Source organism: Microcoleus sp. Pol7_A1 (assembly GCF_036701085.1).
In the GTDB taxonomy this organism is placed as follows: Bacteria; Cyanobacteriota; Cyanobacteriia; order Cyanobacteriales; family Microcoleaceae; genus Microcoleus; species Microcoleus asticus.
The window spans coordinates 1-90,806 of record NZ_JAUBQD010000026.1; the positions used below are offsets into that span (position 1 = coordinate 1).

Genomic DNA, 90,806 nt, shown 5'->3' on the forward strand with positions numbered 1-90,806 from the left:
TAATGAATCCTCAACATCTCAAAAACTGGTTTACTAATTGCTGCTACTGTACCTCATAACATCTGGAAGTGCTGTAATTGGGGAAATACCGATGCTATGGGAATTGCCAGTGTCTAGGGCGGTGCAGTCAAATCAAAAGATCGTAAGCTGCGTAGCAGCTTAACAGTCACGCAGGGTTATTAGGGAAAAGTTGAGGGGCTACCCTCAACCCTTACCCGCTAAAAATATTAGTGTTATTTTCGATCGTCGATACAGGGCGAATAATTTTTGACCATCGACAAACAGTTCCGGCCATCAGCCGTTCTCGTATAACTGAGACTGTCTGCGATGTCTTTCATCAACTTCAGACCCCGGCCGCCTGAAGCTTCAGGATCGATTTTTTCCGACATATCTTTAATTTTTTGCTCTAAATCAAACGCAGCGCCCGAATCCCAAATTTTAATATCTACTGATTCAGTGCACACCACCACCTCAATGTCAACCGGCAAATCCGGTCGTTTGCCCTCGTGGGCGTGACGCACCGCATTTGTAAAGCCCTCAGCCAAAGCCAACTGACAGCGTATCCACACACTTGTGGGAATTCGCTGCTCGTACAATTGTGCAAACCATGACAAAACTCGGTCTAAAGCACTCAGACCAGTATTGACTTGAAGATCCGCTTTCTTTAGGACTTGCAACTTTTTGGAACCTTTTAATTCAATCACGCTCTGCCACTGAAATTATAGTTCCATAAAATAGAGACAAATGTTGTATTGCCTTTACTTTACGTTTTTAACTTTTTTTGCCCAAAGGCCGGCAACTGCTACCACCCAAATCACCCATCGCAGTCATTCACTGGCAGCCTCATTTTCCACATTCTCGATCGGCTCTTTTGCCATGTAAAACCGGGCAAAATTGAATGGGAGTGCGATCGTACTAGCTTTTGCTGCTAGGAAAATAAATGTCAAATCGACTAATTAGGTATTTACGATAACAGAAGTCCCGCCCAGATGTCAATTCGTCCCTGCTGCCCAAAAAAGTCCATAAAAGTTTATATTCTGAGTATAAACTAGGGGTGAAGTTCAACCGAACCAAAATTTGCCTCAAATTTCAAGGTAAATTGAACTTGATGGCTGGCCGGCAAAAGCATTTACCTGGAAAGCGATGTTATAGAAATATTCTGGGAGATTGAAAACCCTGTCCCGATCGGGCCCGGATTCCAAGCGACGGCTCGACGCTCGCTGCGCCGAACGTCTCAAGGGACGAAGAGTCCCCGTGTTCTTTTTTATCCGTCTTATGCTGGGTGTGGTACGATCGTAATCGATCTAAAAGTGAGTATAACTAAACAACATAAAAACTTAACTGGATTGGTTGAGCGATCGGTCACACAAACACGGTGTTGCTGTTTAGGAAAGCTACATTTGAACAAAACCTAACTATAAGTCAAGAACTAATTGAGTACGGTAGGGCATACCGGAATTTAGGCTTCTGGAGAGAGCGACCTCTACTTAGACAGGAGTAATCCTGTCGCAAGCGGTGTCAGCTCGTTGAATGAAGAATTGATCGTGTATGAAAGACCTGAGAGTGTTAATAGACTATACTCAATCTCAGACAAGGGCGCTGACAGGATATATTTTTAATGACCCCCAGACCTTGAAAAACTTGTAGTACCTAAGTGCCCATGTTTCAAATTCTGGTTATTGACGATGATACGGCTGTTCAAGAACTGCTGAGAAGAACCCTGAAAAAACAGGGTTACGAAGTGACAGTAGCAAGTAATGGCGAAGACGGTGTAGCCCAGGCGCAAAAATTGCGTCCGGCCTTGATAATTTGCGATTGGATCATGCCGCGCTTGACCGGCATAGATGTCTGCCGTCGAGTTAAGGCAGATCCGGAGCTGTCAACTACACAATTCTTTTTGTTGACTTCTTTGGGTTCGATCGCCGATAGAGTCAAAGGGCTCGACGCAGGTGCCGACGATTTTATCTCGAAGCCGATCGAACTCAACGAGTTACAGGCGAGAGTACGCGCGGGATTGAGGCTGCACCAACTCAGCCGAGATTTGAAAATAGCCAAGCAAAGTCTGGAAGCAGAGTTAGCCGAGGCCGCTGAGTACGTGCAATCGCTGTTGCCAGATCCGATGACGGAACCTTTCAGCATCGAAGCAAAATTCATTCCCTCGCGGCAGTTGGGGGGAGATTGCTTCGACTACAACTGGTTAGATGCCGATTATTTGGCGATTTACTTGCTCGACGTAGCCGGTCACGGTTTGCGGGCGGCGCTGCCTTCTGTGGCGGTGCTGAATTTGCTGCGATCGCGCACGCTCCCCAACATAGACTATTACAAACCCAGCGATGTTTTGCGCGCCCTGAACACCACCTTCCAGATGAGCTACCAAAATGACAAGTATTTCACCATCTGGTACGGCGTTTACAACCGCATTTCTCGCCAGCTAGTTTATGCTAGCGCCGGCCATCCACCGGCCGTGTTGATTTCCCAGTCCCCTGCGAGCACTGCTAAAATCCAGCGATTAAAAACCCCCGGAATGCCGGTCGGGATGTTCCCCGACGCCCCCTATGTCGATAATTGCTGCGATGTCGAGGATTTGAGCACTCTCTACATCTTTAGCGACGGGGTATACGAGATCCACCAACCTGACGGCAATATCTGGGGGCTTGACCCTTTCATCGACCTGTTAGCAGCTTACAACGGTGCAAGTGCCGACCAGTTAGAGCTGGTTTTGAACTACATTCAAAAGTTGAACGCTAAAGCAGTTTTTGATGATGATTGGTCTTTGCTCAAGGTAAACTTTGGCTAGCTGACTTCTTGCATTGCATCTGCGACCAAATAGCAAGAAGGCAGCAGCCCAAAGATTTAGTTAGTTGAGAGAATTTTGCTATTAAAAGCATCGCGGGTCTGAAATATCTCGAAAACTCGATCCATGCTGGTGAGTTCAAATAAGATGCGGATTTGCTCGTTGATAGAACAGACAACTAATTGACTCCCAGCGGCCCGGACTGTTTTGAGCGCCAAGACTAAAGCGCCCAAACCAGAACTATCCATAAATGTCACATCAGTGAAGTCTATCAATACCACATCGGCTCCCGCTTCCACTAGGTCGCTAATCTCTTGGCGGAATTGACTTGCCTTGGTGCCGTCTAAAATGCCAGAGGGCTGAATAATTTTAACTACAGGACTCATATTTTGCGGTGGGAATGTCAGAATTTCTAGCCAGACTAGGCTAGTATAGCTGCGAGATGGACTCCGATCCAAATAAGAGAGGGGGAAAGCGCCAGAGCCTGAGAGCGGGAGAATAGTTTTGAGTGCAAAAGATGGTCATCTTCGCGGATCTTAACGCCGATCGCAGTCGCAGCGCTTCGCCGGGAATGAATTTTGAGATAGGGACAATCTTTGTTCTGCCGAATGCCTTCTGGTATTAATCAAACTCGGCTAACTTTGGCGCGGTAGAGCAGTTTGTCGCCTTGTCTGTAGCCTGTGTAGCGGACTTTGACGGGTTCTCCGGGCTCGGCTTTTCCTTCCATGAGCTGGTGCTGTTGGGGGTTGTAGGGTAGCTCGGCTCCGACTGGGGCGATCGACTCCACTCCCCAATGCTCCAATAACTGCTCGACGGGCCGCAGCAAGGGCAGTAGTTTCTGAGCCCGCAAGTTGTGATTTTCCTGAGCTTTGCTCGCAGCAGTCGGCCACTGCAACATCCAAGATTCTAAAATTTGCACGCTAGATAGCTGGAATTCCTGCATCAAAGATTCTCGCTGCTGTTCGATCGAAGCTTGCAGGCGCTGATATTCTTGTTCTAGGGCTGTCGGTGGTGCCTGTTCTAACTCTACATAGTTAGGCGTCAAGGTTGCCAGCAGTTCGGGTAAGGAAATTTGCAAAGCTTGACTAATTTTGAGCAGGATGTCGGCTCGGGTTTGCAAAGCTAAGCCGCGACGCAGGCGACTTAGCTGGATCTCGGAAACTCCTGCTTTTTGGCTGAGTTCTCGATCGCTCGAAAGCCCCGCCTGTTCCATCAGGCGTTGCAGTTGAGGAGCATAATCTGGAATATTGGCAGTCACGAAAAACTCATCCAAATTAATAAATGGACATATTCTCGATCGTAAACTGTCACGAGCCTTAAGGAAATACATCTGTGGGGCGGGCTGCCGCGCCCACCCCACAACTTTTTTTGTGGCTATTTGACGGCAACTTTTTCGGCGGCGGCTGTTGCAGTTGTCGCAGAACCTTGCAAATGCGCTTCTAGGAACCACAAACGCTTGTCAATGGCCCGCGAAATTTCGGTGTACAGATCCGCTGTATCGGCATCGCCGAGTTCGTCTGTTTTGTCGATGGCGACTCGCAGGTGTTTGGCGTAGGGTGCGTAGCGATCGGCTAAAGCCGTCACGTATTCTTTGCCGTCTAAAATATCGAAAGGAAATTCTGGCAAAATCGAATCTGCGGCGGCTGTGCGGGCTGTTCCTACAGCCAAACCGCCCAAAGCTGTGACCCGTTCGGCAACCAAATCGATGTATTCTTCGAGTTCTGTTGCCATTTCGTCAAACAGCAAGTGCAACTGGTAGAAATCCATGCCTTTAACGTTCCAGTGAGCTTGCTTGACTTGAGTTTTTAAGTCCAGAGTCGTTGCCAGCGTGGCGTTGAGCAGCCCGACTACTTGAGAGCGGGTGGCGGCTGACATATCGATGCGGGTCGGGTAAAGATGTTGTTTGTGGTTGTTGGTAGGCATAGGTTTTTAGCTTGTTATTAGTGATTGTCGATCGAATATCTTAGAAAGGTTTGGGCGATCGAATTTTTGCCTGTCGTGAATTTCTATTGAGAGGCTCAGGCTAAGTGCATCTGCAACACGGCACGGGTAGCTCGGCGTACTTTACAGCGGATAGTTTCTAAACCGAGACGCTGGCAAGCTTCGTAGCGGTGGCAGCCGGAAAATCCGTAATACTGACCATCTACTTCTAGCACATCGATGGGTTCGTTTAAACCTACCTCGCGGATGGATTCCATGAGGGCGGCTACTTTGGTTTGGTCGTTGACTCGCGGCAGGGGGCGGCGAATCTGGTTGAGGGGAATTTCTTCTATCCTCATGGCGGGTCTCTTTTTTGCTTGTTATTAAATCATACTCGTAATGACTTCGTTTTAGCAAGAAAAATGTCAGGAAATTTTGAGATGGGGAGAACGGGGGCGTGCGATCGCCCGTTTGCTGTAGTGTCGGGGGATGGAGGGCTCACGGCTTTGGGTGGGAAAATCAGCATTAAAAATTCCTTCCCATCACCTGGGTAGCTCAATTCATTGTCGCTGTCTTGACGTTTGAATGCCGTAAAATTATAATTTTATTAGGCAAAGCCTAGGGGTAGTCGTTACGACTGCCGCATCATAACCGCTGAAAAATAACCGCTGAAAAGGCGGTTTTAGCGTTTTTTTAGAGAGCGAATTTCATTGCCATGTAATGGTATGTCTTGAGGAATCTTTCAGCAATTTTTGAAGTCCACTAGAAGACTATTAATGATAGCTTCGTTGCTCCAACCATACCAGTTAATTAATGAAAAGTAAAAAGCAGATTGAGCAAATTGCACAGAAGTTAAAGCAAGCCATCTCAGACAGAGATCAAAAGCTAGCCTTAGACTTATTTCGAGCGGGATTACAACAAAGTGAGGCGGATTTTGTAGAGCAACTACGAAAAATTGGTGTACTTCGATGCTCAAACTATGATTTCCAATCTCAGATACTTAATTCTTTGATAAATGAAACTGGGAAAATAAACATCAGCCAGGATAGCCAAGTTTACTTTGAATCTATAAAATCGCTTCTTTCCATCTCAAGAAATATTCAAACCTTATTTAAGGCTTTACTTAAAGAGGTTGATTATCTTGAGATGAAAAGTTACCTAATTGCAGTTGATTCATTGTTCTGGCTCCTTGACGATCTTCAACAAGACCACGCTAATCGCTACTCTGTATGTAAGGAAGAGCTAGCTTCAGCCTTTTCTTTCTATCTTTATCATAGCCATGACAAAAAGGTTATAGATAAATCAAATATTAATAAAGTCAATGAAAAACGCTTAAACGATAAATATTACCTTGACAAATTAGAGGATTTTAACAAATTAATTTTTTTTCAAGAGTCTGAAGTGCTTGTAGATAGTTTTGGTTATACAGCTATACAAAATGATGCAAAAATTATTTTAAAAGCACCTGACCCAAAGTTCGAGATGAGCCGTTGTCTCGGCTACACAAGACAATCTATGCAAGAAATTGCTAACTCGTTTGATTCTCTGTCAGAATTATCAGAAATAACAGAAAAATCCCCCTCTATATTGGAATTTTCAAAGGCGTATTATCAAAAGTTTAAAGACTCTACATTTAAGATTATAGACAGTCCTTTAAAACGCATTGTCATGCAATTTCACCCTCAAATTTTAAGTAAGTTTTTGGACAGTAACAGTCTTTTTTTGGAAGAGGAGATGATTTTCAAACAACTTGAAACTAATTTATTTATTGACTATAAAAAAGTAAATGAAATCCCAGTTTCCCAAAGCTTATCATTATTCGATATCATTAAAGTACAACGGTTATTTGCATTTATGTTATTCGTTCTTACGGAGTATATAGACTCTAAAAATCTCTTTAAGTCTAAGTTATTTTGGCGATCTATGCCTGTTTTACAAGCCAATGAACTCAAAGATTTATTGGCTAGTTTTTTGGGAGAACAAAAGGCAAAAGAAATTTTTGAGTTATTTACTTGGAGATTAGACAAGAAGAGATTTGATTTACAAACGCACCCATTTATTAATGTTGAAGATTGGATACTTTTACCTCTGGGAATTTTAACTAACTCTGATCTTTGTAGAAACATTCTTCAATCAATTAATTTTAGATTTGATTCAGAATCATCTGCAGATCCACTTGTTCTGGAGATGGAGAGATGCTTAAAACCAGTATCATCAATATTTGCAACCAATTTAAAATATTCTTTTGAGGGGACTCAAGGCGAGGTAGATGTCTTAGCTGTTGTAGATAATTGCCTATTTATATTTGAATGCAAAAACTCCTTGCATCCTTGTAATGTATTTGAATTGAGAACCACTTATGATTGCATTCAGAAAGCCGCAACTCAATTGACTCGCTTCCAAGATTTATGGCAGCAAGAACCTTTCAGAACGTATTTAGCAAAGAAGATTAAAACACAGCCTAATTTGCCATCCCAATTATGTTCATGTATTGTCATGGGAAATCGAATGTTTTCAGGTTTACGTGAACAAGGGCATAGCGTCAGACCAATCCGGGAGCTTTGTTACATCATCTCTAAAGGAGAAATTCTACTTAATGCATATAATATTTATGACCCAGATGCAGGTAAAAAGAGTATTATCAAATTTAAACTATGGAAGGAAGACCAATTAAAAGCAGAAGATTTATTGGGTTATATTCAAGAAGATTATCTTCATAAGTGCTATTTCAATTCTCTGATCAGAATTGAGCAAACAATTAAACTGAAGAACACATCTCTAGTTCAAGAGTCGTATGCTTTTAGTCATGAGAGGTTTCTTGAGCAGTTAGTAGATAACTTTAGATTTACAGAGAATCTGTAGGGCTTTCATAGGTATCCTCAGAGTATTACACCAAGCTGTTTTTAGCTTGTTTTGAGCTCTAACCTCGCGCTAACTCCATCGTGAAAACTAACATTTTCTATTGAGTTATGCAAAATTTGGTGATTAGCCTGACTTTCTTGCGTCTAACTCTGGAATTCGGGCAATAAGCAGCGCCCTAAAACAAGCTCGATCGCCAATTAACAAAAAATCGCAGCATCTGCGACAGAATCATATCAAGTCAATCCCGCAATAATATTGACACTCATAGCCAGAATAGCGGTGTTAAAAAAGAACGACAGCACGCTGTGAAAAAGCACGAGATACCTCGTCGAACGAGAAGTGATCTGCACGTCTGCAACTTGGCAAGTCATGCCAATACCAAAGGAGAAATATAAGAAATCTTTGTAATCTGGTTCCTCGTCGCCCGGAAAATCCAAACCCCCCGCCTGCAAGTAACTGCCGTGCTGCTTGCTGCGGTTTTTGTAGTAGCTGCGGGCATAGTGCATCGTGAAAATAGTGTGTACCTGCATCCAAGACCCAACAATTGTTAGGACAGAAAGCCCCAAGTGCAGAAATAGCAAATTCGGCGACAGACCTTTGGTATCGCGCAGCAGGAAGAAGATGGCTAACAAGCTAGCAAAAGCCGCTGCCACGATCGTACTTAAGATTGTTAAGCGGCCGGCATCCAACTGCTGAGCGTGGTGGCGCATCATTTCGGGAGTGCCTTGCAGCATCAGCATCCAAGTCAAAATCAGAAAACTGACCGCGCCCGCGTTCCAAATGCACAGCGTCTGAGTCAGGGGGAGATAGTCAGGCGGCAGCAACACAGCAACTGCCATAGCAAACAGAACAGACACAAACAGGCGGTGCCGGACGCTCCAGACCCAGTGCATTTTAGGTTGGGAAACATTTTTCACAGTAATCTAGTGTAATTTACGCACAGTTAGGGTTAGAAAATCTCAACTACTGCCATCTTCGCAGGAACTCCCAAAAAATAGGTATGAGTTGGTAACACGCAGCACAGCCACGCTTTTTCATGCCTTTCGATAGATCGATCGACCTCAACGTTCTAGGTACAGTGGGAGAAAAGATAAATTGCGGTTTGAAATTATGGCATCCTCCCAACCCCTCAAAGGCATTGAATTGATCGACTGCGCCAAAGCTAACGCCCAACAAGGAATCGCCACAGCCGCTGAGCTTTGCGGCTACGGAGGCGACCTCAACACCTTCGAGCGGGAACTGAAACAGGCTTGCCAAAACATCGGCGTCGAAGTCAAGGAATTGAGCGATTTGATTACGGATCAGCAGATGATGAAAGAAGGAATGGGCATTGAAATCGCTCCCGATACTCCCTCAGAACTCTAGACTCAATCTCCACCGCACCAGTTTTAGAGTTAAGACTGCCCCGACACCAATATTTTGAGTCTGCTAGCTGAGGCAGGCTAGAATGTTTTGCATGGGAGCTTCCGACTTTAGCCAGGAGTCGCGTTTTCTCCCGCGAACAGGGTGCTTTCTGGAGGGTGCTGAGATTGTTAGGAGGACTGTCGTGTCAGATCAGCAAGACCGAATTATGCGTTTGTTTATAGAGGAGGCTAAGGAGCACCTCGATACTCTAGAAAATGGTTTAGTGGATTTGAAGTCCACGATGAAAGACCCCGAAAGCGTCCAAGAGATGTTTCGAGCCGCCCATTCCGTGAAAGGAGGGGCGGCCATGCTGGGTTTAGATAGTATTAAAACAACCGCTCACCGCTTGGAAGATTGTTTTAAGGTGCTCAAGGACGGGCCCGTCAAGCAGGTTGACCAAACGGCAGAATCCCTATTTTTAAAGGGAGTTGATACGCTTAAGGACTTGCTGGGGCGACTGGAGGGGCCTTTCGGCTTGAGGAATGAAGAGGGAGAAAAACTCGTGCAGCAGGTGATGCCTGTTTTTGCTCAACTCGAAACTCACCTCAATAAATTGGCGTCGGGCAAAGTGCAGGCGGTTGCTGCTGGGTCTGGTGCGCCCGCCACTCGAACAGCGGGCGCTGTGCCGGCAAATTTTGCTGTTGAAGTGATGACTTTGCTTAAAGAAATGTTGCAGGTGTTCAAGCAGAAAGAATCGGTTGCTAGTCGCTCCGAGTTGACGGCTGTTTGCGTTCGCCTCTATAAGCTGGGAGGTAAAATTGAGACTTGGCAAAATTTAGTGAAAACAGCTAGAGCGGCGATCGTTAATCCCAAAAACTCTTATAAAGTCTTAGCTCCGCTGATTATCAAAGAACTCAAAGAAGCTGGGGATTTGGTGCAAGGGGGGAAAGTCAAGGCGATCGCTCCGAGTAAAAATTTGCTACTTTTGGCAGCAAGCCCAAAACCAGCAGAGCCAATCGCCCCAACAGCCCCAGCAGCAGCATCGAAGCAAGTAGCACTTCCCGCCGAACCCAAGGCGGTAGTCAAGCTTTTGCTCAAAACCTTCAACAAAAAGCAACTCTCGGAAATCGCCAAGTTACTCGTTAACGCCCTTAGAGCACCCTCAAACTAGGACTTGTTGCAGTAGAAGATAGAGTCAAAGCAATATTTTTGAGGCGGATAATTTTCTGGTGGGTGCTGGCAGCCTGAGTTGAGCAGCAACTCGAAAAAATTCACTCAGTCGAAATTTTTGCCCTCTACCTTCTACTGTTTGGTAACCCTGCGTTAGAATTAGTAAATATGTGGGCGTGCAATATTGTACCTGAATTAAAAATCGAGCAGGCTTTATAAGGCGGTAGCTGTGAAACCAATTCGTTCATTAGAAGATGCTTTAAATCGCTGTCAGGCGATGGGAATGCGCTTGAGCCGCCAGCGTCGATTTATTCTAGAACTTTTGTGGGAGGCAAAAGAACACCTCTCGGCTCGCGAAATTTACGATCGCCTCAACCAACAAGCGCATTCGATCGGGCATACTTCGGTTTATCAAAATCTAGAAGCTTTGTCGAGAGAAGGGATTATTGAGTGCATAGAACGCTCGGAGGGGCGCTTGTACGGCAATGTCAGCGATTCTCACTCTCACGTCAACTGTCTGGATACGACTCAGATTCTCGACGTTCATGTGGAACTGCCGATCGAATTGATCGAACAAATCCAGCAGCAAACAGGTGTCAAAATAGTAGACTACCGGATAGATTTCTACGGTTATCGAACGGCAGAGTCCGCAGCGCAAGCATCGAGTGTCAGCGATACCCCAAAGGCTTCGTAACCGATAAAGTCGCTGCTGTTGGAAGCAAAACCGATCTTTTGGCTCGACCTGTCGGTCGTATAAAATGATTTAAGTATTTAGCTGCGCTCGATCGGTTTTTTTGCCGTCTCCCGCCGGAATTTGGCACACTAGAGAAGAGTGAAACTCGATCGCCAAACTTGGCGATCGGGAATAAATACGACTAAACAAAAAAAAATCAGTTCTACCCGCTACACGTAATAGTTTAGGCAAAATTGGGCTTTTGTACCCCCTTGATTTTTTAGTCCGCTTGGAATGGACGAAAGTTTGTTGTGTTTAGTTCCGGTTTCAAGCGCTGAGTCTTAATAAAGGGAATTTATGACCCAAATTTATGATTAGACCTTACTTAAACCCCTCCAAATTTATCTGCGGAGTAAAATCTAAAATCTAAAATCTAAAATCTAAAATTGATCGACTGACGGGGGCTTTATACTGTTTTTTTTGCTAAACTGCCGCGGGATCTGTGAATAACTGTTTGATAACTGGTATGATTTACGTGCTTCGAGAACCGAAAATGCTCAGAAGCAACCAGTGGGGCCAGACACGAACCTCACTATAAAACGCCGTAGAGGGAAAGATTGCCAGTACCTTGAAGGAAGTTCTCGATCTCCTTAACAGGAGTCAGAAGCCGACATCACAATCTATGATTTGATGTCGGAGTGTCACGTGAAGAGTGCGCATTACAGGACAGGCTGAAGTAATGGCGAGACGACAATCTGACCAATTCCACACACCACCGCAATACAACCCATCCCCCAAACCGACGGCACAGTTCAGTGCACAGGCGACAGGCGATGCGAGTTCCTCAGTAACGGCGCAGCCGACCGAGGGAAAAAGAACTTTTTGGCAGTGGCAACTTATCTGGCTGAGTCTCCTGGTGGGATTTGGAGTAACGGGGGCCGCTGCATTTCTGTGGTTGCTGACGATGCCGCCGCCGCCCAATTGCCAGCAACTGTCGCCACTGGCAGCGGATGGAGAGCGACTTTACTGCGCTCAGCAAGCAGCTAAGTCGGGCAAGCTAGAACAGCTAGAATCGGCAATGGCGCTGGTGCAGGCTTGGCCGAAAGAACATCCGCTATACTCCCAGGGTCAACATTTGATAGGAGAATGGTCGAAAGCTATTCTGGGATTTGCCAGGGCAAAAATTGAGCTGGGCGATTTGAAAGGCGCTCTGGAGATTGTGGCGAAAATTCCGAAAACCAGTCCGTCTTACCCAGAGGTACAGGAGGCTGTGACTGCTTGGGAAAAAAATTGGCAGGAGGGCCAAAAACTCTACGATACAGCCCTAGGAGCTTTGAAAAGCGAGGATTTAAGGAAGGCGTGGGATTATGCTCAAGCTCTGTTTAAGCTGGAAAATGTTTTCTGGAGTCAGAAACGGTACAACGAGCTGATCCAGCAGATTTCTTTGGAAAGAAACGGCTGGCAGCGCTTGCAAGAGGCTAGAGATTTGGCGCAGGACGGAACTCCGCAAAAGTTCGCTGAGGCGATCGTCCTGGCTCGTAAAATAGACTCGCAGCTTTTTGCCCGCGCTAAAGCTGAGAAGGAAATTGAGGGCTGGAGCCGGACTTTGCTGGCAATGGCTACTAAGCGGTTGGGGGCGAAAGACCTGCCGGGGGCGATCGAGGCGGCTTCTGTGGTGCCGCAGGATTCCCCGCTGTTTGCGGAAGCTCAAGATTTGATGCAGTTGGGTAGAGCTCAGGCAGTGACCTGGAACCAGTCGATATCAACTCCGCTGCCGCAACACGTTTTTAGCTTGCTCGAAGGGCAGGGGGCTGCTAGCCAAATTGCTCCGGGTCGCCCTCTGTACAAGCAAGCTCAAGTTCAAATTGAAAATTTGCAGGTGCAGTTTCAAGATCTGCTGCGGCTGCAAGTGGCGAGTACGATCGCTAGTGTCGGTCAGATAGGGACTTTTGCACTGGCGATCGAGCAAGCGCAAACCATCGGACTCAAGCAGCCGCGGCGGGTTCACGCTCAAACTTTGGTGGCTACTTGGCGCCGGGAAATTCAGCGGATCGAAGACCAATCTTTTCTGACCCTGGCGAAGCAGTTGGCAGAACCGCAAACGGTTGAAGGACTCAAGGGCGGCATCGCTCAGGTAGTTCTGATCGCTCAAAACCGTCCCCGCAGAATAGAAGCGCAAACTCTTTTGGCTCAGTGGACGAAACGCATAGAAGTTATTCAAGATCAGCCTTTTTTGGATGAAGCGATCGCCCTGGCGAAGCAAGGAAAACTTAGCGCTGCTATTGAAAAAGCTTCGGCAATTAAGAGCGGTAGGACTTTGTACGCCAAAGCTCAGGATAATGTCTATCAGTGGGTGAGCGAACTGCAAGTTGCTCAAGACCGACCGATTCTGGATCGAGCTTCGGAATTGGCGTCTCAAGGCAGTCTAGGAGCGGCGATCGATACGGCTTCCCAAATCGGTTACGGTAGGGCGCTGTATTCAGAGGCTGCAGGTGCGATCGGGCGCTGGAGTGCTGAACTTAGAGCCAACAGTGCACCGCCGCCGGAACCCGCTCGCGAGTACGCGCCGGCTCCGCAACAGGAGGAGTACGCGCCGGCTCCGCAACAGGAGGAGTACGCGCCGGCTCCCCGACAAGAGGAGTACGCGCCTCCTGCCGAGCAGGCTCCGGCTCCCGAGCCTTACTATCCGCCCGCGAGCCAAGAGGCCCCGGCTCCCGAGCCGGAACCTTACTATCCGCCCGCAAGGGAACCGGAACCTTACTATCCGCCTGCTAGAGAGCCGGAACCGGAACCTTACTATCCGCCCGCGAGGGAGCCGGAACCTTACTATCCGCCCGCGAGAGAAGAGGCCCCGGCTCCGGCTCCGGAACCTGCTCCTCCGGCTCCAGCTCCGGAACCCGCGCCGCCCTCGATTCCTGAATCGGCTGGGCCTCCTGATGGTAATTTGATCCCCGAGTAATTGGGTTTTGGCGCGATCGAACTCTAAAATCTCAAATGTAAAATCGAGTGAGTAATTTCCAACTGCTGTCGATCGATGGCGACCCCATTTTCCGGCTGGGGCTGCGAGTTGCTTGCGAGCAGTATCCAGACTTGGAAGTTGTCGCAGAGGTTTCAACGGAAACCGAGGCTTTGGGGATTCTAGAAGCTCGCTCGATAGACTCTGGAACAGCCAAGAAGCCTGCTGATTTGGCCATTTTGGCTGTTGAGACTTTAAATTGGCGATCGGGTCAAACAGAGGCGCTGGAATTTTGTCGCGAACTCAAAAATTTGTACCCCAACCTGCCACTGTTGCTGCTAGGCGGGCCGCTGACACCGGAGCAGTTGGCGGAGGTACAAGCTGCCGGCGCGAATGGCTATTGTCCTAAAGGTAGAGATATTTCCCTGACAATGGAAGCTATTCGCGCGGTGGCATCCGGCCACACTTATTGGGCGACGGATGCGGCAACTAACCCGGAAATAGAACTAAATGCAGCGGTTGTTCAAACAGTAGAAAACTCGGCAGCAATTGCCGATCAAAATGCAGATGAGCCGACAGTTGATACGCCAGTACACAAAAAAATGCTGGCTTATTTTTGTCTGTCTGGACTGCGGGAAATAGATGCAGCTTTGGCGGTTGTCAAAGCTGATTTGCAAGAGGTTAGAGCCGCAGATCCGACAGATTTGCCCTCTATTTTAGATGGGGTTGTACTCAGCGGGCGCCGCAGGGAATTGCTTGCCGCTCGCTGGATTGTCAGTCAGTTATTATTTGAAGGAAAAGGGGAGAAGGCAGAGGGAAGGAGCAAGTTCGGCAACGGATTTAACGGAGGTGGCTTAAGGGAAGAGGTTGGAGGAAAGAATGAAGAGGAAGACGGGAGAAGGAAGACGGGAGAAGCAAGAAGGGAGAATTTGTTAAATAGTTCTCAATTGCAAGTAGCGAATTCCAAAGTTTCGGCTGAATCTTTGGCGGTTGTAACTAATTGGCAAGCTAGCTTGTTTGACTCGGCGGCAGCTAAATTGGAGTTGGATTTGGTGAATTTGACTGGCTTGCCTTTGGAAATCGATATTTTGCGATCGACCAAAAAGCGCGAATTGATGAGTTCCATCCTGCGAAAGTTACAGGATTTGCTGGAGGAATTGCGCTTTTCGCAAGTGCAGCAAACTCAATTGTCGCAAAAAATGCCTGCTATTTTACGGGATTTGTGGGAGGCGACAATTATAGATTTTTTTGGCAGATACTATACACTGCCAACGGGAGAAACTGGGGTTTTTGATGGCAGTCAAACCAGATTGAAACTGGCAGAAACTCAAGGGGGACATGCTGCTGATATCTTGGCAGGCAGCGGCGTAGAAGTTGTGCCGGTGCTGCTGGCCGATGCTGATGTAGTTGGAGCAGAAATCCTTGACAGAATACCGATGACAGTTGATTTGTTTGCACATTTGCTATTTGAAATTCCTCTAACAGTTGACAATGTTTCTTGTGTTGCTGGCAGCCCGGAAGCGATGCAGCGAGCTGAAGCTTTGTTAGAAAATTTGGCAATTCAAGTTGCTAGCGGAGTGGTACAGCCTCTACTAAATAATTTGGCGAATATTGAGGAAATCAAGCAAATCTTTTACGATGGTAACTTGATTTCGACACGAGAAATTGAGCGGTTTCGCAATAATTTGTCGTGGAGATATCGCTGGGATAGCTATTTTGTGGAGCCGAAAGCTATTTTTGAAAGCAGGTTTTGGCTGTTTGTTTTGGGCGATTCTGGAATTAAGAGAATTTCTATTTATGCTCCGCGAAATCTGGAGTTAGCACAGCTTTATGGGTGGCAGTTAGCCTTGACTTTGCTGCTGGAAACCAGGGATGCGATCGCACCTAGAGTTCGCGCGGTTATTTCGCTGTTGGGTGCTGGGGTTGTTTACGTTTTGACTCAGGTTATAGGGCGGGGAATTGGTTTGATCGGGCGGGGAATTATCCAGGGGATTGGTAATTCTTTGCAAGATAGCAAGTTTGGAAAAAATGGATAATTAGTTACAGGATATTCTAGGTATAATACTAAATCCTGGTTATTTACCCCAACGATTAAGGTATGCTGAGGAAATCAACAGTCATTAAAAACTGACAATAAAATTGTGTTACAGTGTAAAGGTATGAGGGTAGGATTCCAGAATTTGATGACCATGGCAACTTCCCACCAGGAGTGTATTGGGCAGAATGGGAAGAGTTCAAAGACAGATTTGGAACAACATGAAGAGTCAGATTATCAATGTGCTAGCTGGGTGGAAATTATCGATATTACTGAATCCTTAGCAGTTGAACTAAAAACAGCTAGTTGTGTGGTGGATTTTCAGGAGATAGAAATTAGGAAAAAAACTATAGCGGAGTTTGTGGACCGACAACGAAAGAAGTTAGAAATTAAGGCTCATCAAGTCGAGAAATAGTGATTAGTTATTAGCGATGGCGAGCGTTAATTTATTCCTAGAAGCATTAACAACCTAAATTAGGTCATTCTGAATGAAGCGAAGAATATCAAAAATTGGCAACACCATCGAAAGTGCGATCGCCTTTATTAGATTCTTCCTTTAATTACAACTTGTCCCAGGTCTGGCAATCTAGACACAGGAGAATAATCAAATTTCCAAACATCAAGCTCAAAAAGTTGACTATGTTCATCTAAATTCAATTCGACAGATACAGGAACTCCATCCTCATCTAAAAATTCAGCTTCAGCGACTGTTCTCCCAAGCCTTCTGTCTGAATTAGCAGCGCAGGATTTGAAGCGGAGGCTACCCATCCCACCATCGTCCATGTCCTCAACAAGCGCAGTGTTTAGTGTTGGTATTATTACTTCAGCAAGTTTATAGTTGGTCATAAGTAGAGCTTTAATCAATGCTGATTCACCGGATTTTAGTAGGCGCATTTTTATTATTGTGGTAGTGTAAGACAACCTTTGAGAGAAGCCTTATTATCATAGGTAAAGGCTAAAAAATTTGATTTTATTGCATTTGCCTTATTCCTTATTCATTCTGCTATACAATGTTAATGACTGATGGTACGATCGCTAAATGCTATCCAGTTGACAATCAAGCAATTGGGTCTCTTGCCCGCGAATCCATCGGTGCAAGCAATCTAAAATATAAAATCAGTTGACATTTTATGAGTATTATGATTTCGATCAATGCCGATCGCATAAACAGTTTAGATTTGTCTCCGGTGCGGACTGCGATCGAAAAGTGGCTGGCAGAAGGAGCGATCGCCCAAAACGAACAACAGCTACAATTTGAAATTGAGTATCCCCGCGAAGAGTTAGATCCGCGAGAAATTTCAGAAATTCCCGAAGTGCGGCTGTGGTTTATTCGCTTGGATGCTTGTTACCCTTGGCTGCCATTTTTGCTGGATTGGAAAGCGGGAGAATTGGCGCGCTATGCCGCGATGTTGGTGCCGCACCAGTTCCACCGAACCCAAGGTATTCAGTACAATCCTGAAGCTTTGGAAATGTTTTTGATGAACAAAATTTTTGTGTTGACTGATTGGTTGAATCAGCAGGGAATCCCCAGTAAATCGAAGTTGATGGCCATGTCGCAGATGTTTGGCTATGATTTGGAGGATGCTTTTTTTGATGTGATTGTGCCGCACAAATAAGCGAGCGCGCCTCTAATTAAAATCGTCCTAATTAGGTAGGCTACTCTATGCCTTAAGAGTTACCAACACAGGTATAAACCCGGTTTCTTCCCTTGTGTGGCGGGCTTTCCAGTCCGCCTCCGCAGCTATAATTTCTATCCGCAACAGCTTGATTAAGCTTAACAGCAACCGTACTCAGACTTTAATACAATCCTTAAACCAGCGCGCCTCAAAAAATTGTTGCTGGACTTCAGAATTTTCTCAGAATTGATAGTTAGTTTAAATAGACAACGATCGCCCCATTCAATCGATCGAGGAAATTTCCCATGACAACAGATTACCTCATCGTCGGCAGTGGTTTATCAGCACTGGTTTTCGGAGCTTTGATGGCAAACTCCGGCAAAACCGTACACATCCTCGAAGCTCACGAACATCCGGGAGGTTTTGGTCACACCTTTACGATGGCCAACAAATACACGTTTAATGCCCAATTCCACTACGTTTGGGACTGCGGCGAAGGACATACAGTCAATCGAGTTCTCAAAAAACTCGGTCTCGATCGAGATGTCACCTTTGAACGGTACGATCCGAATGGCTACGACCACATGAGAATGCCTGGGTATGCGCTGGATATTCCCTCGGAACCAGAGGAACTGATCCGCAGATTGTCGGCGCTGTTTCCCGAAGCGGGCGAGAGAATTCGCCAATTCGTCAACGAAGTCGAGAAAACCGGCGAGGGACTCAGAAAACTCGCTCCTCCCGTCAAACCAATTGAATTGCTCAAAAATTTCGGTGACGTATTCTGTGCTGTCCAACACCTCAACAGCACGCTTCAAGACGTTTTCGACAAGTTCCAACTCCCGCAAGCCGCCCAAACCCTATTAGCCCTGCAATGGCCGGACTTTTTGCTGCCGCCAAATCAGCTTTCTTTCTATGCTTGGATTGCCTTGTTTAGAGGCTATCAAGAAGGTGCATTTTACCCGACGCAGCATTTTGAAGATGTCATCAATTCTTTAGTTAAGGTCATTGAATCCAACGGCGGGAAAGTTCTATTAAACCATGAAGTCACGAATTTCAGGGTGACAAACAGAACAGTAACGGGAGTTGAAGCGATGGATTTGACCACCCATCAAACCCATGAATTCACGGGCGACACGGTGATTTGCAACCTTGACCCGAAAAGAGCGGCCAAGATGATTGGAGAGGAACTGTTCTCTAAAACTGTGCGGCGGAAACTCAACTATGAGTATTCTGCATCTAACTACATGGTGTACTGCGTTGTCAAAGATATCGATCTCCGAGACTATGGATTTGGCAAGTGGAATACGTTTCATTCCGAACACCTGGATCTAAATGAAGCTTTTGCTCAAATGTACGATCGAAATGATTTTTCTCGTCCGAGTTTTGCAATTACAACGCCAACTTTACTAACGGAAGCGCGGCGGGATTGTCCAGAAGATTGTCAAATTGTCGAATTTCTCACTGTTGCTAATTACAGCTATTTTAAACAACTTTGGGAGAGCGATCGCAAAGCTTACAGACACAAGAAACAAGAGATTCTGGACTCGATTTTAGATGTTGTTGAAAAAGACTATGTTCCGAATTTCCGCAAACACATGGTCTTTCATATTACCGGAAGTCCGACGACTAACGAGCGTTTCTGTTGGTGTCCTAACGGTAATTCCTACGGTTCCAGCCTGACGCCCCGCAACATGGGGGTCGATCGGCTAAATCATGAAACATCGCTCAACAATTTCTATTTCTGCAACGCCTCCTCGGGCTATCCAGGCTTTGCGCCGACATTTTGGACGGGGGCGCTGCTTTATCAACGTTTATCCGGCGATGCGATTTTAGGCTAAGGAAAATTGGCCATTGGTTATTTTCCTGTTTCTCTCGTTCCTTGGCTTTGCCAAGGAATGAATTTCACACTTGCTCTGCCTCCTCTTAAAAATCTCTTGTTTCTGCTCTCATTATCTCGTTCCTTGGCTCTGCCAAGGAATGAATTTCTGGAGGCTCTGCCTCCTCTTAAAAATGACGATGCACAGCAAGACTGAAATGCGTTTCCAGGTAGAACCTGGAAACTAGAATTTCTTCCTTCTTCCTTCTTCCTTCTTCCTTCTTCCTTCTTCCTTCTTCCTTCTTCCTTCTTCCTTCTTCCTTCTTCCTTCTATCAATCTAGGAGTGAACTATGAGAATTGCAATTGTTGGGGGCGGAGCTAGCGGTATGGCAGCAGCCTACTGGCTCGATAAACAGGGGCATCACGTCACTGTTTTGGAAAGGCAGCCGATTTTAGGCGGACACATTCGGACGCTCAACAAAAATGTTGCGCCCAATCAATCACAGTGCAATGAAATATTAGAAAATGGGGTGCTGGAATTTCCCACTGTGTTTTACAATTTCGTGGCTTTTATGCAGGAGCTAGGCGTTGAATTAGAACCCGTGCAGATTGGTTCCGCGCTGTTTCTTAAAGATGGCGATCACTTTTTGTCTAAGGTCTCGATCCGGAAAAATTTTACCGGAATCCAACGCCTGATCGAGTATTTGCGGCTCGATAGTATCTACGCTCGTTCGGCTGCATTTATTTTAAAAATGCGGTTGGCTAAACAGCACGATTTCTACGATGTGCCGCTTTCTCAGAGTTTGAAAAACTCCAACATCCGCAATTATTGGCTGAAGTTGCTGACGATGTACAGCTACTCGATACCGTTTGAATCGCTCGACAATTTTCCGTCGGAATTAGCGCTGCCTGTTCTGCGCGAATATGCCTCGGTCAACTGGGTGAGGATTAAAGGCGGGGTGTATTCTTACATTGAAAAGATTCTGGAGCGGTTTAAGGGCGATATACGACTGAATGTGGAGATTGCCCAGACTTTCAGAAGTGCTGATGCTGTACAAATTGTGCTTTCTAATGGGGAGAGTCAGGAATTCGATAAGGTGGTTTTTGCGATGCCACCAGACCAAGTGATGAGGCTGTTGTCCGATCCGACGGATGCGGAAACGAAGCGGTTTGCGGCGTGGAAAGGCAATTATGCAACGACTGTGCTGCATTCGGATACATCAATGTACGATCGCTACGGTATCCGCAATTTATCAGAATTTGATTTTTTCGAGACTGACAAGGGATGGGGATATAATGCTAGCTTGAATCAGCTTTGCGGCATCTCCTCGCCACGAGAGTACAGCTTAGCGTTTCAACTGGAGGAGTCGATCGCCAAAAAGGACATTATTCACATTCAGAAACATCACACGCCGCTGTACACTGTCGAGTCTTTTCGATATCGAGATGAAGTTATCGAGACTAATGGCGAGAACAACACTTATCATGCGGGAGCTTATTTGGGGAATGGTTTGCACGAAGGAGCTATTACCTCTGCTTTGCGAGTCGCGAAATTAATTGGGTGAGCTCAATTGTGAGGTTACAAACTTTCGCAAATATGGGTGAATTTCTTGCCGGTGCAGCACTCTCACGAAAGTAATGATATCTGCATCAAAAGTTAAACCAATGCCAGAGCCGCCGACTCGGATGCGAGATTGATTTTTGCCGCTGACTAAGCTGGGACACCACCCCCCGCAGGTAAGTAGGCATCATGGCTCACAGATGCGGGCATTGTCGATCCGCCTAACTGAGTACCCTCAAAGTTGGCCCCCATGAATGTGGCCCCGCTCAAATCGGCTTCGCTCAAGTCTGCATAGCACAGCCTAGCCCAATCGAGGTTTGCCTGCACCAAAGAAACTCCCACCAGATTTGCCCTAGTTAAATCTGCTCCCATCAACTTGACGCCCCGCAACTGAGCCCCGCTGAGATTGGCAGCTAACAAGTTCGCGCCTTCCAAGCTTACCCCGTTCAGTTTGGCTTCGCTCAGGTTGACGCCATTGAGATCCGTCCTGCTCAGGTCGATGCCGTTGATGTAAGCTTTCCTGAGATAGATGCCTGTTAGTTGAGCGCCAAAAAGCCTTGCACCGCTAAGTTTTGCCCCCCCGCAGTTTGCCCAGTTGAGGTTTGCTCCCGTGAGATTCGCGCCCCGCAGGTTGATGAATTGCATATCGGCTGTACACAAATTGGCGTTCCAGAGGATGGCACTCCGCAGGTTGCTACCTATGAGTTGGGCACCACTCAACTTTGTCCTGGGCAGTTTCGCTTTGACGAGGAAAGCTCCGCTGAGATTGGCTTTCGTTAGCTCTGCGTCCGCTAGTCTGACTTGGCCCATTTTGGCAAAACTCAGATTTGCTCTGTAAAGGTTTGCGTCGTTGAGTTCTGCTTTGGTCAGATGCGCCCGACTCAGGTTAGCTCCCGACAGGTTAGCCCTCGAAAGATTTATCCCGACCAAGATGGCTCCGCTGAGGTTTGCTCCGCTGAGGTTTGCGCCAGCAAAGTCTCTGTTTCCATTTTCGTACTCTTTGAGCAGCTCGGTTACTTCCATAGTTGTCAGATTCCTAATAGGGGAAATTTATCTATAAATACTCACTTTTTATAAGTATTTTATATCACACGGAACGGATGCGATCGCACTTTAAAGAAAGCTGAAAATTAACTTTATATTTTTAAGTATACTTTGTTCTTTTTCAATAGTCCAGAAAGTTTTTATGCCGTAGTCTGAAACGCTTGATTTTCCGTTGAAAGCTTTTGTGCCTCGGCAAGCGTTGCTTGCTTTTATACGATCGCCCTGAAACCATTATTCTAAGGTTGGCACTCAAAAGCTATCAGAAGTCTTGCATTAACAACTCTATATATTTATTGGTAACTTTTGTATAATTACCTTTTTTACTTCTGTCGTGCATTGATTATAGATGCTCGTAGTATCCATCTACACACCAATATGCTTATGTGTTATGGCTACCATCTAAAAAATTACTAATTTCTTGACAAAGTTTTCCATTATTTATAAAAAATTAATCTCCTTGTTGTCAACTGTGGCGAACAGCTTTTTTGAACTAAGACTGCAAATTTGTTCGTTGTGTTCGCGCCAGGTGTGGCGAAGGCTGGCCTAGTCGAAGCTCCATATTTTATCTACTGTCATTTTTCATTAAAATTAGATATGGAACAGCTTAATAAGCGAGAATTATTCTCTGTTGTGTAGCTGCTATTCTAGGAGTCGATCGGGGTTAAAAGTAATTTTCAGACATTGTACTTCTGAGGGATTTATCGATCGACCTAACGGTAGAGGCTATTCGCTCAAAACCTAGGGGATAATATACAGCAGATTGTACAAAACTAACAGCGAGTAATATCTGTATACGATCGCCCCCTCTACTGGCAGTTAGGCAGATGTGTCAATCTATGTTATGCTGAGTCAAAATTGAGGAACGATCATGTCCAAAGAAAGAAAAAGCAACAAAGAAGTCAAAAAGCCAAAGAAACAACCTGATGGTGTTGCTAAGCCCAAGGATGACAAAAAAAATTATGGTAGCACCGATGGCCGCAAGTAGAGATAGCTGCCACTCTCGGAATTGCGATTAATTTTGTGCAATTGTCATTACTATCGATTTTTAACAGATTTAAATATCCTCTTTTGGGATAATTAAAAAACAGGTTTATTATATCTAGGGGAGATGCAGTGCTAAACCCAAAGTATAATGAAATCTGTTTTTAGCCATGAATATGAAACCTTCCGTTGCTGTATGATTGCGGCTCGTAAAGAAGCGCAACTAACTCAGGAGTCTGTTGCTAAATCTCTTAAAAAGCCCCAGTCTTTCGTAGCCAAATATGAAAACGGTGAACGACGGTTAGATGTAATTGAGTTTCTGTTAGTTGCTCGTGTAATTGGTGTAGATCCTTGCGATATTATTAGGAAAATTTCACAAAAAATATCTGAATCATCTGGTGAGAGCGAGATATGAACACGCAAGATGTAATCAGACTTGCATCTCAATATCTAGATCGCTTATCGGGTCATACTTTCGACGTTTTAGATGTATCTAAACCTGTCACCGTAAATGCAGGGGTGAACCTCTCTCAAGTAATCTCCAAACTTTCACCGTTAGTGGGAAATTTTATCGAATTTAACACAGTTGAATTCTTGAATCAACAAAATGAGTTTGCTGAATTTGGCACGTGGCAGAGGCAAGATCCGGGGTTTCCAGATACTATTTTTGCGGGTATAGTTCAACCAACGCCAGGATTAGAAATTAAAGCCTGGTTCCCATTAGCAACCGAGATAACAGCACGTTTCAAGGATAGTCAGAATCACTTTAGGTTGATCGGACTCACGTTGCTATGCTGGCTTGGCTACCTGATAAAATTATCTATAGCAAGCCTCGGATTCTTGATGTGTGTGTGGTCTCTGGTTTATCGGTAGCTGTAGCTAGAGATACTCACTATCACAATCCGCCGGATTATCTTGTTTTAGAGCCAGAAGATACAACTCAAAGAACAGCAAATTTACAACAGACGTGTCTCCTTCAAACCCAAGAATACCGTAAGCTCCATCTGAAACGATGACAGTAGGTTGCTCCCAATTGTCGTATTGCTGGAGACTATCGCCGAGATATAAAGTAACGTATTCGTCACTCCCTGTAGAAAAATTCAAGTTGGTATTGAGATTAGCTTTTTTTCCACGACCAACAGTGCTAGTCGCCTTGCTTTTTAAGATGCTGGGAGAATTCGCTTCAGGGTTACATCGACTCATTTGTTGATTTACGTGGTGCTAAAAATTCAGTAACTAATACCTTATCCTATTTTGGGATATCTGGTTGGTAAGACCCGTACAGTGTCGAAGCCTGAGAGACTACAGCCTCAGTGTTTCAATCCCTAATAGGGATTTATTGTGATTGCGGCAAAAAAGAGGTAAGAGCTCGCTCAACCCAACAAATCCTCAAAGGTAACTCTGGCGGATCTACCCAGCCTACAACAATTTTATATTTAAGTGGAAATATTTAACTTTACTAAATATGTAGGTAAAGACACAAAATGATGACTAACTATCTATCGCACATAAAATTGTGATATGATACACGAAATTTCGATCGGTGTAAATTCTACAGTCAAGAAACTGACTTTATATCATTTGTTTTTATTTTTTAACGATAAATTACCGTATAAGTGGAGGAAGTTGAAATGTATGGTTTAATTAATCGTGCGATTCAAGAGATGGTATGCGAGCATTTTGATGAAGCTACTTGGGAAAAAATTAAGCAGAAAGCGCAAGTCCTAGACGAGCAATTTCTTATTTTAGAAGCTTATCCGGATGATTTGACTCATCGTCTAGTTAAATCTGCTAGTGAAGTGCTGGGCTTTTCAGGCGCACAAATTATGCAGGATTTTGGCGAATACTGGGTTAAATATACTGCTAGTGCGGGTTATCAAGAAATACTAGATATGGCTGGAGATACATTACCCGAATTCCTCGAAAATCTAGATGATTTACATACTCGGATTGGGGTGCAATTCCCTAAGTTGCGACCACCATCTTTTGAATCTACAGAAGTTGCCGAAGATGTGATAGAGCTGCATTATCGCTCTACACGGGAAGGTCTGGCACCAATGGTAGTCGGGTTAGTCAAAGGTTTGGGCGATCGTTTCCAGACAGAAGTTGATATCACACAAACTCAATCCCGTGAAGAAGGATTCGAGCATGACACCTTTCGTATTGAGTACAGATCAGAATAGACTGTAAGTGATTCATGACTAAGCCGCTCTATACACTGAATCCCCAGATGTTTTGCGATATATTTCCATTTCATATAGGATTTAATCAAAATCTGGAGATTGTCCAAGTTGGGGATGTATTGCAACGGACTCATCAAATACCATTATTAGGTGAACAGATAGATCGACATTTTCAAATTCATCAGCCAGCGATCGCATTTGACTTTTTGACGATTCAGAAAAAAATCAAATCATTATTTATTCTGGAATCCCAACATAACTCTCTACGATTAAAGGGGCAAATGGTCTATCTAAAAGACGATGACGTGATCCTCTTTATCTGCTCGGTGTGGATTCCCGACTCAAGCTTACTATTGAAATTAGCGGTTAAGTTGAAAGACTTTGCAATCCACGATCTGACTCCGGATTTTTTGTTTTTGCAACAAACTAGCCAAACAGCTCTTCGGGAAGTTCAAAGCCTTACAGAAGAATTAACTAAGCAGAAAAATGAGCTTCAAGCATCACTAGAGGTTCAGAAAGAACTGACCTATTTATCCCAAATTCAAGCACAACATTTAAAGCAAGCATTGAGTGAACTTCAGGAAACGCAATCACACCTAATTCAAGCAGAGAAGATGTCAAGTTTAGGCCAGTTAGTTGCAGGAATTGCCCATGAAATTAATAATCCCGTCAACTTTATTCATGGTAACTTGAAATATCTGCAAGACTATGTTCAAAATCTCATAAATTTCTTATACCTTTATCAGAAATACTATCCGCACCCACCATCTGAAATTGAAGCAGAAGCTGCCCTAATCGATCTCGTTTTTTTAGAAAACGATCTTCCTAAAATTCTTAACTCTATCAAAATTGGCAGTGAACGCATTCGCAAAATAGTTAATTCTCTCAGAAACTTTTCCCGCCACGATGAAGCGGAAATCAAACCTGTAGATATTCATTCGGGAATTGAGAGCACTTTGTTGATTTTGCAGCATCGGCTGAAATCTAATGGTGAAGCTCTAGAGATTCAAGTGATTAAACAATATGGTGAATTGCCTTTAGTCCAGTGCTACGCATCGGCAATTAATCAGGTATTTATGAATATTATCACTAATAGCATAGATGCTTTGCGAGATGCACAGAAAGATTGTGCTGACTGGAACAAAGAACCCACCATTATTATTCGGACTTTAGTTAATGATTCTCAGAATTTGGTAGTGAGCATTGCTGATAACGGTCTGGGCATGGAACAGTCGGTAATCAATAAGATATTCGATCCATTTTTTACGACGAAGCCGGTGGGAAGTGGTACGGGTTTGGGATTGTCAATTAGTTATTCGATTGTGGTGGAAAAGCACGGGGGTAAGTTAAGCTGTATTTCTGCACCGGGAGAAGGAGCAGAATTTACGATCGAGATTTCGCTCTAAATTCAAACCTGTAAGTTGAAACTCAAGCGGGCTGAAGCCGCTGAGATTCTTAAGAAATTGCTTCCTATCCTAAGTTTTGATGAGCCGATCCCTTCACGCTTTTTTGGGCAAACAATGCAAAAAATATAGTTTGATCCGATCGCCAAAATCGATCAAAGCGATATCTGTGTCACCGCAATATTACCCTCAAAACACACGTCAACATCAGTCCCCGCCGCCCGATCGCGCGATCCATACTCTCCCGCATAATAAAAGTATTCTCCCTCCATCCGGTAAACCACCGGCAGCGGCTGCGTCGAAGGCTGGCAAAACACAATTTCCGGTTCCGCACTTCCCGGCGCTAAATGCGGCAAATTCACATTCCAGAAACACCCAGACTTTGGTTCGCGGTTGAGCAAATCCGCCAACACCCGCGATGTCCAGCGAGTAGCGACATCCCAATCAATTTCGAGCGGCCTTTTAATCCGGTGGGAAATTGCGATTCCCGAAATACCGTGCATGGCTGCTTCGCGCACAGCCGCCACCGTACCCGAAATATACACGTCAACCCCCAAATTGCCGCCCGCGTTAATACCCGAAAGCACCAAATCCGGCTTCGCACAAACGTGATGAATAGCGATGCGCACGCAATCGGCCGGTGTTCCCCCTACAGCATACTCAAAGGACGATCGCCGATCGACATGAATCGGACTGTGGGTCGTCACTTGATGCCCGCAGCCCGACAATTGGCCTTGGGGAGCCACCACAATCGTCTTGTCCTTTACTGCTTGCAAAAGTGCTTGAATGCCCGGAGCATCGATGCCGTCGTCGTTGGTTAAAATTATCGTCATTAAAAATGTGTCGGTTTTATAGAACCGATTTGAGAGCGCAGAGGCTGGCAACTTTCTGGTAGCTCTAGCCCAAATTGGTTGTTGGTTGGTGGCGATCGTCAGTATGAGCATTGCCACACATTTATATCATGGCATTAATTGAACAGTTGCCCCAGAAATGTGGCGCGCCACATTTTAGCCCAGTCGCACCTTGATATGACAGCTAAAGCGACTTGTTACGCTTGCCCCAGTGCAGCATTCATGACATCAGTGTCGATGCAAACATCTAATCACATAATTTTTTCCTCGGCTCTCCCCGATGCTTGGTGTTATAAGTAGCAGATAATACTAAGTATCTGAGACTGAACGTTGAAACCCTCGATCCTGCTAAATTATTAGCTTGTGTTATCACCATAAGTACGAGAGAGCCGATAATAAGTTAATGTAGATTCCAATTGCGCTTTGAGGCAGGGGATGGGAGAATAGATATCAAATCTTTATCAAAGATAGTATCTAAATTACAGTCCTCATTTCCCATTCATAAATCAAATACTTATCTATACTGTTACCATTATTACATTTTAACTTAGGAGAGCCACATGAGCGAACCCACTCAAAGCAATGCCAAAGTAGGCTGTCCCCCAGTTCCACAGTCGATTATGACCGCCAGTCGGGATGAACTAGATAACATCCAATTGGAGATTGAGGGGAAACTACCAGAAGAGGTACAGGGTTATATCTTCATTGTTGCGCCAGTAGGAACCGTTGAATCAAGAGGTCTTCCTTTTGCCAACGGAGACTCATTTTTAAATGGCGACGGCATGATTTACCGACTTGATTTTAATCAAAAGGGTAAAGTAATTTTGAAAACGCGGATTGCCAAGCCTCTAGATTACCATTTTGACGAGGCAACTAAGGGTACTAAGTTGGGATTTTCCAATCGTGGTATCTTAAGGTTCTCCTTACTTCTTGGCGCACGCAACGAGTTAAATACAGCTTTTCTGCCCGTGAAATTCTCAAAAGACGAACAGGAGCGTTTGTTAGTAACTTATGACGCGGGTCGTCCTTATGAAATTGATACCGATACCCTCCATTTGGTGACGCCAGTTGGGTCAAATAAAGAGTGGCGTCCTGAAGCTCCTCTGCCCTATCTTTTTCCACCCATTTTTAGTACCGCCCATCCTACTTTTGATACCTACACGGGCGAGATGTTCGCAGTTAATTACGGTAGATCGTTAGAGAATTTTCTTGATACTATACCTTTCATTGAGAAGATAGACGAACGCTTTCCAGGAGTTCGTCACTTTTGGGAAAAATTTAAGGGTTTAGAAGATTTTGTCTATCTGATTCGCTGGGATGGAGTGACTCACTTGGAGCGGTGGACGCTGGTAAATCCTGATGGTTCGCCAGTCAGCATCAAGCAAACTATCCATCAGATAGGAGTAACCAAAGATTATGTAATTTTGATGGACACAGCCTTTAGCACTGGACTGGATCAGTTGCTCACCAATCCTTTTCCAGACAACAAAGAGCTAGAAAGAATTTTAAGGGACTTATTAGAAAGTCCACCGTCACCCGATTCTATTATTTATATCGTTAGCCGCAGCGAGCTGCAAAAGGGACAACGCCCAGCTTTGAACGAACCTGAAGTTAAAGTTGTCGCGCGAAAAGTGGTAATTCCCCTCGAAGCGGCTCACTTTTTAGTGGACTATGAAAATCCTGACGATAAAATTACGCTCCACGTAGCCCATATTTGTGCTTGGGACGTTGCTGAATGGCTGCGTCAATACGATATTTCCGCTTATCCACCCCACAATCCCGTGCCCAAATACCTGCCTGGAATGGAACTGAATGAGATGGACATCAGCCGTTTGGGACGCTATGTAATTGACGGAAAAAACCAAGTCGAGGCAAAAGTTATCTGGGATATCGAGTGTACGTGGGGGCTTGGATTATACGCCTACCTTGACCGATTACCGTCAGGTAAAACTCCCAGAAAACTAGATAATATCTACTGGATTTCTTTCGGACTGTGGAAGGATTTAACGACCGATTACTTGTGCCAATTATACCGGCATTATAAGTACCAGAAAGTACCACAGTCAGAAGTTTTGGCTCTTGCTGAAAAGGGCATACCAGCTTGCTTGCTGCGGCTGGAAACGCAGTCGATGGAAATTGCCGATCGCTATGAGTTCGATCCTGGCTACATCGTGAGTTCACCGCAGTTTATGCCGCGTCGCGGTAATCAAGGTAGCTCAACCGACGGTTATATAGTCTGTACCGTTTTCACTCCCCAAAGAAACGAAATCTGGATTTTCGAGGCTGACAAGTTATCCCAGGGAGCAATATGCAAGCTTAGCCATCCATCCCTTGACTTTACATTCACATTGCATACAGCTTGGTTACAACAAATAGGATCTCGTTCTGCTGAATACAAAATCTCTCTGAAGGAAGATTACGAGGACTTAGCAAAGAACTTGCAATCTCCTCCAGAACTCGATAAAGAGATTCAGGAGTTGTTTGCTAAAGAGTTGTACCCGCGCTTTGAAAGCGAGTAAAAATTTACTAACAGGCAGATTATCCATGAATCTGCCTGTGATTTAGAATAGTTAATGAAAAGGGTAAGGTGAAAACAATGATCGTTCTTTCAGGATACGAAATTATAGAAAAAATTTACGAAGGAGTAAGGACTGTTGTATATAGAGCTAAAAAAGATGGTTACAGACAACCAGTTATAATTAAAATTATTAAAGATGATTATCCTAGCATTGAACAAATCACCAATTTAAGGCAAGAATTTATAATTACTAAAAATTTAGAGTGTGAAGGAATTGTCAAAACTTACAACTTAGAAAATTATCAGAATAGTTTAGCGCTAATATTAGAAGATTTTGGGGGTCTATCCCTTTATCATTTTAGGGCAGCCAATAACCTGTCAATAACCGAGTTGCTGAGGGTAGCGATCGCTCTATCCGAAACTTTGATTTATCTCCATCAAGTACCGATCATTCACAAAGACATTAAGCCCTCAAATATCATTATCAATCCAGCGACCGGAAAAGTAAAACTGACTGACTTTAGTATTTCATCGCGCTTGGAATTGAAAAACCAAAGCATTAGCAATCCCAACTTGCTAGAAGGGACTCTCGCTTATATGTCACCCGAACAAACGGGAAGGATGAATCGAGCAATTGACTACCGCACCGACTTCTATTCTTTAGGAGTGACTTTCTATGAAATGCTGACCAACCAGTTGCCATTTAATACCACCGATCCGATGGAGTTGGTTTACTGTCATATTGCCAAACAACCAGTCCCACCTAAAGAGGTAGCAGAAATTCCTCAAGCGGTTTCAGATATTGTGATGAAACTGTTAGCAAAAAATGCGGAAGACCGATATCAAAGTGCCGCGGGATTAAAATTTGACCTGGAAACTTGTTTGCAGCAATTGCAGACAACTGGAAAGATTGAAAATTTTCCGATCGGTCAACGCGATCGCGGCAACCACTTACTCATTCCCCAGAAGCTTTATGGTAGAGAAACCGAAGTCCAAATTCTTCTAGATGCCTTTGGACGAGTCAGCCTCGGTGCTACCGAAATGATGTTAGTTTCCGGTTATTCCGGGATTGGTAAAACTTCAATCGTCAATGAAGTTCATAAACCAATTGTAGCAGCTAGGGGATATTTTATTGCGGGTAAGTTTGACCAGTTTAAACGCAATATTCCCTATGCGGCGTTAATCCAAGCATTTCAAGAATTAGTTCGTCAGCTATTAACTGAAAGTTCCGAACTGATTGCTGTTTGGAAAGAAAACTTATTAAAAGCGCTAGATAATAACGGTCAAGTTATTATTGATGTTATCCCCGAAGTCGAACTAATTATCGGTAAACAGCTTGAAGTCCCTCAACTGGGTTCATCGGAATCCCAAAACAGATTTAATCGGGTATTTCAACAATTTATTCGCGTTTTTTGTCAACCCGAACACCCGCTAGTCATCTTCCTAGACGATTTACAGTGGGCAGATTCCGCATCTCTAAAGTTAATCCAACTCTTAGTCACTGACCCAGATAGCAAATATTTATTAACGATTGGAGCTTATCGAGATAACGAAGTCAGTCCCGTTCATCCTTTAATTCAGACAATAGAAAAAATTCAAGAAAATGAAACGGTGGTGAATAATATCACCATTCAGGCGCTGGCTTTGGATAGCGTCAACCAATTAATCGCCGACACTCTGGATGCCAGCGTAAATTCAGACGAAATAAAAGTTTTTTCCGAGTTACTTTTTAATAAAACCCAAGGGAATCCCTTTTTCTTAACGCAGCTACTCAAAACCCTGTACTCGGAAAATCTGCTGGTTTATCAGGTAGACACAGACCGCTGGGAGTGGGATATTCAACAAATACAGGCGATTGGCATTGCTGATTTCAATATCGTTGAACTGGTTGCCAGAAATATTCGCAAACTCCCAGAAACAACCCAGACATCATTAAAATTAGCGGCTTGTATCGGCAACCAATTTAACTTAGAAGTTTTATCAATTGTCAATGAAGAATCAAACATAGCGACGGCTGCTCATTTGTGGGAAGCACTGCAAGCAGGTTTGATTCTGCCGCTGTCTGAAAATTACAAAATTCCTCTAGTCTTTGCCCAGGAAGAGTTGGCATCTGTACGGGATATCAAAGTTGACTACAAATTTTTGCACGATCGAGTGCAGCAAGCAGCCTATTCTTTGATTCCCGAAGCTGAAAAAAAAGCCACTCACCTGAAAATTGGTCAACTGCTGCTGAATAATACAACCGATCAAGAGCGAAAAGATAATGTTTTTGCTCTGGTTAACCAACTGAATTGTGGCACAGATTTGCTAACTAATCAGTCAGAAAAAGATGAGTTAGCCCAATTAAACCTGATCGCCGGACAGAAAGCGAAGGCAGCTACTGCATATGAAGCCGCTGTTAATTATTTGAATGTAGGTATAGAACTCCTGAGTCAAGATAGCTGGGAAAGTCGATACGATCTGACATTTGATTTTTATCTGGAAGTGGCGGAAGCCGAATATCTCAATGCCAATTTAGAACGAGCAGTAATTTTGTGCGATCGCACTCTCAAAAAAGCCAAAACAATCCTCGAACAAGTCAACTTATATGTGCTGAAAATTAGGCTTGAACTCGCTAAAAACCAGATTAAATCTGCTTTAGATACTGGGCTAAAAGTCCTAGAAATACTGGGAGTGACAATATCTCAATTACCCCCGCAAGAACTTAATATTGAGGAGTTAGCTACGCTGCCAAAAATGACCGATCCCTACAAGCTGGCGGCTATGGAGCTTTTAGTTCTGATTTTCCCACCAGCTTGCTTCGCAGAAAGCCCGCTATCGCTACCAATTCTATATACTATGATCGAACTTTCTCGTCAGTATGGGAATTCGCCACAGTGTACTTTTGCCTATTCTATTTACGGAGCACTGGTGTCTTGGCTCATACCAGATATAGATTTTGCCTATCAACTTGGTAAACTTTCTTTACAAGTATTAGAGCAGTTAGATGCCAAAGAGTTTCGTTCTAAAATATTGGTTAATGTTTCCATCTGTATTACGCACTTCAAAAAGCATACTAGGGAAACTATAGAACCCCTTCGTCAAGCAATTAATAGCGGCTTAGAAGTTGGAGATATAGAATATGCTTGTCATGCTGCTGATTACTACTGCGCTCATCTGTTTTTTAATGGCGAGCATCTAGACTACGTGCAAGAACAACAAAAACACTATATTGATTTTGCCGATAAATTTTCCCAAGAATATCAGTTTTATCTGCTCAGAATAATTGGTCAATTAGTCGCAAATTTACGAGGAATAACAGATAATAGCCTGATTTTAACTGGTGAATTTTTGAATGAGGGAGAAGCTATTGCTTATTTTACAAAAATTAATAATTTAATGTCTTTATTTAGAGTGCTTTTTGCAAAAACCATACTTTGCTATTTATTTAAAGATTATAAAAATGCTATAATTTATGCTAAAACAGCGTTAAATAATTCAATGCTTGTTCAAGCTAACATTAGCTTTAATAACCACGTTTATTACTATTCTCTGGCTCTTTTAGCTCAGTATTTTCAGGAAACTGAGGAAAAGCAGCAACAATACCTGAAACAAGTAGAAGAAAATCAGGAAAAGATGAAATATTGGGCGCAACATTGCCCAATGAATTACCAGCATGAGTATGACTTAGTAGAAGCAGAAAAAGCCCGCGTATTGGGGCAATCTTTCTCAGCAATGGAATATTACGACCTGGCGATAGATGGAGCCAAGGAAAATGGATACGTCCAGCACGAAGCCCTCGCCAATGAACTAGCAGCAGAATTTTATTTAGCATTAGGTCGTCAGAAAGTAGCGCGTACCTACATGATAGACGCTTACTATGCTTATATTCGCTGGGGAGCCAAGGCAAAAGTTAAAGATTTAGAAGAGCGCTATTCTGAATTACTCGCACCAGTCGTCGGTAGGAAAAACAGCCTGACGAGTGGAAGAGGCGAAACGATTGTTCAGACCAGAACCACTGTCACTTCTACCAGTTCAGGTGCTGCAAACGAGCTGGATTTATCAACAATTATCAAAGCTTCCCAAGCGCTCTCAGGGGAAGTTAATTTAGATAAGTTACTCTCCAATTTGATGCAAGTCTTGCTGGAAAACGCCGGAGCAGAAAAATTTTATTTCATCATACCTGACCCAGCAGGTAAGTGGAAAATTGAAGCTCAATGTACGGGTGAACGATGTGAATTAATATCCAAGTCAGGGACTGAAAATCAAGTGATACCTATCTCGCTGGTTAATTATGTAGAACGCACGCAAGAAACTCTTGCGATCGATAATGCAACCACTGAAACCAGGTTTGCCTCTGACCCGTATATTATTCAGCAGCGACCTAAATCTATCTTGTGTAGCCCCCTGATTAATCAAGGTAAGTTGGTAGGCATCTTATACCTAGAAAATAATTTAACAGCGGGGGCTTTTACGCGCGATCGCTTAGAAGTCCTCAACATCATTTCCGCCCAAGCTGCGATCTCCATCGAAAATGCCCGTCTATATCAAACTTTAGAAGAAAAGGTGCAACAACGCACCGCCCAACTCGCCCAAGCAAACCAGGAAATTAGCGGCCTCAACAACAAACTTAAAGCGGAAAACATCCGCCTCAGTGCTGAGTTAGAAGTCACGAAACGACTGCAACAAATGATCTTGCCCAAACAATCAGAACTTGATAAAATTAAAGGATTAGAAATAGCTGGATATATGGAACCTGCCGATGAAGTTGGTGGCGACTACTACGACGTGCTAGCCCAAAATGATAAGGTAAAAATTAGCATCGGCGATGTTACGGGACATGGTTTAGAAAGTGGCGTATTAATGATTATGGCGCAAACCGCCGTCCGCACTCTCCAACAAATGAACGAAACCGATCCGGTGAAGTTTCTTGATGTGTTAAACCGCACCCTTTATGCCAATATCGAGCGCATCGACTCGTCTAAAAACATGACCTTGGTTTTGTTAGATTATCAAGATAGTAACTTTACCCTCAGCGGTCAACATGAAGAAATAATTGTAGTCCGTACTGATGGTAACATCGAACGGATCGATACAATGGAACTCGGCTTTCCTGTGGGATTAGAGGAAGATATTGCTGATTTTGTTTCCCAAGTTCAAGTGCATCTTAATCCAGGGGATGTAGTAGTGCTTTACACAGATGGAATTACCGAAGCTGTAAATATAAATAAAGTTTATTACGGCATAGAAAGATTGTGCCAAGTTGCCAAAGAAAATCGCCACAAAACGGCTGAAGAAATTCGACAAGCAGTAATCGATAATCTGCGGCAGCATATTGACAAACATAAAGTTTTTGACGACATTACGTTGGTAGTTATAAAACAGAAATAACGCAAGTTGGTAATTGGTAATTGGTAATTGGTAATTGCTCAACTCGGGGAAAAAAGGGAGCCATCAATAGAGAGAGCTTGTTGAATGGATTGATAAGCAGTTAAACCCTGTCGCTTCCCAGTATTGACAACTGAACGAACGGCAGCAAACAAATCTCGACCCCATTCCGAACGGAAGCCATTGGTAACACGACGAAATATCACGCTCATCCGAATCGCCTGTTCACGCTTAATTATTCGTGGGCGGAATTGTCGCATCTTCCAAAAATAGAAATAAATTGTCAATCAGCCGACCATAGCGTTTTCGTAACTGGATACCATCCTTATGTTTTGGCTCTAAATGTGTTTGCTAAACTGCTACTTTCAAATGGCTTTTGCTTGGATAAAGCTGTTTCTGAAATGAAACATTCCGTCCCCGATCGAATTTAAGACCGTCTATTTAGACTTGGTTGAAAAAAAATATAGTTCGATCGCCCAAATCTATCACAGCGATATCTGTGTCACCGCAATATTACCCTCAAAACACACGTCAACATCAGTCCCCGCCGCCCGATCGCGCGAGCCATACTCTCCCGCATAATAAAAGTATTCTCCCTCCACGCGGTACACCACGGGCAGCGGCTGGGTCGAAGGTTGGCAAAACACAATTTCCGGTTCCGCACTTCCCGGCGCTAAATGTGGCAAATTCACATTCCAAAAACACCCAGACTTTGGTTCCCGGTTCAGCAAATCCGCCAGCACCCGCGATGTCCAGCGAGTCGCGACATCCCAGTCTATGTCGAGCGGCCTTTTAATCCGGTGGGAAATTGCGATTCCCGGAATACCGTGCATGGCTGCTTCCCGCACAGCGGCAACCGTACCCGAAATGTACACGTCAACCCCCAAATTGCCACCCGCGTTAATACCCGAAAGCACCAAATCCGGCTTCGCACAAACGTGATGAAGAGCGATGCGCACGCAATCTGCCGGCGTTCCCCCTACAGCATATTCCACGGACGATCGCCGATCGACATGAATCGGACTGTGGGTCGTCACTTGATGCCCGCAGCCCGACAATTGCCCTTGAGGAGCCACCACAATTGTTTTGCCTTCTACAGCCTGCAAAAGTGCCTGAATTCCCGGAGCGTCTATGCCGTCGTCGTTGGTTAAAATAATTTTCATTAAAAATTTGTCTGTTTGTAAGGTTATTGTGTCACTCGCAGGCGAGCCGATGCAATCTCAAATGGTAGGAGACGCGGGGATTGTGTCGATTTTAGATTTTAGATTTTAGATTTTAGATTTTAGATTTACTCCACAGATGTATCTGGGAGATTGGACAAGAGTCTAAAATTTTTGGCTTTCGACGACATTAGTCGGGGGCTTGTACCCGTTTTTGGGCGGTGTCTGCATAAGGTTAAGTGTAGTGGACTTACGCACTGAGACTGGACTCGACCAGGTTTTTTCAGCGGTACCCAGGCCCTCCACGCCGTATTTTGATCCGCCTAACCCGGTTTCTGCGTCCGGGAATAGTTACTAATTCTATATTTACTTACGGTGCAACTATATTTTACTTTCGCGTACATTTGGCGATCGGCAAACATATCCTCATTTTTTGTATAAATTATTACTCTAAATTAGTGATATTACGTAGTTAGCAGTTGTGACAGCCGATGATCCCAAAAGTTGCAATAACCGATAGTTAACCGTGGAATCCGTCAGCACCAGTTATCCTAGCGCTTGCGACAAAACCGAGTTTACGAAAAGTTTAAGAATAAACCTCGCACCATATTGTTTTGGTAAAGGTATCAAAAATGTATAGACAAACACTTTTAAATGATAGATGCTGTAAGTAGTTACCAAAAGAAATGACTAAAGTCAATCCCCCCAACGATATAAACAAGGTATTACTCTTATGAAAACCAACTTCGCCCAACCACTAACTGCCTGTATAGCTACCGCTGGTTTAGCAATTGCTTCTTCATTACTAACTGCAACGCAAGCCCAAGCATTCAGTTTATCGGTGGCTCCTCAGTACGGTACTACCAACGGCATTGGCACCGGCGCTACTGCAACATTGGACTTCAACGTTGTCCAAAGTGGAGCCGATTTGCTCCTGAATTTGGGCATCACCAATACCACTGGCACTAAGGCTACAGCCGGTGGTGCAACAGACTCTTCTCTCGTTGGCGTTGCATTTGACGTATTGAGCGGCGTTACTGCATCAGTTAAATCGACTGCAGGCAGCAATTTTACAACTTTTTGGAAAAACGTTGAAATTAAAGGTTTGGGAACAGGCGATTTCGACTATGGCATTAGCACTCCGCGCAATAACTTTCTTGGTGGCAACGCTAATGGAGGCTTATATAAAAATGAGTCTACTTTGGTTAGCTTTTTGCTAACGGGCAGCAGTCTGAGTGCGGCTCAGGCAGAAAGTGCTTTCTTGACGGGATTTCAGAATGGTACGCTTAAGGCAGGGGTTCGCTTCCAGCAGGTAAGTGGGTCTAATGTTGGTACCAGTGACAAAGTTATGGCGGGAGTTTCCGCTGATGCTGAGCCAGTACCCGAACCAACCACTATGGCAGGTATGGTGATGGGGTTGGGAAGTTTAGTAGCAGCCCGCCGCAAGCAGGCAAAAAAAGCCACTGCGTGAATTTTTTCACGGGTGCGGGCCATCCATCGGAAGACAAGCTCGCCGCATTTGTAGTGAATTCAGCTTAACTTCTAGTATCAACTCATGAGAGCCAGCGCAGCTATCGCTCTTCTGGCTCTTATTTTTGCTCTACGCTTACCAAATCTACATTTTGTCAAGGTAGAGAACAAAAAATTTGCGATCGCCCGAATTTCCGCAAAAATTGACCTAAAATCTCAAAATCCCCAGAAAATATCAACCAACTTGTGGTAATGTTTTGTGTCGGTTGCTATGTCCAAGCAATCTTCTGCAAGTTCAGTTAAACGCGCTCACAGCAATGTTTTTGCCAATTCTACCCTTAGCTCAAGCAATCCCGACACCTCCGACCCAACAAGTTATCATCCAGCAAGAATTTTCGATACCGGAAAACGAACTCGATTTGCCAGCACCTCCGACAACCGGCCCGCTGAACACTGTGACGGTGCCCCAACAAGTGCGCGTTTTGCCCGGACAACTCGACAATATCCCGGTTTTCAACAGCAACAGCCCCGAAGTCGTGCAAACCGAAGGCATTTTGCTCTCCACATTTCCCCCGGAAGGAAAACAAGTACCTTCTGCACACTTAAACTTTCCCTTCAAAGGCCGATTTGACATCTTTGCTCACCACATCGCCAAAGCTAAAAATCGCCAAGAAACTCGCACCTTATTTCAAGGAATAATTGTCCACAATCCCAACTCGGAACCTGTTACTTTAAAAGTATTGCAAGGAGCGACCTATTTAACTCGGCCGGATGCCTTGTTTGTTGATTTGCCGTCGTATTTAGAAAATCGATTTGGCACTGTGTTTGCGGGGCCTGGAAGCCGCATCACGAGCGATGTGCTGCGGGGATACAGGCAAGCAATTTTGCCGGCTGCGATCGAGATTCCGGCGAATCAGAGCCGAATGCTGATGAATTTGCCGATACCTGTGGGGAATGTCACGCCTTCTTCCAACGGTCGATCGACTTTAATGCGAATGTCGAGCAGCAATTCGGTTTATGTAGCATCATTAGCAATGTTTGCTCCTAAAAGTCAAGGAGGAGTCGAGCAAGATCCGACTTTAGAACAGTGGGAAAATATTTTAAATACCAAAGGTTTAGCGGGGCCGAGAGATTTAGCACCAACTCCCAGAGGCGAAAATCCGGTGCAAAAAATTTACGGCCGCGTGGCGGGAGTAGCTGAAGGTTCTCAGTGGGAAGCTAAAATTACGGACAATTCGAGAACCGATTATTTAACTGTTCCCAAGCGCGGCGAGTCATTTTCTTACGCTCTGAGCACAACGGATACGGGTACTTTTGGCACTGGTCAAGTTCAAAGCGCTAAAATGTTAGCTCGCTATCCCGATACTGCTTACTTAGCTAATGGTAATTACGGGATTCAATACAACTTAACTTTTCCGCTTTACAACAAATCTCGCGAGTCTCAATCTGTTAGCATTAAAATGCAAACACCGATCAAAGCAAATATAGAATCGGGGGGATTGATGTTTTACGATCCTCCCGAAAATCGGATATTTTTCCGAGGTACGGTGCGGGTGATGTTTAATGATGATACGGGCAAGACTTTGACGCGCTACATTCACATCGTGCAGCGCAGGGGACAGCAGGGGGAACCTTTGGTGAATGTGAATATGAAGCCGGGGGAACGCCGTTTAGTTCAGGTGGATTTCTTGTATCCGCCGGATGCGACGCCGCCGCAAGTTTTGACTGTGCGATCGAGTAATTAGCTGGTGGTTGACTGTATATTTACACTGTGCGAAACGCGGCTGAATTTCTCACAACAAAAAGTACGATCGCTACTCGACGCGATCGCCCTTAACATACAAAGATTCGAGAAACTTAACGGCTTCATCAAGCACAGATTCCGGTAACTTCTCAACAATCGCGATTGCTTTTTGACGGATTTCTCGATCGACTGCTTTGGATTGTTGCGAGTCAGTGTCTGCTAAACCGCTATTTTCAAATTGCTTTTGCTTCGATAAAGCTGTTTCTGGAGTGACAAAAACGCCAACATCTGCGGGAAGTTCGACAGTTTCTCGATTGTAGTATTTAACAACCTGAGTTGTCACATTCATCGCTACCCGCTGATTAAATCGGAAAACTTCTGAAAAAGTACGATCGCCGCGAGTAGTCTGAAGTAAATGTTCTCCCACTTGATTGACTTCTGTTGTAAAAATAAATTTGTGTGTATCCGTACCAACTGACACCAAAACCTGGTGAGTATTAGGTTGCTTCGCAGGTTGAATAGACAAAACTTGCACTTTCATCGTATTAATGAGTAAACTGCTTGAAGGTTCCAGTAATTAAAAAACTCTTCTAATTCCATTTTATATTTTGTAGCATTCCAAGGGTCACGAATTAGAATTTTTCCTGTATCGTCGAGTCCATCAACAATGACTATATGCCCTAAGTCAGCTAAAGTTTCCCACAAAATAGCGGCCCAAGAACCAGTGCTAATTAATACCTCAACTATTTCCAAATTTGTTGCCCCAGGAAGAGAAATAGTACCGCCTAACCAAAATCTAGAACTGGTTGCATCCAGAATATTGAGTGCGATTGCTAAATCTTCAGCACTTACAGGTACTCCAGTTGCAGCCACAATTAAAGATTGGTTCGCACCATTAATTCCGCGATCGCCAAGAAGCATTTCACCGCAAGCAGGGCCACATGATAAATTATCTTGTTGTTGGACGACATCCCGATCGGCTATTTCATCAATAACTTGCCAATTGCCACCGGCCCCAGACAATCCTGCCATAAAATCAGTCTATCATTTCTCTATTTTATCTGCTTTACCAAACTGTGTCTATATTCGATAATGAGATATTTGGTGAAAAAATAGTCTAAATCTCCCTTTTACCCAAGGAAGGTAAAAGGGAGATTTAGGACGATCGCTAAAGCGTCAAAGATTGAGGATTTGTCTCGATCAATTTCGCTAAATCTTGCAAGAAAGATGCCGCATCAGCACCGTAAATCACTCGGTGATCGCAAGTAATATTCACCTGCATTTGGCGCTTCACTCCCATCAAGCCTTCCTCGTTTGCCACTACTTGCGGCCGCGAAGAGCCGATCGCCAAAATCGAGCCTTGATTCGGCGGCAAAATCGCGTCAAACTTGTCTACTCCAAACATTCCCAAATTGGAAAGAGTGAAAGTACCCGTGCTGTATTCATCAGGCTTCAACTGCTTGGTGCGGGCGCGATCGACTAAATCCTTCCAAGTGCGCGAGAGCGAATAAATATCGAGGCGATCGGCATTTTGCAGCACCGGCGTAATCAAACCGCCGCCGTCCATCGCCACCGCTACCGCCACATTAATATCAGCGCGGTATTGAATTCCCGACTCCACATAACAAGCATTCAGCAGAGGATGTTTTTGTAAAGTTACTGCTACTGCTTTCGCCAGCATAGCCGTCATCGTGACGCCCTTCGACTTAATTTGTTTGTAGAGTTTGTCCAGATTATCAGTAGTAATTGTGTAACCCACGCGGAAAGACGGCACGCTCAAACTTGCTTCCATATTGCGCACCACCGCATTTTGCAGCGCATTCATCGGTACTCTTTGGCCGGAAAGTGCTACCGCCGGGACTGGTGCGGGTGCGGGTTTGGCTGCTGCGGGGGCGGGTGCGGGTGCTGTGGGTGCTGCGGGTGCGGGTGCTGCGGGGACTGTTACCGGTTGCTGAACCGGAGCGGGTTGGGCTTTCCCGGCTGCTGCTTCCACATCCTCTGCGACAATGCGGCCGTTGGGCCCGCTGCCTTTGATAGAATTCAAATCTACTTTAAATTCTTTAGCTAACTTGCGAGCGCGGGGAGAAACGACGCTGCGGCCGTTTTGGCGGCTGACATTTTGCTGCAAACCTGCTGACGATGTAGCTGCGCTGACAGGAGCGGGGCTGGGAGCGGGGGCTGCTGCTGCGGTTGGGGCGGGGGTTCCTTGCTGCTGAGCGGTGGCGATTTCAGCTTCTGTTTCTGCTACCAGGGCGATTGCCGCTCCCACCGGAGCAACTTCGCCCGCTGGTACGATAATTATTGCTAAATAACCTTCGTAGAAAGACTCCACGTCCATGTCGGCTTTGTCGGATTCAACAACCACCACCGTTTCACCTTTTTCTACTTTGTCTCCGGCGGATTTGACCCAGGAAACAATTTTGCCCTCTGTCATGGTAGAGCTCAGGGCTGGCATGAAAACTTCGCGAATCATCTGTAAAAAGTCCTTTTGAGTTGGTAATAGGTAATCGGTATTTGGCAATTGATAATTGGCGATCGGCCACCGGCAATACTTATTATTATGCCAGTCTCTCGCATTCTTGATGTGTGACTGTTGACTGAAAATCAATTGCCAATTACCGATCGCCAATTACCACTTACCAATTTCTAAATATCACCTCGAATTTCTTCGACTATGCCGTCGCGGAGGAGAACTTCTACTTGCATTTTTTGAATCAAGTTTTCTCCCAGCCCGACAGTGAACGTGCCGTCAATTTGACCTTGACTCACTTCTTGTTCGAGGTCTAGCACCTGCACTTGCTGAAGCTGTTGCAGGTTTTGGTTTTTCTGTTCTAGCAGTTCGCTTTTTCTTTGATTCACCTGCACTTGAATGTTTTCTATTTGCTGCATTACTTGCGGGCCTGGGGGGTGCAGGTTTTGCTTTTGGATTTCTGAAACCATCCGCTGCCCTTGCATTTCTAACTGTTGTAGCTGAGAGTCTATTTGGTTGATTTGGGCTTGGAGTTGCTGTTGAGCTTCTTCTTTCCAGCGGGGAGTAACGACGACTTTAACGTTAATCGATCGCTTCAAGAGTAATTGTGGTTCCATAAAGTTGTTGATTGTCAGTTGGGAATTAGAAATTAGACATTAGTCATTAGTCATCAGTCATTAGTTGGTAAATATTTCCTAATGGCTGAGGACTGAGGACTCGGACTCGGGACTCGGGTGTTGGGATAATTTTTTCTTCTCCATTCCCCAAGTCCTGCGAATATTTCAAAACATTCCGTCAATCATATCGCGGTAGTGTTCCGTCACAACCGGGCGCTTAATTTTCAGGGTCTGGGTCAACATTCCATTTTCCATCGAAAATTGCTCCCGAATCAACCGGAACGGGCCAATCCGATCGTCCGCGCGGTATCCGGGGCGATTTTGCACCTCTCGGTTCAATTCTTTGCGGAATAAATCTTGAATTGTCTTGCTATTCCAGTCAATTTCGTGTATTGGGGGATTCTGAGTTTCTGCCCATTTCTGCACGGCTTCTTGATTGGGGACAATTAAGGCGCCGAGGGATTTCTGGTCTTGACCTACTAGCATAATTTGGTCGATGTAGGGGCTGCGGAGGCAGGCGTCTTCTATGGGCTGGGGTTCGATGTTTTCGCCGTTGCTGAGGACGATCGTATCTTTAGCCCGCCCGGTCAAGATTAAGTCGTTTCCCGGTGTCAGCCAACCCAAATCGCCAGTGTCGAACCAGCCTTCGGAGTCTATGGCTTTGGCGGTAGCTTGGGGATTGAGATAATAACCTGCCATGATTTGCGGCCCGCGGCCCAATACCAAACCGCCCTGGCCTGTGGGCAGTTGCTGTCTGGTTTCTGGGTCTACTATTTTAATTTCCGTGTGGGCGATTGGCTGTCCTGCGGAACCTTTAAGATTGTGCCAAGGGCGGCGGACGGTTAAAACCGGCGATGTTTCGGTTAAACCATATCCCACCAACAAGCCGATATTGGCTATTTCAAAGAAATTGTCTATATGCGCCGCCAAAGAACCGCCGCCGCTAATTGCCCACTTAAAACGTCCTCCGGTAGCTTCCCGGACTTTTTGGTAAACCAGTTTTTCGGCGAGGGCGTGTACGGGCGACAACAGAATGCTTTTGGTGCGGGCGATTAGTTTTTCGGAAGCAGAAGCCGGTTTCAAACTGAGAGTTAATCCTTGGGAAATGCGGCGGTTCTCTATGTATTGCTGGCTGGCAGATAACAGGAAATTAACCAATTTTTGTTTGTTAGGTGGCTGTTCCCGAAATTGCTTTTGTACTGCCTCGTAAATCGATTCCCAGATGCGCGGAACGCTGACCATGTACTGGGGTTTGTAAGTTTTAAAGTCTTGTTTGAAATAGCGAATATTGGTGTAAATTTGCGTGCATCCTTGGGAAAGCAGGAAGTATTCGACGCTGCGTTCGTAGGCGTGCCAACTGGGCAGAATGCTGAGGACGCCGTCGCCGGCTTCGGGCTGGAGAATTGTGCCCAAAGTGGTGAGTTGGTGCAGCAGGTTGCCGTGAGTCAGCATGACACCTTTGGGTTTGCCGGTGGTGCCGCTGGTGTAGAGGAGGGTGGCGAGGGTTTGAGGCTTGTGGTTGGAAGGTTTTAGGGGACGGTTGGCCCCTGTGGTCATCACTTGGGAAAATTTGACTGTGTTGAGGGTTGGACTGGTTTCCGGTTCTTCGTCGGAGAGGAGGACGATGAGTTGAATGGGCAAATCGGGGAGGCGGTGTTGCAGTTTTTTCAGTAATGCCAGGTTTTCGACTACCAAGGCGGTGCTGCCGCTGTCTTGGATGATGTACAGGAGTTCTTCAGGGTCGGCGGTGGCGCCTCGAACAACGTTGGCGGCCCCGGCCATCATGATACCTTGGTCGGCTATCAGCCAGCGGGGGCTGTTGTCGGCGAAGAGGGCGACTCGGGGAGGGACTGCTTCTTCGGGATTGGCTTCAATGCCGAGGGCTTGGAGGCCGGCGGCGAATTGCTGGATTTGTTGATAAAGGTCGGTGTAGGTTAGCTTAATTTCCGGCTTGGTGTGGGGATCGTGGAGGGCGACGGTTTGAGGTAATCGCTGTTTGACGATCGCCCAAATTTCGGGTATCGATCGAATGGAAGTGTAATCGATGAGCTGGCTGAGGTTAGCGCGTTCAAGGTCGCTCATTTGAGAGTGGGCGTCAGGTGCGGGGCGGTTCATAGTTATTTTGCTCAGTTGTGCGCGATCGAAGTCTTTGGTGTGAATTTAGCATCTCTACCTTTCTGCATAATAGCCTTCTGCATAATAGCCTTCTGCCGAAAGAAAGAGAATTTGACGATTTTTCCGCAGGGAATTGCTTCTTCCTGATTCCTTCTTCCTCACATCCGTTACATCCGTTACATCCGTTGCCGAACTTCCTTCTTCGATGGGACTTCTTGCGGATCTCCGTTACATCGGTTAAATCCCGTAGACTGCTTCGCTGCCGAACTTCCTTCTGTTTTAGTAAAAAACCCGGTTTCTGCGCCGGCTGCAAAGTTGGTGCGTCCGCCAGCGATGGGTTCTCTGAATCGGGACTCCAACTTCTTTGTTTAAATCCCGCTAAATACCCAGGCTCAATTCTCAATTAGTTTCTCGAATTCCTGCTACAAATTAGCATTATTTCTTTACGTTAATCCTTCTAGAACGCACAGATTATCGAGAATTGAACGTTTTTAATATTTAATTAAGCTGTCTGCGTGTATTTACGGTTATAAAATATATGCTGTGTCCGCTTAGCTTTACAGAATCTTCACAATTATGCGCCAAAATACCGCTTAATTATAAAGATTCTGTAAAGAAGACCGTTAAACTGTAGTCATTTTCGCTATTTTGTACGCTATGATTGGAGCCAGAAAAACCACACTTACGTAATAACCGTACTCTACTAAAAAAACCCCTAATTCCGACATTTTAAAACTTGTCAAAAAATGTTTGAAATAAGAGGTTTTTGCCCCAGAACTCCAACAGCATTTTTCAGCCAGCTAGGTAACACTAAAAACAATTTGAACCTAACCTAGTTAGTTGTCGGTCAAGAAAGTTGACAGAAAATTTTAACAGGGGAATCTATGAAAAACAGTTTAGGGATACCGAATTACTTCGCTTATTCCCAAGCGTCATCACCGACTGTTCAAGCTCTTCAAAAACTCTTGGAGGAAATCGGTGCAGAACAGACATTAATTGCAAAATTTAATACAGCCTGTGAAATTTGCGAGTTTCAGCTCGGAGATGAAATTACCCAATATCAAACCGCAGATAATACCAAAAATTTACTTGAACAAAAAGAAAACGATAGCAATTTTTATTTAGTTTGCGAGGGAAGAGTCAGGCTGCTAGCATTAGAAGCCTCTCAACAGCAGGAAATTTCGGCGGTGGTACTGGAAATTGGAGCAATAATTGGGACAGAAAAGCTATTTATTGAAACCGGACTGCCTTACAGGGCTATTGCGGCCGGTACTTGCCAAATTGCTCGAATTGCAGCAAGCAAGTTGCAGCTTATTTTAGAGGAATTCCCCCAACTGCAACAGCACTTGCAGCAAGAATTCCAACATATCCAGCGGTTAATATTTTTCAAGACACAAACAGATTTGCGATCGCTCGCTCCCCACCAACAACAGCTTCTGTGGCCCCACTTACTTCCTTACATAGAAGAAAGCCGAATTCCTGCCGGAGTTTCCCTCGCTGAGCACTGCCAAAAATCTACCAATCATTTTTGGCTCCGCAGCGGTCAAATTCAAGGTGAAGCACCGCCAATTATCGGTAGTAGCTGGGGACATTCAGAGCTGCGGAGCGACTGGAAAGCCGCAACAAACCTGCTAATTTATCAGCTTAGCGCCGAACAGTGGGAAATCACCAAAGCCACAGTTAGTTCCGAAAGCAATTCCCGCCCTAAAATTATCCGCAAACCTCCGATTTTAAGCTTAGTAACGCTGCCAAAAGATGCCAGCTCAAACTCAAAAACAGAGCTGTCAAAATTAACCGAAGTCGAGCAGCAAAAACCTGTAGGCGGAATTATCATATTTCCAAAACCCAAGCAGCGCAAATGGTTGAGCAGCGGGTACCCATTCATTCAACAACAGAGTGCCGCAGATTGCGGAGCAACCTGCTTAGCCATGATTAGCGAATATTGGGGTAAGAAATTCAGCCTGAATTACTTGCGCGAACTGGCAGAAATCGGTCGCAGCGGCGCCTCGCTCAAGAGTCTGGCAAAAGCAGCGGAAAGGATGGGATTTCAAACCCTTCCCGTGCGAGCTTCTTTAACTCCGCTGCGCAATCAAAATCCCTGGATCGCTCACTGGCAAGGCAATCACTACGTTGCAGTTTACCGCTTTAAAAATCAACAGGTTTTAGTTGCCGATCCGGCGGCAGGGAAGCGGTGGATGAGCATTAAAGCTTTTACCGAAAATTGGACTGGGTACGCCCTACTTTTAGACCCGACAGCGGAGCTATATCGCAATCACAGTGACGAACATAAAGGCATCAAAATTAAAAATTTTGTCGGCATAGTCTGGCCCTACCGCGCTGCGATCGCCCAAATTTTGATTCTTTCCTTGTTAATCCAAATATTTGGGTTAGTTACTCCCCTATTTACCCAAGTAATTTTAGACCAAGTGGTTGTCAGCAAAAGCGTAGTAACGCTGCACGTTTTTGCGATCGGACTGCTGCTGTTTAGTGTTTGGCGATCGCTGTTGGGGGCAACGCGACAATATTTGCTGGATTATTTGTCGAACCGCATTGACCTGACTTTAATAAGCGGCTTTATCAGTCACACTCTCAGTTTGCCGATCAAGTTTTTTGAATCTCGTCAGGTGGGCGATATCTTGACGCGGGTTCAGGAAAATCAAAAAATTCAGGCATTTTTGACTCGCCAAGCTATTACGGCTTGGTTGGATGCTTTGATGGCTGTAGTTTACATCGGACTGATGGTTTACTATAACTGGCGTCTGGCTTTGTTGGTGCTGGCGTTGATTCCGCCGATCGTGATTTTGACTTTAGTGGCAACTCCCTTTCTGCGAAAAGTGTCCCGGGAGGTTTTTACCGAAAGTGCCAAGCAAAATTCATCTTTGGTGGAAATGATTACTGGGGTGGCGACGGTTAAGGCAACTGCTGCTGAGCGAGAAATGCGCTGGCGCTGGGAAGACCAATTAACCTGCATGATTAATGCTAAATTTCGCGGGCAGAAGTTGGCGAATTCTTTGCAGGTGATCGGGGGTGGGATTAATACTTTGGGGAGTACGGCTTTGCTGTGGTATGGGGCAATGCTGGTGATTCAAGATGATTTGACGATCGGTCAATTTGTTGCTTTTAATATGATGATTGGGAGCGTCATTTCTCCTGTACTTTCAGTCGTGGGACTTTGGGATGAGTTTCAAGAAGTGCTGGTTTCGATCGAGCGTTTGGATGATGTATTCTCTGCCCAACCTGAAGAAAGCCCTTACAAGCCAATGTTGGTGCTGCCTCGCATTCAGGGAAACGTCAAGTTTGACAATGTTTCTTTCCGCTATGCTCAGGATGAGGAACGCAATACGCTGCAAAATCTTTCCTTTGAGGTGCAAGCTGGAGAAACTGTGGCAATTGTCGGCCGCAGCGGTTCCGGTAAGAGCACTTTGGTAAAGCTGCTGCAAGGTTTCTATTATCCAGAAAAAGGGCGGCTGACAATTGACGGCCACGATATTCGGCACATTTCTTTGCAGTCGCTGCGAGTTCAGTTGGGTGTTGTTCTTCAAGATTGTTTCTTGTTTTCGGGAACGATTTTGGAAAATATTACGCTGTATAAAAACGGAAACGATGCTGCTTCTGCAAGCTTGGAAGAGGCGATAGAAGTGGCGAAGCTAGCAGAAGCTCACGCTTTTATTCAAGATATGCCGCTGGGTTATCAAACTCCTGTGGGGGAAAGGGGAACGAGTTTGTCTGGAGGCCAGCGGCAGCGAATTGCGATCGCCCGCGCTCTTTTGGGCGATCCCCGAATTTTGATTTTGGACGAAGCAACTTCTTCGCTGGATACGGAGTCTGAGCGCAGGTTCCAGCAAAATCTCGCCCGAATTAGTCGCGATCGCACTGCGTTTATTATCGCTCATCGGTTGTCTACGGTGCGTAATGCCGATCGAATTTTAGTTCTAGACAAAGGCATTTTAGCCGAACAAGGCAACCACGACGAATTGATGGCTGAACGCGGACTTTACTATCACCTTGCTCAGCAACAACTCGATATTTAAGTCATTAGTAATTAGTAATTAGTCATTAGTCATTAGTCATTAGCCATTAGTCATTAGTCATTAGCAACCAACACAAGACTAAAGATCATTTTTACTGACTCCTGAATCCTGACTCCTGACTCCTAACTTCTGACTACTGACTGATAGCTCCTAACAACTGCCAACTGCCAACAGTCAACAGACTAATTTGGAGGAAATACAATGTTTTCAGAAGATGTCAAAGAATTAGGTCGCGATTCTGATGCAATAGGTGAAGTCTATGGGGGAGTAGCTTCAAGACAAGACAACGAAGCCAGAAAAAAAGACCGCTCTTTAGAAGTAGTAGAATCTAAAAATCGCTCCTCTCAAAGTAATGACGGTATCAATCCTGCCAAGTTTACGGAGCATCATGCTGATAATTGGTCTACTTCTTTGCACTCGGTACTCGACCAGCCGCCAGTATCTTTTCCCCAGGGGTTGATATTAGGAGGAATGGTTTTTTCCGTAGCTTTTGGAGCGTGGGCAACTTTGGGAAAAATTGACCAAGTTGGTCACGCTCAGGGCAAATTAGTTCCCAAAGGTGATGTTTACAAAATTCACCCGACGGAGCCAGGAAAAATTATTAACCTCGCAATCAAAGAAGGTCAAAAAATCAAAGCAGGACAATTATTGGCGGAATTAGACCCGGCGACTGCTGCGAGCGAGGTGGAGCGTCTTGATAAAATTGTGGGCGCTTATCAGATTCAATTGGTGCAGCAGAGTAGTTCGATCGAGAGAACTAAACTGGAAGCTGAAGCGAGCCAAGCTATTGCTGCTGCGGACAAGCGGGGGGCTGAAGCTGCGATCGATCGGGCTCGCGCTTCAGCGGCTACCACGCAGTCTCAAATCGAGCAATTGCAAGCAGATGTAGTCTCTCAGCAAGCGCGCAAGCAACAGCTCAAACCTTTGGAAAAACAGGCAGAAAATCTGTTATCGCAACTGGAAACCGATGTCACTTCTCAACAAGCCAGGCGCGAGCAGGTGACACCGCTGCAAAATAAGAGTCAAGATTTGTTGGCACAATTGCAAGCAAAAGTGGGGGCTCACAAAGAGCGGATAGGGCGGCTCAAACCTTTGGTAGATGAGGGAGCGCTGTCAAAAGATGTATTGTTTCAAGCTGAGGAAGCTCTGCGAGAAAGTGAAAATGCCGTTATTAGAAGCCAGTTGGGAGAAAAAACTCAGGCTGACGATCGAGTATTTGAGGTCGAGCAAACCGTGCGCGACAGGCAAAGTGCTGCCCTCAGGAGTCAACTGTCTGATACAACTCAGGTTAAGGAAAAGCTGTTTGAAGTCGAGCAAGGTTTGCGCGATCGAACTAGCGCCATTTCTAAAGCCCAAGGTGAATTAACTCAACAATTGGCAGAAGTCGATCGACTGCAAGCAGAAGCCTCCAGCAAACAAGCCGCAGCGCGCCAAATGCAGTTAGAAAAAGAGCAAAAAATTCAGCAGTTGGAAATGGAATTAAATCAAGTTAAATCCAAAATTGCCGAAACCCAAACCATGCTCGCTCAAGCAAAAAATAAGCTCAAACAAAGATTTATCTACGCACCCGTCAGCGGAGTGATTTCCGCGCTCAACATTCACAACACCGGCGAAGTCGTGCAACCGGGTCAAACTATTGCAGAAATGACTCCGAATCAGGCTCCTCTGGTGCTGGAAGTCAGTTTGCCGAACCGAGAAGCAGGATTTGTCAAAACCGGAATGCCGGTACAAGTCAAATTCGATGCTTTTCCCTATCAAAATTACGGCGTGATTCCGGGAAAAGTTGTATCGATTTCGCCCGATGCCAAAACAGACGAGCGATTGGGTGTTTGTTACCGGGTGGAAGTGAGTATCGATCGAGACTCAGTGAAAGCCAACAATCAAAGCTGGAAACTCAAAGCTGGTCAGACAGCTACTGCGGAAATTGTCATCCGCCAGCGCAGCATAGCCGACATTTTGCTCGATCCCCTCAAGCAACTACAAAAAGGCGGCATGAGTTTGTAGAAATTAGTCATCAGTCATCAGTCAACAGTCAGCAGTCATTAGTCAACAGTCAACCAATTTACACAAAACAGGATAAAAAAATGAATTCCCAATTTCACCATTCTGCCAATCATTCCCAAGTGGGAATTAAACCCGAACAATTGGATGAGATAATTGCAGCGATTCTGGCAGGAAAGTATTCTTGGGCTTGTTTTTTACTTTTGCGGAGCACGGGTTACAACCCTCTCGACTATATCCCTTACCGTACTTCCAACCGCTTGCTGAAGGAAAACAGTCAAATGAGGAAATCGGAAACTCAGCCGGCGCTGAGCAAAATTGCGGATTTAGATTATGTGGAAGTGGTGAGGGAGAAACGAGCCGGAGTTCGAGGGGGTGATGCTATTCAGATTGGTAGCGAGTTGCACTCAGATACCGCAGGTTTTGTAGCTGAAGTCGGCGGCCCAGGTTCAAATATCTGGGCGCTGGCGGTTGAGGTTGAAAATCAAGGATTTTTTGCTGGATTTAAGACGCGCTGGTTTAATTTGGCGGGCAAGTAAATTAGTCGATCGACCGACAACCCGGTTGCTGGCGTTGGGTGTACCTATTTTTTGGTTGACTCACCGCGGGCGATCGGGTTTTTCAGTATCTAACATCCGCGCTTCCGATAAATCTGCCAAAATGGCAACACGGTATGGCGATCGTACCTGATAATTTGTTTGCGAGCCAAAAAAGACCAACCGATCTGCAATTCATGCTGTTGAGCCGGAGCAGTGTTTGTCTGTACGGGCGATCGATCCCAATACTAGAATCTGATTACAGTCTCGTTCATAGAGTATAAAACGAGGCTGGTTTTTGTGTCTGAATGCAGCCCGTCTTGGACGCACTCTTTACTTTCATCAACCGGGTTTTTCAACTTTGAGCGAGGCCTATAAGCAAGTATCTGAGTCCATTAAACTCGGTTGATGCGTTTAGGACTCGTCAAGATATCTTCTGTAGTTGGCGAGCAAAAAATCAACATATATTCATGAAGTTACATTGAGATTTTAATTTTCAACAAATCTGCCAAATTGGCAACACAGCTCTAATTAGTCCAGATATATTAGGTACATCCAAACAAAACAAGGTTGCTTCAAACAACTGCTCAATTAAAAGGACAAAAACCATGATTATCTCAGACTTGAACCATGTCGAAGTAGTTTCAGAATCCACCAGCGTCCTCGGCGGTTTTGACTTAGGCAATGACTACTCAAACGTGCAGTTCAACGAGTATTTCAACCTGAATAAATACATCAGCTCCAACGTGTATGTTTTTGGTCATGCAGCCACTGCTGAATCTAAGGCGAACGCCTACGGTTACGGCAGTTTGACTCAGACCTTCAATAACGCAGAGACCACACCTTACAGCTCTTCCTCTGGTGGCACTTCGATCGCGGCTAGTTCGGATTTTAGCATCTACAGGTAATCATAACACTCAAGCCAGACTTTAGTTATCGTTGGAGTTTAAACTCAATCAAGCATCGCCAAGCCGTAGTAGTTCGACCGTCAAACAGTCAGTAAAACCCTAACGGTAACTACAGTTTAAACTCCTCGAACAAATCGTGTACGCTTTACATAAACCACACTGACTCTCGCGGAGAAAACCCATGATTATCTCAGACCTGAACCATGTCGAAAGCATTTCTGAAACAAGCAGCGTCCTCGGCGGTTTTGACTTAGGCTATGACTACTCAAACGTGCAGTTCAACGAGTATTTCAACCTGAATAAATACATCAACTCCAACGTGTATGTTTTTGGTCATGCAGCCACTGCTGAATCTAAGGCGAACGCCTACGGTTACGGCAGTTTGACTCAGACCTTCAATAACGCAGAGACCACACCTTACAGCTCTTCCTCTAGTGGCACTTCGATCGCGGCTAGTTCGGATTTTAGCATCTACAGGTAATCGCAATAGTGCAAATAAGCAGTCAGAAACCCAGCTATGTAAAGCAATGCAAGAATTGCTGGATTGACCTCGAGATAGGTAAGTCACAAATGCTTGCCCAACTTTACATAGCTGTTTTGAACAGTGGCAACATACTTAATGGGTTTGGCTGGCTCGGTTTCTAACATCAGTTAAGCAGTCACTAAAAATTGTTGCGGTGCAAATAAACATGATTATTAATGATTTAGATTACTTAGAAAAAATCCTTAGGAGCCAGCAAGCTTGTAGGTGCTGGTTATAGGCGCGCGACTGGTAGCCCTAACACTTTTGCTACCTATGGATTGGGCAGTGCGGATGCTAAAGCTTTTGCTATTGGCGAAAATACCTCGACTATGGCTAGCACTTCCACAAAGGTCTATGTTAGTCATTATATTGCTTTTACTGAAGCCTCAGCTACAGCTAACTCTTACGCTCGCACTGAAAATAGTTATTTTGTATCCTTGAACGATAGCAGATATTTGTTCATCTCAGCGGTCAGCCATAATGATTTGCGATAGTGGTTGGCAGTGGAATCAGAAATCGTAATTGGTAATTGCGAAACAGGTGATTGTAAGGCTGTAGTCACCAATTTAAAACTGCTCCAGTGCCAGCGATTGTAAGGTAGATTCCCAATTTTAAAAGGCGTTTTGATGGTGATTGTGATGGCTAAATCAAATTTAATAATAATTCACTGGTATAGCCATACAACTAAAAGGAGATAAATCGCCATGCCTCCCTTAGATTCCTTAGCTTCTAAACTCTTAAATAATATTGTTGGAAACAGCAATAGTTTAAACACCTTGAATTCGTTGGCGAATAACCCTGGTGACGGCAGCAGCAGTTCCAGCAAGTCTAGTTCCTTTGTCGATAGCAGCGGTGCGGGCAGTACCAGCAGCGGGACAGCGGCTTCTCCGACAGGAAGCAGTACAAGTAGTGAGACTGCTTACGCTGCGGGGGCTACATCTAGCAGTGGCAGCGCGGCGGCGAGTGCTTCTACAGTCGCGCCCCCAAGGACTAGCGCCACAGCACCAGCGCCTGCGCCAACACCCGCACCGTCAAATAATGACGGTGCAACGCTCACCCCGGTGACGGGCGGCACTTCTAGCAATTCAAGTCCTTCTAATTTCTCTCTAGACAGTACGGGTACTGGCGGGGAAAGTACGATAATTTCTGAGCCAACAGATAACAGTAACAGCAATAATTCGATCGCGCTTCCCGGTAACAATGCCAACAGCAATGCTGAGACAACGCCACCTCCTGAAGTTACAGCCCCAGAAAACAATTCTGCGGTATTAACTGTCACCTACGACAGCAACGGCGACGGATATTGGCTCGGCACCAGCGACAGCGATGTGATTACTTGCGGTAGGGGGAGCGATCGAATTTTTGCAGGAAGCGGCGACGATATTGTCAAAGGTAACAGAGGTAACGATGCGATCGATGGAGGCGATGGAAACGACACTTTGCGCGGAGGAAAAGGTAAAGATTGGCTGATGGGCGGCAACGGCGACGATTTTCTTTGCGGCAACTTTGGCACCAATACATTGATTGGAGGTAGCGGCGCTGATACCTTTGCATTTCAACCCGAAACAGCGAGTGCAGCAGCTAATCCATTTTTAGCAGATCGAGTCGTTGATTTCAATCCCGCTGAAGGCGATCGAATTGGGCTGATAGGGGGACTTTCGGTAGCAGACTTGACACTCATGGCGTTTGATACTGACGGTGACGGTACGGCAGACGCGACTCTGGTCAAGTTTCGTTCAAATAATGGCGATCGAATTTTAGCTGTTGTTTTGGGAACAGTTAATGCAGCGGGTGCAACAACTTTGAGCAATGCTGATTTTATGAGTTTGCCAAATGAAATCTTGTAGCTAACCGTTAACCGTTAACATCAACTACCCCGCATAAAGCGTCGGGGGATAAAGTTAATAAATTTATATAGGTTGAGAGAGAAAGATGAAGGACTTTTACGGGCCATTGATTGAAGCAAGTGAAATCATCGAACTACTCAGACAAGAGCAGCAAATAAAGACATTTAGTCAAAAGGTTTTGCAGAAAAAAGTTATTGAGAAAGCAGTCCGGGAACGGGGGTTAACTGTGACTCCCCAAGAAATTCAAGCTGTGGGCGACCAACTCCGCCGCGAGAAGCGTTTGGAGAAAGCGGCGGATACGATTGCTTGGCTGGTGGATCAGATGATTTCCGTTGAAGATTTAGAAGCCGGCATTCGCGATCGGCTCTTCACCCAAAAACTAGCCGAACACTTGTTTAGCAAAGAAGTAAATAAGATTTTCGTTCAAAACAAATTGCAATACGACCAAATAATTCTTTATCAAATAGTTGTTGCCAACCCGCAGCTTGCTCAGGAACTATTTTATCAAATTCAAGAAGGAGAAATCAGCTTTTTTGATGCCGCTCACTTTTACGACTTTGACGAAAACCGCCGGCATTTATGCGGTTGCGAAGGCAAGGTTTATCGGTGGGGTTTAAAACCAGACATAGCCGTCGCCGTATTTAGCGCTCAACCCGGAGAAGTGATTCGTCCAATTCAAACTGAGCGAGGATATCACTTGTTCCTAGTTGAAAAGTTTCTCCCGGCGGAATTAACCCCTGAACGCTATCAAGAAATATTGCACAATATGTTTAACGAATGGCTGGCTAACGAGGTCAACTATTTATTGTACAATTCTAAAGTGTAGAAACTTAATTTCTCGCCCTCCAAAACCCCTATATATAATTTTGCCTAAACCAAGTACAATGCTAAAATTTAGGGTGCTTCTGGGTTCACAGAGAGACCTAATATTGTTTCCGGCTGCATCAATATTATTCAATCCTTGGGGGCGGGCGTGAGTGTAAATAGTCTCATGCGTGTGGATTTAAATATTGCTCCCTCTCGGGCATCCTATTACTAACGTAAAAAGTGGTTTGACGAGGTAATTATAGCTCAATAAGGTTCAGTTAAAAAGGTAATTTCTCGCCCTCGCCACTCACTCAAATTGAGAACTAAAAAAACTTTCGGGGATTGCTTCGTACCCTCGCAACTGCGCGAAGCATAGCGAACAATGACACGCTTAGCTAAGCCAAGCTTACTGACTTATAGGGCTCTTAAAATTACTTTGGAAATTTGAGTTTTGCAACTCCATATACGCCAGGTAGCAAAACCAAATGGAAAAAATATATCGGTTAAAAACGCCACTTTAATATATCATCCCAAAAACTACTTTTCAATTATCATTTTTCCCTCCTATCTATTAATTATCTGCGTCCATCAGCGTCCATATACATACATCGGCGGTTAAAAACCCACATAATTTTGCCGCCACCAAGCGCGCACAAACTTAATCTCCTCAAAGGTATAACGTTCTTCCAAAAACTCATAAATTGCTCTCATTTTCTCATCTCCCATAACTTCAATAGCGTACACTATCGCCTGCTGGCGTTCCGGTTCCACCAACAAATTTATATCAACTTCCCGCCCCATCTCCATCAATTCTATCAGATGCCCAGAAATAGTATTAGGACTCATACCCCGTGCATTGGCTATTCCTTGAACTGTCAAACCTTGTCGGTATAATTCCCAGGTTTGCATCTGAGAATAAGACGCAACGTTAGAAAGATTGGGAAGATTAGCAACATCAGAAGATGCAGCACCAGTTGGCAATCCTTGTTCTTGGCAAAAACTGCGAATTGCTTCCAAGAAAACCTTGCCGTATTTATCTCGCTTGTTGCTACCAACGCCGTAAACATCCTCGAATTCGGTGAGATTTTGCGGGCGTTTTTCTGCCATGTCTCGCAAGCTTTTATCAGCAAAGACTACGTAAGGCGGCACAAATTGTTCGTCGGCAATTTGCTTGCGTAGCGTCCGCAGTATGGTAAATAAACCTTCGGATTCTACTGCTAAAGAACGAACTTTCCCCTGTACTTCCCGCTGCGGTTCAATGGCGATTTCAACTGTGCGCTGACGTTTCATGATTTCCCAACTTTTTTCATTCAGTTTCAAAATGGGAAAGCCGTCTGTTTTTTCGTCTAAACAACCTTGATTTAACAGCGTCCTGCTCAATTTTTTCCATTCATCAGCACTTCTATCTTTGCCAATTCCGTATGTAGAAAGTTGGTGGTGCTGGTATTGCAATACTTTTTGACTTTTTGAGCCTCGCAGCACGTCAATAATATGATTCATGCCGAATTTTTCTTGGCATCTCGCGACGCAAGAAAGAAATTTCATTGCTTCAATCGTCCAATCTTCTACTGGTTTTTTGTTGCAACAGTTATCGCAATTGCCACAATTTCCGGGAAATGAATCGCCAAAATAACTTAACTGAACTGTGCGGCGGCAATCGCTGGAGTCTGCATAGTTAATTACTCGCCGTAACTGTTGGCGGGCAATTCGCTGTTCTTGCGGATCTGGTTTTTGCTCGATTATGTATTCGATGGTTTTGACATCGCCGTAGCCGAAAAATAAACTGCAATGGGCGGGTTCGTTGTCTCGGCCTGCGCGGCCGGATTCTTGATAGTATCCTTCGAGATTCTTGGGCAAGTCGTAGTGAATTACAAACCGCACGTCTGGTTTGTTAATGCCCATACCGAAGGCAATTGTTGCTACCATTACTTGCACGTCGTCGCGAATGAAGCGGGTTTGATTGGTGGCGCGATCGACATCGTTCATGCCGGCGTGGTATGGTAAGGCTTGGATGCCGCTTTGTTGCAATTTATAGGCAACTTCGTCAACTTTTTTTCGGCTGAGGCAATAGATAATTCCAGAACCGCCTTTTTTTTGGATAATTTGCAACACTTCGGCAAAACTGTGTTTGGTTTTGAGGCGAACTTCGTAGTATAAATTGGGGCGGTTGAAGCTGGCGACGTGGATGTAGGGATTGCGCAGAGTTAGCTGCTGGATAATGTCTTGGCGGACGCGCTCGGTGGCGGTGGCGGTTAGTCCCATAATGGGAATGTCGGGATATCGATCGCGCACTCGCTGCATTTGCCTGTATTCTGGTCGAAAGTCGTGCCCCCATTCCGAAACGCAGTGGGCTTCGTCGATCGCAAATGCCGAAATTCCTAACTTATTTGCTACTATATCTAAAAACGGTAAAAATCTCTCGCCGAGCAAGCGTTCTGGTGCAACGTAGAGCAATTTAATCTTACCTTCGAGAATCGCTGTTTCGCGCGATCGGGTTTCCTGACTGCTCAAAGTGCTGTTGAGAAAAGTCGCCCCAATTCCATTATCCTGCAAAGCTTCCACCTGGTCTTGCATTAGAGCAATTAACGGCGAAACAACCACTGTCAATCCCGGTTTCAACAGTGCCGGTAATTGAAAACACAAAGACTTGCCACCGCCAGTCGGCATGACAATCATCATATCCCGTTTTTGTAAAGCAGCTTCGACAATTTCCTGCTGCCCCGGGCGGAAAGAGTCATAGCCAAAAAAATGTTTTAGAGCTTGTTCGAGGGACAGCGGCACAGAAGATATTGGCGGATTCGACCCTAACATTTGCAGTAGTTGGTTGTTGGCTTCAACACTATTCTATGCTTTTTGAGCACCAATACAGTTACAATAATTGAAAATCTCATTTTAAGCAGAGAAACTGATGCCTAAAGCAATTTGGAATGGTGCCGTCCTGGCCGAAAGCGACAAATGCGAAGTCGTAGAAAACAACTATTACTTCCCCCCGGATGCCATCAAACGCGAGTTTTTCAAGGACAGCAGCACTCACACTACTTGCGGTTGGAAAGGTGTTGCTAGTTACTACAGTGTCGAAGTCGGCGGACAAGTTAATAAAGATGCTGCTTGGTACTATCCTACTCCCAAAGATGCTGCTAAAAATATTGCAGGATATATTGCTTTTTGGAAAGGGGTTAAGGTAGAGGCTTAAAGCAGTTTTGAGTTAAAAAATAGGGGCGGCTTTTGCGCGACTTTGGCGCTTAAGCCGCCCCTTTAAATTTTAGTCTTTTTCCCAAACGGCGACAGCTTCCCATCCCAAACCGCGACGAACAACAATCGGTTCGCTTTTTGTTAAATCAAGAATGGTAGAAACTTGATATCCCGGATCGGAACCGTCATCGACAATGACATCTACTAACTTTGACAAACAGTCAAAAAGTTCAGCTTTGCCAAAGCTTTCTGCTTTTGCTGCAGACACCGGTGCTGCACCTTCATCGTCAGTGGTAATGTGAGCGGAAGTTGAAATAATCGGATTTCCCAAGGCTTCCAACAGTGTAAAACAAAGCCGGTGGTCGGGAACGCGAATTCCCGTGGTTTTGCGTTTTGGGTTCATTACCAGCCGCGGCACTAACTTGGTAGCTGGCAGCAGAAATGTGTAAGATCCGGGAATTAATCGCTTGATAATTCTGTATGCTTCATCGCTGACGGCAGCATAGTCGGTAATATTTGACAGAGAGGAACACAAGAACGTTAAAGGCTTATCATTAGATAGTTGCTTGATCTGCCTGACTCGTTCTACAGCAGACTTGGAGTTGAGATCGCAGCCGATCGCGTAAACTGTATCTGTCGGATAAAGCATCACTGCCCCATCTTTCAGAGCTTTTGTAATCTTCTCGATCCGGTCTTTTTGGGGTGCAACTGGATGCACTTCGTAAATAGTTGCCATGTTAAGCTATTGCAGGCTAAGTGGGCGATCGAAATATCGAGTGAAACAATCAATGCTAAAAATTAATTGTTAACAATGAATAAAATAGCTTATTTTGACTGTCCAACCGGCATTGCTGGCGATATGTGCATCGGAGCTCTCGTCCACGCCGGTGTTCCTTTAGACTACCTAATCGAAAAACTCAATTTGCTCGGCATTTCGACAGAGTATCAGTTGCGGACGGAATTAGTCCACCGGAATACTCAACAAGCAACTAAATTTTATGTCGATTTAGCTGCGGATTTGTGGTTAAAACCAAAAAATTCCGCTACCGAACTCGATCCCTCGGAAACGGAATCCCCGACTTTTGACGCCCGCCACCACCATCATCACGGGGAAGAACATTCTCACAGTCACGGCGAAGCAGATGCCGAAATTAGCCACACTCATCACCGCCATTTGCCAGAAATCAAGCAGATTATTGTCTCTGCAAAATTGCCTCCGCGCGTGGAAGCCTGGAGTTTGGCCGTATTTGGGAAATTAGCAGATGCAGAAGGTGCCGTACACGGTATCCCCCCAAGCGAGGTTCACTTTCACGAGGTGGGGGCTACGGATGCAATTATTGATATTGTCGGTACTTGTTTGGGTTTGGATTGGTTGGATATTGACGAATTTTACTTTTCGGCGATGCCGACTGGTGCAGGTACGGTGAAGGCTGCACACGGCCGATTAGCGGTGCCGACGCCGGCGGTGATGCGGTTGTGGGAAACGCACCGAGTGCCGGTTTACAGCAACGGGATCGATCGCGAATTGTGCACTCCTACGGGAACTGCGATCGCCTGTACTCTCGCCTCCAGTTTCGGCCCACCGCCACCGATGCAAGTTCAGGCGATCGGTTTGGGTGCAGGTTCTCGAAACCTGGCAATTCCTAATATTTTGCGCCTCTGGATTGGGGAGAAGGAAGAGGGAAGTTCGGCAACGGATTCTGTAACGGATGTAACGGATGTCAGAAAGAGGGAAGAAGGAAGAGGGAAGTTTTTAAGCAATACTCAATTCCCAATTACGGATTCCCAATTACCGATTACCAATCCCATAGAAACTATTACGGTACTGGAAACGCAAATTGATGATTTGAGTCCGCAGGCGATCGGCTATGTTTTTGATGCTTTGTTTGCCGCCGGAGCTCTGGATGTTTTTACGGCCCCAATTGTGATGAAAAAGTCGCGGCTGGGGGTTTTGTTAACTGCGATTTGTCATCCAGAATTTGAGGATGCTTGCGAAGCAGTTATCTTTCGCGAAACTACTACTTTGGGAATTAGGCGATCGACTCAACAGAGAACTATTTTGCACCGGGAAATCCAGACAGTTCAAACAGAATACGGTGAAGTGCAAATAAAAGTTGCGAAGTCTGGACAAACGATTGTTAACGTGCAGCCGGAATACGAAGATTGCGCGGAAATTGCCAGACTTAAAAATATTAGCTGGCGGGAAGTTCACCGCTTGGCGCTGCAAAGTTGGTACGATCGCACTTAATCAGTCCTGGACGCACTCCGACAAAGAAACCGGGTTTTTTACGAAAATACTGCGTTGTGGCGCGCAGATTCGGTAAAAAACCCGGTTTCTGACCACCCTGCGTAAATCCTAAGAGCAATCAAAGCCTCTGATATCGGTTTTGAGATGACTGGATAAATTCAGCAGATTAACCCCAGCATAATCTGTCTGGTTTGCTGTTCGATCGCGCAACCAAGCTAAAATATTGCCGAGGTGCTGTTTGAGTTGAATTGCAGTTTCAAAATGGGCTAATAGACGTTCAATTAAAGGATACAAAATCAGTTGAATTTATGAGTCGCCGATCTAGTCTTGGGTTTGGGATTTAATTAAAACATGAGTTTTCATGAGTTAAGTTTGTTTGCGATAATTTATTGCTCAGCAGTTTGGAGCAAGCGTTCTCTGACATACTCGACGATCGCCGGTTGTAGCATTAAACTTGTTGATGCGGTATCATTGAGCGATCGCCGATCTTCTATGAGCGATCGTTCAGCCAGCCCCTCCAATGCTTCCATCAGTTGCCGTCCCGAAACTTTGGGCAAAATTTCCGCTTTTAACTTCGCAGGGGTCGCTCCTTCTTGATTAATGGCGATCCAGTACATAATTTTTTGTTGCAGGGGAGACAAGCGATCGAACTGGCGATCGAGCAAATCCCACAAGTCGCTAAAAACAGTATTTCCGTGCACTAAAAATGCGTGAATGTCACCGCCAAAAAGTGTTTTAATAGTCGTTGCAGCAAGTTTGAGGGCGAGGGGATTGCCACCAAAATAGTTGACAAGAACTTGACACTGCAATAGCGTTGCCTTTAATCCTTTGGTGGCGAGGATTTGCTGGCATACTGGCGGTGAAACTCCGAAGAGGTTGAGCGATCGCACTGGTAAATTTTCGCCCGATCGCACAGCAAACCCGCCCGGTTTTTCTCGTCCGGTTAAAATCAGACAACTTTGGTGAGGTTCGTCCGCAATGCGCGCCAATAACTGTCGGTAATCTTCATAGCCTTGTTGATATTGTCCGCTGCGATTTCCCCCTTGCAAAATCGACTCCAGATTGTCGAAAATTAACAAACAGCGTTTTTGCCGCAACAGTTCCATGAGAGCAGGAATAGAGTTATTTGTTGTCGCTTCTGAACCGGTTAAAATCGGTAAAATATTGCTGAGGATAACATCTAATCGCGGTGCTTGCTGCAAACTCCGCCAAATCGCGAATTCAAACTGAGATTGAATTTGCTGAGCGAGTTTTACAGACAGAGAAGTTTTGCCGATACCGCCAAGTCCAAAAATACCGATCAGACGAGTAGAATTGCCACTAATCCAAGTTTCTAATGTTTCCAGTTCCTGTTGCCGGTTGTAAAATTGGGAAACATCGATCGCTTCTCCCCAATCTTGGATGCAGTTATCTGCTTCGCTAGCGTGCAAGATGCCCGCACTGCAATGCTGGTAGCGGCGCAAGACTGCTTGGAGATTTTGCTTTGAGATTTTTTCGCCGATGATTTGAGAGAGATTTCGCCACAAATGCGAACCGACTTTTTTGATATAGTCATGTTCGTAAAGTAAGCGCTCGGCTATCTCTTGATAAGAGTGTCCCTCCCAAGTTTCCAGAAAGACGCAGGATTGAATGTCATTGAGTTTTTGCTTTTTGTTTGCGGATTGTAACAGACTATCAACTAGGGCGATCGCCTCTTGTCCCGTCATAGCGATTTTGACCTATTAAGTAAATTTACTGATGTTTCATGAGTGCGACCTCCTTTTCAGGAAAGAAAACAAATTTACACAATTGATCGAAAGCAATAGGGTTACAAGCCTCGGTACAGGCTGTGAAGTCAATTCCATTATCTAAAATTGAACATCTAAAATCGATTGACTGCTAGCAGCCTTTAAGGGAATTTACGTAAGTTTACAAAAGCTAGTCACTTTTTCTCACCGACAGGGCGATCGGGGGGAGTTATTCTTTGAGTTAAGGCAGAGCAAAAGCAGTTCAGACTGTTCGGAGTTAAACCGCAAATGTGCGGGATAGGGCGATCGGAAAAAGTATTGTAATGCAACCGCTGCACAATGAATAGTTATTTATACCGCAAGGAGAAATTCAAGTTATGTCTGATTTAGCTCAACAATTGGCTAAGCTCCAAGCTGCTTTGCAGATGGGTGGTGAACACAACGAAGGGACGAGTGGTGGTAGAGGAGATGTATTTGGTTCAGGTGATACTTATGAATCCTTCACGTGGCCCAAAAATGTTGAAATAGTTGATGATGAAGGTGAGGGACTAATTAAGTATCTCTATGACGGCATGATTCGGCACAAACACTACATTGCACGAACTGAGACGGCAACAAATGATGATCATTTTCCTGGAGCGGTTGTTGCCAAATACACTATTTCAAGAAAAGGAACTCTTGCCATCCTTAACAACATCGAGTTTCAACCTCGTCAGCAGAGAGATGTTGGGAATAGCATAGTTGCTCGTCTTCGTTCCCTTGATGGCATAACTCTCTGAGTCTTTTGTGTCAGATATTGTAGGTTGGGTGGAGCATCGCGAAACCCAACACAAGCTCCGAATTCAACGATCTACTCTGCAAGCTAAAAGGAAAAGATCAATTTGCAGTGAGGTCAAAATGATGACCGTTCTACAACCCCCAAAAGGATTTGATTATGCCGATTATCTTTGTACATGGTGTTTCTAGTCGGATGGACACAGAACATGATAAGGCTTGGGAGAAAACTAGAGCGAATCTTAGGAAGTACATTGCCCCAGTTATATCTGCATCTGGTGATGCAGACGACGTTTTGATTGACAATGCTTTCTGGGGAGATCTTTCTGTTCCATTGCATCAGGGCAGAAGGTCAAGTCTTCCGGATGATACAAGAGTTCAAGAAATTTTAAAGAGGAAAAAAGGTTGGATAGATCGCAAGATTGTAGAGTTTCATAAAATACCTGATTCTGATAAAGCCGAATACTTATTGGATCTGATACCTGAAGTAGGGAAAAAATTGCATGACTTACCAGGTTACTTCTTTGGCAGATTTGTAGATCCTCTACGGAAACCTTTGAATGAAAGTGTGACTCTCTTCCTGGGTGATGTTTTTTTCTATCTTGCTAAACGGGGTACAGCAGATAATCCAGGAAAGATATCATACCAGCTACTTAATACCTTGGAGGAAGCCCACAAGGATAAGATCGCAAAAGGTGGTGAAAAGCTGATTGTATTTAGCCACAGTATGGGTGGACAGCTTGTTTATGACATGGTGAGCTACTTTTTACCTCAAATGTCTCAATTGCCGCAATATACAACCCATACGTACAAGGATATTTATATTGATTTTTGGTGTGCAGCAGCATCCCAGGTCGGTTTGTTCAAAGAGATGAATGTTTTCAAACAAGACGATGATGGACAATCAGCTAGTTCAAATCAGGAGTTCCTTGAACTCGATCTAGGTGTTGAAGTTTTGGAACGAGAAGCAACAAAAGTAGGTGCTAAACGTTCATCAATAGAAAAAGTTGAGTTTCCCTCGGATTATTTAAACATTTGGTGGAATCTATGGGATGATAACGATTATCTCAGTTTCACGGCTGAACCTTTGATTAAAGAGGTTTTTGACGATCTTTATGATAGTGGAAAGTCTCCTGTTAGCTCACATACAAATTATTTTGACGATCCTGAATTCTACAAGGAATTTGCTCTGTTAATTCGAGAAGCCAAAGAAGTTAAATGGAGCAGACAAAGGTTTTTGGACAAGGTTCAGCCAGCAATGAGGTGAGTAGTGAAAATGCAACCTAACAATCAATCGTCCTGGCATTTATGCAATCAGGCACAGAACGGACGGATTACTCTACATCGGTAAAACCAAGAGCCTGCGAGGACGCTTCAGCGGTGGACATAAGGCTTTTTTATGGGCTTGGCTCGACAAATATAGCGATGAGGATATTCGGATTGCAGTGCAGTTCATTTCTCACTCAGGGAACCCTGCGTTACTATTGGAGCTAGAAGCCATCATTCTCAGAGCCACTGAACCTCCGTACAACGTTCAAATTCCCATCGAAAGGTGAATGCCATGCAAGCCAAACTTCAGGAACAACTTTCCCTTGCTGATGCCGAAATCATTTTAGGACGCTTGCCTGATCGAATTCAAGCCGCTCTAATTGCTCGTGCTGCTGAAATTGAATACCCGATCGAAGCAGTTATTGAGATGGCGATCGCCAGTTTTATCGACACAGAGGCATTAGGTTTCGTAGATTGCAAACAAGGACGCGGGCAGTAAAATTGTAATATCTTTTAGGATGCCGATCGCACTTCATCATTCCTTCATCTCCTCACCAAATAACGGGAAATGAAGGTTGCAAGTGCGAGCTTACAAAGCTTTACAAAAGCTTGTCACTTTTTCTCACTGGCAGGGCGATCGGGTTTTGGTTATAATGCAGACAAGTAATGATCGATCGACACAACTATTCTGAGAATAGACTTATGAGCCCTCAAATCGAATTTAAGGTTGCTGCCCCACCGTTTCGTTGGGATGAAGCTGGTGGTATCCGCATTGGTGATAGCCGCGTTACCCTCGATAGCTTGTTAGCGGCATACCATCATGGTTCTACACCTGAAGAAATTGCGGTTCAGTATTCTGTTCTCCATTTAGAGGAAATATACGCAGCGATCGCTTACTATCTCAGCCACCGTCAGGAAATAGATAACTACTTAGATCGACGTTGCCAGAAAGCTCAACAACAGCACAGTCAATTTGTGCAGCAGTATAACTTAGCTAATCTCAGGCAGCGCTTGAGCGATCGTGATCGGACTCCAAGAGAATTCACAGCCAATGCGTCTATTAACTGATGAGAACTTCAACGGTTCGATATTACGAGGCTTAATCAGACGCTTACCAGGCTTAGACGTTGTTCGCATTCAGGATGTAGGTTTAATCCACGCAGACGATCCCACTATCTTAGAATGGGCAGCCGATGAGGGGCGCATTTTACTTACCCATGATGTGGCGACAATTACCGACTACGCCTATGAACGAATTCAAAACGGGTTGCCCATGCCCGGAGTTGTTGAAGTTATTGCAACGGCTTCGATCGGGCAGGTCATTGATGACTTGTATTTATTAGTTTGTTGCAGTCAGCCCGACGAATATGAAGGCCAGATTCTTTTCATTCCCTTTCCTTAATTCCTACACCATAAATTGTCTAAATCCCGTTAAAGCAGCCGGCGTGCTTGTAAAATCTGTTGTTGCCACAGCTCTAAATTCTGTATATTTGAGCTACCATCTCTTTCAAAAATTGCCCTTATTTGCTCCATAAGCTCGATCGCCAGCGGTACGCCAAGCTGCAATTGCTCCAAAACCTCCCGTTGAGCAAAAACAGTTTCCGGTGTTCCTTCTAAAATCAGTTGTCCTCGATCCATTACAAACACCCAATCAGCCCAGCGGTAGATGAAATCGAGGTCGTGACTTGCTAAAAGGATCGTGGTTCCGGCGTTGTGAATTTGTTGCAGTAAACCGATCAGTTGTCGGGTGTGACGCGGGTCGAGATAGGCGGTAGGTTCATCTAACAGCAGCAGTTTCGGCTTGAGAACCATGATATCGGCGATCGACACCCGCTTTTTCTGCCCCAAACTGAGATTGTGAATTGGTTCGCGGGCGAGTTCGCTGAGATCGAATTGGTCGATCGCCTGCTGTACCTGTTGAGCAATTTCGGATTCTGTCAAGCCTAAATTGTACAATCCATAGGAAATATCTTCTTCTACCGTCGAAGCTACTAATTGATGTTCGGGATTTTGAAAGACGAGTCCGATTTGTTGGCGCAGTTGCATCAAAGATTTGCGATCGTAGCAAAACGGTTCGCCTTCCCAGCGAATGATTCCCTGTTGCGGTTGATACAAGCCATTTGCTAACAGAAAAAAGGTAGTTTTGCCGCAGCCGTTTTGACCGATCAGCCCGCAGCGTTTCCCGGCGGGGACTTTGAGGTTTAAATCATGAATTGCCGATCGCGAACCGCAGGGATAGGAGTAGGAAGTGCGATCGAATTCGAGAATCCATTGAGACATATTTGTTATTTGTTATAGCCTTCCCGGATCTGCCTGGGAATAAATACCCGGAGGCAGAGCCTCCAATTACGGATTACCGATTACCAATTACCATTGTATTTGTGTCAGCCTTCATCTGATTTTGACAACTGCCAAAGTTGAAGTTCATAACATAGATGTTGCTCAAAAAGTTGGCTCGCCTCCAATCCTTCAACCACCAGCTTCTTGAACCAGCGACGAAATATCCAGCGCAGGAATTTGTGGATCGGCGGAACTGCGATCGCAATTAAATCTGCAACATAGATCATCGTATTCAGTCCATACCTGCGGAAAGTATCGACATACAAATCGATTGTCGGCAAAATATGGGCGGAAATATCCTCAGTTTTTACTAAAGTGAATCCAGCCTGCTTTAATGCTGAATGAAGTTCCGTAACAACATGACAATTAGAGAACATTCCCTCTGTATAGTGAGGATCAGAGCGCATCATATCGGCAAGCAGCACGTAGCCACCGTGATTGAGGATTTTGGCGGCACCGTTAGCAATATCAACAGCCGACATATACTGGCTACTTTCGCTAAAGAGAATAAGATCGTAGAAATGGGTTGCTTTGAAGTCTTCAAACCTGGTGAGGTGGAAGATTGCCCGATCGCCCGTACACTTAACAAAGCGCTGTTGTTGGAACGGATCGGGTGCGAGTCCTTCCACTGCAAAACCTCGATCGAGCAAATAAGCCGCATTTCCGCCAATCCCGCAGCCCACATCCAGTATTGTATGAGTGCCTTTGGGGATCGCATCCAACAGTTTTACAGTATAAGCTTGCTGAGCGATGCGCAATCGGGCGATCGTTAGTTCCTCAGCGGGCACAGGTAGGGTTTCCCAATAGCCGTAGTGAAGGTAGGGCGAATCTGTCAGGCCCAAATAGTAATTAAGCGCTGCATTTTGGTAGCGAGTTACCTTAGAAATTTCGATTGATTTTGGCTGCGACATTCGGAAAATTTAGTAAGTTTTAGGATTTCGGGCAGAGTTGAAATTCTTCCCAGCGCTTGCATACCTGTTCATAGCACTCCACAGGAGAAATTGCCAAGTTTTGCAACAAATTGATATCAATCTGACCGTTAGCGATCGACAAAAATATAATTGCTTCCTTTGGCTCGTAGCTAGCAATGATAGAGAGCAGATTTGAAACAGTGTTTTCCTCTAGTTCTACTTCTTGCAAATAAGCATTTGCATACAATTGGGAAATAAATTGCAAATCGTACTTAATAGTATCTACGCTCCAATTCACAGAACCGTTAATGGGAGTATTGATTTTGCAAGCAACCAAGCCTCGTCCTCGATGCAAAAAGCCATTCCAAGCAGTATGTCCGATCGCCAAAATATTCTGGTGAATAAACAAATTTTGCCAGTAGCCAAAACTACCCTGCCAAACACTATCTTCAATTCGCATTTCTTTTCCCTTAAAATAAGATACGCTTCAGAACACACATCGAATTACATCAGCGTTCATCTGTGTTTATCTGCTGATATCTGCGGTTAAAAAATCTCAATCCAATAATTAAAAAAATAATAAACTCACCATCATCCATACCTCGCAGATGAAAAACAACAGGTAAACAAATCGGCGGGCATCCTGACTCAGAGATGCAATAATCTCATTACAGTTGCGGGACAGCGCCGGATTCGCACCGAACTTTCCCCCTTGCGTCTGATGGCTGTTCTCCATCCGAGCCGATCGATATACGGGAATATTACCACTATTTGGGATATTTGACAAAAAACCGTCCGCCTATTCACCAAACTCAATATTTTCATACAAATCGGCCAGCGAAATTTCCACAGCAACAGATGTTAAACTGAGCCGATCGCCCATACAGCTATATTCCGAAAAAATCCACTTATTCGCATCAGTTTTAGAATATTGCTCCACCCGTAGCCGATATTGGTCGATTAATAAATACTCCTGAAAACTAGGAATACTGCGATAAGCAGCAAACTTTTCATCACGGTCATAAGCTTTAGTACCTTTAGACAGCACCTCAGCAATCAGCAGAGGATTGGTAATTGTATCCGTCCGTCCAGATTGCAGCTCGATCGGTTTCGCAACCACCATCACATCCGGGTAAGTATAATTATTAAGCTGGGGAATCCACAGCCGCTGATCCGAACTAAAAGTCCGATATGGTTTCCCTTTTAACGCCAGTTTCAGCGCAACAACTAAATTAGTGGTAATTTCATTGTGATCCGGTGTGCCGCCAGCCATCAGAACAATCTCCCCATTGATAAATTCATGCCGCTCCTGAGAATTGATTTCCAATTCTAGATATTCCTCAGCCGTGTAGGTTTTGGTTTCAACTGGCGCGATCATACACAACGCTCTCCTTTAATCTACTCATTTCATTTTATCTTAAAAATTTGGCTTCACCAGAAAAGTATATTTTAATCATGCTAAGAAACAGGCAAAATGCCTGTTCCACAAAGAGGGAATTTTATTGTGGGGCGGACAAGATGCCCACCCCTGAAAGGCTGATTGAGAATGTGCAAGATGTGAGTGCGATCGCACTTAACAAACTTATCGCAGCGGGACAAAGTTATAGCCAGTGCTTCCTCCTTGTTTAACTTGCACTAAAATCGGCTTACCCGCCCGATCGCCCGTGGGCAAAAACTTCACATCCTCGCTGGCTCCTAGTGTTGAAAAACTCGCATTTCGCAGTGCTTGTTGCAATCCTTCCCGCGTATTGCTTTGCCGCAAACCAGCGATGACAGCTTGAGTCGCATCAAAACTCGTTGCTGTTCGCCAATTCACAATTCCTCCCCAACGCTGGCGGGAATTTTCTGGGAAACGGCTACCGGGATTAGTTTCAGGATGCCAGGGAACGGGCAATACTAAGCCGTTAACGTCGCTTTGTCCGTCTTTTAATGTTTGAATGGTGTACATTGTGGTGCTGCCGTAGAGTGGCAATTTGCCTCGATTAATGCGAGCCAGAGAAATCGCACGGTCAATGCGATCGACGTGGGGTGCTACCATCAATCCTTGTGCACCTTTGCTGACAGCATCGGCGATCGCACTTTCGGGATTAAAAGAAGGGATTGAAAAGTCGCAAACAGTCGGAACTAATTTGCCTCCAGCAGCAGTAAGAGATGCAACAAATTCATCTTTGAATGATATGTTATCGGGTGCCTGGGAGTCGTAACAAATGGCAATATTAGTTTTGCCTGCTGTTTTGACTGCATGTTCTGCTAAAGGAGCTGCCATTAAGCTAATATTGGGTACTGTCCGAAATATGTAGCTGCCAAATCCTGATAGATTATTGGCAAAGCTCGTCGGTGTCACCATTACCAGTTTTTCTTGCTGATATATCGGAGCAGCTTCGAGAGATGCGTTGCTAGCATTGTGTCCAATTACTGCTAGTATATTCTGATCTTTTGTCAATGTCTTTGCAACTTCTCTGACCACTTCTGGACTGTTGTTATCGTTGACTATTTCTACTTGGAGTTCTGCGCCGTTGATGCCACCGCTAGTATTAATTTCATCCTGAGCTTGGGCAACACCTCGAAGGATTTCTTGGGCGACATTGGGGTTGCTACCAATGGGGACGCTGACAGCAATTTTTAAGGAAGAACCATTGCTGGCTCGGGCATTATTGAAATAGATCGTGGTTTCCGGGTCGTTGCGATTTTGTTGCAGCGATTTCTGAAAATATTCGGCGGCAGATTGGTAATTTCCATCAGCAAAAGCTTGAACTCCTGCTTGTTTTGCTGCTGTTGTTTGGGATGTCACCAATATCCGATTTCCTAAACTGATGCGATTTGCGATCGCTCCCGATGCGCTCGTTTCCGGTGTAGATGTAGATGTAGGTGTATTTGAAGTTTTGGCATTCAATAAACCGGGAAGAAACTTGTATGCGCCAAACCCTATTAAGCCGATGGCAATAATAAAAACAATGGGCGGTGGGGTGTTTTTTTTGTTAGTATCTTGATACATGATTTTTTCTCTGTATTTTGATACTCTAATTATTCATTCAATTACTGTTCACGTCAATTCATATAATTCATTAATTAAGTTCATAAAAGTCATATTGGTAATAGCTGTTGCAGGAAGTGCGATCGCCCTTATTCAAATCTAGCCCGCTAAACTAACGATAATACGAGAATTATCAACAATAGGACTTACCCACCGGCGATCGGAAACTGGGTTTTCTACTGAATCTGCGATGCTCTAACGAAGTATTTTCGTAAAAAACCCGGTTTCTGGGCCCCCATGCTAAGTCCCAAGAATAAATTTAGCGTTGAAATACTGCGCTTAAAATGGTTAAAACCGTGCAACCAAACACGGCTTCCAATGTATATCTTCGCGAAGGTTTATAAGGGGAAGAATGCCAAACGCGCAGTTGTCCATTAAAGCCGCGCGACGCTAAACTCAAGGAAACTTGACGGTAGTTTTCCAAAGTTCGCTGAAGCAATTGCCCGATTAAAATGCCTAAACTACGCATTCCCAGTTTCCATGTGCGATAGCCGCAACGGGAGTTTTGTGCTATCCACAGTTCATCGGCGATCGCCAATAAGCTAAAAATAAACCGATACATTAGTAATAGCAGTTCTGTGACTAACTCTGGACAGCGTAATTGTCTGAGAATTTGCAAGGTTTCGGTAAATGGAACCGTCAAGAGGACGAAATACATACAGCTTGTCGATGCGAAGGCGCGGGCAAATAGCAGGCTCACTTGATATATTCCGGTGCGGCTCACATACAGATAAAAAGTGCCGATGCTAATGCCCCAACCTTGCCAGATATCCCACTGAATTGCGGGGATACGATCGCCCGCAACCGCACTCATAGCCAAAGCAGGCAAACTTGTCAGCAAAAACATCAACGGTAGCGACAGCAACCGCAAATACAGTCCCCCCGGAATACCCGCATAGATGACGATCCAGACGGCCAACCAAAGGGCGATCGACAATTGGACGATCGTCCCAGAAACTAGAGACAGAATTAACAGGGCGATCGCAAAGGATAATTTGTGGATTGGCGGCAACCCGCGCAAGCGATTTGTATAAGCCAGACTGTCAATCTGATGGTTCATTCTGACGGCTATTCATCATCAGATTTTTGTCGCTGCGATCGCCCCTTATACAGCCCAATGACGTACCCAACTACGCCAGCCCCGATTGCCGCTTGAGACGCAAACAATAGACTTGAAATTTCTCCGCTAGCCGGCTCAAACAAGTGATTAAACCAAGGTTTATAATCCGGTTGAATTTCCGTAATTGCTTTCTTAGCTTGGTCATCGGCACCGCCATATTCACCTCGCACAAAAACGAGAGGAAACGCTGCCAAAAACATCACCGCGCCAGCCAACAGCCAATTTTGCCGCGAAATGGATTGGTGATTTTTTGTAGGTTTTTGATTCACTGCTTATGACTCCTGTCTCAATAATTTCAAAGTTTCCAACTCCGGCTTCCCGTAAGAATGCAGCCAATTCCACACTAATACAGTCAGCAATCCCTCACTAATAGCCAGGGGTACTTGAGTGATAGCAAAGATGCCAGCAAACTTGATAAACGAAGCCATAAAACCGCCGCTTGCTGCGGGAAAAGCTAATGCTAATTGAATCGAAGTCGTCACATAAGTCAGCAAATCTGCCAAAGCCGCCGCACAAAAAATTGCCGCCCGCTGGCTACCAGTTCGCAACAGCAATTGATAGATAAAATAGGCAGCGAAAGGGCCGACAATCGCCATCGAAAACATATTCGCTCCCAGCGTTGTCAACCCACCATGCGCTAACAGTAACGTTTGAAAAAGCAGCACTAAAGCACCGAGTACCGCCATCACCGAAGGGCCGAACAAAATTGCACCCAAACCCGTACCCGTGGGGTGAGAACAACTGCCCGTTACCGAGGGAATTTTTAAAGCAGAAAGTACAAAAGTAAACGCACCGGCTAAAGCTAGCAATAGTTTAAGTTCTGGGTGTTCTTTTGTAATGCGAGTAATTGAGCGCAAACCTACTGCAAAAAAAGGCAACGCCACCATCCACCAAAATGCCGCCCATTGCACCGGTAAAAAACCTTCCGAAATGTGCATAGCTGCGGCGGGCGTTGCCGAGGCCAGGACAATATAACAACTCAAGCCAGCCATCAATCCCAAGCTGACCCATTTCCGATTTCTGGTCTTCACGCTGAACCTCGCAGATGAGACAATGTAAATTAACACATCGGCGGGCATCCTGACTCAGAAAGCGACATCACTTTCATTACAGTTGCGGGACAGCGCCGGACTTGCACCGAACTTTCCCCGTTTCCTCTAATGGCTGCTCCCCATTAGAACCGAATCGTTAGCCTTAGTATAGTCGATCGCGTAAGTCTCAGCAAATCTTTTACAAAAATTACTTCAGATTAACTAAGTCAAAATTACCTATCATCTTCTCTTCTCTTCCTTCGCGTCTTGGCGGTTCGTTCAATAAATACTATTGCCAAACAAATCAACGGTATAATATTAGTGAGTTTTGAGGAAAGCCGCAATGTTACAGTACAACTTGCCGAGGAACTTGCCCTCCGCCGATGAACTACCAGACTCAGATGAAACACCTGTGGATAACGAACTGCAAGAACTAATACCGGGATTGCTAAAAGCAATCTTGCTGATACTTTGGTCAGAGCGCATGGATTGGTTTTTTGGAATAGATATGGGTATCTATTATCACCCTGATAAACCTGCCATTGTGCCAGATGCTTTCTTGAGTTTAGGTGTAGAAAGGTTTTATGATGAAGAATTGCGTCCCAGTTACGTGCTGTGGGATGAAAATGTTTTGCCGACTTTTGTGCTGGAAGTAGTTTCCCCAACTTATCGCAAGGAATACAGCACAAAGTTGGAGGAATATCAAGCTTTAGGCGTACTTTATTACGTCATTTATTCTTCCCGCCGTCGCCGTAAACCCCGTTTGGAAGTACATAAGTTAGTCAATGGGAAGTATGAATTACAGCCAGGACATCCAGTTTGGATGCCAGAAATTGGTTTGGGGATTGGTTGTGAAAGGGGAAATTATTCTGGGGTGACAAGAGAGTGGTTGTATTGGTATGATGCCGATGGCAAACGCTATCTGACTCCTGAAGAACAGGTTAAAGAATCAGCCCAGCGCGCCGATCGACTAGCTCAGCGATTGCGGGAGTTGGGGATAGATCCTGATAATCTGACCTGATGGCAATCAAGAGCACCAGACTGACGGACTCTGGACGCTTAAAAACCGGGTTTTTAAACCGAGATCGATCGTCCTCAACGGAGGATTTTCTGGAAAAAACCCGGTTTCTGCGTCCAGAAATGTGTGAATATTTATCGCAAAAATCAGGAAAGATCGAGCTAGATTTGGGAAAAACAGAGAGTTGGACGGCAAACATTGAGATCCAGCTCGAAAAGATGAAAATCAGGAGAGGTTATTAAATAATGGTCATGGATCTGCGTTCTTACGATGTCATTTGTTTTGGTGATGAAGTTCCAGGAGTTCTAGCTGTTATCTCTGCCTCCAGAGAATATCTTCGCCGAACAAAGCGTTATCCGCGAATTCTACTGATGTCGAAAGCAAGCTTGCAAGAAGGAATTGGCGGACATTTGGTAAGAGGCGGTCTTGCTTATTTAGATAGAAGTCAGATTAGTGAAGAACTTCAACAATCTTTAAAGTTAGATATCTTTGGTTCACCGGCGACAATCTATAAAGAATTCTTACAAAAATCCGGCGTTAAGGCAATTGCACTTGACCCCCGCAAAGCCAGTGCAGCGCTGAAAGAAATGCTGGTACAAGCTGGGGCAGATCTCCTCAGCAAAGTAGAAATTAAATCAGTCACTAAAGCAGGCCAAAAAATTGCCAGTATAACCACCTCTCAAGGCGTAGTTTATGCCGGCAAGCAATTTATTGATGCCACTGTCAATGCCGAATTAGCTCAAGCTGCTGGTGTGAGAAAGTTGAAGGGATTTGAAACATTTGGTCTGCCTAATTCAGAACTTCCAGTCACCCTCGTTTTTGAAACTCAAGGACTCAGTGCAAGAGCACTGAAAGAATTCGATTATATTTATCTAAAACGCTTTACCAACCTGGCCGATGCAGAGAGTCAAAAATTTTTGCTGTACGCTGCCGACAAGGATGCCAAACTAGCAGAAGAACTCCGGCGGGAAATGAGGGACACTAAAGGCAATCTCAAAACTCTGTGGGCGGGTAACGATTACATCGATGTTCGCTCGCCTGCTCTGTCTGTAGCTTACCACTCCTTTAGAGGAAGAAAACTATCTTTTTCTGAAACTGGCATAATTTTAGATGAAGGAAATATAGCAATACTTCCCAATGAAAGACTTTCGTGGAATGCACTTTTATTCGCAGTCACCGCCAGCGAAGCGGAAGCCTTAGCTAGAAGCGGGAGCAAACCCACGGCTAATATGCAAAGAGAGATGTTATTTATTACAACTTGGCTGAAGAGTTTGGGCGCTACTTCTGTTACTTATGCCTCAGAGCTTTATATCAGACACGCGGGCAATGTGACGGGAGTTGTAGAACCTTTAACTGGCGCACAAATGCTGTTAGGTGGCGTACCTGCTAATGAAGCGCTGGCAACATTTAGCTATCATTTTGATGTACGCGGAGGCATCCAGGGTATTCGCGACAAAGCAAATGGTCTAGGATGGTTTAAAAGTCTGAGTTTTCAACACCCTATCTTTAATGTTGGCATCCGCCACGCATTAATTAAAAACGTTCCTAACCTGGCAGTGGTCAGTCCCTGTTCTGGATTTGAAGGGTTTGCCTGTTCTGTCGGCAGAATTGTGGAATTCAACGCCGCAGTTGGTCAAGGTGTTGGTATCGCTGCGGTTAATGCCATTCTAAATAACAAAAATCTAGCCGATGTATCTAACCGAGAAGTGAGACAAGTTCTCGCTGAAACAGGCCAGTTACCTAAAATTTTTGGAACTCCAAATAATGGTGATGCAATGCTATTGGCGCAATTCGAGACTCTTGCCAGTTCGGATGCTATTGCGTAATATCAATTTCAATAAACAATAAAATAGTAGGTTTTGCCCGCCGGGGAACGAAACTCAACACAACAGTTTTTAGCAAGAAATGAGTAAAATTGCTATTAATATTATGTCCCCTAAAACGACAACAATCACGTTGGTTTGTAATGACGAATTTAATCCCGATCAAATTCTGAGGACTTCCGTCGTCACTACAAACCTATAACGGTGATTTTACCGGAAATTGTACAATACCTCGATCGCCTGCACTGAATTATTGTGCTGCGCGGCACTAACCTGTTAAACAACTTTTCAACTTGAGACTTCGCTTGATTTTTCCAGCTTGCTTTCCCGCACAAACAAGAAAAGCGGGAAAGCACATGAAAACGAAACAAGCACACCCAGAAGTACGTACACCCCTACAAAACTTATATCCAATCGTTTTGACTCAGCGTACATCCAAGTGCTTCCTGCTACAGTTGCGATCGACAAATCTAAACTTACCGATTTCGCAGCAAGATTAGCCGAACTCTCGTTTACAAAGTCAAGCAAGCCAGCATTGCTAAAAAACGGCAAGTTATAGTACCCAGGCAGCACAAGCCCCAGAATTTATAGGATGAGATAAATGATTCGCTTAACGCTCATAATTACCCGACCTGTTCTTCGATCGACTGTATTACCCTACTCGCTAACAACCAATCCTTACTTCTTCTGCGGGCACTTCGGATGAATCCCCCCCTGCAAACAAATGTAAGCAATTTGACTTTTATCTAAATTCTTAGCCTCAGCAAAATCAACTCCTAGGAATCGACCCGATTTACTCCCGGTCGGACTTTGAATAAATTGCTCCGAAGCTGCCTTCCCCAGAAACACAGCGCCTTTAAAATTCGCTCCCGCTAAATTCGCGCCCCTAAAATCAACCGAACTCACCTCCGCATTCCGAAAATTCGCATCTTGCAACCGAGCATCTCTTAAATTCACGTTGGCGAGTTTAGTCGAACTCAAATCGGCATTTTGTAAGTTCGCGCCACTCAAATCAGCACCGGACAAATCAGCACCTTGCCATTCCGATTTAGACAAGTTTGTCAAGGACAACTGAGCGCCTTGAGCCTTCACTTTGCCCAAACGTGCACCTGACAAATCCGCTCCAGACAAATTCGCGCTTCCTATATCTGCACCAGTAAAAATTGCATTTTTTAACTGTGCTTGCTGCAAATTTGCTCCAATTAAAATAGCACTGCTGAAATTAGCTGAGTTCAAATTGCCACTTGACAAATTAGCTTTGTTCAGGACAGCGCGCACAAAAGTAGTCCGGTTCATTACAGCACTGTTCAAAGACGCCCCGGTCAAATTTACTCCTTCCAAATTAGCGCCGCTCAAGTCAGAAACCCAATCGTCAAATGTAGCCGGACGCCTGTCTTCGCCTGTGCCGTAAAAGCGAGATCCCTGAAAACTGGCATTGGTTAAATTGGTATTTCTCAACTTAATTCCCGACAAGTCAACTTTGTTTAAAACTAAAGTAAACTGAGACGGGCCTGCGGGACTTTGAGCTAAATCCGTGCGGCTCAGATCCGCGCCGTTGAGCTGGCTGCTATACACTGTGAGAATTTTGCCGATCGCCCTTTGTACTGTTCGCTGGCGGGCCGCCGCTAACTCGCGTTCTGGGGCCTTGCCGCCAAAGCGCAGGGAATCGAGGTCGTTGCTGAGGGCCTGGTTCAACCGCTGCAAGTCAGGCAAAGCTTTCGGCCCGCTACTGACTAAAGCTTGCTGGATCGCGTCCAGCATGGCGCGGTTGTCTTCTTGAGCCAGCAAATCCGCTAGCAGGGGTACGGCGCGGGAGTCTTCCACCGCCCCCAAAGCCAAAATTGCCGATCGCCTGCCCGATGCCCCGCTAGCCGATGTGGGAGACAATTTGCTGACTAAAGCTACAAATAATTCGTCGTTCCGCTGCCGCGAATCCCGCATATTTGCTTGACTTTGAGTGTAGATGAGAGTGCCGACAAACAAAGTTAAAATCAATCCGGCGCTGCCGATGGTAACTATCACTAAAGTTGTGCCTGGGTGTTGGCGCATCCAATTCCACAAACTGGCATTTGCTTTCAGGCCAGTTTGCGGAGTCACAACCAAAGCCGCAATCTGCGCGTCTTCCTCAGTCCAATCTGGACTATTGACAGGATTGGCAGACAGTTCATTCGATCGAGCGTTGACGACCAAAGTATTCGCGAGGCGATCGTGTCCCGCTTGCCGTTTGTAACGCCACGCAACCGCGCCGTCTGCGAGCACTGCCAAGCTGCTCAGCCCCCCTAAAATCAGCAAATCTGGAAACGCACCCGTCAAGCGCCAAATGCCGTAAGCGACGCCCAGAGGCACTCCCCAGCGCCCTAAAGTTTCGCGAATTAGCACTTGCCCAAAACCCGGAGGAGTACCCGACGCTGTGACAACTTTGACGCCGAACCAGCGTTTGGGGAGAGTTTGACCGGTTCTGGCGAGCAAAAACAGTTGCCACCCCGCTAAAACTGCCGGTGCCAGCAGCGCCCCCGACCAGAATAGATTAGTTAGGGGTGCGACTCTGGGGTTGCGATCGCGCACCGGTATGCCCAAAGTACGGGCGACTGTTTCGGATGCTGCTGCTACTGAGGGATTGAGCGGCACACTTTGAGATTCCTGGTTGACCAATGCCCCGATACTGAAGGGAACGAGGGCGCTGGCCGCAATTAACGAAATTTCCACGGCCCAAGCGCCGCACCTGCGAACCAGCAGTGGCATTTGCTTGGATTGTCTTTGCCAAGACGGATCGGGTTGATTGATGCCGCTGGGCGCGGTGGGGCTAGCCATATTTAGAAATTCCTATTATTTGTCGTTAGTATTTGAGGACTGGGGGGAAATTGCCAATTTATACGCTATGTAGATTAGCACTCCGAGAACGGCAAGAGTCATCAGCGCTGAAATTAGCTGTACGACGCTATTGAAGACTGTCAGGACAATTATCGCTCCGACGGCAAAGGCTGCCACCTGCCCGGGTTTGGGGAGTCTTTGAAACTTATCCAGTAATTGATTGTATAAGGTTCCGAGGGCTTGATAGCTGTCAGAATTTTGTGCGATCAGTGGCGATCGCTCTAGTTTAGCTTTTAGTTCTCCGAGCGCTTGCTGCCAATTGAAGTTATTTTGAGAGTTCATAAAAAAAAACTTGGACTTAGTTTAGCTGTACGTCAATCATTTTAGGGCGGTCACATTAAGAAGAGTCACAGTAGCGTGTTCGGAACCCCTAATTATCCTCTACTGTCAAAGAAGAAGTAGAACCTTCCGCCATTGTCTTCGGATAAATTTCGGATAAATAAGGATAAAAATGAAGATATGCTATCCCTGCGATCGCGGCAAACTGTGGTTTAGCCCGATCGTGACCCTAGCCTTGGCAATGATTTTAGCGGATGCCGGTGCCCTTCGGAGCCAACCGCTACAAATTGCTCCGGGATTTCCCGAACCGCTGGGAGTTTCTGGAGTTTCCGGCGGCCCGAACAATAGCGGCGACTGCGGTTTTGTGTCCCAAGCACCGAACCACGTCATCGAAGTAACGCAGGATTTGCCTTACTGGCGGATTGCAGTACAAACCGCTGGAGCTCCGAGTTTGATGATTCAGGGGCCGAGGGGGCGTTTCTGCGTCCTGCCGGCGAATTCTGCTGCGGGGAATGTAGAATTTTCCGGTTATGGGGACAAGGGGACTTATGTTATTTTTGTGGGCGATCGATCTCAAGGTCAACACCCTTACTCTCTTTCTATTTCCCAAAAGCGAAATTAACCATACAACCAGATTAGGACGCTTGCTGTGAGAAAATGGCTTTTTTGCGATCGTCAAGAAGCGTGCTTTTTAACAGCAAGTGCGTTAACTAGGGATTTCCTATCAATTTTGTATTTGGTTTTTAACCCACTGGCGAAACAATCTGAGAGTTTGACTCGTGCCCGCTGTTTGGCTTTGTTCGCAATATTGAGAAATAGCTTCAATAATTGGCAGATTGGGAAAGGTAGGACTAATTTCAGCTTCAACATATTTCCCATCTTGAAGCACATTAATCTGAAGCTTTTTATTTTCATAGCGCCATATTTCAGGTACTCCCAAAGCTTCGCAAGCATCGAGTTGAGTTTGGGAAGTTATATCGACTTCAATTGCTAAGTCAGGCGGCGGATCGACAGTTAAATCGATCCGCTTTTTACCAATCATTAAAGCATAATTCTGAATGTAAAAGCAGTTGTCAGGTTCAATTCCTTGTAACATACTTTTTCGCTTGAAAGTCGTCGAACCAAAACATTCTCGATCAATTTCAAGTTCTTCGAGTAATATTTTCACCATATCGCCAATGATTTCCTTATTGAATTCATGTTCTGGTAGTGGCATCCTAATCTCCAAAGTTCCTTGACTGTAAGCTATTCTAGAGCCACGGTGTTCTCCCAACTCTTCTAAAATTGCTTCAAATTCCTGCCAGTTGACATCATTGAACAGCACTCTATGTCCTGGGGGTACACTGATTTGCCTTAATTGCACCGTTACCATTTCAACCTCCGATTTATTTAAGTTTATTATAACTGATACCATCTTTTAAGTTGATTGTGTACAGCACCCCCTCAACTTAATTTACTGGTAACTCTCGCCAAAAATCGAGCTGTCTAATCTGCGTTTTTTTGCTGCTTGTAAAGTTCCTTAAACTTGCGCTGCTGCTCGTTGTGGTCTACGATTGGAGAGGGATAAGGAAGAAGTCGGCGTTCTAAAGGCGAAAGATTTCCTGTTAGCAAAAGTTTAGTATCAACTCGGCGCAATTCTGGAACCCAGTGCCGAATATATTCCCCTTCCGGGTCAAATTTTTGAGCTTGACTGGCGGGATTGAATATTCGCAAAGGTTTCGAGTCCATACCGCTGGATGCGCTCCACTGCCAGCCGCCGTTGTTAGCAGAAAGGTCGCCGTCTATCAATTTTTGCATGAAGTATTTTTCACCCCACTGCCAGTTAATAATTAAATCTTTGGTGAGGAAGCTAGCGACTATCATGCGGCAGCGATTGTGCATCCAACCTGTCTGATTTAACTGCCGCATTGCCGCGTCAATAATAGGATAGCCAGTTTTGCCCCGACACCAAGCTTGAAAAAGCTTTTCATCGTTCTCCCACGGAAAGTCTTTGAATGCTGGACGGTAGGGGCCGTCTGCTAGTTCTGGGAAGTTATACATGGCGTGTTGGTAAAATTCCCGCCACGCTATTTCCTGTTGCCAAGTCCCGATGCTTGTGCACGCTTCTTCGCTGCGGCAAGTTTCCATTACTATCTGGGTAGCTTGCCAAACCGTGCGGATGCCAATTGCACCAAATTTGAGGGCGGCGCTGAGTTGGGATGTGCCGTTAGTTGCGGGGAAATTGCGCTGTTCTTGATATTCGTAAATTGCGATCTCGCAAAATTCTTCTAATTTTTTTTTCGCTGCATCTTCTCCAGGTTCTATGACTAATGGGTTTTCCCAAATAAATCCTAAACTAGAGGCAGTTGGCAGTGTTTCAATTGCACCTGCTTGGTGAGCGATTTCTTGTTCTTCTGCGGTTAATCCGGTCATTAATTCCAGATAAGTTATTGGCAGTGTCTCTACTGGTTGGGCTTTGGGTTTACTGTTCCATTTTTTCCAAAATGGTGTATAAACTGTGTAGGGAGTCCCTGTACCGCTGCGAATTTCATCTGGGGCGTGCAGGACTTGATCCCAAAAATTTTGAACTTGAATTCCTGCTTGTTGGAGGGCGCTTGATACGGAACGATCGCGCTGTTTTGCGTAGGGTTCGACATCCCAGTTCCAAAATACTGCTTTGGCATTTATCGCTGTTGCTAATTTCGGTATTCCTAGACTCGGGTCATCTTGAATTATCAGTAATTGGCTGCCTGCTTCGCTGTAACGCTGCTGAAGTTTTTGCAAGCAGCCCATCATGTAGGTGACTCTGGCTGGCGCTACGTCATCCGGATTTAGGATATTGCGATCGAGACAAAAAATCCCGACAACTTTAGGGCTTTGCTGGCGCGCTGCTGCTAGTCCGATGTTGTCAGAAATACGCAAGTCGCGGCGGTGCCAAAATAAAATTAGATCGGACATTCGATTTTAGATTTTAGATTTTAGATTTTAGATTTTACAGTCCCGGACACACGCGGGGTCAAAAACCCGGTTTCTAAGTTAAGATTTATCGGTTTGATGCACGATTATTATAAGAAACCGGGTTTTTTTCGTCAGTCCTATTTAAGTCAAAAATGGACGCGCCAAGAAAAAACTAGAAATCGATTTTGCATCAATTGGTTCCCCAGCTAAAATAGCTTTTTCTAATTCTTCAGGGGTAAATAGAACTGTTTCCATGTCTTCATCATCGTCATGTGCTGGTGGCTTTTCCAGTTTTTCCAAATCTTGGGCTAAAAAAGCATAAATGATTTCGTCGGAATAACCGGGGGCGAGAAAAAATTGCCCTAAGTTCTGCCATTTTCCCGCGCGATATCCGGTTTCTTCTTCGATTTCGCGTTTAATAGTTTCGGCGGGATTTTCATTAATTTCTACCGTACCAGCGGGAAATTCTAAAATTCGCCCTTTTGTGGCAAAGCGGTATTGTCGCACCAAGACGAGTTTACCTTCGGGTGTGACGGGAACTGCAAGTGCTCCGCCCGGGTGGCGAATACATTCCCACTCGCCTTCGGAACCGTTGGGAAGGCGGAGGGTGGCTACGTCAAAGTTAAATTTCCGCCCTTGGTAAAATAGGCGCTGTTTGAGGAGTTGGGGTAGTTCTTGACCGATCGACATAAGCAAGAAGCGAATAATGTTAGAGAGCACTGATTTAAGACATCATAGGCGATCTCATAGGATTTTAGATTTTAGATTTTAGATTTTAGATTGGGAATGACTGATAACTATCACTTTTTCGAGCTTACCTACGGTTGCATTTTTTGGAAAACTGGTACGATCCCTGAACTGTGCTAAATTTTTACAGTGGTAATTTTTGCACTCCGGAACACTCTGCGGTTTGCAGGAGTTGGGCGATCGCACTTTTCGTCACCGGATGCACCCAATCCGGGGCAATTTCTGCTAAAGGTACTAATACAAAAGCTCTTTCGGTCATCCGGGGATGAGGTAGAGTCAGTGTCGGAGTTTCTAGGATTAAATTGTTGTACAGCAGCAAATCTAGGTCGAGGGTTCTCGGCCCCCATTTTTCTCGGCGAATTCGATTAAATTTTCTCTCAATTTCTAATAAATTTGCTAGCAATTGTTCGGGTTCTAGTGCAACTTCTAGGATTGCACAGCCGTTGATGTAATCGGGTTGCGGCGGCCCGACGGGGGCAGTTTGATACCAGCTTGAATGGGATTTTACTGCGATTTCTGGGGTGTTATTGAGGGTTACGATCGCGCTTTTGAGTGTGGCGAGGGAGTCGCCTAAATTGCTACCGAGGGCGATCGCGCATTTTGTTAATTTCATTGAAGGAAGAAGGAAGAAGGAAGAAGGAAGAAGGAAGAAGGAAGAAAGAAGAGGTAAGAAGGAAGAGAGAAGAGGGAAGAAGGAAGAGGGGAGAGGGAAGAAGGAAGAATAAAGAAGGGTTTAGTTATCTAGCCTAGAAGCCTTATTTTCGGCAAAATCTGATTATACAAAATATTATTTTAATCCTAGCTTAATTTGAGGTTAATTTTTATTGATTATGATTGACAGATGTCAGCATTTAGTTAAAAAATAATGAGTTTGCACCGACGCTTATTTTCAGCCTGGATTTTGGCAACGGTCATTTTTACCGCAAGTATATCAGTATCTTTAGCAGAAACTAAGGAAAGCTATCTTACCCTAGAGTCGAACGGCAGTCAATCTTTTGCGAGTTTAATGCAGCAGGCGGAAGATTTAGCCAAAGAGTCGATCGCCCGCGAGTTTCAAGAAAATCCGGCATTAACAGAAGTTACAATCATCATTACAGCCGATCGCAGCCGACAAAGAGTTCCGGTTTTGCGATCGAGAGTATCCCGCCGCGACTGGCACAAAGATGCGAGAATCGAACAGTGGACTAGATATTTTGCCGATGCTCAATTGCTGCTGGGATTCAGAGACCGCAATACTTCGCCCGCAAATTCTGGGTTTTCGCAAGTGATTAACGTACCTGCGCCCAGCCGATCGGCATCCCGACAAAACGATCCGGGTTTTCGAGATGATTGAAATAGTGGTAATCGGGCAGGGGGCATGGGGCATTGGTAACAAACAACAAACAACCAATAACCGCTAAAAAATAACCCCTAAGAAATCTATTTAACTTATTATTAACCCAAATAAAATGTGCTTTTAATTAACCTTCAGGTTAACTCCCCTTAATTTAACAGTGATAAAGTGGCATACGGAATCATTTGATTAGGGATGTTGGGTTGAATAAGGAATTTATGTCTAAAATAACTCGCCGACAACTGTTAATTTTCTTCGGTAGCAGTGCAGCTACCACTGTGCTTGCCCCTCAACTAACTAAAACATTATTCGGCATCAATTCCACCTCGGCAGAAGCTGTTGTCAGGCCGCTATCTTTCACTCCGTTAAGACTTCCTCACCCGCTGCCAGTTTATCAAGAATTGTCCAGCTTCATACCGACGGGCCTAAACGGACAGGGCACCGTGATGGCGGCCTCCCAGAATACTAAATTAACCAGCTACAGCGTTGTTGACGATGTGGTTGTGCCGCCGGAATACGAACGGTACGTGATTCTCCGCTGGGGCGATCGAGTTTTCCCCGATCCGGCAGACTATTTCGGCTACAACAACGACTATACCGGCTTCGTAGGTCTTGGTGGCAGCATTGACGACGGTTATCTCTGGGTTAACCACGAGTACGTATCCTTCCCGATGTCAACACTGGCACCGGAAGCGCCGACAGATGTGGCATCATTTCCAGCAACGGATCGCGCCGTCCTCGGTATAGACTTATCGGTAAAAAATCGGGCTACCCTCGGCGAATTTCTGTACAATCTCGGTGGTTCGATCGTCCGCATTACCAAACAAGCTGATGGACGCTTTGGGGCGATCGCCCGCGACTCCCTCAACCGCCGTATCCACGGACTTTCCGGCCTCGCAATCAACAGCCAGCGTACCGACAAATACAAAGATGTGACTTCCTGGGGAACCAGACAAGGCGACAATAACTATCTCACGGGCACAGGCCCTGCAGCCACCCAAGTCTTCGCGCAAGTCAACAGCGACGGACTCGGAAACCGCATCATCGGCACAGCCTACAACTGTTCCGGCGGCACAACCCCTTGGGGCACAATCCTCTCCGCCGAAGAAAATTTCCAGGGTAGCGAACTATTCTTCGTCGGAGTTCAAGAAAACATCAAACCCAACGGCGGCCAAACCGGCTACGCCAAGGGCACTACGGGTGAGGAATTCGGCTTAGTCGGCGAAAAATACGGCTGGATGGTAGAAGTCGATCCCCAAGATCCGAATTTCCGCCCCCGGAAGCACACTTCTTTGGGTCGCTTTCGCCACGAAAACGTCGCGATTCGCGCCGAAGCAGGTCGCAAATTAGTAGTGTACATGGGGGACGATCGGCGCGGCGGACACACCTGGAAATTTGTCAGCAACGGCACTGTCACAAATCCCGCAGATAAAACCAACAGCCGGTTATTTGAAGACGGCGTTTTGTACGTCGCCCAATACAACCGCAACGGTGCCGGAAGGTGGCTGCTACTAACATTAAATACCCAAACCAATCCGGTGAGTCCCCAAAAAGTGGGCGAGGCCGAATTGGCAAGTTTTGGCAAAGCTCAAAGAGATGCAAATACTCGCTTGCCCAAACGCGCCGGAATTGCAGGTCAAACCGAAGACGGCGGTTCTTTTGTAGTAGATACAACCAATGAAGCAACAGCACTTACCGGCTACAAAAATAAAACTCTTGCTAATTTTTATAGCAGCCAAGGTGCGGTTTTAGTTGATGCTTTTTTAGCTGCTAATTTGATTGGTGGCACCCCGACGGCGCGGCCGGAAGATTTGGAAATCAATCCTACTACTAAGGAAGTTTTTATTGCTTATACTGACGGCGCACCGGGAAGCGACGGCTATCCAGATTCTCGCATTTTTACTGTTGCTAAATACACTGCCGGACTCAATAGCACCCAGCAGTCAGGAGGACTTTACAAAATAATTGAAGACAGTCCCGACGGTGGGGGTTTGACGTTCCGCTGGCAGCGTTTGGCCCAAGGTGGAGAAGCGGGTTCAGTCTCTGGCGCGGGATTTGCTAGTGTAGACAATTTGGATTTTGACACTCAAGGCAATATTTGGGGCGTCACTGATATGTCTACTAGCACGCACAACGGTTTTGATGTCGGTGCGGCGGCGAAACAAGCGACGATCGACCACAAGAAGACTGGAAATGTGTCAGAGTTTACTGGTGTTTTCGGCAACAATTGGCTGTTTTACATTCCGACTTCCGGCCCGAATGCGGGAACAGTAATTCCGTTTGCTTACGGCCCGAATCGGTGCGAAATGACGGGACCGACTTTTGTGGGGGATACGCTGTTGCTTTCGGTGCAGCATCCTGGGGAAGATTGCCCGATCGATGATGGTACTGTTCTCAGTCGGCAAATTGAAATGTTGGATTTAAACGGTGCTGTTTTTAATCAAACTCGCAGTGTTTCTCGCGGCAGTTTGTGGCCGAGCAATATTGAGAACGATCGGCGCCGATCGCCGATGCCGTCGGTGATTGGAATTCGCCGCGTGCGATCGACCGGAACGGGTCAGTTTGTTTAAAGCGCGGATTTCGCAGTTTGAACTGTCACAAGAATCATCTTCCTGATGGGTTTGCCCTGTTGGGGAATTAAAAAAGCGCAATTATCTGACTTGAACTCAGATAATTGCTATTTTTTTGAGAATGATGATGCGATCGATATAGCTTCTAGAAGGCTGAACTTTAAATTTTATCGATGTACTCGGGGCGATCGAAGGTTGTACAGCTTGTAGTTGCGGGCGATACCTAGCCGAAAGTTCGGGTCATTCCCCCGTCTGAAAGCTTGCTGTAACCTGGTTTTTTTATTAGCAGAAAACTCTACTGCTGGTTAGGGTCTTGCCGGAGTTAATTGTCGTACAGTGATTTTACAGGCAAGCTGCAAACAGGAGTGAGAACATTCAAGTAATTGCACGGAAGCTTTGAACGTTTGTTGGGAAATTGTTTGGGTCTCAATTGACTTGCAAGGAATTTCCCCTTCAAATACACCCCTGCTTACAGCCGCGATTGCACTCTCGAAAGGAATAGCTGATGCAGGTAAAACAAAACAAACTTTTCACTACTGAAGCGATCGATCGCTTATCTTCACCGGAACGCCTCGACCAAATGATGCAGGTGGTTAGTCCTCGATCGTGGCTGCCACTAACTGCAATTGGCTGTTTAGTTGCTGCTGCGGGGGTTGGGAGTGCGATCGGGCGAATTCCGCTGACTGTTTCCGGTCAAGGCGTGTTGCTTCTGCCCCGCCGAGTCGTGCAATTTCAAGCTGCTAGTTCCGGTCAATTGGTAAAGCTAAATATCAAGCCCGGAGATGTTGTCAAACGGGGTCAGGAAATCGGTAGAATTGATAAACTAGACCTCAAGCAGCAGCTAGAGCAAGAAAAAGCGAAATTAGCTGAACTGCAAGGGCAAAAACAAGATACTAATAAGCTGCAAAAACAGCAGATTGCCCTGGAATTAAAAACCTTAGAACAGCAGCAAAAAGACCTTCAAGAAAGCTTGAATAGGGAGTCAGTTGCACCGATCCTGCACCAGCAAAGTATGGCTGCATTAGAGCAAAAACGCCAAAGTTTGGAAGAAAGTTTACGCCGCGAACAAATTGCGCCGGTACTGCGGCAGCAAACTCTGACAGCATTAGCAGAAAAACGCCAAAGTTTGGAAGAAAGTTTGCGGCGGGAACAAGTTGCACCGATATTGCGGCAGCAAACTCTGGCCGCGATCGCCAAAAAACGGGACAGTCTTTTGCAGCGAAAGCAGCACATCACTTCTTTGGTGGAAACTTTACAGCAGCGGTTTGAAACTCGCCGCGTTCTTTACGAACAAGAGAGGGCGATTAGCGAGGATGTAATGCTGCAAGCGAGACAGGAATTCGCGGACTCTCAGACGCAACTGGCGGATATTGAAACGCAGTTAAAGGAACTCGACGTTCAGAAAACTAATAGCGATCGCGAATTTCTGCAAAATCTCAATAAAATTGATGACCTCAAAAACAGCCGGCAGCAACTCAAGGTAGAAGCTACCAATACCGAACGAGAGTACCTGCAAAATCTCAACCGCCTTAACGAAATTAAAAACAATCTTCAAGAACTTAAAGTTCAGAAAAGTAACACTGAACGGGAGTACCTGCAAAACCTGAACAAAATTGACGAAATCAAAACTAAGATTAAAGACATGGGAACCCAAGCGGTCAAACTAGCTCAACAAGATTTAGAGAAGTCGATCGCCCAAACAAATCAAATTCAGGAAGTTAAACGCAAGATTGCCCACTTGCAGAATCAGTTGACCGCCGACAGCAAAATTACCAGCCAATACGACGGCCGCGTTTTAGAAGTTAGCGCCGTTGCAGGTCAAATGCTGAACATCGGCACAAGGATCGGGACAGTTGAATCTCAAAATGCTCGCGAAAAAATGGTCAGTCTTGTCTATTTTGCTGACAGAGACGGCAAGCAAATTAAACCTGGAATGACTGTACAAGTTACCCCTAGCGTCGTCAAGCGAGAGCGCTACGGCGGCATTGTAGGCAAAATAACGCAAGTTTCTCCTTTTCCGGTTACTAATCAAGATATGTCGGCAATTATCGGCAATGAAAATTTGGCTGACAGCATCTCGAAAAACATAGCTGGTGGCGGTGCTCCCGTGCAAGTTTTTGTGGAATTGCAGGAAGATCCGAACACTATCAGCGGTTACAAATGGTCTTCCTCGAACGGGCCTCCTCTCAAGATTTCCCCCGGTACTACTGCGCTAGTTCGGGTTCAAATCGGGCAGTTAGCGCCGATTTCTTACGTGATTCCTATTTTTAGGTCTTTGACAGGAGTTTACTAACAACAGGACTGACGCATGGGTAGTCAGAAACCGGGTTTTTTACCTAATCTGCTCGCCCTCACGAAGTATTTTCGTAAAAAACCCGGTTTCTATGCCCCGGTGCGTAAGTCTTGTTCATTTACTAATTACCCCTTAATAAACAATGAAAATTCCCTGGATTGACAAGTTTTTTACGCCGCGCAAATTAAGGCGAGTTCGCACTCCCACCCTGCTGCAAATGGAAGCAGTAGAATGCGGTGCTGCTGCTTTAGGAATTATTTTGAGTTACTCCGAACACCCGGTACCTTTAGCCGAATTGCGGAGCGAGTGCGGCGTTTCTCGCGATGGCAGTAAAGCTTCTAATATCCTTAAAGCAGCCAGAATTTACGGCTTAGATGCTAAAGGGTTTAAAAAAACTGTCGAAGAATTGAAAACTGTACCGCCGTCTTTTATTGTTTTTTGGAATTTCAATCACTTTTTGGTGGTTGAGGGTATCAAGAAAAAGCGCGTTTACCTCAACGACCCCGCCTCGGGGCCGAGGACTGTTTCTCTAGAAGAATTTAAGTCTGCTTACACTGGCGTTGTTTTGACTTTTGAGCCTGGGCCGGAGTTTAAAAAGGGCGGAAAAAAACCGAGTATTGCCAGTGCTTTAGATTCCAGATTGCAAAGTTCCCGCTGGGCGATCGCATTTTGTTTAATTGCTGGTTTATTACTGACTGTTCCCCGTTTGGCTGGCGCGGCATTTACCCAAATTTTTGTAGATGAAATTCTCGTAGAAAACCGTCACGAGTGGCTGCGACCTTTAATACTGGGAATGCTGTTTGCGGCGGCCGTCCAAGGGCTGCTAGCGCGGATGCGGCTTTTCTATTTGCGGCGGCTGGCAAACAAGCTTTCTATTTCGATGTCGGGACAGTTTCTCTGGCATACTTTGCGCTTGCCTGTGGGATTTTACGCCCAGCGGTTTGCAGGTGAAATTAGCAGCCGCTGCCAAGTTAATGACAAGGTTGCTGAAATTTTATCGGGGAAACTTGCTGCAACTGTAATCGACGCGGTGATGATGATTTTCTATGCGATAATTATGGTTATGTACGACTGGGTACTGACGAGTGTTGCCGCTGTTTTTGCAGCCTTAAACTTTTTGGCACTGCAATCTTTATCCCGCAGCCGCGTCGATGCTAACACCAGACTAGCTCAGGAAACAGGTAAGGTTGGCGGTGCTGCAATTGCAGGCATTCAATCTATAGAAACTGTCAAAGCTAGCGGTTTAGAATTCGATTTATTTTCTAAGTTTGCCGGGTACTATAGCAATCCTAAATGATTTATGAGATAATAGCCAAAATCACTACATAATTTATCTATGTTAGAAGAATTAACGGAATTTATCCAATCTAATCCCGATCCCCGCGAGTTGAAACGAGCAATTACCGTCTCTATGCAGCTTAAAGGATATAAGCATCGAGAGATTCAGGAAAGTTTATCAGTGAGTTCTGGCTTTATTAGTAAATGGACTCAGATATTTACCATGCAAGGTCTATCTGCTCTCAAGCTGGCTTATAAGGGTTCTGTGGGATATTTAAAATCTGAGGAACGGGCTGCCATCATTGATTGGCTACAAAAAAAGAATTATTGGAATTTAGGAGAACTAAAAGCTTATATAGAAGAGCGGTATCAGATAGTTTTTAGTTCTCAGCAGAGCTACTATGAGATTTTTGACGCTGCTGGCTTAAGCTGGAAAAAATCTCAAAAACGTAATCCTAAAACAGCTCCTGAACTGGTCAAAAAAAAAACCAAAGAATTGACCCAATGGCTAGAAGCTCATCGTAATGAAATCGAATTAGGTGAATTGGTAGTTTTTTTTCAGGATGAATGCCATCTTCTTTGGGGAGATATTTGTGGCTATGTTTGGGGGAAGAAGAATGAAAGAGTAGAAGTGCCAATAGTTAATGAGAAAGAGCGACAGACTTACTTTGGCGCAGTAAATATTGC

The 90,806-nt window shown here is 45.2% G+C and carries 81 protein-coding genes and 2 riboswitches; of the genes, 45 read left to right on the plus strand and 36 right to left on the minus strand.

Going from position 1 to position 90,806, the window contains the following annotated elements; translation table 11 throughout:
* Positions 1–233: 233 nt before the first annotated feature.
* Complete coding sequence (locus QUA20_RS16030) at positions 234–677, minus strand: ATP-binding protein (protein WP_333189818.1); 444 nt, start codon at positions 675–677, stop codon at positions 234–236.
* A 983-nt stretch (positions 678–1,660) separates the two neighbouring features.
* Here QUA20_RS16030 and QUA20_RS16035 point away from each other — a divergent pair.
* A complete protein-coding gene (locus QUA20_RS16035) occupies positions 1,661–2,797 on the plus strand; it encodes a SpoIIE family protein phosphatase (RefSeq protein WP_190741481.1) in 1,137 nt (378 codons plus the stop codon).
* A 56-nt stretch (positions 2,798–2,853) separates the two neighbouring features.
* Here the strand turns inward: QUA20_RS16035 and QUA20_RS16040 are convergent, their stop codons facing one another.
* From QUA20_RS16040 to QUA20_RS16055, 4 genes are all read right to left on the minus strand, one after another.
* Complete coding sequence (locus QUA20_RS16040) at positions 2,854–3,180, minus strand: STAS domain-containing protein (protein WP_041623653.1); 327 nt, start codon at positions 3,178–3,180, stop codon at positions 2,854–2,856.
* Between the two features lie 239 nt (positions 3,181–3,419).
* Positions 3,420–4,124: a helix-turn-helix domain-containing protein gene (locus QUA20_RS16045; RefSeq protein ID WP_333189822.1), complete on the minus strand. Its 705-nt coding sequence runs from the start codon at positions 4,122–4,124 to the stop codon at positions 3,420–3,422.
* A 44-nt stretch (positions 4,125–4,168) separates the two neighbouring features.
* Entirely contained in the window at positions 4,169–4,717 is a 549-nt protein-coding gene (gene dps / locus QUA20_RS16050) for a DNA starvation/stationary phase protection protein Dps (RefSeq protein ID WP_333189823.1), read from the minus strand.
* A gap of 95 nt (positions 4,718–4,812) precedes the next feature.
* Entirely contained in the window at positions 4,813–5,073 is a 261-nt protein-coding gene (locus QUA20_RS16055) for a sulfiredoxin (RefSeq protein ID WP_190656154.1), read from the minus strand.
* A gap of 63 nt (positions 5,074–5,136) precedes the next feature.
* On the opposite strand from QUA20_RS16055, the gene QUA20_RS16060 reads away from it, so the two are divergent.
* The gene (locus tag QUA20_RS16060; RefSeq protein WP_333189825.1) at positions 5,137–5,268 is read left to right on the plus strand and encodes a hypothetical protein; all 132 of its coding nucleotides are present in this window, start codon (positions 5,137–5,139) and stop codon (positions 5,266–5,268) included.
* 259 nt (positions 5,269–5,527) lie between these two features.
* Positions 5,528–7,576, plus strand: coding sequence for a hypothetical protein (locus tag QUA20_RS16065; protein WP_333189826.1), 2,049 nt, complete (start codon positions 5,528–5,530; stop codon positions 7,574–7,576).
* Positions 7,577–7,809: 233 nt separating this feature from the next.
* Here QUA20_RS16065 and QUA20_RS16070 read toward each other — a convergent pair whose 3' ends face one another.
* A complete protein-coding gene (locus QUA20_RS16070) occupies positions 7,810–8,493 on the minus strand; it encodes a DUF1345 domain-containing protein (RefSeq protein ID WP_333189828.1) in 684 nt (227 codons plus the stop codon).
* A 193-nt stretch (positions 8,494–8,686) separates the two neighbouring features.
* Here QUA20_RS16070 and QUA20_RS16075 point away from each other — a divergent pair, with 193 nt between their 5' ends.
* The 6 genes from QUA20_RS16075 (at position 8,687) to QUA20_RS32020 (ending at position 15,979) form a co-directional block, all read left to right on the plus strand.
* Positions 8,687–8,941 (plus strand): hypothetical protein, encoded by a 255-nt coding sequence (locus tag QUA20_RS16075; protein ID WP_172192057.1) that lies wholly within the window; start codon positions 8,687–8,689, stop codon positions 8,939–8,941.
* Between the two features lie 82 nt (positions 8,942–9,023).
* Complete coding sequence (locus QUA20_RS16080; RefSeq protein ID WP_333189830.1) at positions 9,024–10,091, plus strand: Hpt domain-containing protein; 1,068 nt, start codon at positions 9,024–9,026, stop codon at positions 10,089–10,091.
* A gap of 228 nt (positions 10,092–10,319) precedes the next feature.
* Positions 10,320–10,784 carry a transcriptional repressor gene (locus QUA20_RS16085; RefSeq protein WP_172192055.1) on the plus strand — a complete coding sequence of 155 codons (465 nt, stop codon included), beginning with the start codon at positions 10,320–10,322 and terminating at the stop codon, positions 10,782–10,784.
* 718 nt (positions 10,785–11,502) lie between these two features.
* Positions 11,503–13,722: a hypothetical protein gene (locus QUA20_RS16090; RefSeq protein WP_333189833.1), complete on the plus strand. Its 2,220-nt coding sequence runs from the start codon at positions 11,503–11,505 to the stop codon at positions 13,720–13,722.
* A 47-nt stretch (positions 13,723–13,769) separates the two neighbouring features.
* On the plus strand, positions 13,770–15,755 hold the full coding sequence (locus QUA20_RS16095) for a DUF3685 domain-containing protein (RefSeq protein ID WP_333189834.1): 1,986 nt from the start codon (positions 13,770–13,772) through the stop codon (positions 15,753–15,755).
* 173 nt (positions 15,756–15,928) lie between these two features.
* The gene (locus QUA20_RS32020; RefSeq protein WP_445301468.1) at positions 15,929–15,979 is read left to right on the plus strand and encodes a hypothetical protein; all 51 of its coding nucleotides are present in this window, start codon (positions 15,929–15,931) and stop codon (positions 15,977–15,979) included.
* 318 nt (positions 15,980–16,297) lie between these two features.
* On the opposite strand, the gene QUA20_RS16105 is transcribed toward QUA20_RS32020, so the two are convergent.
* Positions 16,298–16,648, minus strand: coding sequence for a DUF6984 family protein (locus tag QUA20_RS16105; protein WP_333189838.1), 351 nt, complete (start codon positions 16,646–16,648; stop codon positions 16,298–16,300).
* 236 nt (positions 16,649–16,884) lie between these two features.
* Here QUA20_RS16105 and QUA20_RS16110 point away from each other — a divergent pair, with 236 nt between their 5' ends.
* The 3 genes from QUA20_RS16110 (at position 16,885) to QUA20_RS16120 (ending at position 20,752) form a co-directional block, all read left to right on the plus strand.
* Complete coding sequence (locus tag QUA20_RS16110; RefSeq protein WP_333189840.1) at positions 16,885–17,370, plus strand: CRR6 family NdhI maturation factor; 486 nt, start codon at positions 16,885–16,887, stop codon at positions 17,368–17,370.
* Between the two features lie 305 nt (positions 17,371–17,675).
* The gene (locus tag QUA20_RS16115; RefSeq protein ID WP_333189841.1) at positions 17,676–19,208 is read left to right on the plus strand and encodes an NAD(P)/FAD-dependent oxidoreductase; all 1,533 of its coding nucleotides are present in this window, start codon (positions 17,676–17,678) and stop codon (positions 19,206–19,208) included.
* A gap of 329 nt (positions 19,209–19,537) precedes the next feature.
* Positions 19,538–20,752: an FAD-dependent oxidoreductase gene (locus QUA20_RS16120; protein ID WP_333189843.1), complete on the plus strand. Its 1,215-nt coding sequence runs from the start codon at positions 19,538–19,540 to the stop codon at positions 20,750–20,752.
* 146 nt (positions 20,753–20,898) lie between these two features.
* On the opposite strand, the gene QUA20_RS16125 is transcribed toward QUA20_RS16120, so the two are convergent.
* Complete coding sequence (locus QUA20_RS16125) at positions 20,899–21,771, minus strand: pentapeptide repeat-containing protein (RefSeq protein ID WP_333189844.1); 873 nt, start codon at positions 21,769–21,771, stop codon at positions 20,899–20,901.
* A 1,153-nt stretch (positions 21,772–22,924) separates the two neighbouring features.
* Here QUA20_RS16125 and QUA20_RS16130 point away from each other — a divergent pair.
* Both QUA20_RS16130 and QUA20_RS16135 read left to right on the plus strand, forming a co-directional pair.
* On the plus strand, positions 22,925–23,188 hold the full coding sequence (locus tag QUA20_RS16130) for a helix-turn-helix transcriptional regulator (RefSeq protein ID WP_333189846.1): 264 nt from the start codon (positions 22,925–22,927) through the stop codon (positions 23,186–23,188).
* Positions 23,185–23,646 (plus strand): hypothetical protein, encoded by a 462-nt coding sequence (locus QUA20_RS16135; protein ID WP_333189848.1) that lies wholly within the window; start codon positions 23,185–23,187, stop codon positions 23,644–23,646. The genes QUA20_RS16130 and QUA20_RS16135 overlap by 4 nt, the downstream gene beginning before the upstream one ends.
* Before the next feature lie 6 nt (positions 23,647–23,652).
* Here QUA20_RS16135 and QUA20_RS16140 read toward each other — a convergent pair whose 3' ends face one another.
* Complete coding sequence (locus QUA20_RS16140; RefSeq protein ID WP_333189849.1) at positions 23,653–23,976, minus strand: hypothetical protein; 324 nt, start codon at positions 23,974–23,976, stop codon at positions 23,653–23,655.
* Between the two features lie 428 nt (positions 23,977–24,404).
* On the opposite strand from QUA20_RS16140, the gene QUA20_RS16145 reads away from it, so the two are divergent.
* Both QUA20_RS16145 and QUA20_RS16150 read left to right on the plus strand, forming a co-directional pair.
* Entirely contained in the window at positions 24,405–24,956 is a 552-nt protein-coding gene (locus QUA20_RS16145; RefSeq protein WP_333189850.1) for a heme NO-binding domain-containing protein, read from the plus strand.
* Positions 24,957–24,970: 14 nt separating this feature from the next.
* Complete coding sequence (locus QUA20_RS16150; RefSeq protein ID WP_333189852.1) at positions 24,971–26,362, plus strand: ATP-binding protein; 1,392 nt, start codon at positions 24,971–24,973, stop codon at positions 26,360–26,362.
* Positions 26,363–26,514: 152 nt separating this feature from the next.
* Here the strand turns inward: QUA20_RS16150 and surE (QUA20_RS16155) are convergent, their stop codons facing one another.
* Complete coding sequence (gene surE, locus QUA20_RS16155; protein ID WP_333189935.1) at positions 26,515–27,192, minus strand: 5'/3'-nucleotidase SurE; 678 nt, start codon at positions 27,190–27,192, stop codon at positions 26,515–26,517.
* 578 nt (positions 27,193–27,770) lie between these two features.
* Between surE (QUA20_RS16155) and QUA20_RS16160 the strand changes: the two genes are divergently transcribed.
* Both QUA20_RS16160 and QUA20_RS16165 read left to right on the plus strand, forming a co-directional pair.
* Positions 27,771–29,729 (plus strand): carotenoid oxygenase family protein, encoded by a 1,959-nt coding sequence (locus QUA20_RS16160; protein ID WP_333189854.1) that lies wholly within the window; start codon positions 27,771–27,773, stop codon positions 29,727–29,729.
* Positions 29,730–29,806: 77 nt separating this feature from the next.
* Positions 29,807–35,098: an AAA family ATPase gene (locus QUA20_RS16165; RefSeq protein ID WP_333189857.1), complete on the plus strand. Its 5,292-nt coding sequence runs from the start codon at positions 29,807–29,809 to the stop codon at positions 35,096–35,098.
* Between the two features lie 482 nt (positions 35,099–35,580).
* Here the strand turns inward: QUA20_RS16165 and surE (QUA20_RS16170) are convergent, their stop codons facing one another.
* Entirely contained in the window at positions 35,581–36,258 is a 678-nt protein-coding gene (surE, locus tag QUA20_RS16170) for a 5'/3'-nucleotidase SurE (RefSeq protein WP_333189858.1), read from the minus strand.
* A gap of 730 nt (positions 36,259–36,988) precedes the next feature.
* On the opposite strand from surE (QUA20_RS16170), the gene QUA20_RS16175 reads away from it, so the two are divergent.
* Both QUA20_RS16175 and QUA20_RS16180 read left to right on the plus strand, forming a co-directional pair.
* The gene (locus QUA20_RS16175; RefSeq protein ID WP_333189861.1) at positions 36,989–37,726 is read left to right on the plus strand and encodes a PEP-CTERM sorting domain-containing protein; all 738 of its coding nucleotides are present in this window, start codon (positions 36,989–36,991) and stop codon (positions 37,724–37,726) included.
* Positions 37,727–38,042: 316 nt separating this feature from the next.
* Positions 38,043–39,470, plus strand: a complete 1,428-nt coding sequence (locus QUA20_RS16180) for a DUF3370 domain-containing protein (RefSeq protein WP_333189862.1) — start codon at positions 38,043–38,045, stop codon at positions 39,468–39,470.
* Positions 39,471–39,539: 69 nt separating this feature from the next.
* Here the strand turns inward: QUA20_RS16180 and QUA20_RS16185 are convergent, their stop codons facing one another.
* From QUA20_RS16185 to QUA20_RS16210, 6 genes are all read right to left on the minus strand, one after another.
* Positions 39,540–39,995, minus strand: a complete 456-nt coding sequence (locus tag QUA20_RS16185) for a hypothetical protein (protein ID WP_333189864.1) — start codon at positions 39,993–39,995, stop codon at positions 39,540–39,542.
* An 11-nt stretch (positions 39,996–40,006) separates the two neighbouring features.
* Entirely contained in the window at positions 40,007–40,501 is a 495-nt protein-coding gene (locus QUA20_RS16190; RefSeq protein WP_333189866.1) for a papain-like cysteine protease family protein, read from the minus strand.
* A gap of 136 nt (positions 40,502–40,637) precedes the next feature.
* Positions 40,638–41,942: a dihydrolipoamide acetyltransferase family protein gene (locus tag QUA20_RS16195; protein WP_333189868.1), complete on the minus strand. Its 1,305-nt coding sequence runs from the start codon at positions 41,940–41,942 to the stop codon at positions 40,638–40,640.
* 173 nt (positions 41,943–42,115) lie between these two features.
* Positions 42,116–42,556 carry a YlqD family protein gene (locus tag QUA20_RS16200; RefSeq protein ID WP_172186046.1) on the minus strand — a complete coding sequence of 147 codons (441 nt, stop codon included), beginning with the start codon at positions 42,554–42,556 and terminating at the stop codon, positions 42,116–42,118.
* 165 nt (positions 42,557–42,721) lie between these two features.
* On the minus strand, positions 42,722–44,671 hold the full coding sequence (locus tag QUA20_RS16205; RefSeq protein WP_333189869.1) for a long-chain fatty acid--CoA ligase: 1,950 nt from the start codon (positions 44,669–44,671) through the stop codon (positions 42,722–42,724).
* Positions 44,652–45,074, minus strand: a complete 423-nt coding sequence (locus tag QUA20_RS16210) for a hypothetical protein (RefSeq protein ID WP_333189871.1) — start codon at positions 45,072–45,074, stop codon at positions 44,652–44,654. Before QUA20_RS16210 ends, QUA20_RS16205 begins: the two co-directional genes overlap by 20 nt.
* A gap of 481 nt (positions 45,075–45,555) precedes the next feature.
* Here QUA20_RS16210 and QUA20_RS16215 point away from each other — a divergent pair, with 481 nt between their 5' ends.
* The 8 genes from QUA20_RS16215 (at position 45,556) to QUA20_RS16250 (ending at position 55,343) form a co-directional block, all read left to right on the plus strand.
* Positions 45,556–48,702 carry an ABC transporter transmembrane domain-containing protein gene (locus QUA20_RS16215; RefSeq protein ID WP_333189873.1) on the plus strand — a complete coding sequence of 1,049 codons (3,147 nt, stop codon included), beginning with the start codon at positions 45,556–45,558 and terminating at the stop codon, positions 48,700–48,702.
* A 201-nt stretch (positions 48,703–48,903) separates the two neighbouring features.
* A complete protein-coding gene (locus tag QUA20_RS16220; protein ID WP_333189874.1) occupies positions 48,904–50,706 on the plus strand; it encodes an HlyD family efflux transporter periplasmic adaptor subunit in 1,803 nt (600 codons plus the stop codon).
* Positions 50,707–50,786: 80 nt separating this feature from the next.
* Positions 50,787–51,242, plus strand: coding sequence for a HetP family heterocyst commitment protein (locus tag QUA20_RS16225; RefSeq protein ID WP_333189876.1), 456 nt, complete (start codon positions 50,787–50,789; stop codon positions 51,240–51,242).
* On the plus strand, positions 51,199–51,393 hold the full coding sequence (locus QUA20_RS16230; protein WP_333189877.1) for a hypothetical protein: 195 nt from the start codon (positions 51,199–51,201) through the stop codon (positions 51,391–51,393). Before QUA20_RS16225 ends, QUA20_RS16230 begins: the two co-directional genes overlap by 44 nt.
* Before the next feature lie 454 nt (positions 51,394–51,847).
* Positions 51,848–52,147: a hypothetical protein gene (locus QUA20_RS16235; protein ID WP_333189878.1), complete on the plus strand. Its 300-nt coding sequence runs from the start codon at positions 51,848–51,850 to the stop codon at positions 52,145–52,147.
* Positions 52,148–52,328: 181 nt separating this feature from the next.
* A complete protein-coding gene (locus QUA20_RS16240) occupies positions 52,329–52,628 on the plus strand; it encodes a hypothetical protein (RefSeq protein ID WP_333189879.1) in 300 nt (99 codons plus the stop codon).
* A gap of 746 nt (positions 52,629–53,374) precedes the next feature.
* On the plus strand, positions 53,375–54,517 hold the full coding sequence (locus QUA20_RS16245; protein WP_333189881.1) for a hypothetical protein: 1,143 nt from the start codon (positions 53,375–53,377) through the stop codon (positions 54,515–54,517).
* An 85-nt stretch (positions 54,518–54,602) separates the two neighbouring features.
* On the plus strand, positions 54,603–55,343 hold the full coding sequence (locus tag QUA20_RS16250) for a peptidylprolyl isomerase (RefSeq protein WP_333189882.1): 741 nt from the start codon (positions 54,603–54,605) through the stop codon (positions 55,341–55,343).
* A 596-nt stretch (positions 55,344–55,939) separates the two neighbouring features.
* Here the strand turns inward: QUA20_RS16250 and recQ are convergent.
* Positions 55,940–58,135 carry a DNA helicase RecQ gene (gene recQ / locus QUA20_RS16255; RefSeq protein WP_333189884.1) on the minus strand — a complete coding sequence of 732 codons (2,196 nt, stop codon included), beginning with the start codon at positions 58,133–58,135 and terminating at the stop codon, positions 55,940–55,942.
* A gap of 97 nt (positions 58,136–58,232) precedes the next feature.
* Here recQ and QUA20_RS16260 point away from each other — a divergent pair, with 97 nt between their 5' ends.
* A complete protein-coding gene (locus tag QUA20_RS16260) occupies positions 58,233–58,517 on the plus strand; it encodes a DUF427 domain-containing protein (RefSeq protein WP_172186059.1) in 285 nt (94 codons plus the stop codon).
* 69 nt (positions 58,518–58,586) lie between these two features.
* On the opposite strand, the gene QUA20_RS16265 is transcribed toward QUA20_RS16260, so the two are convergent.
* Entirely contained in the window at positions 58,587–59,252 is a 666-nt protein-coding gene (locus tag QUA20_RS16265; protein ID WP_172186060.1) for an L-threonylcarbamoyladenylate synthase, read from the minus strand.
* A gap of 75 nt (positions 59,253–59,327) precedes the next feature.
* On the opposite strand from QUA20_RS16265, the gene larC reads away from it, so the two are divergent.
* Positions 59,328–60,764, plus strand: a complete 1,437-nt coding sequence (gene larC, locus QUA20_RS16270; protein WP_333189887.1) for a nickel pincer cofactor biosynthesis protein LarC — start codon at positions 59,328–59,330, stop codon at positions 60,762–60,764.
* Between the two features lie 108 nt (positions 60,765–60,872).
* On the opposite strand, the gene QUA20_RS16275 is transcribed toward larC, so the two are convergent.
* Together QUA20_RS16275 and QUA20_RS16280 are read right to left on the minus strand one after the other, a co-directional pair.
* A complete protein-coding gene (locus tag QUA20_RS16275; RefSeq protein WP_333189889.1) occupies positions 60,873–61,058 on the minus strand; it encodes a hypothetical protein in 186 nt (61 codons plus the stop codon).
* Between the two features lie 92 nt (positions 61,059–61,150).
* The gene (locus QUA20_RS16280; RefSeq protein WP_333189891.1) at positions 61,151–62,470 is read right to left on the minus strand and encodes an NB-ARC domain-containing protein; all 1,320 of its coding nucleotides are present in this window, start codon (positions 62,468–62,470) and stop codon (positions 61,151–61,153) included.
* A gap of 398 nt (positions 62,471–62,868) precedes the next feature.
* Here QUA20_RS16280 and QUA20_RS16285 point away from each other — a divergent pair, with 398 nt between their 5' ends.
* The 6 genes from QUA20_RS16285 to QUA20_RS16310 all read left to right on the plus strand — a co-directional run bounded on the left by QUA20_RS16285 (position 62,869) and on the right by QUA20_RS16310 (position 65,936).
* Positions 62,869–63,270 carry a hypothetical protein gene (locus tag QUA20_RS16285; RefSeq protein WP_333189892.1) on the plus strand — a complete coding sequence of 134 codons (402 nt, stop codon included), beginning with the start codon at positions 62,869–62,871 and terminating at the stop codon, positions 63,268–63,270.
* A 155-nt stretch (positions 63,271–63,425) separates the two neighbouring features.
* Positions 63,426–64,532 (plus strand): hypothetical protein, encoded by a 1,107-nt coding sequence (locus QUA20_RS16290; protein ID WP_333189893.1) that lies wholly within the window; start codon positions 63,426–63,428, stop codon positions 64,530–64,532.
* 37 nt (positions 64,533–64,569) lie between these two features.
* On the plus strand, positions 64,570–64,821 hold the full coding sequence (locus QUA20_RS16295; RefSeq protein WP_333189936.1) for a GIY-YIG nuclease family protein: 252 nt from the start codon (positions 64,570–64,572) through the stop codon (positions 64,819–64,821).
* Between the two features lie 5 nt (positions 64,822–64,826).
* Complete coding sequence (locus QUA20_RS16300) at positions 64,827–65,033, plus strand: hypothetical protein (protein ID WP_333189895.1); 207 nt, start codon at positions 64,827–64,829, stop codon at positions 65,031–65,033.
* Positions 65,034–65,236: 203 nt separating this feature from the next.
* Positions 65,237–65,602, plus strand: coding sequence for a DUF433 domain-containing protein (locus tag QUA20_RS16305; RefSeq protein ID WP_333189896.1), 366 nt, complete (start codon positions 65,237–65,239; stop codon positions 65,600–65,602).
* Complete coding sequence (locus QUA20_RS16310; protein ID WP_333189897.1) at positions 65,586–65,936, plus strand: DUF5615 family PIN-like protein; 351 nt, start codon at positions 65,586–65,588, stop codon at positions 65,934–65,936. The genes QUA20_RS16305 and QUA20_RS16310 overlap by 17 nt, the downstream gene beginning before the upstream one ends.
* A 29-nt stretch (positions 65,937–65,965) precedes the next feature.
* On the opposite strand, the gene QUA20_RS16315 is transcribed toward QUA20_RS16310, so the two are convergent.
* From QUA20_RS16315 to QUA20_RS16350, 8 genes are all read right to left on the minus strand, one after another.
* On the minus strand, positions 65,966–66,814 hold the full coding sequence (locus QUA20_RS16315) for an ABC transporter ATP-binding protein (RefSeq protein WP_333189899.1): 849 nt from the start codon (positions 66,812–66,814) through the stop codon (positions 65,966–65,968).
* A 104-nt stretch (positions 66,815–66,918) separates the two neighbouring features.
* Complete coding sequence (locus QUA20_RS16320; protein ID WP_333189900.1) at positions 66,919–67,785, minus strand: methyltransferase domain-containing protein; 867 nt, start codon at positions 67,783–67,785, stop codon at positions 66,919–66,921.
* A 19-nt stretch (positions 67,786–67,804) separates the two neighbouring features.
* The gene (locus QUA20_RS16325) at positions 67,805–68,245 is read right to left on the minus strand and encodes a hypothetical protein (protein WP_333189901.1); all 441 of its coding nucleotides are present in this window, start codon (positions 68,243–68,245) and stop codon (positions 67,805–67,807) included.
* A gap of 156 nt (positions 68,246–68,401) precedes the next feature.
* A riboswitch (cobalamin riboswitch) is annotated at positions 68,402–68,546 on the minus strand.
* 38 nt (positions 68,547–68,584) lie between these two features.
* A complete protein-coding gene (locus tag QUA20_RS16330; RefSeq protein WP_333189904.1) occupies positions 68,585–69,163 on the minus strand; it encodes a Uma2 family endonuclease in 579 nt (192 codons plus the stop codon).
* Between the two features lie 204 nt (positions 69,164–69,367).
* Complete coding sequence (locus QUA20_RS16335) at positions 69,368–70,780, minus strand: ABC transporter substrate-binding protein (RefSeq protein ID WP_333189905.1); 1,413 nt, start codon at positions 70,778–70,780, stop codon at positions 69,368–69,370.
* Between the two features lie 298 nt (positions 70,781–71,078).
* The gene (gene cbiQ, locus QUA20_RS16340) at positions 71,079–71,879 is read right to left on the minus strand and encodes a cobalt ECF transporter T component CbiQ (RefSeq protein WP_333189906.1); all 801 of its coding nucleotides are present in this window, start codon (positions 71,877–71,879) and stop codon (positions 71,079–71,081) included.
* Positions 71,880–71,887: 8 nt separating this feature from the next.
* Positions 71,888–72,208 (minus strand): energy-coupling factor ABC transporter substrate-binding protein, encoded by a 321-nt coding sequence (locus QUA20_RS16345; RefSeq protein ID WP_333189908.1) that lies wholly within the window; start codon positions 72,206–72,208, stop codon positions 71,888–71,890.
* A gap of 3 nt (positions 72,209–72,211) precedes the next feature.
* Complete coding sequence (locus QUA20_RS16350) at positions 72,212–72,931, minus strand: energy-coupling factor ABC transporter permease (RefSeq protein WP_333189938.1); 720 nt, start codon at positions 72,929–72,931, stop codon at positions 72,212–72,214.
* A gap of 61 nt (positions 72,932–72,992) precedes the next feature.
* A riboswitch (cobalamin riboswitch) is annotated at positions 72,993–73,139 on the minus strand.
* 174 nt (positions 73,140–73,313) lie between these two features.
* On the opposite strand from QUA20_RS16350, the gene QUA20_RS16355 reads away from it, so the two are divergent.
* Both QUA20_RS16355 and QUA20_RS16360 read left to right on the plus strand, forming a co-directional pair.
* Positions 73,314–73,991 carry a Uma2 family endonuclease gene (locus QUA20_RS16355; RefSeq protein ID WP_333189909.1) on the plus strand — a complete coding sequence of 226 codons (678 nt, stop codon included), beginning with the start codon at positions 73,314–73,316 and terminating at the stop codon, positions 73,989–73,991.
* 242 nt (positions 73,992–74,233) lie between these two features.
* Entirely contained in the window at positions 74,234–75,814 is a 1,581-nt protein-coding gene (locus tag QUA20_RS16360; protein ID WP_333189911.1) for an FAD-dependent oxidoreductase, read from the plus strand.
* A 285-nt stretch (positions 75,815–76,099) separates the two neighbouring features.
* Here QUA20_RS16360 and QUA20_RS16365 read toward each other — a convergent pair whose 3' ends face one another.
* The 3 genes from QUA20_RS16365 to QUA20_RS16375 all read right to left on the minus strand — a co-directional run bounded on the left by QUA20_RS16365 (position 76,100) and on the right by QUA20_RS16375 (position 78,964).
* The gene (locus QUA20_RS16365) at positions 76,100–76,384 is read right to left on the minus strand and encodes a DUF2834 domain-containing protein (RefSeq protein WP_333189912.1); all 285 of its coding nucleotides are present in this window, start codon (positions 76,382–76,384) and stop codon (positions 76,100–76,102) included.
* A gap of 105 nt (positions 76,385–76,489) precedes the next feature.
* On the minus strand, positions 76,490–78,622 hold the full coding sequence (locus QUA20_RS16370) for a pentapeptide repeat-containing protein (protein WP_333189914.1): 2,133 nt from the start codon (positions 78,620–78,622) through the stop codon (positions 76,490–76,492).
* 15 nt (positions 78,623–78,637) lie between these two features.
* Entirely contained in the window at positions 78,638–78,964 is a 327-nt protein-coding gene (locus tag QUA20_RS16375; RefSeq protein WP_333189916.1) for a hypothetical protein, read from the minus strand.
* Between the two features lie 169 nt (positions 78,965–79,133).
* Here QUA20_RS16375 and QUA20_RS16380 point away from each other — a divergent pair, with 169 nt between their 5' ends.
* Entirely contained in the window at positions 79,134–79,583 is a 450-nt protein-coding gene (locus QUA20_RS16380) for a hypothetical protein (protein ID WP_333189918.1), read from the plus strand.
* 102 nt (positions 79,584–79,685) lie between these two features.
* Here the strand turns inward: QUA20_RS16380 and QUA20_RS16385 are convergent, their stop codons facing one another.
* The 4 genes from QUA20_RS16385 to folK form a co-directional block, all read right to left on the minus strand.
* Positions 79,686–80,375, minus strand: a complete 690-nt coding sequence (locus tag QUA20_RS16385; RefSeq protein WP_333189919.1) for a Uma2 family endonuclease — start codon at positions 80,373–80,375, stop codon at positions 79,686–79,688.
* Between the two features lie 71 nt (positions 80,376–80,446).
* Positions 80,447–81,898 carry an FAD-binding domain-containing protein gene (locus QUA20_RS16390; RefSeq protein ID WP_333189921.1) on the minus strand — a complete coding sequence of 484 codons (1,452 nt, stop codon included), beginning with the start codon at positions 81,896–81,898 and terminating at the stop codon, positions 80,447–80,449.
* Positions 81,899–82,039: 141 nt separating this feature from the next.
* Entirely contained in the window at positions 82,040–82,588 is a 549-nt protein-coding gene (locus QUA20_RS16395; RefSeq protein WP_172186119.1) for an NUDIX hydrolase, read from the minus strand.
* Between the two features lie 181 nt (positions 82,589–82,769).
* On the minus strand, positions 82,770–83,258 hold the full coding sequence (gene folK / locus QUA20_RS16400; protein WP_333189923.1) for a 2-amino-4-hydroxy-6-hydroxymethyldihydropteridine diphosphokinase: 489 nt from the start codon (positions 83,256–83,258) through the stop codon (positions 82,770–82,772).
* On the opposite strand from folK, the gene QUA20_RS16405 reads away from it, so the two are divergent.
* The 6 genes from QUA20_RS16405 to QUA20_RS16430 form a co-directional block, all read left to right on the plus strand.
* Positions 83,246–83,395 (plus strand): hypothetical protein, encoded by a 150-nt coding sequence (locus QUA20_RS16405; protein WP_333189926.1) that lies wholly within the window; start codon positions 83,246–83,248, stop codon positions 83,393–83,395. The two genes, folK and QUA20_RS16405, sit on opposite strands and share 13 nt — an antisense overlap.
* Before the next feature lie 115 nt (positions 83,396–83,510).
* Positions 83,511–83,978 (plus strand): hypothetical protein, encoded by a 468-nt coding sequence (locus QUA20_RS16410; RefSeq protein ID WP_333189928.1) that lies wholly within the window; start codon positions 83,511–83,513, stop codon positions 83,976–83,978.
* Positions 83,979–84,196: 218 nt separating this feature from the next.
* A complete protein-coding gene (locus tag QUA20_RS16415; protein WP_333189929.1) occupies positions 84,197–86,548 on the plus strand; it encodes a PhoX family phosphatase in 2,352 nt (783 codons plus the stop codon).
* Positions 86,549–87,053: 505 nt separating this feature from the next.
* Positions 87,054–88,841: an NHLP bacteriocin system secretion protein gene (locus QUA20_RS16420; RefSeq protein WP_333189930.1), complete on the plus strand. Its 1,788-nt coding sequence runs from the start codon at positions 87,054–87,056 to the stop codon at positions 88,839–88,841.
* A gap of 142 nt (positions 88,842–88,983) precedes the next feature.
* Positions 88,984–90,138: a cysteine peptidase family C39 domain-containing protein gene (locus tag QUA20_RS16425; protein ID WP_333189932.1), complete on the plus strand. Its 1,155-nt coding sequence runs from the start codon at positions 88,984–88,986 to the stop codon at positions 90,136–90,138.
* Between the two features lie 39 nt (positions 90,139–90,177).
* The coding region (locus QUA20_RS16430) for a winged helix-turn-helix domain-containing protein (protein WP_333189934.1) at positions 90,178–90,806 on the plus strand (629 nt) is incomplete at its 3' end.

Bases quoted from the DNA above. Each gene is read 5' to 3' on its own strand.
- larC (WP_333189887.1), top strand. From the start codon at position 59,328: ATGAATAAAATAGCTTATTTTGACTGTCCAACCGGCATTGCTGGCGAT.
- QUA20_RS16420 (WP_333189930.1), top strand. From the start codon at position 87,054: ATGCAGGTAAAACAAAACAAACTTTTCACTACTGAAGCGATCGATCGC.
- QUA20_RS16280 (WP_333189891.1), bottom strand. From the start codon at position 62,470: ATGACGGGACAAGAGGCGATCGCCCTAGTTGATAGTCTGTTACAATCC.
- folK (WP_333189923.1), bottom strand. From the start codon at position 83,258: ATGAAATTAACAAAATGCGCGATCGCCCTCGGTAGCAATTTAGGCGAC.
- QUA20_RS16370 (WP_333189914.1), bottom strand. From the start codon at position 78,622: ATGGCTAGCCCCACCGCGCCCAGCGGCATCAATCAACCCGATCCGTCT.
- QUA20_RS16060 (WP_333189825.1), top strand. From the start codon at position 5,137: ATGTCAGGAAATTTTGAGATGGGGAGAACGGGGGCGTGCGATCGCCCG.
- QUA20_RS16310 (WP_333189897.1), top strand. From the start codon at position 65,586: ATGCGTCTATTAACTGATGAGAACTTCAACGGTTCGATATTACGAGGC.
- QUA20_RS16215 (WP_333189873.1), top strand. From the start codon at position 45,556: ATGAAAAACAGTTTAGGGATACCGAATTACTTCGCTTATTCCCAAGCG.
- QUA20_RS16115 (WP_333189841.1), top strand. From the start codon at position 17,676: ATGACAACAGATTACCTCATCGTCGGCAGTGGTTTATCAGCACTGGTT.
- QUA20_RS16355 (WP_333189909.1), top strand. From the start codon at position 73,314: ATGTTACAGTACAACTTGCCGAGGAACTTGCCCTCCGCCGATGAACTA.
- QUA20_RS16315 (WP_333189899.1), bottom strand. From the start codon at position 66,814: ATGTCTCAATGGATTCTCGAATTCGATCGCACTTCCTACTCCTATCCC.
- QUA20_RS16045 (WP_333189822.1), bottom strand. From the start codon at position 4,124: ATGTATTTCCTTAAGGCTCGTGACAGTTTACGATCGAGAATATGTCCA.
- QUA20_RS16200 (WP_172186046.1), bottom strand. From the start codon at position 42,556: ATGGAACCACAATTACTCTTGAAGCGATCGATTAACGTTAAAGTCGTC.
- QUA20_RS16260 (WP_172186059.1), top strand. From the start codon at position 58,233: ATGCCTAAAGCAATTTGGAATGGTGCCGTCCTGGCCGAAAGCGACAAA.
- QUA20_RS16105 (WP_333189838.1), bottom strand. From the start codon at position 16,648: ATGCGCCTACTAAAATCCGGTGAATCAGCATTGATTAAAGCTCTACTT.
- QUA20_RS16180 (WP_333189862.1), top strand. From the start codon at position 38,043: ATGTTTTTGCCAATTCTACCCTTAGCTCAAGCAATCCCGACACCTCCG.
- QUA20_RS16075 (WP_172192057.1), top strand. From the start codon at position 8,687: ATGGCATCCTCCCAACCCCTCAAAGGCATTGAATTGATCGACTGCGCC.
- QUA20_RS16380 (WP_333189918.1), top strand. From the start codon at position 79,134: ATGAAGATATGCTATCCCTGCGATCGCGGCAAACTGTGGTTTAGCCCG.
- QUA20_RS16395 (WP_172186119.1), bottom strand. From the start codon at position 82,588: ATGTCGATCGGTCAAGAACTACCCCAACTCCTCAAACAGCGCCTATTT.
- QUA20_RS16120 (WP_333189843.1), top strand. From the start codon at position 19,538: ATGAGAATTGCAATTGTTGGGGGCGGAGCTAGCGGTATGGCAGCAGCC.
- QUA20_RS16410 (WP_333189928.1), top strand. From the start codon at position 83,511: ATGAGTTTGCACCGACGCTTATTTTCAGCCTGGATTTTGGCAACGGTC.
- QUA20_RS16325 (WP_333189901.1), bottom strand. From the start codon at position 68,245: ATGCGAATTGAAGATAGTGTTTGGCAGGGTAGTTTTGGCTACTGGCAA.
- surE (WP_333189858.1), bottom strand. From the start codon at position 36,258: ATGAAAATTATTTTAACCAACGACGACGGCATAGACGCTCCGGGAATT.
- QUA20_RS16195 (WP_333189868.1), bottom strand. From the start codon at position 41,942: ATGATTCGCGAAGTTTTCATGCCAGCCCTGAGCTCTACCATGACAGAG.
- recQ (WP_333189884.1), bottom strand. From the start codon at position 58,135: ATGTTAGGGTCGAATCCGCCAATATCTTCTGTGCCGCTGTCCCTCGAA.
- QUA20_RS16245 (WP_333189881.1), top strand. From the start codon at position 53,375: ATGCCTCCCTTAGATTCCTTAGCTTCTAAACTCTTAAATAATATTGTT.
- QUA20_RS16235 (WP_333189878.1), top strand. From the start codon at position 51,848: ATGATTATCTCAGACTTGAACCATGTCGAAGTAGTTTCAGAATCCACC.
- QUA20_RS16360 (WP_333189911.1), top strand. From the start codon at position 74,234: ATGGTCATGGATCTGCGTTCTTACGATGTCATTTGTTTTGGTGATGAA.
- QUA20_RS16065 (WP_333189826.1), top strand. From the start codon at position 5,528: ATGAAAAGTAAAAAGCAGATTGAGCAAATTGCACAGAAGTTAAAGCAA.
- QUA20_RS16305 (WP_333189896.1), top strand. From the start codon at position 65,237: ATGAGCCCTCAAATCGAATTTAAGGTTGCTGCCCCACCGTTTCGTTGG.
- QUA20_RS16425 (WP_333189932.1), top strand. From the start codon at position 88,984: ATGAAAATTCCCTGGATTGACAAGTTTTTTACGCCGCGCAAATTAAGG.
- cbiQ (WP_333189906.1), bottom strand. From the start codon at position 71,879: ATGAACCATCAGATTGACAGTCTGGCTTATACAAATCGCTTGCGCGGG.
- QUA20_RS16110 (WP_333189840.1), top strand. From the start codon at position 16,885: ATGAGTATTATGATTTCGATCAATGCCGATCGCATAAACAGTTTAGAT.
- QUA20_RS16190 (WP_333189866.1), bottom strand. From the start codon at position 40,501: ATGGCAGGATTGTCTGGGGCCGGTGGCAATTGGCAAGTTATTGATGAA.
- QUA20_RS16290 (WP_333189893.1), top strand. From the start codon at position 63,426: ATGCCGATTATCTTTGTACATGGTGTTTCTAGTCGGATGGACACAGAA.
- QUA20_RS16090 (WP_333189833.1), top strand. From the start codon at position 11,503: ATGGCGAGACGACAATCTGACCAATTCCACACACCACCGCAATACAAC.
- QUA20_RS16080 (WP_333189830.1), top strand. From the start codon at position 9,024: ATGTTTTGCATGGGAGCTTCCGACTTTAGCCAGGAGTCGCGTTTTCTC.
- QUA20_RS16250 (WP_333189882.1), top strand. From the start codon at position 54,603: ATGAAGGACTTTTACGGGCCATTGATTGAAGCAAGTGAAATCATCGAA.
- QUA20_RS16390 (WP_333189921.1), bottom strand. From the start codon at position 81,898: ATGTCCGATCTAATTTTATTTTGGCACCGCCGCGACTTGCGTATTTCT.
- QUA20_RS16135 (WP_333189848.1), top strand. From the start codon at position 23,185: ATGAACACGCAAGATGTAATCAGACTTGCATCTCAATATCTAGATCGC.
- QUA20_RS16415 (WP_333189929.1), top strand. From the start codon at position 84,197: ATGTCTAAAATAACTCGCCGACAACTGTTAATTTTCTTCGGTAGCAGT.
- QUA20_RS16285 (WP_333189892.1), top strand. From the start codon at position 62,869: ATGTCTGATTTAGCTCAACAATTGGCTAAGCTCCAAGCTGCTTTGCAG.
- QUA20_RS16130 (WP_333189846.1), top strand. From the start codon at position 22,925: ATGAAATCTGTTTTTAGCCATGAATATGAAACCTTCCGTTGCTGTATG.
- QUA20_RS16175 (WP_333189861.1), top strand. From the start codon at position 36,989: ATGAAAACCAACTTCGCCCAACCACTAACTGCCTGTATAGCTACCGCT.
- QUA20_RS16055 (WP_190656154.1), bottom strand. From the start codon at position 5,073: ATGAGGATAGAAGAAATTCCCCTCAACCAGATTCGCCGCCCCCTGCCG.
- QUA20_RS16145 (WP_333189850.1), top strand. From the start codon at position 24,405: ATGTATGGTTTAATTAATCGTGCGATTCAAGAGATGGTATGCGAGCAT.
- QUA20_RS16220 (WP_333189874.1), top strand. From the start codon at position 48,904: ATGTTTTCAGAAGATGTCAAAGAATTAGGTCGCGATTCTGATGCAATA.
- QUA20_RS16035 (WP_190741481.1), top strand. From the start codon at position 1,661: ATGTTTCAAATTCTGGTTATTGACGATGATACGGCTGTTCAAGAACTG.
- QUA20_RS16040 (WP_041623653.1), bottom strand. From the start codon at position 3,180: ATGAGTCCTGTAGTTAAAATTATTCAGCCCTCTGGCATTTTAGACGGC.
- surE (WP_333189935.1), bottom strand. From the start codon at position 27,192: ATGACGATAATTTTAACCAACGACGACGGCATCGATGCTCCGGGCATT.
- QUA20_RS16350 (WP_333189938.1), bottom strand. From the start codon at position 72,931: ATGGCTGGCTTGAGTTGTTATATTGTCCTGGCCTCGGCAACGCCCGCC.
- QUA20_RS16330 (WP_333189904.1), bottom strand. From the start codon at position 69,163: ATGATCGCGCCAGTTGAAACCAAAACCTACACGGCTGAGGAATATCTA.
- QUA20_RS16240 (WP_333189879.1), top strand. From the start codon at position 52,329: ATGATTATCTCAGACCTGAACCATGTCGAAAGCATTTCTGAAACAAGC.
- QUA20_RS16165 (WP_333189857.1), top strand. From the start codon at position 29,807: ATGATCGTTCTTTCAGGATACGAAATTATAGAAAAAATTTACGAAGGA.
- QUA20_RS16375 (WP_333189916.1), bottom strand. From the start codon at position 78,964: ATGAACTCTCAAAATAACTTCAATTGGCAGCAAGCGCTCGGAGAACTA.
- QUA20_RS16385 (WP_333189919.1), bottom strand. From the start codon at position 80,375: ATGGTATCAGTTATAATAAACTTAAATAAATCGGAGGTTGAAATGGTA.
- QUA20_RS16265 (WP_172186060.1), bottom strand. From the start codon at position 59,252: ATGGCAACTATTTACGAAGTGCATCCAGTTGCACCCCAAAAAGACCGG.
- QUA20_RS16160 (WP_333189854.1), top strand. From the start codon at position 27,771: ATGAGCGAACCCACTCAAAGCAATGCCAAAGTAGGCTGTCCCCCAGTT.
- QUA20_RS16320 (WP_333189900.1), bottom strand. From the start codon at position 67,785: ATGTCGCAGCCAAAATCAATCGAAATTTCTAAGGTAACTCGCTACCAA.
- QUA20_RS16140 (WP_333189849.1), bottom strand. From the start codon at position 23,976: ATGAGTCGATGTAACCCTGAAGCGAATTCTCCCAGCATCTTAAAAAGC.
- QUA20_RS16335 (WP_333189905.1), bottom strand. From the start codon at position 70,780: ATGTATCAAGATACTAACAAAAAAAACACCCCACCGCCCATTGTTTTT.
- dps (WP_333189823.1), bottom strand. From the start codon at position 4,717: ATGCCTACCAACAACCACAAACAACATCTTTACCCGACCCGCATCGAT.
- QUA20_RS16150 (WP_333189852.1), top strand. From the start codon at position 24,971: ATGACTAAGCCGCTCTATACACTGAATCCCCAGATGTTTTGCGATATA.
- QUA20_RS16125 (WP_333189844.1), bottom strand. From the start codon at position 21,771: ATGGAAGTAACCGAGCTGCTCAAAGAGTACGAAAATGGAAACAGAGAC.
- QUA20_RS16205 (WP_333189869.1), bottom strand. From the start codon at position 44,671: ATGAACCGCCCCGCACCTGACGCCCACTCTCAAATGAGCGACCTTGAA.
- QUA20_RS16225 (WP_333189876.1), top strand. From the start codon at position 50,787: ATGAATTCCCAATTTCACCATTCTGCCAATCATTCCCAAGTGGGAATT.
- QUA20_RS16300 (WP_333189895.1), top strand. From the start codon at position 64,827: ATGCAAGCCAAACTTCAGGAACAACTTTCCCTTGCTGATGCCGAAATC.